The 112861-nt window shown below is 29.2% G+C and carries 125 protein-coding genes and 1 riboswitch (2 of these 126 cut by a window edge); of the genes, 75 read left to right on the top strand and 50 right to left on the bottom strand.

What is annotated here, in order from left to right; all coding sequences use genetic code 11:
- The 3 genes in view from ACTTBK_RS04060 to ACTTBK_RS04050 are tightly spaced (each overlapping or abutting the next) and all read right to left on the bottom strand, a layout consistent with a single transcriptional unit that may run on beyond the window.
- A protein-coding gene (locus ACTTBK_RS04060) for an LPS-assembly protein LptD (RefSeq protein WP_440618667.1) crosses the window boundary here: on the bottom strand, window positions 1–1525 show its 5' portion. 1286 nt of this gene lie to the left of the window's left edge; 1525 of the gene's 2811 nt are visible here — the first part of the coding sequence; the start codon lies at window positions 1523–1525; its stop codon lies beyond the left edge, outside the window.
- Window positions 1515–2588 carry an LptF/LptG family permease gene (locus ACTTBK_RS04055; protein WP_440618666.1) on the bottom strand — a complete coding sequence of 358 codons (1074 nt, stop codon included), beginning with the start codon at window positions 2586–2588 and terminating at the stop codon, window positions 1515–1517. Before ACTTBK_RS04055 ends, ACTTBK_RS04060 begins: the two co-directional genes overlap by 11 nt.
- A complete protein-coding gene (locus ACTTBK_RS04050; protein WP_440618665.1) occupies window positions 2588–3727 on the bottom strand; it encodes an LptF/LptG family permease in 1140 nt (379 codons plus the stop codon). Before ACTTBK_RS04050 ends, ACTTBK_RS04055 begins: the two co-directional genes overlap by 1 nt.
- Window positions 3728–3788: 61 nt before the next feature.
- Between ACTTBK_RS04050 and ACTTBK_RS04045 the strand changes: the two genes are divergently transcribed.
- Together ACTTBK_RS04045 and ndk are read left to right on the top strand one after the other, a co-directional pair.
- Window positions 3789–5243, top strand: a complete 1455-nt coding sequence (locus ACTTBK_RS04045) for a leucyl aminopeptidase (protein ID WP_440618664.1) — start codon at window positions 3789–3791, stop codon at window positions 5241–5243.
- 1 nt (window position 5244) lies between these two features.
- Complete coding sequence (gene ndk / locus ACTTBK_RS04040) at window positions 5245–5646, top strand: nucleoside-diphosphate kinase (RefSeq protein ID WP_440619479.1); 402 nt, start codon at window positions 5245–5247, stop codon at window positions 5644–5646.
- Here ndk and purN read toward each other — a convergent pair.
- Both purN and purM read right to left on the bottom strand, forming a co-directional pair.
- Window positions 5636–6217, bottom strand: coding sequence for a phosphoribosylglycinamide formyltransferase (gene purN, locus ACTTBK_RS04035; protein ID WP_440618663.1), 582 nt, complete (start codon window positions 6215–6217; stop codon window positions 5636–5638). The genes ndk and purN overlap by 11 nt on opposite strands.
- Entirely contained in the window at window positions 6192–7223 is a 1032-nt protein-coding gene (gene purM, locus ACTTBK_RS04030; protein ID WP_440618662.1) for a phosphoribosylformylglycinamidine cyclo-ligase, read from the bottom strand. The genes purN and purM overlap by 26 nt, the downstream gene beginning before the upstream one ends.
- An 11-nt stretch (window positions 7224–7234) precedes the next feature.
- Between purM and ACTTBK_RS04025 the strand changes: the two genes are divergently transcribed.
- Genes ACTTBK_RS04025 through aspS form a run of 3 tightly spaced genes read left to right on the top strand, consistent with a single transcriptional unit; the run spans window position 7235 to window position 10758 of the window.
- Window positions 7235–8314, top strand: a complete 1080-nt coding sequence (locus ACTTBK_RS04025; RefSeq protein WP_440618661.1) for a hypothetical protein — start codon at window positions 7235–7237, stop codon at window positions 8312–8314.
- On the top strand, window positions 8311–8973 hold the full coding sequence (locus tag ACTTBK_RS04020; protein WP_440618660.1) for a DNA replication protein: 663 nt from the start codon (window positions 8311–8313) through the stop codon (window positions 8971–8973). The genes ACTTBK_RS04025 and ACTTBK_RS04020 overlap by 4 nt, the downstream gene beginning before the upstream one ends.
- Entirely contained in the window at window positions 8974–10758 is a 1785-nt protein-coding gene (aspS, locus tag ACTTBK_RS04015; RefSeq protein ID WP_440618659.1) for an aspartate--tRNA ligase, read from the top strand. It begins immediately after the preceding gene.
- A 2-nt stretch (window positions 10759–10760) separates the two neighbouring features.
- Here the strand turns inward: aspS and ACTTBK_RS04010 are convergent, their stop codons facing one another.
- Complete coding sequence (locus tag ACTTBK_RS04010; protein ID WP_440618658.1) at window positions 10761–11576, bottom strand: TSCPD domain-containing protein; 816 nt, start codon at window positions 11574–11576, stop codon at window positions 10761–10763.
- Between the two features lie 114 nt (window positions 11577–11690).
- Between ACTTBK_RS04010 and ACTTBK_RS04005 the strand changes: the two genes are divergently transcribed.
- Together ACTTBK_RS04005 and ACTTBK_RS04000 are read left to right on the top strand one after the other, a co-directional pair.
- Window positions 11691–12050, top strand: a complete 360-nt coding sequence (locus tag ACTTBK_RS04005; RefSeq protein WP_075506547.1) for an NADH-ubiquinone oxidoreductase subunit NDUFA12 family protein — start codon at window positions 11691–11693, stop codon at window positions 12048–12050.
- Window positions 12013–12414 (top strand): DUF2155 domain-containing protein, encoded by a 402-nt coding sequence (locus ACTTBK_RS04000; protein WP_440618657.1) that lies wholly within the window; start codon window positions 12013–12015, stop codon window positions 12412–12414. The genes ACTTBK_RS04005 and ACTTBK_RS04000 overlap by 38 nt, the downstream gene beginning before the upstream one ends.
- On the opposite strand, the gene accC is transcribed toward ACTTBK_RS04000, so the two are convergent.
- Genes accC through aroQ form a run of 3 tightly spaced genes read right to left on the bottom strand, consistent with a single transcriptional unit; the run spans window position 12411 to window position 14623 of the window.
- Entirely contained in the window at window positions 12411–13748 is a 1338-nt protein-coding gene (gene accC / locus ACTTBK_RS03995) for an acetyl-CoA carboxylase biotin carboxylase subunit (protein WP_075506549.1), read from the bottom strand. The two genes, ACTTBK_RS04000 and accC, sit on opposite strands and share 4 nt — an antisense overlap.
- Window positions 13749–13751: 3 nt before the next feature.
- Entirely contained in the window at window positions 13752–14186 is a 435-nt protein-coding gene (locus ACTTBK_RS03990) for an acetyl-CoA carboxylase biotin carboxyl carrier protein (RefSeq protein WP_440618656.1), read from the bottom strand.
- Window positions 14183–14623: a type II 3-dehydroquinate dehydratase gene (gene aroQ, locus ACTTBK_RS03985; protein WP_440614626.1), complete on the bottom strand. Its 441-nt coding sequence runs from the start codon at window positions 14621–14623 to the stop codon at window positions 14183–14185. Before aroQ ends, ACTTBK_RS03990 begins: the two co-directional genes overlap by 4 nt.
- Before the next feature lie 16 nt (window positions 14624–14639).
- Here aroQ and thiS point away from each other — a divergent pair, with 16 nt between their 5' ends.
- Together thiS and ACTTBK_RS03975 are read left to right on the top strand one after the other, a co-directional pair.
- Window positions 14640–14849: a sulfur carrier protein ThiS gene (thiS, locus tag ACTTBK_RS03980; RefSeq protein ID WP_440618655.1), complete on the top strand. Its 210-nt coding sequence runs from the start codon at window positions 14640–14642 to the stop codon at window positions 14847–14849.
- A 1-nt stretch (window position 14850) separates the two neighbouring features.
- Window positions 14851–15624 (top strand): thiazole synthase, encoded by a 774-nt coding sequence (locus tag ACTTBK_RS03975; RefSeq protein WP_440618654.1) that lies wholly within the window; start codon window positions 14851–14853, stop codon window positions 15622–15624.
- Here the strand turns inward: ACTTBK_RS03975 and ACTTBK_RS03970 are convergent.
- A complete protein-coding gene (locus ACTTBK_RS03970; RefSeq protein WP_440618653.1) occupies window positions 15617–17425 on the bottom strand; it encodes an Rne/Rng family ribonuclease in 1809 nt (602 codons plus the stop codon). The genes ACTTBK_RS03975 and ACTTBK_RS03970 overlap by 8 nt on opposite strands.
- 99 nt (window positions 17426–17524) lie before the next feature.
- Between ACTTBK_RS03970 and ACTTBK_RS03965 the strand changes: the two genes are divergently transcribed.
- The 3 genes from ACTTBK_RS03965 (at window position 17525) to ACTTBK_RS03955 (ending at window position 23589) form a co-directional block, all read left to right on the top strand.
- A complete protein-coding gene (locus tag ACTTBK_RS03965) occupies window positions 17525–19861 on the top strand; it encodes a penicillin-binding protein 1A (RefSeq protein WP_440618652.1) in 2337 nt (778 codons plus the stop codon).
- A protein-coding gene (gene prfB / locus ACTTBK_RS03960; RefSeq protein WP_440618651.1) for a peptide chain release factor 2 occupies window positions 19861–20956 on the top strand; the annotation gives its coding sequence in 2 pieces (ribosomal slippage) (window positions 19861–19899 and window positions 19901–20956; 1095 coding nt in all). The genes ACTTBK_RS03965 and prfB overlap by 1 nt, the downstream gene beginning before the upstream one ends.
- A complete protein-coding gene (locus tag ACTTBK_RS03955; RefSeq protein WP_440618650.1) occupies window positions 20953–23589 on the top strand; it encodes a hypothetical protein in 2637 nt (878 codons plus the stop codon). The genes prfB and ACTTBK_RS03955 overlap by 4 nt, the downstream gene beginning before the upstream one ends.
- Here the strand turns inward: ACTTBK_RS03955 and tyrS are convergent.
- Window positions 23586–24815: a tyrosine--tRNA ligase gene (gene tyrS, locus ACTTBK_RS03950; RefSeq protein WP_440618649.1), complete on the bottom strand. Its 1230-nt coding sequence runs from the start codon at window positions 24813–24815 to the stop codon at window positions 23586–23588. The genes ACTTBK_RS03955 and tyrS overlap by 4 nt on opposite strands.
- 45 nt (window positions 24816–24860) lie before the next feature.
- On the opposite strand from tyrS, the gene ACTTBK_RS03945 reads away from it, so the two are divergent.
- Entirely contained in the window at window positions 24861–26006 is a 1146-nt protein-coding gene (locus tag ACTTBK_RS03945; RefSeq protein ID WP_440618648.1) for an anhydro-N-acetylmuramic acid kinase, read from the top strand.
- Here ACTTBK_RS03945 and ACTTBK_RS03940 read toward each other — a convergent pair.
- Window positions 26003–26647 (bottom strand): alpha/beta hydrolase, encoded by a 645-nt coding sequence (locus ACTTBK_RS03940; protein WP_440619478.1) that lies wholly within the window; start codon window positions 26645–26647, stop codon window positions 26003–26005. The two genes, ACTTBK_RS03945 and ACTTBK_RS03940, sit on opposite strands and share 4 nt — an antisense overlap.
- Before the next feature lie 148 nt (window positions 26648–26795).
- Between ACTTBK_RS03940 and ACTTBK_RS03935 the strand changes: the two genes are divergently transcribed.
- The 9 genes from ACTTBK_RS03935 to ACTTBK_RS03895 all read left to right on the top strand — a co-directional run bounded on the left by ACTTBK_RS03935 (window position 26796) and on the right by ACTTBK_RS03895 (window position 33193).
- Window positions 26796–27221: an Rrf2 family transcriptional regulator gene (locus ACTTBK_RS03935; protein ID WP_440614619.1), complete on the top strand. Its 426-nt coding sequence runs from the start codon at window positions 26796–26798 to the stop codon at window positions 27219–27221.
- Window position 27222: 1 nt separating this feature from the next.
- Entirely contained in the window at window positions 27223–28665 is a 1443-nt protein-coding gene (sufB, locus tag ACTTBK_RS03930; RefSeq protein ID WP_440618647.1) for a Fe-S cluster assembly protein SufB, read from the top strand.
- A complete protein-coding gene (gene sufC, locus ACTTBK_RS03925; protein WP_440618646.1) occupies window positions 28666–29400 on the top strand; it encodes a Fe-S cluster assembly ATPase SufC in 735 nt (244 codons plus the stop codon).
- The gene (gene sufD / locus ACTTBK_RS03920; RefSeq protein ID WP_440618645.1) at window positions 29400–30638 is read left to right on the top strand and encodes a Fe-S cluster assembly protein SufD; all 1239 of its coding nucleotides are present in this window, start codon (window positions 29400–29402) and stop codon (window positions 30636–30638) included. The genes sufC and sufD overlap by 1 nt, the downstream gene beginning before the upstream one ends.
- Window positions 30635–31855, top strand: coding sequence for an aminotransferase class V-fold PLP-dependent enzyme (locus tag ACTTBK_RS03915; protein ID WP_440618644.1), 1221 nt, complete (start codon window positions 30635–30637; stop codon window positions 31853–31855). The genes sufD and ACTTBK_RS03915 overlap by 4 nt, the downstream gene beginning before the upstream one ends.
- Window positions 31852–32316 (top strand): Fe-S cluster assembly sulfur transfer protein SufU, encoded by a 465-nt coding sequence (gene sufU, locus ACTTBK_RS03910; protein ID WP_262589517.1) that lies wholly within the window; start codon window positions 31852–31854, stop codon window positions 32314–32316. Before ACTTBK_RS03915 ends, sufU begins: the two co-directional genes overlap by 4 nt.
- 2 nt (window positions 32317–32318) lie before the next feature.
- Complete coding sequence (locus ACTTBK_RS03905; RefSeq protein ID WP_075506523.1) at window positions 32319–32618, top strand: SUF system Fe-S cluster assembly protein; 300 nt, start codon at window positions 32319–32321, stop codon at window positions 32616–32618.
- The gene (locus ACTTBK_RS03900) at window positions 32618–32950 is read left to right on the top strand and encodes a HesB/IscA family protein (RefSeq protein ID WP_440618643.1); all 333 of its coding nucleotides are present in this window, start codon (window positions 32618–32620) and stop codon (window positions 32948–32950) included. Before ACTTBK_RS03905 ends, ACTTBK_RS03900 begins: the two co-directional genes overlap by 1 nt.
- Before the next feature lie 72 nt (window positions 32951–33022).
- The gene (locus tag ACTTBK_RS03895; protein WP_428080472.1) at window positions 33023–33193 is read left to right on the top strand and encodes a hypothetical protein; all 171 of its coding nucleotides are present in this window, start codon (window positions 33023–33025) and stop codon (window positions 33191–33193) included.
- 7 nt (window positions 33194–33200) lie between these two features.
- On the opposite strand, the gene glnA is transcribed toward ACTTBK_RS03895, so the two are convergent.
- Window positions 33201–34607, bottom strand: coding sequence for a type I glutamate--ammonia ligase (glnA, locus tag ACTTBK_RS03890; protein WP_440618642.1), 1407 nt, complete (start codon window positions 34605–34607; stop codon window positions 33201–33203).
- Between the two features lie 140 nt (window positions 34608–34747).
- Between glnA and ACTTBK_RS03885 the strand changes: the two genes are divergently transcribed.
- Both ACTTBK_RS03885 and ACTTBK_RS03880 read left to right on the top strand, forming a co-directional pair.
- Window positions 34748–35230, top strand: a complete 483-nt coding sequence (locus ACTTBK_RS03885; RefSeq protein WP_075506526.1) for a YbaK/EbsC family protein — start codon at window positions 34748–34750, stop codon at window positions 35228–35230.
- A complete protein-coding gene (locus tag ACTTBK_RS03880; protein ID WP_440618641.1) occupies window positions 35227–36108 on the top strand; it encodes a DMT family transporter in 882 nt (293 codons plus the stop codon). Before ACTTBK_RS03885 ends, ACTTBK_RS03880 begins: the two co-directional genes overlap by 4 nt.
- Here the strand turns inward: ACTTBK_RS03880 and ACTTBK_RS03875 are convergent.
- The 3 genes from ACTTBK_RS03875 to ACTTBK_RS03865 all read right to left on the bottom strand — a co-directional run bounded on the left by ACTTBK_RS03875 (window position 36101) and on the right by ACTTBK_RS03865 (window position 38541).
- Entirely contained in the window at window positions 36101–37006 is a 906-nt protein-coding gene (locus ACTTBK_RS03875; RefSeq protein WP_440618640.1) for a homocysteine S-methyltransferase family protein, read from the bottom strand. The genes ACTTBK_RS03880 and ACTTBK_RS03875 overlap by 8 nt on opposite strands.
- Window positions 37007–37013: 7 nt before the next feature.
- Window positions 37014–37076: riboswitch (SAM riboswitch) on the bottom strand.
- Window positions 37077–37167: 91 nt separating this feature from the next.
- Window positions 37168–37575 (bottom strand): putative 2OG-Fe(II) oxygenase, encoded by a 408-nt coding sequence (locus tag ACTTBK_RS03870; RefSeq protein WP_440618639.1) that lies wholly within the window; start codon window positions 37573–37575, stop codon window positions 37168–37170.
- Between the two features lie 219 nt (window positions 37576–37794).
- A complete protein-coding gene (locus ACTTBK_RS03865; protein ID WP_440618638.1) occupies window positions 37795–38541 on the bottom strand; it encodes a sulfite exporter TauE/SafE family protein in 747 nt (248 codons plus the stop codon).
- 15 nt (window positions 38542–38556) lie between these two features.
- Here ACTTBK_RS03865 and ACTTBK_RS03860 point away from each other — a divergent pair, with 15 nt between their 5' ends.
- Window positions 38557–39057 (top strand): molybdenum cofactor synthesis domain-containing protein, encoded by a 501-nt coding sequence (locus ACTTBK_RS03860; protein WP_075506531.1) that lies wholly within the window; start codon window positions 38557–38559, stop codon window positions 39055–39057.
- Here ACTTBK_RS03860 and ACTTBK_RS03855 read toward each other — a convergent pair.
- The 8 genes from ACTTBK_RS03855 to moaA are packed head-to-tail and all read right to left on the bottom strand — an operon-like array spanning window position 39038 to window position 43456.
- On the bottom strand, window positions 39038–39454 hold the full coding sequence (locus ACTTBK_RS03855; RefSeq protein WP_440618637.1) for a YqaA family protein: 417 nt from the start codon (window positions 39452–39454) through the stop codon (window positions 39038–39040). The two genes, ACTTBK_RS03860 and ACTTBK_RS03855, sit on opposite strands and share 20 nt — an antisense overlap.
- 21 nt (window positions 39455–39475) lie before the next feature.
- Complete coding sequence (locus tag ACTTBK_RS03850; RefSeq protein ID WP_440618636.1) at window positions 39476–39721, bottom strand: DUF1244 domain-containing protein; 246 nt, start codon at window positions 39719–39721, stop codon at window positions 39476–39478.
- Entirely contained in the window at window positions 39714–40298 is a 585-nt protein-coding gene (locus ACTTBK_RS03845) for a sulfite oxidase heme-binding subunit YedZ (RefSeq protein WP_440618635.1), read from the bottom strand. Before ACTTBK_RS03845 ends, ACTTBK_RS03850 begins: the two co-directional genes overlap by 8 nt.
- Window positions 40298–41203, bottom strand: coding sequence for a protein-methionine-sulfoxide reductase catalytic subunit MsrP (gene msrP / locus ACTTBK_RS03840; protein ID WP_440618634.1), 906 nt, complete (start codon window positions 41201–41203; stop codon window positions 40298–40300). Before msrP ends, ACTTBK_RS03845 begins: the two co-directional genes overlap by 1 nt.
- Window positions 41190–41642 carry a molybdopterin synthase catalytic subunit gene (locus ACTTBK_RS03835; protein WP_440618633.1) on the bottom strand — a complete coding sequence of 151 codons (453 nt, stop codon included), beginning with the start codon at window positions 41640–41642 and terminating at the stop codon, window positions 41190–41192. The genes msrP and ACTTBK_RS03835 overlap by 14 nt, the downstream gene beginning before the upstream one ends.
- Complete coding sequence (locus ACTTBK_RS03830; RefSeq protein WP_262589501.1) at window positions 41642–41911, bottom strand: molybdopterin biosynthesis protein MoeD; 270 nt, start codon at window positions 41909–41911, stop codon at window positions 41642–41644. Before ACTTBK_RS03830 ends, ACTTBK_RS03835 begins: the two co-directional genes overlap by 1 nt.
- Window positions 41912–41916: 5 nt before the next feature.
- Complete coding sequence (moaC, locus tag ACTTBK_RS03825) at window positions 41917–42462, bottom strand: cyclic pyranopterin monophosphate synthase MoaC (protein WP_440618632.1); 546 nt, start codon at window positions 42460–42462, stop codon at window positions 41917–41919.
- 1 nt (window position 42463) lies between these two features.
- A complete protein-coding gene (gene moaA, locus ACTTBK_RS03820) occupies window positions 42464–43456 on the bottom strand; it encodes a GTP 3',8-cyclase MoaA (protein ID WP_440618631.1) in 993 nt (330 codons plus the stop codon).
- A 33-nt stretch (window positions 43457–43489) separates the two neighbouring features.
- Between moaA and ACTTBK_RS03815 the strand changes: the two genes are divergently transcribed.
- A complete protein-coding gene (locus ACTTBK_RS03815; RefSeq protein ID WP_440618630.1) occupies window positions 43490–44329 on the top strand; it encodes a phytanoyl-CoA dioxygenase family protein in 840 nt (279 codons plus the stop codon).
- 35 nt (window positions 44330–44364) lie between these two features.
- Here the strand turns inward: ACTTBK_RS03815 and ACTTBK_RS03810 are convergent, their stop codons facing one another.
- The 3 genes from ACTTBK_RS03810 to iolG are packed head-to-tail and all read right to left on the bottom strand — an operon-like array spanning window position 44365 to window position 47203.
- Entirely contained in the window at window positions 44365–45327 is a 963-nt protein-coding gene (locus ACTTBK_RS03810; RefSeq protein ID WP_440618629.1) for an aldo/keto reductase, read from the bottom strand.
- 17 nt (window positions 45328–45344) lie between these two features.
- Window positions 45345–46199: an SDR family oxidoreductase gene (locus ACTTBK_RS03805; protein WP_440618628.1), complete on the bottom strand. Its 855-nt coding sequence runs from the start codon at window positions 46197–46199 to the stop codon at window positions 45345–45347.
- Window positions 46199–47203: an inositol 2-dehydrogenase gene (gene iolG / locus ACTTBK_RS03800; RefSeq protein ID WP_440618627.1), complete on the bottom strand. Its 1005-nt coding sequence runs from the start codon at window positions 47201–47203 to the stop codon at window positions 46199–46201. Before iolG ends, ACTTBK_RS03805 begins: the two co-directional genes overlap by 1 nt.
- Window positions 47204–47332: 129 nt before the next feature.
- Between iolG and iolE the strand changes: the two genes are divergently transcribed.
- The gene (iolE, locus tag ACTTBK_RS03795; protein WP_440618626.1) at window positions 47333–48235 is read left to right on the top strand and encodes a myo-inosose-2 dehydratase; all 903 of its coding nucleotides are present in this window, start codon (window positions 47333–47335) and stop codon (window positions 48233–48235) included.
- A 42-nt stretch (window positions 48236–48277) separates the two neighbouring features.
- Here the strand turns inward: iolE and ACTTBK_RS03790 are convergent, their stop codons facing one another.
- Window positions 48278–49243, bottom strand: coding sequence for a hydroxyacid dehydrogenase (locus tag ACTTBK_RS03790; protein ID WP_440618625.1), 966 nt, complete (start codon window positions 49241–49243; stop codon window positions 48278–48280).
- Window positions 49244–49355: 112 nt separating this feature from the next.
- Here ACTTBK_RS03790 and ACTTBK_RS03785 point away from each other — a divergent pair, with 112 nt between their 5' ends.
- From ACTTBK_RS03785 to ACTTBK_RS03775, 3 genes are all read left to right on the top strand, one after another.
- The gene (locus tag ACTTBK_RS03785) at window positions 49356–49952 is read left to right on the top strand and encodes a TRAP transporter small permease (RefSeq protein ID WP_440618624.1); all 597 of its coding nucleotides are present in this window, start codon (window positions 49356–49358) and stop codon (window positions 49950–49952) included.
- Complete coding sequence (locus ACTTBK_RS03780) at window positions 49952–51241, top strand: TRAP transporter large permease (protein WP_440618623.1); 1290 nt, start codon at window positions 49952–49954, stop codon at window positions 51239–51241. The genes ACTTBK_RS03785 and ACTTBK_RS03780 overlap by 1 nt, the downstream gene beginning before the upstream one ends.
- 83 nt (window positions 51242–51324) lie before the next feature.
- Entirely contained in the window at window positions 51325–52380 is a 1056-nt protein-coding gene (locus tag ACTTBK_RS03775) for a TRAP transporter substrate-binding protein (RefSeq protein WP_440619477.1), read from the top strand.
- Between the two features lie 40 nt (window positions 52381–52420).
- On the opposite strand, the gene ACTTBK_RS03770 is transcribed toward ACTTBK_RS03775, so the two are convergent.
- Window positions 52421–52891, bottom strand: a complete 471-nt coding sequence (locus ACTTBK_RS03770; protein ID WP_440618622.1) for a tetratricopeptide repeat protein — start codon at window positions 52889–52891, stop codon at window positions 52421–52423.
- 105 nt (window positions 52892–52996) lie between these two features.
- Here ACTTBK_RS03770 and ACTTBK_RS03765 point away from each other — a divergent pair, with 105 nt between their 5' ends.
- The gene (locus ACTTBK_RS03765) at window positions 52997–54229 is read left to right on the top strand and encodes a cytochrome-c peroxidase (RefSeq protein WP_440618621.1); all 1233 of its coding nucleotides are present in this window, start codon (window positions 52997–52999) and stop codon (window positions 54227–54229) included.
- A 31-nt stretch (window positions 54230–54260) separates the two neighbouring features.
- Window positions 54261–55343 carry a Gfo/Idh/MocA family protein gene (locus ACTTBK_RS03760; RefSeq protein ID WP_440618620.1) on the top strand — a complete coding sequence of 361 codons (1083 nt, stop codon included), beginning with the start codon at window positions 54261–54263 and terminating at the stop codon, window positions 55341–55343.
- Here ACTTBK_RS03760 and ACTTBK_RS03755 read toward each other — a convergent pair.
- From ACTTBK_RS03755 to ACTTBK_RS03735, 5 genes are read right to left on the bottom strand one after another with little or no spacing between them, the layout of a single operon-like run.
- A complete protein-coding gene (locus ACTTBK_RS03755; protein ID WP_440618619.1) occupies window positions 55336–56259 on the bottom strand; it encodes an NAD(P)-dependent oxidoreductase in 924 nt (307 codons plus the stop codon). The two genes, ACTTBK_RS03760 and ACTTBK_RS03755, sit on opposite strands and share 8 nt — an antisense overlap.
- A 37-nt stretch (window positions 56260–56296) precedes the next feature.
- Entirely contained in the window at window positions 56297–57217 is a 921-nt protein-coding gene (locus ACTTBK_RS03750) for a DMT family transporter (RefSeq protein ID WP_440618618.1), read from the bottom strand.
- Between the two features lie 10 nt (window positions 57218–57227).
- Window positions 57228–58211: a phytanoyl-CoA dioxygenase family protein gene (locus tag ACTTBK_RS03745; RefSeq protein WP_440618617.1), complete on the bottom strand. Its 984-nt coding sequence runs from the start codon at window positions 58209–58211 to the stop codon at window positions 57228–57230.
- Window positions 58212–58242: 31 nt separating this feature from the next.
- Entirely contained in the window at window positions 58243–59112 is an 870-nt protein-coding gene (locus tag ACTTBK_RS03740) for a 2OG-Fe(II) oxygenase (protein WP_440618616.1), read from the bottom strand.
- Window positions 59112–60056, bottom strand: a complete 945-nt coding sequence (locus tag ACTTBK_RS03735; RefSeq protein WP_262589476.1) for a ketopantoate reductase family protein — start codon at window positions 60054–60056, stop codon at window positions 59112–59114. Before ACTTBK_RS03735 ends, ACTTBK_RS03740 begins: the two co-directional genes overlap by 1 nt.
- 87 nt (window positions 60057–60143) lie before the next feature.
- Between ACTTBK_RS03735 and ACTTBK_RS03730 the strand changes: the two genes are divergently transcribed.
- Genes ACTTBK_RS03730 through ACTTBK_RS03720 form a run of 3 tightly spaced genes read left to right on the top strand, consistent with a single transcriptional unit; the run spans window position 60144 to window position 62378 of the window.
- The gene (locus ACTTBK_RS03730) at window positions 60144–61121 is read left to right on the top strand and encodes a DUF1907 domain-containing protein (RefSeq protein WP_440618615.1); all 978 of its coding nucleotides are present in this window, start codon (window positions 60144–60146) and stop codon (window positions 61119–61121) included.
- 28 nt (window positions 61122–61149) lie between these two features.
- Window positions 61150–61563 carry a MarR family transcriptional regulator gene (locus tag ACTTBK_RS03725; protein ID WP_262589473.1) on the top strand — a complete coding sequence of 138 codons (414 nt, stop codon included), beginning with the start codon at window positions 61150–61152 and terminating at the stop codon, window positions 61561–61563.
- Window positions 61563–62378: a 3-methyl-2-oxobutanoate hydroxymethyltransferase gene (locus ACTTBK_RS03720; protein WP_440618614.1), complete on the top strand. Its 816-nt coding sequence runs from the start codon at window positions 61563–61565 to the stop codon at window positions 62376–62378. Before ACTTBK_RS03725 ends, ACTTBK_RS03720 begins: the two co-directional genes overlap by 1 nt.
- Here the strand turns inward: ACTTBK_RS03720 and ACTTBK_RS03715 are convergent.
- Entirely contained in the window at window positions 62375–63169 is a 795-nt protein-coding gene (locus ACTTBK_RS03715; protein WP_262589470.1) for an HpcH/HpaI aldolase family protein, read from the bottom strand. The two genes, ACTTBK_RS03720 and ACTTBK_RS03715, sit on opposite strands and share 4 nt — an antisense overlap.
- Before the next feature lie 2 nt (window positions 63170–63171).
- On the bottom strand, window positions 63172–64614 hold the full coding sequence (locus ACTTBK_RS03710; protein ID WP_440618613.1) for an NAD-dependent succinate-semialdehyde dehydrogenase: 1443 nt from the start codon (window positions 64612–64614) through the stop codon (window positions 63172–63174).
- 95 nt (window positions 64615–64709) lie between these two features.
- Here ACTTBK_RS03710 and iolD point away from each other — a divergent pair, with 95 nt between their 5' ends.
- The 6 genes from iolD to ACTTBK_RS03680 all read left to right on the top strand — a co-directional run bounded on the left by iolD (window position 64710) and on the right by ACTTBK_RS03680 (window position 71842).
- Window positions 64710–66554, top strand: coding sequence for a 3D-(3,5/4)-trihydroxycyclohexane-1,2-dione acylhydrolase (decyclizing) (iolD, locus tag ACTTBK_RS03705; RefSeq protein WP_440618612.1), 1845 nt, complete (start codon window positions 64710–64712; stop codon window positions 66552–66554).
- A 6-nt stretch (window positions 66555–66560) separates the two neighbouring features.
- Window positions 66561–67718 carry a Gfo/Idh/MocA family protein gene (locus ACTTBK_RS03700; protein WP_440618611.1) on the top strand — a complete coding sequence of 386 codons (1158 nt, stop codon included), beginning with the start codon at window positions 66561–66563 and terminating at the stop codon, window positions 67716–67718.
- 11 nt (window positions 67719–67729) lie between these two features.
- On the top strand, window positions 67730–68752 hold the full coding sequence (locus tag ACTTBK_RS03695) for an NAD(P)-dependent oxidoreductase (RefSeq protein ID WP_440618610.1): 1023 nt from the start codon (window positions 67730–67732) through the stop codon (window positions 68750–68752).
- Window positions 68753–68866: 114 nt separating this feature from the next.
- Window positions 68867–69892 (top strand): sugar ABC transporter substrate-binding protein, encoded by a 1026-nt coding sequence (locus tag ACTTBK_RS03690; RefSeq protein ID WP_440614572.1) that lies wholly within the window; start codon window positions 68867–68869, stop codon window positions 69890–69892.
- A 91-nt stretch (window positions 69893–69983) separates the two neighbouring features.
- Entirely contained in the window at window positions 69984–71078 is a 1095-nt protein-coding gene (locus ACTTBK_RS03685; RefSeq protein WP_440618609.1) for an ABC transporter permease, read from the top strand.
- Window positions 71078–71842 (top strand): ATP-binding cassette domain-containing protein, encoded by a 765-nt coding sequence (locus ACTTBK_RS03680; protein WP_440614570.1) that lies wholly within the window; start codon window positions 71078–71080, stop codon window positions 71840–71842. Before ACTTBK_RS03685 ends, ACTTBK_RS03680 begins: the two co-directional genes overlap by 1 nt.
- On the opposite strand, the gene ACTTBK_RS03675 is transcribed toward ACTTBK_RS03680, so the two are convergent.
- Window positions 71839–72465 carry an AAA family ATPase gene (locus ACTTBK_RS03675; protein ID WP_440618608.1) on the bottom strand — a complete coding sequence of 209 codons (627 nt, stop codon included), beginning with the start codon at window positions 72463–72465 and terminating at the stop codon, window positions 71839–71841. The genes ACTTBK_RS03680 and ACTTBK_RS03675 overlap by 4 nt on opposite strands.
- A 10-nt stretch (window positions 72466–72475) precedes the next feature.
- Window positions 72476–73924 (bottom strand): xylulokinase, encoded by a 1449-nt coding sequence (gene xylB, locus ACTTBK_RS03670; protein ID WP_440618607.1) that lies wholly within the window; start codon window positions 73922–73924, stop codon window positions 72476–72478.
- Window positions 73925–74001: 77 nt separating this feature from the next.
- On the opposite strand from xylB, the gene ACTTBK_RS03665 reads away from it, so the two are divergent.
- Genes ACTTBK_RS03665 through ACTTBK_RS03655 form a run of 3 tightly spaced genes read left to right on the top strand, consistent with a single transcriptional unit; the run spans window position 74002 to window position 76142 of the window.
- On the top strand, window positions 74002–74460 hold the full coding sequence (locus ACTTBK_RS03665; RefSeq protein ID WP_440618606.1) for an RbsD/FucU family protein: 459 nt from the start codon (window positions 74002–74004) through the stop codon (window positions 74458–74460).
- Entirely contained in the window at window positions 74460–75371 is a 912-nt protein-coding gene (rbsK, locus tag ACTTBK_RS03660; protein ID WP_440618605.1) for a ribokinase, read from the top strand. Before ACTTBK_RS03665 ends, rbsK begins: the two co-directional genes overlap by 1 nt.
- 9 nt (window positions 75372–75380) lie before the next feature.
- Complete coding sequence (locus tag ACTTBK_RS03655) at window positions 75381–76142, top strand: SDR family NAD(P)-dependent oxidoreductase (RefSeq protein WP_440618604.1); 762 nt, start codon at window positions 75381–75383, stop codon at window positions 76140–76142.
- A gap of 3 nt (window positions 76143–76145) precedes the next feature.
- Here ACTTBK_RS03655 and ACTTBK_RS03650 read toward each other — a convergent pair whose 3' ends face one another.
- Window positions 76146–77147, bottom strand: coding sequence for a 4-hydroxythreonine-4-phosphate dehydrogenase PdxA (locus ACTTBK_RS03650; protein ID WP_440618603.1), 1002 nt, complete (start codon window positions 77145–77147; stop codon window positions 76146–76148).
- Between the two features lie 160 nt (window positions 77148–77307).
- Between ACTTBK_RS03650 and ACTTBK_RS03645 the strand changes: the two genes are divergently transcribed.
- From ACTTBK_RS03645 to ACTTBK_RS03595, 11 genes are all read left to right on the top strand, one after another.
- Window positions 77308–78282, top strand: coding sequence for a Bug family tripartite tricarboxylate transporter substrate binding protein (locus tag ACTTBK_RS03645; RefSeq protein ID WP_440614563.1), 975 nt, complete (start codon window positions 77308–77310; stop codon window positions 78280–78282).
- Between the two features lie 23 nt (window positions 78283–78305).
- Window positions 78306–78812: a tripartite tricarboxylate transporter TctB family protein gene (locus ACTTBK_RS03640; RefSeq protein ID WP_440618602.1), complete on the top strand. Its 507-nt coding sequence runs from the start codon at window positions 78306–78308 to the stop codon at window positions 78810–78812.
- Window positions 78813–80285 carry a tripartite tricarboxylate transporter permease gene (locus ACTTBK_RS03635; RefSeq protein ID WP_440618601.1) on the top strand — a complete coding sequence of 491 codons (1473 nt, stop codon included), beginning with the start codon at window positions 78813–78815 and terminating at the stop codon, window positions 80283–80285. It begins immediately after the preceding gene.
- A 2-nt stretch (window positions 80286–80287) separates the two neighbouring features.
- Window positions 80288–81037, top strand: a complete 750-nt coding sequence (locus tag ACTTBK_RS03630) for an SDR family NAD(P)-dependent oxidoreductase (protein WP_440618600.1) — start codon at window positions 80288–80290, stop codon at window positions 81035–81037.
- Between the two features lie 5 nt (window positions 81038–81042).
- Window positions 81043–81945 (top strand): ROK family protein, encoded by a 903-nt coding sequence (locus ACTTBK_RS03625; protein WP_440618599.1) that lies wholly within the window; start codon window positions 81043–81045, stop codon window positions 81943–81945.
- A gap of 177 nt (window positions 81946–82122) precedes the next feature.
- Window positions 82123–83028, top strand: a complete 906-nt coding sequence (locus tag ACTTBK_RS03620) for a sugar ABC transporter substrate-binding protein (protein ID WP_262589451.1) — start codon at window positions 82123–82125, stop codon at window positions 83026–83028.
- A gap of 71 nt (window positions 83029–83099) precedes the next feature.
- Entirely contained in the window at window positions 83100–84695 is a 1596-nt protein-coding gene (locus tag ACTTBK_RS03615) for an ABC transporter permease (protein ID WP_440618598.1), read from the top strand.
- Window positions 84695–85474 (top strand): ATP-binding cassette domain-containing protein, encoded by a 780-nt coding sequence (locus ACTTBK_RS03610; RefSeq protein WP_440618597.1) that lies wholly within the window; start codon window positions 84695–84697, stop codon window positions 85472–85474. Before ACTTBK_RS03615 ends, ACTTBK_RS03610 begins: the two co-directional genes overlap by 1 nt.
- On the top strand, window positions 85474–86235 hold the full coding sequence (locus ACTTBK_RS03605) for an SDR family NAD(P)-dependent oxidoreductase (protein WP_440618596.1): 762 nt from the start codon (window positions 85474–85476) through the stop codon (window positions 86233–86235). The genes ACTTBK_RS03610 and ACTTBK_RS03605 overlap by 1 nt, the downstream gene beginning before the upstream one ends.
- Before the next feature lie 8 nt (window positions 86236–86243).
- Window positions 86244–87227, top strand: a complete 984-nt coding sequence (locus ACTTBK_RS03600) for an aldose epimerase family protein (RefSeq protein ID WP_440618595.1) — start codon at window positions 86244–86246, stop codon at window positions 87225–87227.
- 1 nt (window position 87228) lies between these two features.
- Entirely contained in the window at window positions 87229–88266 is a 1038-nt protein-coding gene (locus ACTTBK_RS03595; RefSeq protein WP_440618594.1) for a Gfo/Idh/MocA family protein, read from the top strand.
- On the opposite strand, the gene ACTTBK_RS03590 is transcribed toward ACTTBK_RS03595, so the two are convergent.
- A complete protein-coding gene (locus ACTTBK_RS03590) occupies window positions 88263–89327 on the bottom strand; it encodes a tartrate dehydrogenase (protein ID WP_440618593.1) in 1065 nt (354 codons plus the stop codon). The genes ACTTBK_RS03595 and ACTTBK_RS03590 overlap by 4 nt on opposite strands.
- 105 nt (window positions 89328–89432) lie before the next feature.
- Here ACTTBK_RS03590 and ACTTBK_RS03585 point away from each other — a divergent pair, with 105 nt between their 5' ends.
- The gene (locus ACTTBK_RS03585; RefSeq protein WP_440614551.1) at window positions 89433–89945 is read left to right on the top strand and encodes a pentapeptide repeat-containing protein; all 513 of its coding nucleotides are present in this window, start codon (window positions 89433–89435) and stop codon (window positions 89943–89945) included.
- Window positions 89946–89948: 3 nt separating this feature from the next.
- Window positions 89949–90242, top strand: coding sequence for a hypothetical protein (locus tag ACTTBK_RS03580; RefSeq protein WP_262589440.1), 294 nt, complete (start codon window positions 89949–89951; stop codon window positions 90240–90242).
- Window positions 90243–90327: 85 nt separating this feature from the next.
- Here ACTTBK_RS03580 and mgrA read toward each other — a convergent pair whose 3' ends face one another.
- Window positions 90328–91356, bottom strand: a complete 1029-nt coding sequence (gene mgrA / locus ACTTBK_RS03575; protein ID WP_440618592.1) for an L-glyceraldehyde 3-phosphate reductase — start codon at window positions 91354–91356, stop codon at window positions 90328–90330.
- A gap of 128 nt (window positions 91357–91484) precedes the next feature.
- Between mgrA and ACTTBK_RS03570 the strand changes: the two genes are divergently transcribed.
- On the top strand, window positions 91485–92924 hold the full coding sequence (locus ACTTBK_RS03570) for a sodium:solute symporter family transporter (protein ID WP_440618591.1): 1440 nt from the start codon (window positions 91485–91487) through the stop codon (window positions 92922–92924).
- A 1-nt stretch (window position 92925) separates the two neighbouring features.
- Here ACTTBK_RS03570 and ACTTBK_RS03565 read toward each other — a convergent pair whose 3' ends face one another.
- Window positions 92926–93294, bottom strand: a complete 369-nt coding sequence (locus ACTTBK_RS03565; protein WP_440618590.1) for a thioredoxin family protein — start codon at window positions 93292–93294, stop codon at window positions 92926–92928.
- A 69-nt stretch (window positions 93295–93363) separates the two neighbouring features.
- Between ACTTBK_RS03565 and ACTTBK_RS03560 the strand changes: the two genes are divergently transcribed.
- Window positions 93364–94296 carry an ABC transporter ATP-binding protein gene (locus tag ACTTBK_RS03560; protein WP_440618589.1) on the top strand — a complete coding sequence of 311 codons (933 nt, stop codon included), beginning with the start codon at window positions 93364–93366 and terminating at the stop codon, window positions 94294–94296.
- Complete coding sequence (locus tag ACTTBK_RS03555) at window positions 94286–95053, top strand: ABC transporter permease (protein ID WP_262589435.1); 768 nt, start codon at window positions 94286–94288, stop codon at window positions 95051–95053. Before ACTTBK_RS03560 ends, ACTTBK_RS03555 begins: the two co-directional genes overlap by 11 nt.
- Here ACTTBK_RS03555 and ACTTBK_RS03550 read toward each other — a convergent pair.
- The 3 genes from ACTTBK_RS03550 to ACTTBK_RS03540 form a co-directional block, all read right to left on the bottom strand.
- A complete protein-coding gene (locus ACTTBK_RS03550) occupies window positions 95050–96189 on the bottom strand; it encodes a glycine cleavage T C-terminal barrel domain-containing protein (RefSeq protein WP_440618588.1) in 1140 nt (379 codons plus the stop codon). The two genes, ACTTBK_RS03555 and ACTTBK_RS03550, sit on opposite strands and share 4 nt — an antisense overlap.
- 101 nt (window positions 96190–96290) lie before the next feature.
- Complete coding sequence (gene aceA, locus ACTTBK_RS03545) at window positions 96291–97565, bottom strand: isocitrate lyase (RefSeq protein ID WP_440618587.1); 1275 nt, start codon at window positions 97563–97565, stop codon at window positions 96291–96293.
- Between the two features lie 40 nt (window positions 97566–97605).
- Window positions 97606–97767, bottom strand: coding sequence for a hypothetical protein (locus ACTTBK_RS03540; protein ID WP_440614544.1), 162 nt, complete (start codon window positions 97765–97767; stop codon window positions 97606–97608).
- 111 nt (window positions 97768–97878) lie between these two features.
- Between ACTTBK_RS03540 and ACTTBK_RS03535 the strand changes: the two genes are divergently transcribed.
- The 6 genes from ACTTBK_RS03535 (at window position 97879) to ACTTBK_RS03510 (ending at window position 102025) form a co-directional block, all read left to right on the top strand.
- Complete coding sequence (locus tag ACTTBK_RS03535; RefSeq protein ID WP_440618586.1) at window positions 97879–99312, top strand: helix-turn-helix domain-containing protein; 1434 nt, start codon at window positions 97879–97881, stop codon at window positions 99310–99312.
- Between the two features lie 173 nt (window positions 99313–99485).
- Window positions 99486–99755, top strand: coding sequence for a GNAT family N-acetyltransferase (locus ACTTBK_RS03530; RefSeq protein WP_440618585.1), 270 nt, complete (start codon window positions 99486–99488; stop codon window positions 99753–99755).
- A complete protein-coding gene (locus ACTTBK_RS03525) occupies window positions 99746–100492 on the top strand; it encodes a sulfite exporter TauE/SafE family protein (RefSeq protein ID WP_440618584.1) in 747 nt (248 codons plus the stop codon). Before ACTTBK_RS03530 ends, ACTTBK_RS03525 begins: the two co-directional genes overlap by 10 nt.
- Window positions 100489–101043: a hypothetical protein gene (locus ACTTBK_RS03520; protein WP_440618583.1), complete on the top strand. Its 555-nt coding sequence runs from the start codon at window positions 100489–100491 to the stop codon at window positions 101041–101043. The genes ACTTBK_RS03525 and ACTTBK_RS03520 overlap by 4 nt, the downstream gene beginning before the upstream one ends.
- Before the next feature lie 2 nt (window positions 101044–101045).
- Complete coding sequence (locus ACTTBK_RS03515) at window positions 101046–101615, top strand: SOUL family heme-binding protein (RefSeq protein ID WP_440618582.1); 570 nt, start codon at window positions 101046–101048, stop codon at window positions 101613–101615.
- Window positions 101612–102025, top strand: coding sequence for a carbonic anhydrase (locus tag ACTTBK_RS03510; protein ID WP_440614538.1), 414 nt, complete (start codon window positions 101612–101614; stop codon window positions 102023–102025). Before ACTTBK_RS03515 ends, ACTTBK_RS03510 begins: the two co-directional genes overlap by 4 nt.
- Here ACTTBK_RS03510 and ACTTBK_RS03505 read toward each other — a convergent pair whose 3' ends face one another.
- Together ACTTBK_RS03505 and ACTTBK_RS03500 are read right to left on the bottom strand one after the other, a co-directional pair.
- Window positions 102026–104560: an ABC transporter permease gene (locus ACTTBK_RS03505; protein WP_440618581.1), complete on the bottom strand. Its 2535-nt coding sequence runs from the start codon at window positions 104558–104560 to the stop codon at window positions 102026–102028.
- Complete coding sequence (locus ACTTBK_RS03500; protein ID WP_440618580.1) at window positions 104544–105209, bottom strand: ABC transporter ATP-binding protein; 666 nt, start codon at window positions 105207–105209, stop codon at window positions 104544–104546. Before ACTTBK_RS03500 ends, ACTTBK_RS03505 begins: the two co-directional genes overlap by 17 nt.
- Between ACTTBK_RS03500 and ACTTBK_RS03495 the strand changes: the two genes are divergently transcribed.
- Genes ACTTBK_RS03495 through ACTTBK_RS03485 form a run of 3 tightly spaced genes read left to right on the top strand, consistent with a single transcriptional unit; the run spans window position 105208 to window position 106977 of the window.
- The gene (locus tag ACTTBK_RS03495; protein WP_440614535.1) at window positions 105208–105819 is read left to right on the top strand and encodes an arylesterase; all 612 of its coding nucleotides are present in this window, start codon (window positions 105208–105210) and stop codon (window positions 105817–105819) included. The two genes, ACTTBK_RS03500 and ACTTBK_RS03495, sit on opposite strands and share 2 nt — an antisense overlap.
- Window positions 105820–106509, top strand: coding sequence for an ion transporter (locus tag ACTTBK_RS03490; protein WP_440614534.1), 690 nt, complete (start codon window positions 105820–105822; stop codon window positions 106507–106509). It begins immediately after the preceding gene.
- Between the two features lie 9 nt (window positions 106510–106518).
- Entirely contained in the window at window positions 106519–106977 is a 459-nt protein-coding gene (locus ACTTBK_RS03485; protein WP_440618579.1) for a hypothetical protein, read from the top strand.
- 5 nt (window positions 106978–106982) lie between these two features.
- Here the strand turns inward: ACTTBK_RS03485 and ACTTBK_RS03480 are convergent, their stop codons facing one another.
- Window positions 106983–107378, bottom strand: coding sequence for a hypothetical protein (locus ACTTBK_RS03480; protein WP_440618578.1), 396 nt, complete (start codon window positions 107376–107378; stop codon window positions 106983–106985).
- Window positions 107379–107508: 130 nt separating this feature from the next.
- Between ACTTBK_RS03480 and ACTTBK_RS03475 the strand changes: the two genes are divergently transcribed.
- The 3 genes from ACTTBK_RS03475 (at window position 107509) to ACTTBK_RS03465 (ending at window position 109044) form a co-directional block, all read left to right on the top strand.
- Window positions 107509–107766 carry a hypothetical protein gene (locus ACTTBK_RS03475; RefSeq protein ID WP_440618577.1) on the top strand — a complete coding sequence of 86 codons (258 nt, stop codon included), beginning with the start codon at window positions 107509–107511 and terminating at the stop codon, window positions 107764–107766.
- A 107-nt stretch (window positions 107767–107873) separates the two neighbouring features.
- Window positions 107874–108422 (top strand): tetratricopeptide repeat protein, encoded by a 549-nt coding sequence (locus tag ACTTBK_RS03470; protein WP_440618576.1) that lies wholly within the window; start codon window positions 107874–107876, stop codon window positions 108420–108422.
- A 1-nt stretch (window position 108423) separates the two neighbouring features.
- On the top strand, window positions 108424–109044 hold the full coding sequence (locus ACTTBK_RS03465) for an SOS response-associated peptidase (protein ID WP_440618575.1): 621 nt from the start codon (window positions 108424–108426) through the stop codon (window positions 109042–109044).
- A gap of 2 nt (window positions 109045–109046) precedes the next feature.
- On the opposite strand, the gene ACTTBK_RS03460 is transcribed toward ACTTBK_RS03465, so the two are convergent.
- Together ACTTBK_RS03460 and ACTTBK_RS03455 are read right to left on the bottom strand one after the other, a co-directional pair.
- Entirely contained in the window at window positions 109047–110342 is a 1296-nt protein-coding gene (locus ACTTBK_RS03460; protein WP_440618574.1) for a DEAD/DEAH box helicase, read from the bottom strand.
- A gap of 84 nt (window positions 110343–110426) precedes the next feature.
- Window positions 110427–110912 carry a YajQ family cyclic di-GMP-binding protein gene (locus ACTTBK_RS03455; protein WP_440618573.1) on the bottom strand — a complete coding sequence of 162 codons (486 nt, stop codon included), beginning with the start codon at window positions 110910–110912 and terminating at the stop codon, window positions 110427–110429.
- 63 nt (window positions 110913–110975) lie between these two features.
- On the opposite strand from ACTTBK_RS03455, the gene ACTTBK_RS03450 reads away from it, so the two are divergent.
- The 3 genes in view from ACTTBK_RS03450 to ACTTBK_RS03440 are tightly spaced (at most 20 nt apart) and all read left to right on the top strand, a layout consistent with a single transcriptional unit that may run on beyond the window.
- A complete protein-coding gene (locus ACTTBK_RS03450) occupies window positions 110976–111995 on the top strand; it encodes a D-2-hydroxyacid dehydrogenase (RefSeq protein WP_440618572.1) in 1020 nt (339 codons plus the stop codon).
- A 20-nt stretch (window positions 111996–112015) separates the two neighbouring features.
- Window positions 112016–112465: a YtoQ family protein gene (locus ACTTBK_RS03445; protein WP_440618571.1), complete on the top strand. Its 450-nt coding sequence runs from the start codon at window positions 112016–112018 to the stop codon at window positions 112463–112465.
- Between the two features lie 4 nt (window positions 112466–112469).
- On the top strand, window positions 112470–112861 hold the 5' portion of the coding sequence (locus ACTTBK_RS03440; protein ID WP_440618570.1) for a hypothetical protein. 220 nt of this gene lie beyond the right edge of the window; only the first 392 of its 612 coding nucleotides appear in the window; the start codon lies at window positions 112470–112472; its stop codon lies off the right edge, out of view.

The following is a 112861-nucleotide window of genomic DNA, read 5'->3' as shown; positions in this document are numbered from 1 at the left end:
AGTAAAATTTAGCGAACAAATGTGACAAGCTTTTTTCTTTTTTATCTAATTTTGATTTGTATCCAGTAGCAAAACTGAAGTCAGCAATTAGAGAAGAGCTTTCATTTTTTTGTCGATATTCATTTTGAAACATTTTTATATCATTATTAAAAATAGTAGGCTTAAGTGTGATATCTTTATTTTTAGATATTACATGAAAATATGGTATGTGAATTGAATCACCCAAGTCGTTTGAACTGTTTATTTGGGGTTTTAAAAAGCCACTCTGTCTTTTAACTGACGGATCTGGATGAAAAAATTTAGGAAAATACATAACAGGAACATCATAAACTTTTAAGACTGCATCATTATAGATTAATTGTTTTTTATTTTTATCATGTTTAATTTCACTTGCTTGAATCGCCCATGGTGGACAGTCGTCAGTTTTTTTGCAGTTAGTAAATATTCCTTTATTAACTTTAATTATTTTATCTTTTTTAACTGCAGATATTCCAAGTAATCTTGGGTCATTATTTTCATTTCCAAATATATTTTTATGAATTTCAATTCTAGTATCATTTGCTATGAAATTTTGTGTATTTAAATTTATAATTCCATTTTCAAAATAAAATTTGTCACTTTCAGGTAAATTAAAATTCGTAGTAATAATTATTTTTTTTGCTTTAAGCTCTTTTTTATTAAGATTGTATTTAAATTTTCCCAAATTATATAAATTTAATTTATCAAAAATGATTGATTTTTTATTAGAACTAATCTCCATAGAATTTTTTGCAAAAGATAAATCCTCAGACTCTAGGTTATATTTAGAGTTTATCAGTGCTGTTGTTTTACCTTTTGTATAAATTTTCTCATTCTTAATTTCATATGTAACAAAATTTGAATTAATGATATAATTATTAAGTTTATTTTGAATTTTCACATTATTCTCAGCTTGAATAATATCGTTTTTAATATCGTAATTAAAAATTTCAGAGATAATTTGAGAATTATCTTTTAAATTTATTGCCTTGGAATTACCTTTGGTTTTTATTTGCTGATTTGTTTTTAAAAATTCTGCAAAATCAGTATAAATCTCTATTTCTTTTCCTTTATCTTTAACTAACACATTTTGATTTGCTGCAATTATATTTAATTTTTTATTATATTTAAAATTTTTTGAGGTAATAACAACATCATCATCAATACTAATAGCTTTAGAACTTTCTATTGTAAAAATTATTTCAGAATTTTTATCATAAAGTATTTCCTCTGAAAAAATTAAATATTTATTTATAGTGTCATTAACCTTAACATTTCCAGATGCTTTGAGTTTATTTAAATTTTTATTATATTCGAATCTATCTGCATCAATAATTACACCGCTATCAGATATTACCCTACCTTTATTTAACCCTAAAAATTTATTTCCATTTTCGAGGATTTGTATTTCTTTGACATCAAATGTAAAATTATCTTTTGCAAAGGATTTGTTAGCAAAAAAAAATATTAAAAAAATAAATAAAATTATAAAATTTTTACTTTTCATTTATTTTATTTATCATCAAAAAATTTATAATTGTTAATATTAATATTGGAGAAAAAACTGCTAAAATAAGGTGTATTTTTTCGGTTTTTCCTAATACAAATGAAAAATTATTAAAATAATAAATTATTACTGAGCAAAATAACCCTAGTGATATTTTAAATGTTGTGCTCTTAAATTCTTTAATTCTGAACATAATCAAAGAAGCAAACATAGAAATTAACAATAAGAAGATTGGCATACTACAAAGTTTCAATATATGTAAATCTATATCAATTAATGAATAATTTAGGGTTTCATAGTTTTTTCTTAATTTATAAAGTTCATAAAGGTTCAATGCTGATAAATTTGAATAAAGAGTTTTAATTCTTTCTAAATTAAAGTTTGTATTTATTATTAGACTGTCTTCTTCTTTATAGTTATTTTGAAAATAAATTCGTGGGGAAATAATGTTCCATTTATTATAGGTAATATCAATTTTTTCACTTTTAATATTTCTCAAAACTTTAAAATTTTCATCGAATTCAGTAATAAAATTATTTAGCAAAAAATTTTTATCTATTGATGATGAGTTGGTAATAATTATCTTGCCATCAATTTTATCTTTTATCCACAATCCATTATTTGTCACAACTGCAAGATACTTACCATCATCCGCATAATCAGATTTTAATTCTAAATATAAATTTTTTAAATTAGATGACAAATTGTAATAAATTGAAATTATAATTATTCCAGTTATCAATGAAATTGTACTAATTACTAGCAATATTTTCGAGTTTGTAAGACCGGTATACTTAAATATATCCAATTCTTTATTTTCATATAATTTAACAAACAGCATTTGCACTGATACTAAAAGTATAAATGGAAACATTTCAAAAATTAAAGCTGGAGAATTTAAAAATGATAAAAATAAAGTAAAGCTAATACTGACTTGCTCATTTTTAAAAAATTCTATTTCAGTCAGTAAATTTAATATTGTCACTAAACTTAGAGATACAAAAAATACAAAAATAAATGATTTACAAAATATTGAACTAATAAATTTTATATAAACTTTCATTATATAACTCTAATTTTTTTTTTAAATTTAGATGACAAAAATAAATAGAATATCAAAAGAATTAAAACAGGTAATGATATTATAATTAGATTTAAAATAATTTTATCTGATATTAATCTAATTGTAGTTTCTGATGATATTAATAATAAAAGTCCAACTAAAAAAGTTCCAATTTTATAATTTTGATAGTTAGGGTTCTCTTTTGAAGTTAGTATTAATAAAAAAGGGACTAAACTTAGTAAAGGAATGTAAAAAGGAACAATAAATCGCTTGTATAATTCTTTTAAAATATTGTTCATATTACCCAATCTGCAATTTTCAATTGATTTACTTTTTATTAAAAAATTTTTAACATCGAGTTTATAATAATACAAAAGGCATTTAATAATTTTTAACGATGATAGCTCCTGGGTTTTTATATAAGTTGTAGTATTAGTTTCAAAGTTTTGAAGCGAAAAGTTTGATTTAGAAAAAGAAAAATTGGTGAGCTCTTTATCCTTTAAAGTAATTGTTGCACCATCAAATAAAATTAATTCCGGCTTGTTGTTTATATATTCAAATTTTCCCCTTTTGGCATAAGTTATTTGATAATTATTTCCTATTCCTCTTTTTAAATATATATTTTTGAAATCACCATTCTTATATTTTTTTTCTGTATAAATAGTTACTCCTTTAATCGTATCGATAAATTTTTGGGGTTTAATAAAATTATCTAAAAAATTTACTTGAGATGTTCTCAAAAATGATCTTGCTAAATCTTGACCCTTAGGAACAATCAGCGTTGTAAAAATAATTTGGACAATCATTAATATAATTGAAACTGCGAAAAAATAATTAATTATCTGTATCTTATGCACTCCAAAATTCCACATAATCAACAATTCATTGTTGATTTCATATCTGAGAGTAATGTAATAGACGCTAAAAAATAGCATAAATGGTAATATTTTGCTGAAAATTTTTGGAAGGCTTAAGAGTGAAAATTTTATATACACCAAGTAACTCCTCCCATCTTCAATCATTATATCCAAATAATTAACAGCCTGAAAAACCCATATTATTATTGAGGTGCTTAGTATTGAAATTAAAAAAAAAATTAAATAATCAGATAATATTTTTTTATAAAGAATTTTTTTCATTGAAATGTTGTATTTTTATCCATATATAGCATTCATCTCTAGCAGAGTGTATTAGAAATTTATGTCAGTTGTTATTAGTTATAAAAAAAATATATCGAAATTTAAGGCTACTAACTTAGTATTTTTTGTAGATGAAAAGTACAACATATCTACATTAAGCAAATTTTTCACAAGTAAAGATATTATTTTTATTGGAGATATTTTGAGCTCTCATGATTTATCAAAAGATATACTTAGTTTCGACATTTCATCTAATAAAAAAATTTTTTTAATTTCATTAAAAAAAAATATTAATATTTCTCAGATAGAAAATTTAGGAGCTAAGTTTTTTACTTATAGCAAGGAACTTAAACGTAAAGAATTTTATATTTGCTCTGATATAGCATCAATAAAAATTAAAAATGTTGTAGGTCATTTTTTACATGGTTTAAAACTAAAATCTTATGTATTTGATAAATACAAAACAAAAAAAAATAAAAACAACATTACTATTAATGTTTTTGGAAAAAATATACCTTCCAATAAAGATCAAAATATATTTCAAGCTATAGAAGAAGGAACTTTCTATGCAAGAGATTTAGTTTCTGAACCTGGTAATGTTTTGCATCCTGATGAATATGCAAAACGGTTAAAATCTTTATCTAAGTTTGGTTTGAAAATTACTGTTTATGATGAAAAAAAATTAAAAAAATTAGGCATGAATACTTTATTGGGTGTTGGTCAAGGGAGTATAAGAGGTTCCTATTTGGTTACTATAGAATGGAAAGGCTTGAAAGATAAATCAAAACCTTTAGCATTTGTTGGAAAAGGAGTATGTTTTGATACTGGAGGAATTTCTTTAAAACCAGCAAAGTTTATGGAAGATATGACCTATGATATGGCTGGTTCAGCAGTTGTGGTAGGTTTAATGAAAAGTTTAGCACTTAGAAAAGCAAAAATTAATGCTGTAGGTGTAGTTGGTTTAGTTGAAAATATGCCTGGTGGAAATGCTCAACGTCCAGGGGATATTGTGAAATCTTACAGTGGAAAAACTGTTGAAATCCTGAACACCGATGCTGAAGGAAGATTAGTGCTTGCAGATGCACTTACTTACACAGAAGAAAAATTCAAACCTAAATTTATTGTTGATCTAGCAACTCTTACTGGTGCGATTATTGTTTCGCTGGGATCTGAGTACGCAGGTTTATTTTCAAATGACGATAAATTATCAAAACAATTAATTGATGCTGGAGAAAATGTTGAGGAAAAAGTTTGGAGGATGCCCTTAAATAAAAATTTTGATAAATTAATTGACTCAAAAAATGCTGATATGCAAAATATTAATTATGTTGGTGGGGCAGGTTCAACAACCGCAGCTCAGTTTTTGCAAAGATTTATATTAAATAAAACACCTTGGGCCCACTTAGATATTGCTGGTATGGCTTTTTCTAAATATGGTGGCGCATTAAATTCAGGTGGAGCAACTGGTTATGGTGTAAGATTATTAAACAAACTAATAGAGGATAATTATGAGTAACATTGAACAAACTTTATCGATAATAAAACCTGATGCTGTTGAGAGAAATCTTGAAAACGAGATTAAAGAAATGTTTAAAAATAATGGTTTTTCAATTTTAAAAGAAAAAAAAATTCAAATTGAAAAATCTGAAGCTGAAAATTTTTATAAAGTTCATGAAACAAAACCATTTTACAATGATTTGTGTGAATACCTCTCTTCAGGCCCTATAGTAGTGATGGTACTTGAAAAAGAAAACGCAGTGTTAGGAAATAGAGAATTAATGGGTGCAACAAATCCCAAAGATGCTGAAGAAGGCACAATTAGAAAGAAATACGGAATTTCAATTGATAAAAACTCTGTGCATGGATCTGACAGTGTGGAAAATGCTAAAATTGAAGTTGATTTCTTTTTTAAAGACTAAAGATTTTCAAAATAGCTTTGGGATATAATTTATGCTCTTGAGCTAAAATTTTTTTTTCAAGACTATCTGGAGTGTCTTTTTTATATATATTAACTCTTTTTTGAAGAATTATTTTTCCAGAATCTAATTTTGCATCAACAAAATGTACAGTGCATCCTGAGTATTTATCTTTGTTTTCTATAGCTCTTTGGTGGGTATTTAATCCTTTGTATTTTGGTAATAATGAAGGGTGAATATTTAAAATTTTACCTTTAAAATTTTTAATAAAATTTTTAGAAAGTATTTTCATAAATCCTGCTAAGCAAATTAATTCAATTTTATTTTTTTTTAGTTCTTTAAGTATTTTTTTTTCAGCAATATCTTTATTTTTGAAATTAATTATTTTTTTTTGAATTTTAAAAATAATTCCATATTTTAAACCTTTGGCTAACTTATTGTTAGTAATTATTAGGTTTATAGAAATAGGTGATTTCTTTAATTTAGAAAACTTAATTAGTGATTTTAAATTACTACCTGTTCCAGAGATAAATATTGCAGTTTTTATTTTATTTGTTCCAATTGATAGAACCATTTAATTTCACTTTATTTTTTCCATTAATAATTTTTCCAATTACATATGGTTTGTAATCTTTAGGAAAATAACTTTGAACTTTTTTTAAGTTTTTTTTGTTGATAATTAAACAAAAACCAACACCACAGTTAAATGTTTTCAACATTTCATTTTCTGATATTCCATTTTTTTTAAGCCAATTAAATATTTTTAAAGTTTTAATTTTGTTTAAATCAATATCTGCTACCATGTTATCAGGAATAATTCTTTTGATATTATCCGCAAGTCCTCCTCCTGTAATATTTGCACAACCATTAATAAGATTTTTTGAAATTATGTTGATTATTTCTTTCACATATATTTTTGTTGGTTTCAAAAGTTCTGATTTTAAAAATTTGTTTTTATTTATATTAATTTTTTTTTTATTTATTAAATACCTTACAAGTGAGAAACCATTTGAATGTAATCCGCTAGAAGGAATTGCTAATATTAAATTATTTTTTTTGATTTTATTTTTATTTAAGATTTTATTCTTACCAACAATACCAACAGCAAAACCTGCTATGTCAAATTTACCTTTTGAATAAGTGCCAGGCATCTCTGCTGTTTCTCCACCTACAAGTTCACAATCTGATAGTTTACAGCCCTTAACTATTCCTTTAATGATTGATTTAAGTTTAATTAAATTAATCTTGTTTATTGAAATGTAATCTAAAAAAAGCAACGGTTTTGCACCTTGAACAATTAAATCGTTCACACTCATTGCTACAAGGTCAATACCAATTGTATCAAATTTATTTAAAGAATTAGCTATTTCAATTTTAGTCCCAACACCATCTGTACAAGCAACTATTTGAGGTTGCTTTATGTTGTTTGGAATATTTGAAATAGAACCAAAGCCCCCGATATTAGAAAACTTTTTTTTGCCCCTTTTTTTTGATGATACTGATGAAATGAAATTTACAAACTTATCAGCGGCTTTAATGTTAACACCACTTTTTTTATAGGTAAAATTTTTATTATTCATTACAATATTATATGAGGTGTTTTTCAAAATTAATTAAACAGAAGAGTTTATATAATCTTTTTCTATTTCTTGCTTTAATAAATATTTTTTTTTCCACAGAAAATAGTGTTGCAAAAACATTTTCTATAAAAGAAATCAAGATTTCATCTCCATTTAATTCTTCATTTGATAAAAATAAGATAATAAATCAAGGCTTTGTTGAAGCATATGAAGAACTTATTTTTACTATTACTCAAAGCAAAGATCAAAAAAAACTTCAAAATTCTTCAACCAAAGAAGTTAAAAGTTTAGTTGAAACATTTTCGATTGTTCAAGAAAGTTTTATTGATGAAATATATAATATTACCTTAAATGTAGAATTTAATAAAAAAAGTTTTTTTAAATTATTAGAAAAAAAAAATATACTTCCTTCATCTATTATTCAAAAAGATTTAATTTTTTTTCCAATAGAAGTAGATGAAATAAAAAATGATATATTTCTTTTTTCAGAAAGTCAATTATTTAAAAATTGGAATTTTAAAAAAGAAAAATATCATCAACTAAATTACATTTTACCAAACGACGATATCGATGATTATAATTTAATTAAAAAAAATATTAACAATTTAGAAGATTTTGATTTTAGAGAAATTTCAAAAAAATATAATTTTGAAGATTTTATTATAATGATTGTTTTTAAAAATAATCAAGAAATACGAGTACTTAATAAAATAGTATTTAACAAGAACCAAGATTTAAAAAATTTTAAATTCAAAAATATAAATTTAGAAAATTTAGAAGATTTAAAAAAATTTATAGATAAACAAAAAACAGTTTTTGAAGATTATTGGAAATTAAAAAACATAATAAATACATCAATTAAATTGGATCTGACTATATTAGTCGATAATAGCAATATAATTAAAATTGATCAGTTTGAAGAAACACTTTCAAACATAGATCTGGTAAATAATTATAATATATTTAAATTTGATAATAAAAAAAACATTTATAAAATAATCTTTAATGGAACCCGAGATCAGTTCTTAAATGTGATGAAGGATTATGATTATTTTTTTGAAATTAAAAATAAAATTTGGGTATTAGAATGAAATCTTTAAATCAAGAAATTTTAAAATTTGAACATGATCAAAATTTCAAAGATCAAGACTTTTATGTTTCAAAATCTAATGAATTTTCATTTTTATTATTGAATAGTTGGCCTAAATGGGAAAAAAATTTTATAAATTTAATTGGCGAAAAATTTTCTGGAAAATCTCATTTAATTAATATTTTTTTGCATAAATTTAAGGGTATTAAAATAAACGCAGCTGATATTAGTAATGAATATTTAAAAAAAATTAAAATCTATGAAAACATAATTATTGAAGATTTAAATAAAAATATTGATGAAAAGTTATTATTTACTTTTTTGAACAATATTGAGCAAGACAACAAATACTTAATTGTTACTTCAACCAAACCCATAGTTGATTACTCCTTTGAATTAAGTGATTTAAATTCTAGAGCTAAAAATTTTATTTTATCAAAGATTGATAAACCAGAGGATGATTTATTATATGCGCTAATATTAAAAAATCTTTCTGATCGTCAGATATCAATTGATAAGAAATTAATAGATTTCATTATAAAAAGAATAGATAGATCCTATGGCAAAATATCTGAATTCATATATAAGATCGACGAAATTAGTTTAAAAAAGAAAAAACCAATCGATTTTAAAATTATTAAAGAAGCTTTAGGAGATTAATTGAGTAAATATAGAACACATACTTGTAACGAATTAAGAAAAGAAGACGTTGATAAAAAAGTATTTCTTTCAGGCTGGATTAATAAAAAACGAGATCATGGCAACTTATTATTCATAGATTTAAGAGATAATTATGGTGTCATACAATGTATTATAGATAAGGATAATAAAAATTTCACAAATTTAGAAAAAACACAATTAGAAACTGTAATTAAAATCGAAGGTAAGGTTGTAGCTCGATCTGAAGATACAATTAACAAAGAAATAGGCACTGGAGAAATTGAGGTAAAAATTGATACTTACGAAGAACTAGGTTCTTGCAAAGAATTACCGATGCCAGTTTTTAGTGATCAAGAATATGCTGAGGAAATAAGGTTAAAATATAGATTTTTGGATTTAAGAAGAAAAAAAATACATGAAAATATAATCTTAAGATCAAAAGTTATTTCATACATTAGAAATGAAATGACTAAATTAGGTTTTTTGGAATTCCAAACACCAATACTAACATCCTCTAGTCCTGAAGGTGCTAGAGATTTTTTAGTTCCAAGTAGATTGAATCCAGGGAAGTTTTATGCGTTACCTCAAGCTCCACAACAATTTAAACAACTAATTATGGTATCTGGTTTTGACAAGTATTTTCAAATAGCCCCTTGCTTTAGGGATGAGGATGCAAGAGCAGACAGAAGTCCAGGTGAATTTTATCAACTAGATTTAGAAATGTCTTTTGTAGAACAAGAAGATGTTTTTAATGTTGTTGAAAAATTAATGGTTAATACTTTTAAAACATTTTCGAATAAAAAATTATTAAACGATAAGTTTCCAAGAATTTCTTACAAAGAAGCAATGTTAAAATATGGAAGTGATAAACCTGATTTAAGAAATCCACTTATAATAAACGATATTACTGAAATATTTAAAAGAGAAGATGTATCTTTTGAAATATTTAAAAAGTTAGTGAAATCTGGTTCAAGAGTAAGATGTATAATAACCAAAAATACTAAGGATAAACCAAGAAGCTTTTTTGATAACATTGATAAATGGGCCAAAGAACAAGGAGCATCAGGTTTAGCTTATTTTACATTTGAAAAAGATACTGAGTTATCTGGTAAAGGACCTATAGGAAAATTTTTCACCAAAGAAGCATTGCAAGAAATAATGAATTTAACTAACGCGGAAGTAGGGGACAGTATTTTTCTAGCTTGTGGAAAACAAAATGAATTAGAAAAAATAACTTCTCAGGCAAGAAACAAAATTGCGGAAGATTTAGATTTAATAGATGATGATGTTTTTGCGTTTTGTTGGATAGTTGATTATCCAATGTTTGAAAGAGATGAGGTTACTAACAAAATTGAATTTAGTCATAATCCATTTTCTATGCCACAAGGTGATTTAACAGAAAAAGAACTTGAAAATCCTTTAGAACTTTTAGCTTATCAATACGATATTGTTTGTAATGGCATTGAATTATCTTCTGGTGCTATAAGAAATCATAAACCCGAACTTATGTATAAGTTATTCTCAATTGCTGGTTATGATAAGCAGCAAGTAGATGAAAAATTTAGTGGTATGATAAATGCATTAAGTTACGGTGCTCCACCTCACGGGGGTATTGCCCCTGGAATCGATAGAATTGTTATGCTGTTAGCTAATGAAAAGAATATAAGAGAAGTAACAATGTTTCCAATGAACCAAAATGCACAAGATTTGATGATGAACGCTCCATCTGAAGTTAATCCTGAACAGCTAAAAGAGTTAAACTTGTCTTTGAAAAATAAAAAATAAAATTATTTCTTACCTTTAAGACTTATTTTAACATCAGACAAATCGACTAGATTTTTTTTATAGTTATTTCTTACAAACCCTTTGCTGGTAATATCTTTTACAATTTTTAATAATTGATTTTGATCTTCATTTTCTTGATCATTCGTATCGTTTCCACCAATTGCAGGAGTATGTGCAAGATCTTCTCTATTTTGGTAAGATATAGCTAACTCTCTAAAAATATAATCTAAAATAGAGGTAGCGCTCAATATTCTATCATTTCCATGTACTTTACCTGATGGTTCAAATTTTGTTCCCACGAATGCACTTATAAATTCATCTAATGGTACTCCGTATTGAAGGCCTAAAGATACTGCTATCGCAAAGTTATTCATCAATGCCTTAACTAGTTCTCCTTCTTTACTTGTGTCGATAAATATTTCTCCAATTTTTCCATCTTCATATTCACCTGTATGAAGATAAACTTTATGATCTCCAATTGTAGCTTTTTGAATATAGCCTTTTCGTCTGTCAGGCATACTAAATCTTTTTCCACCTTTTTCTGAGGACTTGTTTAAGTTTTGAACGACGGTTTCTTTACTTATAGAATTTTCACTTGCACTTTTTGAAACTATTTCAATTTTTTTATTTTCAACTACTTTTTTGTTATTTGGATCTAAACTTTTAGTTTTTCTATTGTCTAATTTGACATCTAAAACTTCGAATTTACCATCGTCTCTTTTTTCTAGATTTTTAAGCTCTGTTTCATTTATGTCGTCTAAGTAATGATTTACCTTAAAGGTACAAGTGTAATAAGTTTCTACAAGATATTTTGCCATTTCACCTCAGTTTAAAATTAGTTTGAAAATAGATTCTATTAATTTATATACTTATTCAAATTTTAGTCTAATTTAATTTTTACAATTTTTAATTGAAATAAAAAATAAAATAACATGTTGACACTTTTTAAAAAAATTTTCACTTGGTGGAATCAAGATACTTTTGGAACAAGATTAAAAACAATTTTTTTTGGAAAACTTGCTGGTACAGATCAGTTTGGAAACAAATATTATGAAGATAAAAAAGGAAAAAGATGGGTAATATATTCTGATGTTATTGATGCATCAAAAATTCCAGTTGAGTGGTACTCATGGATGCATTTTACACCAAACAAAATAGAAAAAAAACACGAGCTAGAAAAATATGAATGGCAAAAACCTCATCAATCCAATTTAACTGGTACCGAAGAAGCATATTATCCAAACAAAAATAAAGATGGTGTTAAAAAAAAATATACTAGTTGGAAAGAATAGTTTTTTTCTTTACTTACTAATCTTCTTTTTTCTATTTACATCTATTTCATATCCCAATATTCAACTTGAAGGGTCTTTTACTGAAATTAAAATTTTAGATAAAATTAGTTCTAAAAATACTTCATTAAAACTTAAAAATGGTCAATTACTAAAATTTAAAGACTTATCAATTCAGAGTTTAAAATGTAAAAATTCTGAATTTGATGATAGTCCAGAAATTACTGCTTACATTCAAGTCAGAGATTTATCAAATCAAAACAATGATGAAGTTTTTGTTTTTAATGGATGGATGTTTTCTTCAAGCCCTTCAATAACTCCGTTTGATCATCCTATTTATGATGTGTGGCTAATAAAATGTTATTAAACTATAGTATCTTTATCTAGCCAGCTCACATTAAAATCTGAATTGATAAATTTTTTGTGATTTAACAATTTTTTGTGAAGTGGAATAGTAGTTGTAATACCTTCAATTACAAATTCATCCAAAGATCTATTCATTCTTTGAATAGCTTCTGTTCTATTTCGTCCATGACAAATTAACTTACAAACCATACTGTCATAATATGGAGTAACTTTGTAACCTTGAAATATAGCACCGTCTACTCTTGTTCTAAATCCTGATGGTTGGTGACACATACTTATAACTCCTGGAGAAGGTTGAAAATTTTTACTGGCATCTTCAGCATTTATTCTGCATTCAATAGCGTGACCTCTTGGGTTAATATCGCTTTGTTTTAATGCAGTTTCTTCAGAAAATGCTATCCAAATTTGTTCTTTAATAATATCTACTCCTGTTACCATTTCTGTAACAGGGTGTTCTACTTGAACTCTTGTATTCATTTCTAGAAAATAAAACTTTCCATCTTCATAGATAAACTCAACTGTGCCCGCGCCCATGTACCCAATTTTAGAGACCATTTTTACAGTTTTTTCAAAAAGATCTTTTCTAATTTCATCATTCAAAACAGGACTAGGGGTTTCTTCAATAAGTTTTTGATGTCTTCTTTGAACAGAACAATCCCTTTCATGCAAATGCACAACTCTATTTTTTCCTGCGAGTATTTGAACTTCTATATGTCTTGGATTTTGAAAGAATTTCTCTATATATACCTCGTCGTTTCCAAAGTATTTTTGTGCCTCTGATTTAGCAGTAGAAAACAATGTTTCAAATTCTTCCTCTTTATGTACTATTTTCATACCTTTTCCACCACCTCCACCTGAGGCTTTAATTAGAACAGGAAAACCAATTTTTTTACAAAGATCTTTTGCTTCATTAATATCCCTAACACCACCTTCAGATCCTTCGATAACTGGTAAACCATTTTCTTTAGCTATTCTTTTAGCTTGAATTTTATCTCCCATCATTTCGATGTGTTTTGAAGATGCACCAATAAATTTGATTTTATTTTCTTCTAAAATTTTAGCAAAGTTAGCATTTTCTGATAAGAAGCCATATCCTGGATGAACAGCATCTGCATTAGTAAGTTCGATTGCAGACATTAACGCAGGAATATTTAAATAACTATTAGCCGGTTGATGAGAACCAATGCAGACACTTTCATCTGCCATTCTTACATGCATACTTTCTCTATCAACATCTGAGTGGACTGCTACAGTTGCAATACCCCATTCTTTGCATGCTCTTATAATTCTAACTGCAATTTCTCCACGGTTTGCAATTAAAATTTTTTTGAACATTAATTATTCTAAAATAAGAATTGTTTGACCAAACTCAACCGGCTGACCATCATCAACACAAATCTCTTTTACAACACCATCATGGGTAGAAGGTACATGGTTCATTGTTTTCATTGCTTCAACAATCATAATTGTGTCACCTTTTTTAATTTTTTTACCAACTTCAACAAATTTTTTTGCCCCAGGTTCTGGCGCATGATAAGCGGTTCCAATTATTGGAGAAGTAATTTCTGTACCAGATTTAACGCTCTCAGCAGATTGAGATGCAGAAGTTAAATTTACATTGCTTGCAGACGCAGGGATTGTTTGATTGTTAATTGATACATTATTTTTTGAAACTTTAACTTTAGTATCTTTTTCAGTAATCTCTATTTCAGTTAAATTAAACTCATCTAAATAATTACTAAGTTCTTTGATTATGTTTTTATCTATTTTCATTTTTGTAAAAGCTTTTGTAATGAAATTATGGCCAAAATATATCCCTCAGTGCCTAATCCAAAAATCCCACCTGTTGCAACTCCACTAATAAGTGATTTATGTCTAAATTCTTCTCTTTTATATATATTCGATATATGCATTTCAATTATTGGTTTCTTGAACAATTCAAGTGCATCTCTTATTGCAACTGAAGTATGTGTAAATGCAGCGGCATTTATAATCATTCCATCATAAGTTTTACGTGCATCTTGAATTGTATTTACTAAATCTCCCTCCAAATTTGATTGGATAAATTCACAGTCTAACCCAACTTCTTTTGATTTTTTTAAACAATTTTCTTTAAGTTGTTCATAGTTACCTGATCCATATTGTGATTGTTCTCTTTCACCTAATAGATTAAGATTTGGACCATTAATAATAATTATTTTATTATTCATTCAGCTTTTATATACGATGAAAAAAATAAAAATCAAAGTAAATGGTAAAAACAGATCAATTTCTGAAACATATAAACTTTCAGATTTAATAAAACACCTTAAAATTCCTATGAAAAAAGTAGCAATTGAACTTAATGAAGAAATAATAGATAAAAAAAATGTTTACAAAATTAAATTAAAACAAAACGACAAAATTGAGATTGTTCATTTTATAGGAGGAGGGTAGTATGAAAAAAGATAATCTCATCATTGCTAAAAAAAAATTTAAATCTAGGTTAATTGTTGGTACTGGAAAGTATAAAACTATGTCTGAATGTGCCAAAGCTATCAAATTGTCAGGAGCAGAGATAGTAACTGTTGCAGTTAGAAGAGTAAATATTTCTGATAAGAACAAACCTTTGTTAATGGATTATATAGATCCAAAAAAGATTACCTATTTACCTAACACAGCGGGTTGTTTTAATTCTAAAGAAGCTCTTAGAACTTTGAGATTGGCAAGAGAAATAGGTGGGTGGAAATTAGTTAAATTAGAAGTTTTAGGAGATAAGCAAAATTTATTTCCAGATATGATTGAAACTTTAGAGTCCACTGAAGTTCTTACCAAAGAGGGATTTAAAGTTATGGTTTATTGTAACGATGATCCATTAATGGCAAAAAGATTAGAAAATGTTGGAGCTGCTGCGATAATGCCACTAGCAGCACCAATTGGATCAGGTTTAGGAATACAAAATAAAATTAATATTCAAATAATCAGGAAACAAACAAAACTTCCATTAATTATTGATGCGGGTCTTGGACAAGCTTCAGATGCTACAATTGCAATGGAACTGGGTTGTGATGGAGTATTGGTAAACACTGCAATCGCGAAAGCAAAAAAACCATTTGATATGGCTCTAGCATTTAAAAATGCTGTTATAGCTGGAAGACAATCATACAACTCAGGAAGAATAGATAAAACCTTGATGGGAAATCCTTCCTCTCCTCTAAAGGGTATTATTTAACCTTTTTAAAAAAATTTTTTTTTTTATAATTTTTTTTAATTTTCTTAACTTCTTTTTTTTGAGAAATCTTATCTTCTTTATTTTGGGTTTCTAAGTTTTTTAATTTTTCATAATGCTCAACAAGTTCAATAGTTTTTTTGGATTTGTTCTGAATGTTTATAATATATTCTGGAATTATCAGACTATTGTCACTGATGATATCAATTGTCATTTTATTCTTTTTTTCAAAGTAAGTTAAATCATTAACAAAATTTTCTTTTAGAAAATCTGAAATTTTTTCGCAGACTTTTACTTCAACAAATTTTGCTTTATTAGTTACAGCCTTTAATTCAACAATTTTTAATAATTTTTGAGCAAAAGACTCGTCTGTTAAAGTTACCTTCCATTTAACAGCACTTTCCCTCAATCTTTGTCTAGACATTTCTAAAAGGCCAAAATTACTTATTCTTCCAATTTGAATTCTTGCTCTATCAGATCTACATTTTTCCTTAAGCTTTCTTTCTACTAAACGTCGGTTGCCAAAACTAAGCATGTCAATGAAGTCTATAATTATTAATCCTGATAAATCTCTAATTTTTATCTGTCTTGAAATTTCCTCTGCTGCTTCAATATTTGTATCTAAGGCTGTGCTTTCAACATTTTTACCTTTGATTGAGCTACCAGAGTTAATATCTATTGATACAAGTGCCTCTGTAGGATTAATAACTAAATACCCTCCCGATTTAAGTTTAATTTCTGAGTCAAAAATTTGATTTAATTTTTGTTCAATATTTTCCTCGATAAATAGTGGTGTTCTTCCTCTATATTTTTTAACTTTTTTTACACTTGATGGCATCATTGTTTTCATAAAAGATTGGGCTTTTTTGTAACCTTCATTTCCTTCAACAATAATTTGGTTAGTACTATCATCGTACATATCTCTTAATGTTCTTTTAATTATCTCGCTTTCTTGATGAATTAAAGAGGGAGCTATAGAATTAATTGCATTATCTTTTATCTGTCCCCAAGTATTAATAAGAGTTGTTAAATCACTATTGATTTCATTTTTTGTTTTGTTGCTTCCTGCTGTTCTTACAATTAAACCCATCTCTTTAGGAATTTCAATTTCATTTAAAATAGTTCTAATTTTTTTTCTATCTGCAGGATTAAATATTTTTCTAGAAATTCCACCACCTTTAGGTGTGTTTGGCATTAACACTATATATTTTCCTGCAATTGAAATAAAAGTGCTTAGTGCAGCACCTTTTTGACCTCTCTCGTCTTTGATGACTTGGACAAGAATTACTTGATTAGGTTTGATTACTTCTTGAATTTTGTATCTTTTAAATTTGAATCTTTTTTCAGGTTTTTTTTCAGTTTTTTCCTCTGTATCTGAATTTTCTTTTGTATCTACTTCTTCTTTATCAGATTCTACATCTTCAACTTTTTCTTCTATTTGATCATCTATTTCAAGTTTGCCCTCAGCAATATTTTCTTCTTCTTTTGCTTCAACTTGTTTTGAAAGTTCTTCTCTTGCTTTTTCTTCCTCTTCTTTTATTTTTTCTAGGTCCGCTTTTGGTATTTGATAGTAATCTGACTGAATATCGTTAAATGATAAAAATCCATGTCTTTCTCTTCCAAAGTCAATAAAGGCTGCCTGGAGCGAAGGTTCAATCCTGCTTACCTTACCTAAATATATATTATTTTTTATTAAATTGTTTTTTAAACCTTCGTACTCGTAGTCTTCAATATTTTCACCTGATTTAAGAACAACTCTAGTTTCATTTGGATGCGATGCATCGATATATAAATTTTTTTCCATAATATGTTGATTTTTAAGTTCATTAATATTTTTTGTAATAAATTTTGTTTATCTCTGATGCCTTATCTTTAACAAATTCCAAGATATAATGGAAATAAAATGAGTAAATTATTCAAAAATATTCTGTTATTTTCCTCCACTATTTTAATATTATTAGGTATTTTGATATTTAGTATTTTATTGAAATACTCCAACGATATTCCAGATTATAAATTTCTTAAGAGTTATAAGCCACCAGTTTCAAGTAAAGTTTATTCAAGAAATGGAGAATTGGTTGCAGATTTTTCAAAAGAAAAAAGGGTTTTTGTTCCTTACAATGCTATACCAAAAAATGTAATTAACTCATTTTTATCCGCAGAAGATAAAAATTTTTTCTCTCATCCTGGTGTAGATGCGAAAGGTGTTCTAAGAGCAGTTATAAACAATATTTCAAATATAATGGCCTCTAAAAGACTAGAAGGTGCCTCTACTATTACTCAACAAGTAGCAAAGAATTTTTTACTCACAAATGAAGTAAGTCTAAATAGAAAGATAAAAGAGGCAATATTAGCATTTAGGATTGAAAGAGCATTATCTAAAGAAAGGATATTAGAACTTTATTTAAATCAAATCTATCTAGGTAGTGGAGCCTATGGTGTGGCCGCTGCAAGTATGGAATATTTTGATAAATCTATAAGAGAAATTAATTATTCAGAAGCTGCATTGTTAGCTGCTTTGCCTAAAGCGCCTAGTAAATACAATCCTTATAAAGATAAAGATTTAGCAAAATTTAGAAGAAATTTAGTTTTAAAAAATTTATATGAAAATAATTATATTACATCTGAGTGGTTAGAAAAATTAAGTAATCAAGAAATTAAATTAAAGAAAAAACAAAAAATATACTTAGAAGACGCGCAATACTATATCGAAGATGTTAGAAAAAATGTCATAGAAAGTTTGACTTATGATAAAGTTTATAAACAAGGTCTAAATATCAATACTCCAATAGATTTAGTTTTACAAAAAATTGCAACTAATTCTCTAAGATCTGGATTAATTTCCTATGATCAGAGAAAAGGTTGGAGGGGTGCACTAATTAACAAACCTTACAATTTGAACTGGCACAAAGATTTAGATAAATACAAACTTGAAAAATCAATTAATTGGAAATTAGCAATTGTAAAAAAATTAAATAAATTTTCAGCAATTGTAGAAACGATTGATAAAGATGATGGTGTTATAGAATATAAAGATATTTCTTGGACGAAAAAAGAGTTTAACCAATTATTAAAAATTGGCGATATAATTTATGTGAAACAAATAAAAGATAAAAAATACAGTTTACAACAACTGCCAAAAATAAATGGAGGAATTGTTGTAATGGATCCTTATACAGGAAGAGTTTTGGCTCTTAATGGTGGTTTCAGTTTTAAAAAAAGTGAGTTTAATAGAACCACGCAAGCGAAAAGACAACCAGGGTCTGCATTTAAACCATTCGTTTATGCTCTTGCTTTAGAAAATAATTATACACCTACATCATTAGTTTTAGATGCACCTTTAGTTTTAGATCAAGGGGATGATTTAAAGTTATGGAAACCGGAAAATTATGGAAAAAAATTTTACGGTCCATCTACAATCAGAACTGGATTGGAGAAATCAAGAAATCTAATGACAGTTAGAATAGCTCAAGATTTAGGGTTAGATAAAATTATCGACTATTCTAAAAAACTTTCAATTTATGAAAATCCTGAGAAACTATTGTCAATTTCTTTAGGTTCTGCTGAAACCACTTTGTTGCAGCTTACATCTGCTTATTCTGTTTTTGTTAATGGAGGAAAACTTGTTGAACCTGTTTTGATTGACAGGATTCAAGATAGTGAAGGAAATACTATTTATAATAATGATAAGAGATCTTGTGTAAATTGTGATTCAATATCCTATCTTAGTGATGATTATCCTGAGTTAAAAAATAAATATATACAAATTTTTTCTGAAGAAACTGCGTATCAAATGACATCAATTCTTGAAGGGGTAATTCAAAGAGGAACTGCAAAAAAATTAAGAGATTTAAAATTAAATATTGCAGGAAAAACTGGAACAACGAATAATAATACTGATACCTGGTTCATTGGTTTTACATCAAACTTATTAGTAGGTGTTTATGTAGGAATGGATAGCCCAACACCACTTGGTAAATTTGAAACAGGATCAAAAACTGCCCTACCTATATTTAAAAATTTTATAAAAAATTCTGTTAAAAAGTCTGAGGCTAGACCATTTAAAGCTGCAAAAGATACAATAATGATGGTTGTGGATCCCTCAACAGGCCAAAAAGCTAAATTTACATCCAAAAATACAATAATTGAGGTTTTTAAAAAAAAAAATGTTAAAGATGGCAAGGTTCTTTATTCAAATTCTGATAGAATGGATATAAACAACATACTAAAGTTTTACTAATGGATAACAATTACCAAAATTACAAAGAAGAGATAAATAAGATTAATCAAAGAATTAAGGAGTATCTTTGAAAACAATAAAATTTACTCAAAACTTGAAAAATTAAATTCTCAAATGTTCGATGCCAATTTTTGGCAAGATAAAGATAATTCAAAAAAAGTTATAAAAGAGAAAAAACTCTACGAAGAGTTAGTAAATTCTTTAAATCAGTCTATCCAAAAATTAAATGATTTCGATGATTTGAATGAGCTTGCTTTAGGGGAAAATAATTTAGCGGTTCAGGAAGAAACTTTACAAAATATAAAGGATTTAAAAAAAGAGGTAAAAAAAAATGAAATCAAATGTTTTTTATCAGACGAAGCAGATTCATTAGATTGCTATATAGAAATACATGCAGGCGCTGGAGGGACTGAAAGTCAAGATTGGGCAGATATGTTGAGAAGGATGTATTTGAAGTGGTCTGATAAAAAAAGTTTTACATCAAATTTAATTAGTGAGCATAAGGGAGATGAAGCTGGAATTAAATCAGCAACAATAAAAATTGAAGGTGATTATGTATTTGGTTGGTTGAAGAAAGAATCAGGCATTCATCGTTTGGTTAGAATTTCTCCATTTGACTCAGGAGCAAGAAGGCACACAAGTTTTGCAAGTGTCTGGATTTACCCAGTAGTGGATGAAAATATAAATGTTGAGATTTTAGAGAAAGATTTGAGAATAGATACTTATAGATCAAGTGGTGCTGGTGGACAGCATGTAAATACAACTGATAGCGCTGTAAGAATTACACATATTCCATCGAAAATAGTAGTCCAATGTCAAAATGAAAGATCGCAACATAAAAATAAAGAAACTTGTATGAATATGTTAAAAGCAAGACTGTACGATTTTGAAATTAAAAAAAGAGAAGAGGAGAACCAAAGTACAGAAAACAGTAAGTCAGAAATTGGTTGGGGGCATCAAATAAGATCATATGTTTTGCAACCTTATAGATTGGTAAAAGACAACAGAACAAATTTTGAAAGCACAAGTCCAGATAAAATTCTTGATGGAGAATTAGATGATTTTTTAGAACAATCTCTTTACAAAATTAAATGAAAATAAATATTTTTAAATACTTTTTAATATTTCTAGGATTTTTAATATCACTGATATTTTATTTAAGCATTGTTGGAATAGAGACCAACAAATTTAATCAGCAGATAAAAGACACAGTTGTTCAAAGTAATAATAATTTGGATGTATCTTTAAAAAAAGTAAAATTAATTCTTGATCCACTTAAACTTAAAATAAATGCAAAAACTATTGGCGCAAATATCTATTATGCAAATAGACCACTTGAGCTAGAATATATAAAAACTCAAGTATCACTTGATTCTATTCTTAAAAATAAATTAGTTTCCTCTAATTTTGAAGTGGCAACAAAGTCAATATTATTAAAAGATTTTGTAAAATTTATAAGAGCCACAAGTAACAAACCAGAATTATTAATTTTAGAAACTTTCATAAAAAAAGGACATGTAATTTTAGATCTAAATCTTAACTTAGATCAAAATGGAAAAATTAAAAATGATTACAAAATTAAAGGATTATTGAAAGATGGAAAATTTAAATTTTTTAATGGAATAGATTTTAATAATATTAATTTTTTATTTTATATAGAAAAAGACAAATATTTATTTGAAGATATTAAATTTACATCAGATCAAATTGATTTTTCATCTAAATTATTAAAAGTTAACAAAAAGAATAATAATCATTACGTAGAAGGTAAAATTCAAAATTCTGAGGCAGTTTTATCAGATAATTTAATTAATATATTAAATTTAAATTTAAATAACTTTAATTTAAAAAATACCAAGTTTAGTTCTGAGAATATTTTTAATTTTGAAATAACTAATAAATTTAAATTAACTAATTTAAAAATAGACTCTGACATAAATTTTAAAAAAGTTATTTATGACAATAATTTAATTCCAAATTATTTTTCAAATCAAAATAGTGAAATCTTATTAGATAATCATAAATTAAAATTAATTTATGAAAACAAAGCTCTTATAGCTAATGGTGCAGGTGAATTTAAGTTAGATAATAAAACAAATAAAATTGAATATACTTTTAAAAGAGATCGAAATGATATTGAATTTGAAACTAATTTAAATATTAAAAAAGGAACATTGAAAAATCAAAAAATTATCCAAGAATATTTTCCACTTATTAAGAATCAAATAAATATTGAAAATCATAAAATAAATTTAAAGTACAAAAACAAAGATTTTACCCTCAAAGGTGAAGGTAAAGTAAAACTTAATAAAGATTTTGATTATATTCAGTATTTTTACAAAAAAAATGATAAGGATTTTGAATTCATATCTGACATTAATCTAAAAAGTGTTGATTTAAAAAATCAAGAATTCTTAAAACAATTTTTTCCATCTACTAAAAAATTTCTTAACCTTCAAAATCATAAACTCAATATTAAATATAAAAATGGTTCATTAACTCTTTCAGGTAACGGAAATATAAAAATTGATAAAAACTATGATGAAATAAATTACTTTGTTCTCAATGATAAAGAAAAAACCAATTTTGATTTAAAATTAATTTTAAATCAAACAGATTTTGAAATTAAAAATTTAAATTATAAGAAAAATATAAATGAAAAAACAAATTTATCAGTTGCTGGAATGTTAAAAAGTTCAAAAAATTTAAATTTAGAAAGTATAAGTATTTTAGATAAGAGAAATAAAATTAAGATTAATAATTTGATATTAGATAAAGATTATTTAATAGATAGATTTGATAAAATTGATTTTGATTATATTGATACTGAGAATAAAGATAATCAATTTATTATTCAAAGACAAAAACAAAACGATTATAAATTAAATGGATTGTTCTTGAATGCTAATTCTATAGTAACAAATTTACTAGAAAGTAAAAAGGAAAAAGAAAATAAAATTTTTAAGAACAATTTTAATTTGAAAATAAATCTGAATGAAGTTTATATAGATGAAATTTATTTTGTTAAAAATTTACAAGGGTTAATTTTTATCAAAGATAATAAAGTTGTAGATGCAAATTTATCTGCAAATTTTGAAAATAATAAAAACATAGTTTTTTCTATTGAAACAAAGAATAACGGTGAAAAAATAACTAAACTTTATTCATCTAAAGCAAAGCCATTGGTGAAAAGATATAAATTTATAAAAGGATTTGATGAAGGCAACTTGGATTTCATATCAACAAAAAAAAATGAAAAATCAGTATCAAATCTTAAAATTTATGACTTTAAGTTAAAAGAGGTCCCAGCATTAACAAAACTTCTAACACTAGCTTCCCTACAAGGAATTGCCGATATTTTAACTGGAGAAGGAATAAGATTTGATGAGTTTGAAATGAATTTCAATAACCAAAAAAATCTTATGACAATAGATGAACTATATGCAATTGGTCCAGCTATTTCGATATTAATGAGTGGTTATGTGGAAGAAGAAAAATTGGTAAGTTTAAGGGGGACTTTGGTACCAGCAACAACTATAAATAAAACAATAAGTAAAATTCCATTATTAGGTAAAATTTTAGTTGGTGATAAAACAGGAGAGGGTGTTTTCGGGGTAAGTTTTAAAATAAAAGGACCTCCAAAAGATCTTGAAACTTCAGTAAACCCAATAAAAACATTAACTCCAAGATTTATAACTAGAACTCTTGAAAAAATTAAAAGAAACTAGCTTAATTCAATTTTAATGTGCCTTTTTTTACCTATAGAAAGCTTTAAATAATTCTCTGTGAATAGTTCCTGATTAATAATAAATTTTTCATCTGGAACTACAGCATCATTAATCTTAATAGCTTTACCCTTAATTAATCTTCTTATCTCACTTTTTGAATTTTCTGCTTTAGATAAAATTATTAAATCAATTATATTGACATTATTTTCTAATTGTTTTGTTTCAATTTTAACACTTGGTAAGTTAGAGCCTAAAGAATTTCCAGAAAATGCTTCTTTTGCAGCTTGTTCAGAATTTTGAGCAGCATCTTCTCCATGTAACATAGCTGTGGCTTTGTTTGCTAACAATATTTTTAATTCATTAATATTTTTTTCCTCTAAAGCATTGATTTCGCTTATATCAATATCAGTAAACATTTTTAAAAATTTAATTACATCCCGATCATCAACATTTCTCCAAAATTGCCAGTAGTCATAAGCTGATAAATATTTTTCGTCTAACCAAATAGCGCCATTTTCAGTTTTTCCCATTTTTGCACCTGTGGCTAAAGTAATTAATGGTGTTGTTAATCCATATGTTTGGTTATTAGAATATCTCTTAATAAGTTCAACACCATTTACAATGTTTCCCCATTGATCAGAACCACCTATTTGTAGAACACAATTTTCTTTTTTATTTAATTCTAAAAAATCATAGGCTTGGAGTATCATGTAATTAAATTCCATATAACTAAGCGACTGTTCTCTTTCTAATCTTAGTTTTACACTATCAAATGTAAGCATTCTATTGATCGTAAAATGCTTTCCTATATCTCTTAGAAAAGAAATATAATTTAAATCTTTAAGCCAGGTATAATTGTTGACATAAATAGGTGAAGTATTTGGATCGTCACTATCTAGAAATTTTTTTAAGATATTTTGAATATTTTTAATATTTTTTTCAATTTCATTTTCATCTAAAATTTTTCTTGTTTTATCTTTTCCTGAGGGATCACCTATTCTTGTTGTTCCACCTCCTAACAATACTATTGGTCGGTGACCATTTTTTTGTAACAATCTCAAACACATGATTTGCAACAAACTACCAACATGCAAACTTTCAGCAGTACAATCAAATCCTATATAAGCTTTAATTTTTTCTTTATCTAATAAATTAGATAAGTCAGCTTCACTAGTACATTGATAGAAATATCCTCTATCTTTAAATTCTTTTAAAAATTTATTCATAAGACTATAGTTATTATATACAAATTTTTTTTAAAAATAATATCAATGAAAAAAAAATTATTTTCAGCTATGGGCTTAATGAGCGGTACATCTATGGATGGAGTCGATGTTTCAATAATTAAATCTGACGGATATGATGAGGTAGAACTAATTTTTGATCAATACTTTGAGTACGATATTGATCTCTATAGGCAATTATCAACTTTAAGAGACAAAATTAAAAGTAGTGAAGATTTGACAAAATATTCTAAGGAATTGAGTGATTTGGAGAGAGCTTTAACTATTTTTCATGCTGAAAAGATCAGCAAAATAGCATTAAAAAATGGAATAGAAATTGATTTTATAGGTTTTCATGGTCAAACGATTTTCCATAACCCTCAAATTAAAATTACTAAACAACTAGGTGATGGCAATTTGTTATCTCAATTATTAAAAAAACCAGTAATTTATGATTTTAGACAAGCAGATATTGATAACAATGGTCAAGGAGCACCTCTAACACCAATTTACCACAGATTAGTAGTTAATAATTTTTTAAATAAAGAAAAAAATAATTCAGCTCAACCTATTTGCATTGTTAACATTGGAGGAATATCTAATGCTACAATAGTAAATGATATATCCAATAATATAGAAAATGATTTGATTGCTTATGATATTGGTCCAGGCAATTGTTTGATAGATGAATGGATCAGGAATAATTCAAATTTTACCTTTGATAAAGATGGTAAGATTGCAAAATCTGGAAAAATTGATCAATTAATTCTAAATCAAGCAATAGATAATTTTAAAATTGAAACTTATTCAAAATCACTTGATGTAAAAGAATTTGATATATCTTTTGCAAGAGGTTTATCTTTAGAAGATGGGTGTTCAACAATTACAGAATTCACAGCATACTTGATTGCAGAAGGAATAAAATTTTTAAATAAAAATAATTCTAAAAAATATTTATTTTGTGGGGGAGGTCGAAAGAACAAATTTTTGATTGAATCAATTATTAGAAATTCAAATTTAAATAAGAATAATTTTGATATGATAGATAATTTTCAGCTGAATGGAGATTATATTGAGTCTCAAGCGTTTGCTTATTTAGCTATAAGATCTAAATTAAATTTACCAATTTCTTTCCCAAATACGACAAGATGTAATGCCCCGGTCATTGGAGGCAAGTTAGCAAATAATTATTAATATAAAGCTGTTTCTTTTTTTATATATTTATCCAAAGTTTTTGTTAAAGCATCATCAGTTTTAGAAAAGAAATGATTTGCTTCAGTTATTGTTTGGAATTCAACTTTAATACCTTTTTGAGCGCTTAATCTTTTATCTAATTCAGTAATATATTCTACTGGCACTAATTCATCTTTTTTTCCATAAACAACCATCCCAGATGTTGGACATGGAGACAAAAAAGAAAAATCATAGACATTAGGTTGTGGAGATATGGCTATAAATCTATTTATTTCCGGTCTTCTCATAAGCAGCTGCATTGCAATCAAAGAACCAAAAGAAAATCCTGATACCCAACATTGCGAATTATCAAAATTTTCTCTTTCCAACCAATCTAGTGCTGCTGCAGCATCTGCCAGTTCACCTTGACCATTATCAAATTCTCCATCACTTTTCCCAACTCCTCTAAAGTTTACTCTACAAACTGAAAAATCATTTTCCATGAATGTATGAAATGTATCTACAACTACTTTATTATTCATAGTTCCCCCATACTGCGGATGAGGCTGTAGAACTAATGCAATAGGAGAAGTATTTTTTTTACTTTTATAATATTTAGCTTCTAATCTACCAGCAGGTCCAGGTATAAAAATTTCTAAAATTTTATTATCCATATATGCAATTGATTATTGTTCTCAAAAAAAAGGTACGTTTATCACAACTGAGCGACAAAATGGTAGTCTTTTTTTACTTTATAAACTTGACCATTTTAGTCGGGTATGTATAAAAACCCACATTTTAAGGGTAAAAATGAAACTAACATCAAAAGGAAGATATGCCGTAATGGCATTAGTAGATCTAGCAAGGTTTGATAATATCAATCCTGTATCATTAAGAGATATTTCTTTAAGACAAGGAATTTCATTAGATTTTTTAGAGCAAATATTTTCAAAACTTAAAAAAAATCAAATTGTGAAAAGTATTAGAGGTAATCAAGGAGGTTACATTTTATCAAAAGATCCAAGTGAAATAAAACTTACAAATATTTTCAATGCAGTAGATGAAAAAGTTAAAACTGTTCAGTGTAAAAAAGAATCTAAAAAAGGTTGTAATGGTAAAGCTACAAAATGTATTACACACAATCTATGGGATGAACTTGAGGTTCATATTAATACTTTCTTTGAAAATAAAAGCTTAAACGACTTATTAAAAAATAATAAAGAGAACAGAGTATAGTATGGATAGTAGACAGAAAGAAATAGATAGTTTGAAAGATTACAAATATGGTTTTTCAACAGATATAGAAAATACAAAAGCCCCTAAGGGTTTAAATGAGAATGTAATAAAATTTATCTCTAATATTAAAAAAGAGCCTCAATGGATGTTAGATTTTAGATTAAAAGCTTTTGAAAGATTTAAACAATTAAAAGAGCCTGATTGGCAGAAACCAAAATATCCTAAAATAGATTATCAGAATCTTTACTACTACTCAGCTCCCAAAAGCATGAAAGATAAACCAAAAAGTTTAGATGATCTTGATCCTAAATTATTAGAGACATATAAAAAATTAGGAATTCCTCTTCAAGAGCAAGCAAGATTAAATGGTATTGCTGTTGATGCAGTTTTCGATTCTGTTTCTGTTGCAACTACTTTTAAAGAAGAACTTACTAAGCAAGGAATTATATTTTGCTCGATGTCTGAAGCTATTCAAAAACATCCTGAATTAGTTAAAAAATATCTTGGATCAGTTATTCCTACAACTGATCATTTTTTCGCAACTCTTAATTCTGCAGTTTTTACTGATGGCTCATTTGTATACATTCCAGAAAATGTTAAATGTCCTATGGAACTGTCTACTTACTTTAGAATCAATGCATCAGAAACAGGACAATTTGAAAGAACATTAATCATAGCTGATAAAGGAAGTTATGTAAGCTACCTAGAAGGATGTACAGCTCCAATGAGAGATGAAAATCAATTACATGCAGCTAATGTTGAATTAATTGCTCTTGATGATGCAGAAATAAAATATTCAACAGTTCAAAATTGGTATCCAGGGGATAAGGATGGAAAGGGCGGTATTTATAATTTTGTTACTAAAAGAGGATTATGCAAAGGTAAAAATTCTAAAATTTCTTGGACCCAAGTAGAAACTGGTTCAGCAATTACTTGGAAATATCCAAGTTGTATTTTGAAAGGTGATAATTCAGTAGGTGAGTTTTATTCTATAGCAATTACAAACAATCATCAAAAAGCTGACACTGGAACTAAAATGATACACTTAGGAAAAAACACAAAAAGTAAAATAATTTCAAAAGGAATTTCAGCGGGTAAATCAGATATGATGTACAGAGGATTAGTAGATATATCTTCAAAAGCTGATAATTCTAGAAACTTTACCCAATGTGACTCTTTATTGATGGGTAATAAATGTGGAGCTCATACAATTCCTTATATCAAGAACAAAAATCTTAAATCAAATATAGAACATGAAGCAACAACATCAAAAATAAGTGATGAACAGCTATATTACTGCAATCAAAGAGGATTAAACCAAGAAGAGGCAGTTAGTTTAATTGTCAACGGTTTTTGTAAAGAAGTTCTACAGCAGCTACCAATGGAATTTGCAGTAGAAGCACAAAAACTTGTAGGTATTAGTTTAGAGGGGAGTGTTGGGTAGATGTTATCAATAGAAAATCTTAAAGCAAAGATTGATGAAAAAGAAATATTAAAAGGTTTAAATTTAGATATTAAACCAGGAGAAGTTCATGCAATTATGGGTCCAAATGGATCTGGAAAAAGCACATTATCAAATATTTTGTCAGGCAAAAAAGGTTACGAAATAAATGGTAAAGTTACATTTGATGGAGAAAACTTATTAGAATTAGAAACAGAAGAAAGAGCTCATAAAGGAATTTTTTTAGCGTTTCAATATCCAATGGAAATACCAGGTGTTAATACAAATACTTTTTTAAAAACTTCAATAAATGCAATTAAAAAAGCTAGAGGCGAAAAAGAACTAGATGCAATTGAGTTTTTAAAATTAATAAAAGAAAAATCTGCAGAGCTTAAATTTGATGAAAAAATTTTAAACCGACAACTTAATGTTGGATTTTCAGGTGGAGAAAAGAAAAAAAATGAAATTTTACAAATGTCTATCTTAAATCCAAAATTATCAATTCTAGATGAAACAGATTCAGGATTAGATATAGATGCTTTAAGGATAGTTTCAGAAGGGGTTAATTCACTAAGAAATAAAAACAATTCTTTTCTAATTATAACTCACTATCAAAGATTATTAGATTATATTAAACCTGATTTTGTTCATGTTCTTAAAAATGGACAAATTATAAAATCAGGTGATTTTGAATTAGCAAAAGAATTAGAAAAAGTAGGTTATGAGGATTTTAATTAATGCAAAATGAACTTAAATTAAATTTTGATAAAATTATTAGTCTAAATAATTTTTCTGATAGTCAGAAAAAAATTAAACAAGAAAATTTTAATAATTATTTTGAAAAAGGTTTACCAAATAAAAGAAATGAGGATTGGAAATTTTCAGATATAAATCAAATTATTTCAAAAAATTTTGACAATTTAAACTTTATTGTTGATCACAAAAAAGTTTTTGAAGAAAAAGATTTTCCACTAGATTTTGAACATAATAAAATAAGTTTTGTTGATGGAAAATTATATGATTTTGATTTTAAACATGAAGACAAAGATAAAATCTTAGTTGATCAAAATTTAGACTTAGATGATACTATTTATCAAAATACTCTTTTAAATTTGAATTCAGCATTTCTTACTAGTGTTTCGAATATTACTATTAAAAAAGGTTACAATGTTAAAAAACCATTGATTTTATTTAATTATTTGAGTGATGGTTTAAAATCTTCTGCAATTAATTCTAGAGTAGATATTAATTTAGAAGATGACAGTTCATTATGTGTAGTTAATTTTTTAAATGAAAATTCTGAAAAAAATTTCATTAATTTTAGACAAAAAATTAATATTGGAGTGAATTCAATTTTAAAAAATTATAGTCTAGATTCAAATACTTCGGAAAATATAAAGTATTTCAACAAAGATATTAATTTATCTAAAAATAGTCATTTAGAATATTTTATCTTGTCAGAAGGTTCTAAATTTATAAAACAAGACATAAATTGCAGTTTAGATGATGAATATGGTTCTATTGCATTAAATGGAATTATCAATTTAGAAAATGAAAAACATCATGAAATAAAAACTGTAATTAATCATAAAAAAGAAAATTGTAAAAGTTATCAATTAATTAAAAGTGTATTGAATGATAAATCAAAAGGTATTTATCAAGGTAAAATTTTTGTAAGTCCTGAAGCACAAAAAACAGATGGATACCAATTAAGTAGAGCTTTATTGTTAAATGAAAGTGTTGAATTTAATGCGAAACCAGAATTAGAAATATATGCAGACGATGTTAAATGTTCACATGGATCTACATCAGGAAATATTGATGAAAATTCAATTTTTTATTTAATGTCTAGAGGTCTCAGCTATTCAGAATCAAAAAAATTATTAACAAATGGTTTTCTTAACGAGGTAATTGAAAAAATTTCTAATGAAGATGTTAAAAAATTAGTTAAAAAATTATCAGGTATAAATGTATGAACATAGATCAAGTTAAAAAAGAATTTCCAATATTTGATGAGAAAATCCAAAATAATGATTTGGTTTATTTAGATAGTGCAAATTCATCACAAAAACCAAAAGTAGTGGTAGATAGAATTAATGAATTTTATACCAAACAATTTTCTAATGTTGGTAGAAGTGTTCACTATCTTGCGGTTGCTGCAACAAATTTATATGAAAATACTAGAACATCAGTTCAAAAATATATTAATGCTAAAGATAAAAATGAAATAGTATTTACTAAAGGTGCTACCGAAGCATTAAACCTTGTTGCTAATACATTGGGTCAAAATCATTTAAACGAAGGTGATGAAATATTAATTACCGAATTAGAACATCATTCAAATTATGTACCTTGGCATTTTTTAAGAAAATCTAAAAATATAAAAATTAATTTTGCAGAAATAAATGAAGAAGGAGAAATTACACTAGAAGAAGTTGAAAAGAAAATTACTCCTAATACAAAAGTTATTTCAATTACTCATTTATCAAATGTGACTGGAGCAATATTACCAGTAAAAGAAATTACTGATTTAGCACATTCAAAAGGAATAATAGTTGTTGTAGATGGTTGCCAAGGAGCTCCTCATTTAAAGCTAGATATGCAAGACTTAGATTGCGATTTTTACGCAATTTCTTGTCATAAAATGTATGGCCCTACAGGATTGGGGGTTCTTTATGGTAAGAAAAAGTGGTTGGATGAACTTCCTCCTTACCAAGGCGGTGGCGGAATGATTAGAGAGGTTAAAAAAGATAGAATTACCTATGGTGATTTACCTAACAAATATGAAGCTGGAACTATGGCTACAGCGCAAGTTATTGCTTTTGATCAATCAATTAAATTTCTGGAGAGCGTAGGTATTGAAAATGTTATGAAACATGAAGCAGAATTAGTTGAGTATGGCCAAGAATTATTAAAAAAAAATAATTCAGTAAAATTAATTGGAAATCCAAAAAATAAAGGTGGAGTTTTGTCTTTCACTTTAGAAGGTGTGCATCCTCATGACATCGCAACAATTTTAGATGAAGACGGAGTTGCAATAAGAGCTGGTCATCATTGCTGTCAAATTTTACATGACAAACTTAATATACCAGCGAGCGCACGAGCTTCCGTTGGAATATATAATACTAAAGAAGATTTAGATAAACTTAATGATGCAATAAATAATTGTAAGAAAATATTTAATTTAAAATGAATTTAAAAGAATTATATCAAGAAATAATTTTAGAGCATGGAAAAAATCCAAGAAACCTTCGTAAGACAGAAGATTTTAATAAAGATGCCAAAGGTAACAATCCACTGTGTGGTGATAACGTTCATGTCTATTTAAAATTAAATGGTCAAAGAATTGTGGAAGATATTTCATTTGAAGGTAGTGGTTGTGCAATTTCCATGGCTTCTGCATCAATAATGACTGATTTAATTAAAGGCAAAAATGAAAATGAAGCAAAAGAAATTGTTGAAGATTTTTTGGGGATGATTAAAGAAAATCCTGAGCTTAAATCAGAAAATCTTAAAGAAGATGAAAAAACAAAACTAATGTGTTTATCTGGAGTAAAACAATATCCAATGAGAGTAAAGTGTGCCACACTATCTTGGCATACACTAGTCTCAGCTTTTGATAATAAAACTGATGAGGTTAAAACAGAAAATTAATTATGTCTAAAAAAGATCAAATTATTGAAGAAATTAGAAAAATTTATGATCCTGAATTACCAGTGAATATTTATGAACTAGGTTTGATTTATGATATTAAAGTTGAGGATGATAAATTTGCAAAAATTAAAATGACTTTGACTACTCCTAATTGTCCAGTTGCTGAAAGTTTACCTAAAGAAGTTAAAGATGGCGCAATGCAAGTTGAGGGTATTGAGGACGTTGATCTTGAATTAGTTTGGGACCCACCTTGGAATAAGGACATGATGTCAGAAGCTGCAAAACTGGAGTTAAATTTATAATGAATCCAATTATTAAATTAAGTGATAATGCTGTGGAAAGAATTAAAGAAATTATGTCTAATGCAGAAAAAGACTCTTTAGGTGTAAGAGTTTCAGTTAAATCAGGGGGTTGTGCTGGCATGTCTTACGTCATGGAGTATACCAAAGAAGTAAATCCAAATGATGAAGTCATTGAGGAAAAAGGTGTGAAAGTATTTGTCGATTCTGCAGCTATTATGTATTTGCTTGGAACAGAAATGGATTACAAAAAAGAAGAGCTATCTTCTTCGTTTGTATTTAATAATCCCAACGAAACAGAAAGATGTGGATGCGGGGAATCCTTTAAAATCTAGCAAAAGTTGAATATTCCCATTTAACGCATATCAGTATTGCATCATACGCATACCTAGTATATATATTTAGGTATGAACAAATTTGAATTTAAAAATCTTGTTAAAAACCTAAAAGATACAATTAAAGAAAGAACATTCTTTAAAGATTTACGTAAAGAAGTTGAGACCGGTGCAAACGGTACTCAAGATTACGTTGTTAAAAAAGGTATTAACAAAGATACAATTGCAACAACCAGACAGTAATTAAAAATTAACTACTGTAATACATCTCAAACTCTACAGGATGAGGTGCGTGTTCAAATTTATGAATTTCCTCAAACTTAAGAGCTATATAAGCATCGATTTGGTCGTCAGTAAATACACCACCTTGAGTTAAAAACTCTCTATCCTTATCTAAACTTTCCATTGCTTCTCTTAAAGATCCACAAACGGTTGGTATAGCTTTTACTTCTTCTGGTGGCAATTCATATAAATCTTTATCAAAAGACTCACCTGGATGTATTTTATTTTTAATTCCATCAATACCTGCCATTAACATTGCTGCAAACGTTAGGTAAGGATTACCTGCTGCATCTGGAAATCTAATTTCACATCTTGCACCTTTTTTACTTAAAGTAATTGGAATTCTACATGATGCCGATCTGTTTCTTGCAGAGTAAGCTAATAATACTGGAGCTTCAAAACCAGGGATTAATCTTTTGTAACTATTTGTTGTAGAGTTAGCAAAAGCATTAATCGCTTTAGCATGTTTTAAAATTCCACCAATATAGTGTAATGCAGTTTCTGAAAGTCCTGCATATGCTTCACCTGAAAATACAGGAGTATCACCTTTCCAAATAGATTGGTGAATATGCATACCTGAACCATTATCACCTGCAACTGGTTTTGGCATGAAGGTTGCAGTTTTCCCAAATGAATGTGTTACCATTTGAACTACATACTTATAAAGTTGAACGTTATCTGCTTGGTCAACCAAAGTTCCAAAATACATACCAAGTTCATGTTGACTTGGAGCAACTTCATGGTGGTGTTTTTCAACTTTGATACCAACTTCTTTTAAGTTTTTTAAATATTCACCACGCATATCTTGCTCACTATCAACAGGTGGCACAGGGAAATAACCCCCTTTAATTTGAGGTCTATGACCCATATTTCCATTTTCATATTCTTTACCTGAATTATATGGACCTTCTTTACTATCTATTTTAAATCCACTTTCATTCATATCATTTTTAATTCTTACATCATCAAAAACAAAAAATTCTGGCTCAGGTCCAAAAAACGCTTTATCACCAATACCTGATGATTTTAAATATTCCTCTGCTTTTTTTGCAACTCCTCTTGGATCTCTTTCGTAAGGATCTTTTTTGATTGCATCTAAAATATCACAGAACAAAACTACAGTATTATGAGACGTGAAAGGATCCATGAACATTCTTGCAGTATCAGGTTTTAAAATCATGTCAGATTCGTTAATTGCTTTCCATCCAGCAATAGATGAACCATCAAAAAACACTCCTTCATTAAGCATGTCAGCATCTACTATTGATGCATCCATAGTTAAATGTTGAAGTTTTCCTCTTGGATCAGTAAATCTTAGATCTACAAATTCTGCTTCTTTCTCTTTAATAAATTTTAAAACGTTTTCTGCACTCATTTTGTCTCCTATGTAATTTTGATGGAGCCTAATTAGCAAAAAAAAGTTAAAAAATAATGCTTATTTAATAAATAACACCTATGCATTTTTTACATAAGTAGTGTATCTACTCAATCAAATTAGGGAATTTTATAAATTCAATGGAATCAATACTAAATAAAGAACCGGTAAAAAGGGCAGAAAAAGCTCTTAAAACATTCGATCAAAATTTAAATGTTATCGTCTTAGAAAAAACAGCAAGAACAGCCAATGATGCTGCTACAGCTTTGGGTTGCAATGTTGGTGCTATTGTTAAAAGTTTACTTTTTAGGGCAGGTGACAACTATATATTAAGCTTGGTATCCGGAGACAAGCGTTGCTCATTAAATAAGTTAAAAAAAATTCTTAATGAAAAAGACGTGTCCATGGCATCCCCAGAAGCTGTTAAAGAAAATACTGGATATACAATTGGAGGAGTGTCACCAGTAGGTCACTTAAAGCAATGTAAAATCTTTATTGATAAAAGTCTAGAGAGATTCCCAGATATATTTGGAGCAGCTGGACATCCAAATGCTGTTTTCAAAATAAATTATAATAAGTTAATTGAAATAACAAACGGATCACCAGAAGATATTATTGAATGAGAGAACCAAAACTAATTGATTATAGTTTATTAACGTTGTTAGCGTTGATTTGGGCATCTGCTTTTTTTAATATTAAAATTGCAACCTATTCATTTGGTCCTGTTACAATTGCATTTCTAAGAGTTTTTTTTGGTTCAATTCCAGTTTTACTACTTTGCTTTTACAAAGAAATTAAAATCGAGGCATTTTCAAAAGATTGGTATTGGTTTGCAATGATTGGATTTATAAATTTAGTAGCTCCATTTTTTTTAATAGCATATGGAGTTAAATCTGTTCAAAGTAACTTAGCAGCAATTTTAATGTCATCAACTTCACTTAGCTCAGTAGTGCTAGGACATTTTTACACCAAAAATGAAAAATTTAATTTAATTAGAACAACAGGAGTTCTAATTGGATTTTCAGGAATAGTTTATTTATTTTCAGATAATTTATTAATTAATGAAAATAACTTTACTTCAGCATTATTAATTTTGTTAGGTGCTACTTGTTATGTAATTGGAGGTCTTTTAACATTAAAAATAAGTAAGAAAAAAAATGAAAATGTAACCAGTTCAATTTTGATTTGGGCTACTATTATATTATTACCTTTAGTATGTTTGATTGAACAACCTTGGAAAACTGTTCCAAGATTAGATTCTACTATTTCAGTTATTTATCTTGGGTTGGTATCTACTGGAATTGCTTGGTTATTGAGATTTAGAATTTTAGTTAACAATGGTTTAATTTTTCAATCTCAAGTATCTTATTTAATTCCAATATTTGGTACCATTTTAAGTTATATCTTTTTAAAAGAATTAATAACAACGAAAGTTATAATTTCATTGATAGCAGTTATTATAGGTATCTATTTTGTAAGAAAAGGTACAAAATTTAAATAATATTTTTTATTGCCTCTATATGTGAAGGCCGAGTTTCACAACATCCTCCAAGAATAGTGGCTCCATTTTCTTTAAATTTTTTTGCAAAAATTGATATTTTTTCAGGATCTAAATCTTTTTTTTGACCTAAAAAACTATTGGGGTTCGATCCATCATTTTCTTTATACTGAGAAGTATAACCACCTGTTGGTTTAGTTGTGATAAATCCATTTAATTTGAAACCAAATGGAACATTAAGTTTTTGAATTTCATCTAAATTATTCTCATAATTTTCAGGCGAAACACATGCTAGAATTACTCCTAGGCAATTTTCAGTAATTATTGAATTAATTTCAGAAATTTTTTCTCCACTTGGTAAAGAGTTTCCTTCAGAAATATGAACCCCAGCTAAGTACGGTTTATTAAATTTCTTAATAGCTTCTATTCCACATCTAATTTCTTTGATACTGCTCCAGACATCAAAATAGAAAAAATCTACTGAGGGGTTTAGTAATTCTGCTAATTCTGAATGATCCTTTGTGATTTCTTTTTCACTTCTCTTGTCTTCTTCATATGTCAAATCTTGAGGCGGGAGTCCTCCTGCAATCTTAATGCGTGGATTATTTAATTTAGCTTTTTGTGCAATTTCACAGGCTTTCTGATTTAAGAATTTAAATTGATCTTCTATTCCATTTTCTCTCAATCTTTTTCTTCTCGTTGTAAAAGTTGTAGTTACAATTACATCAGCTCCAGATTTAATAAAATCATTATGAATATTAAGTATTAAGTCGTGGTATTTTTCCTCAATTAAAGCATTTGCACTCCACAAAGTTCCCTTGGGCTCCATACCTCTGGCCAATAATTCTTGACCCATTCCACCATCTAAAATTTTTGTTGTTTTAAAAAAATTTTTATCCATCTTATCCTCACTTTTTTAGTGCTTAAGCTACATGCAGGTGCACAATATAGTTCAACTACCTTGCTAATTAGATCTATTGGGAATTTCCATTTTAGCAGTTTATGCCCGCAATAGGATCAAATCGGCAATTAGATTTATATAATATTATTAAAATTTGTAAATTATTTATTAAAAATTATTTTAGCATTGAAAGAAAATGATCTTCTTTCTTCCTCAATATTAAATGGGTAGGCTGTATGCATTAAGTAATTGGGAAATATTAAAAGATCACCTGTTTTTGGTATCAAATTAAAAATACTTTTTGAAAGAAAAGCTTTTTGCCCATTAATAAAGTCAATCGTACCATTGGTTTTTATTGTTTTATTTTTAACATTTTTATTTTCTGTCATATGTTTTGGAATTTTTAAATAACCAACACCTGATAAATCTCCTTCATGATAATGCATAGGATTGTACTCATTTTTGTATTGGCTAACGACCCATAGGTTTAAAATTTTAATTTCTTTAATTTTTTTAATATTTTCTTTGTTTAGAAAAATTTTAATATTTTTTATTAATTCTTTTTCCAAATTTTTTTTTATAAAACTTTTAGAAATTTGAACTTCTTTTCTAATTTGACTTGCTAGTTTTGGACTATAATCATTTGATTTTGAGAAGATTTTTGTAACAACTTCCTTGTTAATTTTTTCTAAAAATTTTTTAGAAATTTAAGATTTTCCTATTGAAGGCCCAAATGGTTTAAAATTTTTCATGAGAGATTAAATATATCAAAAAATAATTAATTCAACTTATGCTATAAGTGTTATGCCCATCCTTATAGCAACAAAAATTACTAAGAATGCAGTCATCAGGGCTAATATTTTGTTAGATAGGAATTTTATATTTAAAAAACTTCCAATTTGACCACCAATTAAGACAGCAATAAATAGTGGCCAGTAATTTAAAAATTCATTAAAAACTATTTCCTTTGTTAATTGTCCACCTATACCAAAAATTGAATTCACTAAAATAAACAAGGATGCAGTACTTGTTATATGTTTTGGAAGCCCTGCTTTCATCAAAAATAGTATAGGACTTAAAAATATCCCACCACCAATTCCAACTAAACCAGATATAAAACCAATTATTGATCCTATTAATATTGATAAAACTAGGGGTATTTTTTTAATAACAATTTCTTGTTTGTTAAAAGATTTGCTTTCAATAAGTAAAAAAATTCCAGCTAATATTAAAATGAAGAAAAGTAAAATCTCAAATAAATTTTTTTCAATTGAGATAGATGCTCCGATAAAAGCAAAAGGTATAGAACCAATTAAATAAGGACAAAGTAAATTAAAATTAATATTCTTAGATTTTAAAAAATTTATAGAATTTCCAGAAACTACAATAATATTACAAATCAAAGCTAAAATTGGAAAAATATAGTAAGGGACATCCCAAATTAAAAGTAATGCAAGGTAAGTAGAGCCACCACCAAATCCTATACTTGAATATAATACTGCAGTTATAAAAAAAAATATTGTAAGTATAATCATTAAAAAAATTTATTTATGATTGTAAATATAGCTTTACTAACTGTAACAGATACAAGAACAATTGATAACGATAAATCTGGTGCGATCTTGGTTGAAAAAATTAAAGAGGCCAATCATCAATTAATTGACAGAAAAATTTGTAAAGACAATAAAGGAGATATAGTTAAAATTCTAAAAGACTGGACTAATCATAAAGATATTGATGTTATCATTACAACTGGTGGCACAGGTTTAACTGGAAGAGATATTACACCCGAAGCTGTTGATGAAATAGCAGATAAACATATTCCAGGATTTGGCGAAGTTTTTAGGACTATTAGTTTAAAAACAGTTGGTACGTCTTCAATTCAATCTAGAGCTTGTGCAGTTCTATCAAATGGTAAATATATATTTGCCTTACCAGGATCCTCAGGAGGAGTAACAGATGCTTGGGACGGTATCCTTAAACATCAATTAGATATTAATCATAAACCTTGTAATTTTGTCGAATTGTTTCCTAGACTAAAAGAGAAATAAAAAAATATCTCATTATTTTTCCAAAACTCACAAGCAATAAAAAAATTAAAAATTTAATTCTCATCGTTCCAGCAATAAAAGTAATTGGATCACCAATAATTGGAACCCACGCAAATAACAAAGACCATTTACCATACTTTTTAAACCACCTGGATGATCTATCAATTTGTGTGTTAGTAAAAGGAAACCATTTTTTATCTTGAAATTTCAAGAAATAAATTCCTAGAAACCAATTGAAGATAGATCCTAAAATATTTCCAAAACTTGCAAAAAATATTAACAAAAATTTGTTGTAAGTTTCTGATAACAGATAAGTTGCTAATATAGCCTCAGATGAAAAAGGAAGTATTGTTGCAGCTAAAAATGAAACAATAAATAGACTTAAATAAGCAAACATTAACTTGAATTGAATAGAAAGTTATTTTTGGTATTTTTCTTTCCATTCAGAGTAGGGCATTCCATAAATATATTGCCTTGCATCAAGATCTGATATTTCTACTCCTTTTTTTTCAGCTTCTTCTCTGTACCATCTAGACAAACAGTTTCTGCAAAATCCAGCTAAATTCATTAAATCAATGTTTTGAACGTCTTTTCTTTCATCTAAATGTTTCATTAATCTTTCAAGTGTAGCTGATTGAATTTCTTTTTTTAAATTATCATCCATAATTTACGTTCCTATTTTTAATTCTAATTCTTACAGCAAGTAAAACAAGTATTATTACCAAATATATTAGTGGTCTAAAAAAAATTGTTTTAGATAACCATATATAATGAAGAGCTCCAAATATCGCTATTACGTAAATTAATCTGTGTAATTTTTTCCAATTATTTTTAAGCAACTTCATCATCATTTGAGAAGATGTAATTGCCAATGGAAGTAGTAATACCCATGCTGCAAATCCTATAAAAATGTATTTTTTTTTCAGAACATCATCAATTATCGGCTGTAAATTAAATCTATAATCTAAACCTACGTAAGTAAGGAGATGAAGAGATGCATAAAAAAAAACAAACAATCCCAACATTCTTCTAAAACTTATCCAAATATTTAAATTAGTTAGCCTTTTAAGTGGCGTCATGCTTAATGTGAGACAGATAAATATTAAAGTCCACTCTCCAGTAAAATGAGTAATTTCTTTTACAGGTTCTGGCCCAAGTTTATTGAAGTATATTTTATAAAAAATTAATAAAAAAGGAATTGTACTTAAAATAAATACACCTGGTTTAAAATATTTTCTCATTAAAAATATTTTTTTAGATCCATCCCTGTATATAAATTTGCAACTTCATCTCCATAACCATTAAACATGAGCGTTTTTACTCTTGGCACCCAAATATCTTTACCAATTATTCTTTCTGTTGCTTGAGACCATCTAGGATGATCTACATTAGGATTAACATTAGAGTAAAATCCATATTCTCGTGGAGATGCCCACATCCATGATGAAGTCGGCATTTTTTCTACAAATTTTATCTTAACAATTGCTTTTGCACTTTTGAAACCATACTTCCAAGGGATAAATATTCTCAGAGGCGCTCCATTTTGATTTGGAAGCTTTTTACCGTACAAACCTGTTACAACTGTAGTTAAAGGGTGCATTGCTTCATCAATTCTTAATCCTTCTTTATAAGGCCAATTCAAAACCGGATATCTTTGACCTTTCATTTGTTCAGGATCATAAACACTTTCAAATTCAACATACTTTGCTTTGCTAGTTGGGTTTACTTTTGACAATAATTTACTTAACGAAAAACCCATCCATGGAATTACCATTGACCATCCTTCTACACATCTTAATCTGTATATTCTTTCTTCAGAGACAAATGTTTCGGTTATTTCTTCCATAGAAATTTTGATAGGTTTTTCAACTTCTCCTTCAATACTTAGTGTCCATGGTGATGTTTTAAAATTTTGTGAATTAACATAGGGATCACTCTTTGAAGTACCGAACTCATAATAATTATTATAAGTTGTTATGTCTTTGAAACTTGTAAGTTCATTCCTATCATCAGCTTGAGATTGACTTGCAAAAGGAATTGTGGCTAATGCTAAAGAACTTGCACCATACCCAAGAGATTTAACAAAAGATCTTCTATTTTTATAAATTTTCTCTGGTGTTATTTCTGAGTATTTAATTTTTTTCATGAATAATAGGATTTCCTTTTAACCAATCACTTTGATTATTTGTGTAATGTTCTTTTTTCCATATAGGAGACCTTTTTTTAATTTCTTCAATTATATATCTTGATAGTACATAAGCCTCATCTCTATGCTTGCACGCAACTGCTATAATAATACTAATTTCGCCTAAGTTTAAGTAACCTTTGGCATGTTCAATAAAAACACTCTTATTCTTTATGTTTAGTTTTTCTTCTGCCTCACTATAAATTTCTTCAAAACTTTTTATTACCAAAGCATCATGGCTATCATATGTAATACCTAAAACACTTTTATTATTATTTTGATTACGAACTGTGCCACTAAAAATTAATGAAGCTCCAAAATCATTAGATGCTATAAATTTTTCAGCATCAATTAATGATAATTTTTTAACTTTACTATCTACAATGTCAGTATGAAGCATTAACCTCCTCCAATTGGAGGTATGATACCAATTTTTTCATTATTTGTGATTTTATAATTGTCGCTAACAATATTATTTTTTTCCGAACAAAAAGCTGAAGAGTTAATGATTTTTATATAATTTTCATTTCCATTAAATTTCTGATCTACATATTGAATTATTTTATTCCTTATATCCTTGATTGTTGTTTTTTGACCTAGATCTAGTTCTAATAAATTTTGGTCATTAAAATCTCTTGCGGCTCCAAACAACTCAATTTTAACTTTCATAAATTTTAGAAAAAATCTTTTAAAAAATTCGGAAGTCCATCTGGATTTTTCCATAATCCAGTTTTTCCGCCTTCTTTAATTAATAATTTTACATTATCTATTTTTAGATGAGGATTTACAATTTTGCTTAAATCGTAAATTGTAATCAGAGCTGCATTTACACCCATTATTGCTTCCATCTCCACACCTGTTTTGGCATAAGCGCAAACCGCACAGTATACTTCTAGTGAACTATCTTCTTCATTCATTATGATTTTAGTAGCCGTATGATCTATTGGAAGAGGATGACACAAAGGTATTAATTCACTTGTTTTTTTAACACCTAATACTGCAGAAACTTCTGCTAAAGTAATTGGATCACCCTTAGGCATCTTTTTATTTTTAATAAGTTCAAATACCTCTTTGCCAACATAAATTTTTCCTGATGCCAAAGCTCTACGGAATGTTTCTTTTTTTTCAGAAACATCAATCATTTTAAATGAATTTTTTTCAAAAATTTCCTTTGCCCAGTTTTTTAAATCGTTATTAGTTACAATCTTTAAATTTTTCATTTTATCCACCTGTTGTTGATAGATTTTTTGTTAATCCTGTTTCTCCTATTTCAAGATAGTGAGATTCTTTTTTATAATTTAATTGTTTCAAAATTAAATCTTTCAGTTCTTCAGTTTGGTCATCTCTTTGCATCAAGTGTCTAATATTTATTCCAGTATTTCCAAATAAACACAATCTTAAATCACCTTTGGCAGTTATTCTTAGTCTGTTACAACTCTTGCAAAAATCTTTTGAGTAGGGTGCAATAACACCAAATTTTCCTTTGTATTCAGGATTTATATAATTCTTGGAAGGACCAGCATCTTTACCAAATGTTTGAATTACCCAATTATTATTATTTAAATAATTTGTAAATTTATTTGCAGACACATGATACTGATTAAAATAATCTAAATTATCTCCAGTTTGCATTAATTCTATATATCTAAAATCAATTTGATTATTTTTTATAAAATTAGCCCAACTTTTAAAATCTTCTTCTTTATCATTAACGCCTCTAAGAAGGACTGCATTAACTTTAATATTTTTAAAATTTAGTTTTTGTAATTTTTTAATTCCTTCTAAAATTTCATTTAATCTATCATGTCCAGTAATTTTTCTAAAAGTCTTTGGATCAAGACTATCAATACTTATATTTATACCATCAAGACCACTCTTATTTAAATCATCTGCAATTCTATCTAAGTGATATCCATTAGTAGTAATTACAGTTTTTTTAATACCTGAATTTTTTTTAATTATTTTAATTATATCCAAAAAATCTTTTCTAACTGTAGGCTCTCCTCCAGTTAATCTTATTTTAGATACACCTAATTCTGATAAAGCTTTTGCAAGTCTTCCAATTTCTTCTTTAGTGATAAAAGTTCTGTTATCACTTTTATCTATCTTATAACCATCAGGTAAACAGTAGCCACATTTAAAATTACACACATCAGATATTGACAATCTTATGTATGAAAACCTCCGCCCAAAACTATCTTTGAGAATATTCATATGATATATTGAGTATTATTTCTTAAATAATCTATGAGTCAAATTTTAAATGATAATGAGATCAAACTATTTAAAAGAGATGGAGCGGTATTTTTAAGAAATAAATTTGATATCAAATGGATTGAGCTTTTAAGATCTGGAATAAATAAAGCAAAAAATAATCCAAGCCCCAGGTTTACTAATCATACCACAGATCCAAATTTACCTTGTTATTTAGAGGATTTTTGGACATGGAACTTACATAAAGAATTTGAGAATTTTGTTTTTAATTCACCTACAGCTAAAATTGCCTCTGAATTACTAGATGCTAAGCAGATTAATTTAGTAATGGATAATTGGTTTTTTAGAGAAGCTGGCTCTACATCTAAACCACCATTTCATCATGATATTTCTTATTTTGATTTTGAAGGTTCAATGTGTGTTTTGTGGATACCTCTTGAACCAGTAAGAAAAGAAGATTCTATAGCTTGGATAAAAGGCTCTCATTTGTGGGATAAATTATTCCTAAGAACTCGTTTTAAAGACGGTCATAAAGTTGATGGAGCAGAAGGAGTTGTTAATGGTGTTAAGTATGAATTAACCCCAGATATAATTTCTAATAAAGAAAATTATGAATTTTTAGAATGGGATTTAGAAGTAGGAGATTGTGTATATTTTGATATTAGGACTTTGCATGGAGCTTTACACGAAACTACTCCAAAATCAGATGTAAATAGATTTACACTTAGAATGGCGAAAGAAAATTCAAAAATAATTTATAGAGGTGATTGGGCTAGAGAAGAAAGATCAATTATGGAAGCTAATGGATATAAAAATGGTGATGATTTAAGTGGTAAAATGTTTCCTACTCTTTATGAACTTACTTCTAATTAAGTATAAAGTTTACTGATATTTTAACTTTTTAAAATTTAACCTGGTGTGAATATTCTCTCAGACTCTGGATCTTTTGTTGAGTAAGGCAATTTCAAAACTTCATTCCAAAATTCTTCTGGTATTTCTGTTTCAGCCCAAGCTAGAGTTTTTTCAATACTGTTAACACTAGTAACTCCACAAATAGTAGATGTAATTCTTTTATCTTTCATAGAAAACTGTAAAGCTGCTGCACCCATTTCAACATTATATTTTTTACAAACTTTTTCTATTTCTCTTGCTGGTGCAAGTTTTTCTTCAGTAGCGTCTTGATAAGTTATTTTTTTAAAATTACTTGGACCTTTTGCCAAAACACCACCTGCGTAAGGGGCAGCGTTGAAAATAGATATATTTTTGCTATGAGCATAACTGTACATCTCGTCTGCTTCCCTGTTTAACAAAGTGTATCTGTTATGATTTATCATAACATCAAAGTCCCATTTTTTTAACATAGGAAACATTATATCTATTTTTCCCATAGCTAGACCCACTGCTTTCGCTAAACCTTCTTCTTTAATTTTAAACAACTCATCCATTGCTCCATCTTTTTTAGTGATGTCATTTATATTTTTTACGTACTCTGGATCATGAAGAAATAAAATATCAACAGAGTCTACATTTAAAGTTTTTAAACTTTCTTCAATAGATTCTCTTGTTCTTTTTTTATCAAGAATTAGAGTATCCATATTTCTATCTATCTTTGTTGATAGGACAAAATTATCTGGCCAACCACCATTTTCTTTTATTGCTGTACCAATTCTTTTTTCACTTTCTCCCATTGCATAGTTTCTTGAGGTATCAAGTACATTTACTGGACCTTGAAAAAATCTTTTTAACATTTCTTGAGCCCTTTGTTCTGGTACTTCATAGCCATAAGTATCAGGCATGCTTCCTAAAGAAGATGTTCCAAAACTTAACTCTGTTACTTCTACACCTGTATCTTTGATTTTATTTTTTTTCATAAATTAATTTATTAATCTTATTCTCCTAAAATGCTATCATCTAAAATCTTTGTATCATATGCTGAATAGGAGTGCCATCCCGCAACCGTTTGATCAAAATCAACAATGCTTCCAGTCATAATCCCCGATTCATCTGAGCACAAGAAAGCTAAGATCTTAGCAACATCCAAAGGTTTGTTTAATCTTTTGAAAGGAACTTTTGCCTCAGCTTTTTTAAGCCAATCATCATCTGCGTTATGAAATTTTTTCTGAATTACTGTTTCTGCGGGTGTATCTGTCCATCCTAAATTTACACCATTTACTCTTATTTGATGACCAGAAACTGAATTTGCAACATTTTTAATCATTACTGCTAGTGCCGCTTTAGAAGAACTGTAAGCAGTTAAGAAAGGCATGCCACTATACCCAGCCATTGATAAAATATGAGCAATAGTTCCTTTTTTTTTATCCCTAATCATTATTTTTATAACGTCTTGCATCATAAAAAGTGGAGCTTTCACATTTACATTAAAATTTTTGTCATAATTTTCTTCTGTTGTGCTTAAGATCGTTCCTCTTTCTGTAAAAGCAGCAACATTGATAAAACTATCTACAGTATTAAATTTTTTATCAGTCTCAGAAACTATTTTTTTACAATCTTCAAGTTTTTCTAAATCTGCTTGAACGTATAAGCATTCCGCGCCTATACTTTCTATTTCAGATTTTACTTTATTTCCTTTCTCATTATTTCTTCCACAGATAGTTATTCCTTTAGCGCCTCTGCTTGCTAGCAATTTTGCAGTCTCAGCTCCACTTCCCTGGGTGCTTCCTGTTACAATTATTATTTTATTTTTAAATTGGTTAGATTGTTCGGATATATATTTATTAGACATTAGAATTTTATATCTATTACCTTACCACTTTCAAACGATTCATATGCTGCATTAGCTATTATCAATGCATTTCTACCGTCTTCAAAACCTACCAAAGGTTTAGTTTTATTTTCGACACATTTAACAAACTCATTAAACTGATCTCTGTAAGCTTGCTCATATCTTTCAATAAAAAAGAAATGTATTGGTTCTTTTTCATTTGTAGATGTACTTGTGTACCTTTCTAAAGAAGATGGAGTTTGATTATTTGAAATAACCATTCCTTTGCTTCCAAAAACTTCAACTCTTTGGTCATATCCATAAACTGCTCTTCGGGAGTTATTAATATGAATCAAAACTCCTTTTTTTGATTTTAAAATAAACATTGCAGTATCTTGATCTTTTACTTGTTGTGAATTTTTATCGAACAGAGCGCCTCCAAATGCAGATATTTGAACTACAGGATCATCATCTCCCAAAATGAATCTGGATAAATCAAAATCATGGATAGTACAATCTCTAAAAAATCCTCCTGCAGCTTTTAAATAGTCAATACCTGGAGGCTCAGGGTCTCTACTTGTAATAATAACCATTTCTAATTCGCCAATTTCTTTTTTTACTCTTGCTTGCTGTGCTTTTGCATGACTAGCATCAAATCTTCTATTAAAGCCTATTTGAATAGGAACATTTGTTCCTTTAATATTTTCGATACATTCATTTACTTTATTTATATCTAAATCAATTGGCTTTTCACAAAAAATCGCCTTTCCTGCTTTTGCTGCCATTGTAATAAATAGAGTATGGGTTGGAGTAGCAGATGCTATAAGAACTGCATCTATATCATCTGAATTAATTGCTTCTTCTGGAGAGGATGCAACTGAACAACCTGTTGATTTAGCTACTTCTTCAGCAAATTGAGAGTTAACGTCATATATGTATTTTAATTTTGCATTTGGATGTGCAGCTATAAATTTAGCATGCATTTTTCCAATCCGTCCTGCACCCATTAAAGAAAAGTTAATCATAAGGATATAGAACAGAATTAAAAAACAAAATCAAGAAACTATTTTTTAATGATGAATTAAAAATATAATTTTCTTGATGCACATAAAATCATCATTTAAAAAACCATCTAACTTTTAAATAAATTTTGTATGTCAGTAAAATTAGGAATAGCACCAATTGCATGGAGTAATGATGATATGCCAGAATTGGGTGGTGATACTTCTTTAGAACAATGTTTGTCTGAAGCTAGTCAGGCAGGATTTATTGGAATTGAGTCTGGTGGTAAATTTCCAAAAAAATCAGAAGAATTAATTCCAAAACTTACTGAATTTAAATTAAATCTTTGCTCAGGTTGGTATGGAGCTAATTTAAGAACAAATAGTGTCGATGAAGAAAAAAATCTAATTCAAGATCAGTTAAAGCTTTTTAAAGATTGTAATTCACCATGTATGGTTTTTGCTGAAGTTTCTGGCTCAATTCAAGGAGATCCAAATCGAAAATTATCTACAAGACCCCAAATGGATCTGGAAGAGTCTAAAAAATATTATGAAAAAATTTCAGAAATGGGAAAATATCTTCAAGATGAAGGTATGCCACTTGCTTATCATCATCATATGGGAACCGTAATAGAGACAGAAGAAGATACAGTAAGATTACTTGAAAACACTCATGATAGTGTAAAACTTACATTAGATACTGGCCATATGTTGTTTGCTCAGGGTGACTCGTTAAAAATATTAAACGACTTTAGCGAAAGATTAATTCATATGCATTGTAAGGACATTAGAAAAAATGTTTTAGAAAAATCCTTAAAAGAAGACTTAAGTTTTAGAGGAGCATTTTTAGAAGGTGCATTTACAGTTCCAGGTGATGGATGTATTGATTACAAGCCTTTATTTGATGTTTTGAAAGAAAAAAATTATTCTGGATGGTTAGTAGTAGAGGCAGAACAAGATCCTGCAAAAGCAAATCCATTTGAATATGCAAAAATAGGTTACAAGTATTTAACTGAAACTTTAAATCTTAGTGGTATTGAGATTTATAAAAGTTAACTTTCAATAAAAATAAAATTAAACTTTAAGATTAATTTCTTACTACAGTCTTACAATTTTTGATTTTTCCAATGTTTCATCGAAATAATCAATTATATTTTGAATTGTTTCTACACCCATTCTTGTCATACATTCATCAGTAAATGCTGCTGTATGTGGACTTAAATAAACTTTTTCATTCTTTAAAAGAGGATTATCATTTTCTGGTGGCTCTTGTTTAAATACATCAATTCCTGCTCCAAATATTAAATCTTCATTTAAAGCCTTATCAAGATCTTCCTCATGAATAATTCCACCTCTAGCGGCATTAATGATGATGCAGTTTTTCTTCATCGTTTTAAGTAAATCATAATTAATAAGATTTTCTGTTTTTTCTGTTAAAGGCATATGTAAAGATATTACATCCATTGTTTTTACTGCCTCTTCAAGATTATCAACTTTTTTTCCACCAAGCTTCTCTATTGTGTCTTTATCTACAAATGGATCGTAGACAAAAACATTCATTTCAAATCCCAAACATCTTTTAATAAGTGCTTTACCTATTCTACCAAATCCCATTATTAGGAAATTTTTTTTCCATACTTCAATAGTTTTAGGTAATTTATTTCTATCTTTAAAATTACCTTCTTTAACCGTTGTATGATAAAGCTCTCTTCTTTTTGCAATATTTAGCAAGACAAACATAACATGCTCTGCAACTGTAACTGCATTTGCATTGGCCGTAATAGCAATTTTGATATCTCTTTCTTTAGCTGTTTTTAAATCAATATTATCGTAGCCAACTCCATGTCTAGATATTACTTTAAGATTTTTGGCTTCGTTAATTACCTCACCTGGTAGTTTTGCTATTCTAATTGAAGCACCATCACAATCTTTTATTTTAGCCTTTAAGTTTTCTACTGAAACATCGTCAGTTACCTCTACATCAAAATTAGGATGGTTATTGATTAATTCCATGCCTTTATCATGAACTTTTTGGATAACTAGAATCTTTTTTTTATTACTCATAATTTTATTTAAGCTTTTTTGTTGAAGGCTTTTCTAATACGAAAAATATCTAACAATGTAAAATAGTTTTTTAAAAAGTTGTAATTATTTTCTTATTAAAATAAATTTAGTTGTGAATTTAACTATAAAAACTCTACTATGTATTTTTAACTTTCTTGAAAAGGTAAATACTTTTTTTCTAAGAATTGGACGACAATTTGCATGGATCGCAATTTTTTTAATGGTTGTCGTAATTATGATCCAGGTTTTCTTTAGATATGTTCTCAACAACGCATTACCTTGGCCAGATGAAGTAGCGAGATTTTTAATGCTATGGATGACAGGGTTAATTGCTCCTTCAGCTTATAGATGGGGTGGTTTTGTCTCAATTGATATGCTGGAAAGATTTTTACCTAAAATTATATCAACTTTTTTAACCTTATTTTTATTGATCATATCTTTATTTGTTTTGATCATTGGACTTGAATTAGGTTTAAAACACATTAATGCTGGATGGATATTTAATTCAGCTTCAATCAAAATTCCATTTAATCTAATTGGTGGTAAAGCAGAGCCAATAAAATTAGCCTGGATGTATATGTCATTACCTGTTGGAATTGTTTTTTTGATTTCAGTTAACATAGAGTTAATTTTAAGAAATTTTTTAAGTAATTTTACAAAATTAGAATTACCTGAAGATTTAGATAAACAAAAATTGGAGACTCAATAATGTTAATTTGGTTTCTCCCTTTATTTTTATTATTTTTGTTAATTGGATTACCAGTATTTTTTGGATTGTTGGCTGCTCCTGGAATTTTACTTTGGCTGAATGATCAATCTAGAGATGGAGCAATGCTTTATAGAAATATTTACAATGGTATTGATAGCTTTCCTTTAATGGCAATTCCTTTTTTTATGTTAGCTGGCGAGCTAATGAATAGGGGAGGAATTACTCAAAGATTAGTAGAATTTAGCCAGGCGATGATGGGGCATTTAAAAGGTGGTTTGGCACATGTTAACGTCTTAACTTCAATGCTTTTTGCTGGCCTATCTGGATCTGCAGTTGCAGATACTTCTGCAATTGGTTCAATGTTAATTCCTGCAATGGAGAAGCAAGGGTATACTAAAAAATTTTCAGCAGCAATTACCGCAGCGAGTTCAGTAATTGGTCCAATCATTCCACCTTCAGGAATAATGATTATTTATGCATACGTTATGGGAGAGAGCGTAGCTGCCTTATTCTTAGCAGGTATTATTCCTGGAATTTTAGTTGGTGTTAGTTTGATGGTTACAATCAAGTTTATGGCTAAAAGATATAATTTTCCTGCTGTAACAAAAAAAACTACATGGAGACAAAGAGGAAAAGCTTCTTTGAAAGCTTTTTTCCCATTAATGACTCCTGTTATAATTCTAGGAGGTATACTTGGAGGAATTTTTACTCCAACTGAAGCATCTGCAGTTGCTGCTGCTTATGCAATGTTTATTGGTTTGTTTGTTTTAAAATCTTTAGAGTGGAAAGACGTACCAAAGGTTATGACAAAAGCTGCAATGGTTTCATCTGTAGTATTACTTTTGGTTGGTGCTGCAATGGCTTTTAAAACAGTTGTTAGCTTATCTCATGCACCAGAATATCTTGCTGAATTTGTTTTAGGATTAACTGACAATCCTTATATTTTATTATTTCTGATTAATATTTTACTATTTATTGTTGGAATGTTTTTAGATGCTGGTCCTGCAATAATTATTTTAGGACCAATACTTGGACCAGTGTTTGTAGAATTGGGTGTACATCCAGTTCATTTTGCAATTATTATGTCTGTTAATTTAACTGTTGGTTTAGCAACACCACCAATGGGTTTAGTTTTATTTGTTGCATCCTCAGTTTCTGGTGAAAGAGTTGAAACTATATCAAAAGCAATATTGCCATTTTTAGCAGTAGAAGCAATTGTAATATTTTTAATTACGTACTTCCCATCAATCTCAATGACTATTCCTTTACTTACAGGTTTTGCAAAATAATTTTAATTTTTAGATAATAGACACAGAGGTTCAATTTAGGTATAGTTTCTATACTTAAATATATATTTAAAGAGAGGGAAAAAATAATGAGTAAATTAATTAAATCATTTTTTTCATTACTATTCTTAATTAGTTTTACAGCTTCTGTTTCAGCTACTGATTACAATTTAAGGATGACAATGAACTCCAATGATCAAGATGAAGACTATGATGGCGCAGTAGTATTTAAAAACTATGTAGAAGCAGCATCAAATGGAAAAATATCTGTAGAACTTTTTGTAGGTACTCAGTTATGTTCTAAAGGAGCAGAATGTTTACAAGGTGTTTCTGATGGAAGCATCGACGTTTACATTTCTACTTCTGGAGGAGCAGCTGGTGTATTCCCATATGTTCAAGTTTTAGATTTACCATATCTAATGGCAGACGACAGAATTGCTGAAGATGTTATGCAAGGTGATTTTGTAAGAACTATGAGACAAATGGCTCTTAAAGATTCAGGCGATACAATAAGATTAATGACTATCGGAAACACTGGTGGTTGGAGAAATTTTGCTAACACTAAAAGAAGAGTTGCAGAACCATCAGACATGAAAGGTCTAAAAATCAGAACTGTTGTAGCTGACTTACCTCAAGAGCTTGTAAGAGCTTTAGGTGCATCACCAACTCCTATTCCATGGCCAGAATTATTTACATCTTTTCAAACAGGTGTAGTTGAAGGTTCTAAAAATGGAATAACTGACATTATGAACATGAAGTTTCCAGATGCAGGTCTAAAATATGTTACCTTAGACGGTCATGCATACATGGGAGCACTTTGGTGGATGAACAATGCAAAATATCAATCTATGCCAAAAGAACTTAAGAAAGTTATTACGGATGGATTTTATGCATTGCAACAAGCAACATTTGCATCTCCAAAAAGAAAATCAATCAAAGCATATGAAGACTTTGTAGCAGGCGGTGGAGATTTATACGTTCCAACTCCAGCACAAAAAGCTAGCTTCAAAAAAGCTGCTAGTCCAGTTTATGATTGGTTTAAGTCAAATGTTAAAGGTGGAGGACAAATCTTTGACGCTTTAACAAGTGCAGTTGCAGATGCTGAGAAAAAAGCATCAAGTGCATACGACAAAGACTTATAATCTTAATTTAATGATGGGGCGGATTTAATTATTCGCCTCATTACCTAAACGGATAAATCCAAGCTTTGTAATCTTTAATAAGTATATGCGCTTTTTCAATTTGCTCAGGAGTCATTTTTTTAATAACTTCTTCTTGAGAAATAGCAGCATCAGGATCACCTCCAATAGCAGACAGGCCATACCACATGTAAGCTCGAACAAGATCGGGAGCAGGAAGTCCTCTACCGATTTCATAATACCACCCAACACCCGATTGAGCACCGGGATGACCTTTCATCGAAGATCTAAGATACCATTCAAAAGCTCTAACATCGTCTTGCTCAACTCCAAGACCCATTGCATACATTATTCCAATAAGCTCTTCAGCATCAGCATTTCCAGATCGAGCTGCTGGCATCAGTTCTTCCATAGCTTCTTGAAATTTTCCAGCTTCCATCAAGTCTCTAGCATTTTCAATTTCTGCAAAAACTATAGATGGAATAAAAAAAATTATAAAAAAGTATCTCAACATTTAAAAATATTAATATTTATAATTCCATTTTTAATTTCAGCAAACAAAACATATTCAATTGAATTACCAAAACCTTTAACAAGTAATGATTTTCATAAAGTTGATATGGAAAAGGTTAAAATAGGAAGACTTTTATTTCATGATAAAATTTTATCTGCCAATCGTAATATTGCTTGTGCAACTTGTCATAGCCATGATCTAGGAGGGTCTGATGGACTTTCATTAGGTATTGGTGAAGGAGGACATGGTATTGGATTAGAAAGAACAGCTGGATCAGGGGATGATAAAATTAAAAAACGTATTCCAAGAAACGCTTTAGCATTATGGAATTTAGGATTTAAAGATATTACCACATTACTTCATGATGGAAGAGTGACTAAATCTGATATATTTGGAAATGGTTTTAATACCCCAGCACAAGAACTGCTTCCAAAAGGTCTTGATAATATAGTAGCGGTACAAGCTTTATTTCCAATGACAAGACAATTCGAAATGGCTGGCAATCCAGGTGAAAATGAAATTATAGGACTGGTTTCAAAAGTTGGTAAAGACAGCATGAGAATTGATAGAGTTTGGCCTGTGATTACTCATAGAATAAGAGGAGTTCCTGAATATGTTGAGATGTTTAAACATGCTTTTGATGATGTGGATAATGCTTTAGACATAAATATTACACATATAGTAAACTCAATTTCAGCTTTTGAAATTCATGAATGGACATCTTTTGACTCTCCATTTGATGAATATTTAAACGGAAATAAATTAGCTTTAAATCAAAATCAGATTGCAGGTATGAATTTATTTTATGGCAAAGCTAATTGTAGCTCATGTCATTCAGGGTCTTTATTGTCTGATCAAAAATTTCACTCAATAGGTATTCCACAATTTGGACCAGGCAGAACCAGACCATTTGATCCTTATGCACGTGATGTTGGAAGAATGGTTGAAACAGATGATGTGGATGACATGTATAAATTTAAAACACCCGCTCTAAGAAATGTTTCTTTAACGGCACCTTATGGTCATAATGGTGCTTATCCAACACTTAAGGGTATAATTAAACATCATTTAAATCCAGTAACTATGAATAAAAATTGGAAACCTCAATATGCAAATTTACCAAAGGCTCCATGGTTAGAACAAATAGATTTTGTGACTTTTTCTGACAAAAGAGAACAGGATAGAATTATTTCAAGTATAGATATCAAGCCAATAGATTTAAGTGAAAAAGAGATTGATCAATTAGTCTCTTTTTTACAATCTCTAACTGGAAAAAGTGGAAATCAAAGACCGCTCGGTAAACCAGAAAAAGTACCAAGTGGATTAACAATTGATTAAATTTATTTAATTAAACTGATAGATAATAAATATGAAAAAAATTAAATATGGAATAATTGGAGCTGGCACAATGGCTCGAGAACATATTCTAAATTTATCTCTAATAGATGAAGCCGAGGTAGTTGCTCTTTCAGATCCTCACGAAGAGTCTTTGAAACAGTGTCAAGAATTACTTAAATCAGAAGTTGTTTGCTTTAAAAATCATCAAGATTTGATTAAAGAAAATTTAGTCGATGTATATATAATCTCATCTCCTAATTTTACTCATATTCAAATTTTAAAAGATGTAATTCAAACTAAGAAACACATATTGGTTGAAAAACCTTTGTGTACTAAGACAAAAGATTGTTTAGAAATAGAAAAACTTACTAAAGATTACCCATCAGTACTTTGGACTGCTATGGAATATAGGTACATGCCTCCTGTTTCAAAATTTATTAAAGAAATTCACAACAAAACAATTGGTGATCTAAAAACATTAACAATAAGAGAGCACAGATTTCCTTTCCTAAAAAAAGTAAATGACTGGAACAGATTTGAAAAAAATACTGGAGGAACTTTAGTTGAAAAGTGTTGTCATTTTTTTGATCTGATGCGTTTTATTGTTAAGAGTGAGCCCGTAAGTGTTTATGCGAGTGGGGGACAAGATGTAAATCATTTAGATGAGGAATATGATGGGAAAAAACCAGATATTATTGATAATGCTTACGTAATTGTTAATTTTGAGAACGGCTCAAGAAGTATGCTTGAGCTTTGTATGTTTGCTGAAAATTCTGAAATGCAAGAAGAGTTAACCGCAACAGGAAATATTGGTAAAATTGAAACTTCAGTTCCTTCAAACGAGTCTGGGAAAACTACTTCTGATGTAAGAATTGGTACGAGAGATGGAAAAACTAAACAAGAAAGTATTAGTGTGGATCCTAAAATACTTGAAGCAGGACATCATCATGGTTCAACTTATTATGAACATTTAGCATTTATAAATGCAGTAAAAAATAAATTAAAGCCAGAGGTATCTTTGAATGATGGATTAATCGCAGTTGCTGTTGGAGAAGCTGCCGAGACATCAATTAAACTTGGAAGAGTAGTTAAGTTAAACGAGATAATTACTTAAAAAAATCAATCGCCTTTTTAACTATAAAATTACCAACTCTAATATTTGACTCTGTAGTGACACCTGAAATATGAGGAGTTAAAATACAATTAATTTCAGATGTTATCCTTTCGTATAAATCTTTTTTAATAGGTTCATTTTCAAATACATCTAATGCAAATCCTGAAATTAGATTTTGATCATAAGCATTTATAAGATCATTCTCATTTACAACACTACCTCTAGAAGTATTGATTATAATTGGCTGTTTTTGCATTTTAGAAAATGAAGTCTTGTTGATTAAATTTTTAGTCTCTTCTGTTAACGGTAAATGTAAAGAAATAATATCTGCATTTTTAAATACATCTTCTAATGTAGATAATTTATAATTTTTTTCATTATCTTCTAATTTTTTAATATAAGGATCATAAGCCAAAACATTTAGTCCATTTTTCAAACTATAGTCAGCAACTTTTCTGCCGATAGTACCAAAACCTACTATTCCAATACACTTTCCATTTATTTCAGCAGATTTAATAGTTGTTCTAGGCCAATCACCTTTGGTCGTTCCATGATGAAACATAGGAATTTTTTTTATTAAAGACATAGAAGATGAAATAACATACTCAGCTACAGAGTCTGCATTCATGCCGGTTGCAGGTTGTACATGAATATTTTTGGTTTTACAAAATTCAGTATCAATGTTGTCTAAACCAACACCCAATCTTCCTATAAATTTTAAATTATTAGCGTTAGATAAAATATCTTTATTTACTTGAGTTTTATTTCTGACAATTAAACCATCATAATCTTTAATAATTTCTTTAAGCTCATCTTTTTTTTCCCAAAGCTTTTCATCAAATTTGATTTCAAAACTCCTGTTTAGATCGTTCAAACTGTCTTGATTAATAAACTCTGTTATTAATATTTTAGCCATACTTACTTATATATATTTTTAACTTAAATTGAATAACTTACTTTTTAATTGAAATAGTTGTTGGCCTTATTGAATTTGAAACAATATTTCTAGAAAGTTTTATCTCTCTTAAAACGATATAAATTCCAGCACCAATTATAAAAACATTTCCTAAATAAATATTCCAAGTAGGGATTTCATTAAAAATATAAAAACCGATCAATGCACCAATTAATAATTGAACATATTGTGTGTTCGCAAATATTGAAGCAGGAAGATGTCGAGCAGAATTTATAATAAAAATCATTCCCATTCCTCTTAATAAACCTGCGTTAAAATTTAAGAAAAAATCTGTTTTAGTCATTGGTATATAAAGCTCAAATGTAATCACACCTGAAATAACAATTAAGATTAACTTTCCAATTATTAAAAATGAATACACACTCTCTGATTGACCATATTTTTTAACCAACAAATGACCCACAGACCCAAAAATTGGTATTAATAATGCCAATAATACATAGTTATTAATTTCTTTTCCAAAAGGATCGATTGCAATTATTGTTCCAATAAAACCTACTAATATTGCCGTATATCTTCTCCAACTTACTTTTTCTTTTAGAAAAATTACAGAACCAATTGTTAATACAAAGGGTGTAAAGAAGATTATGCTATACATGGTTGTCAGTGGAAGTTTATTTATACAAAGAAAAAATAATCCCATTGAAATTATTAAAGTTATTGCTCTAACCAAATGTACAAAAAAGTTTTTAGTCTTAATTTTTTTCCAAGAATTTCTAACTTGCGTGTAAAGTAAAATTGGCAGTAATGCCGATAAAGAATTAATAAATATTATTTGTGTTACATGATAATAATTTGTCAATTCTTTTGCTATAGAGTCCATGATAACAAATAAGGAATAACCAAGAATTGCTAAAAAAAAGTCTACCGAGTAGACACGGGTAGTTACTGAATTCATTTGTTAATTTTTATAATAATTTTGAAAGATCTTTTTTACTATTCTTAAACGTTGGCAAAGGATATTTAAAGGCATATTTGCGTGGAATACATTTTTCTTTTGCTTTTTCCCAAAGAGCTAACCATTGTTTAAAATTCTGAATTTTAAGATTTTTTTTATTTTTGCTTCTTACATAGAAATTTGGAAGTGGATCTCTCCCAGAAGGTTGACCAGCTACATTGTATCTAAGGTCTGCACTTATTCTAAAATCATTTGATCTATTAGGTAAGGAGCAGTGAATTGAATGTTTATGCAAAAGAATTACATCTCCAACGTCTGCCTCTAAGTGAATATGCTGCATTTTATCCAGTAATTTACTGTCTTTAATTTCTACTTGGCCTCTATAACCAGCAATATGATTTAATAATCCCATTTTATTAATTTTCTTAACAGTAATCATGCACCCATTTTTTTTTGTAGTTTTTGTAAAAGGTATCCATACAGTAACCATGTCAGTCAATTTTTGCCCTTTAGGACTGAGAACTGCAGCATCCTGATGCCAAGGTGTTCTTCCACTTAAACCATCTAAAATTGAACCTTTTGGTAATTTTTTTTCAGGTTGTTTAATTCTAGTATTTTGTACTGGATTAGACATGATTTCTTTTCCCAAAATTTTTTCAACAACATCTAAAATATTTTTATTAGTAATTAAATTCCATAAAGATTGAGTAGCAAAGTAATCACTATCTTTCTTAACGTGATCTCTTGGCAATCTAGTATTAAAATATTGATCTAAATCATCAATTTTTAATTTCGATATATAAGAATATTTTTTTTTAAAATCTAAATTAAGAACTTTTTTTACATCCTTTTTTTTTGCAAATTTTTGGATCAAACAATCCATTACAAATTCCATGTCATTAAGGATTGGCTTTAAATCTCTTTGATAGTTAAGAACATTTTTTACTTTTAAATATCCTTGTTCAAATAATTTCTTTTGTAGATTATTTGGCATTAATAGAACCTAGTAGAAATTTTTAACAATATCAATTCTTAGGAGCAGTTGTTAAATAATTTGCATCATGAAAAGAAGTTAACATTTTTTTCTTCGTACTGATGACGTGTGGATAGTAAGCTGTTCCTTTATAATTCCAAATAACTGGCTTATTGAGTGCGTAACTTCCATAAATAAAAAATCTTTTTGGACAGTTTTTTTCTAAAAAACGTTTAACTCCATGATAAGAATTTGGTGTAGATTGAAAAAATACCACAGTTCCTTTCTTTGGAGTAAATGCTTTTACTATTTCTAATTCACTCATTTTTGGAAATCGCCTGAAACTTTTTCTTAAATTTTTCTTTGATTTTTTTCTATAAATTGTAAGTGATCCTCCATTTTTCTTTGGAATATCTGTTAGATAAATTAAGAAATTATACAATCTCGTAATATCATCTCTATGAGGACGCAGTCTGTATCCTCCTTTAGAAACCGAAAAATCAATATCTAAATTAACTTTTGGGTTAGTGTAATTGTTTCCTAATAATTTTTTTAATTCACTTGAATTTAATTTCTTTTTAATAGTAAATTTTTTTTGATTAAATATTTTTGGTTTGTGAGTGTTTGTCCAAGATCCATCTTTAAAATTTTTAGAAAAAAGAGTTTCAATTTTTTTATAAAATGCCTTGCTATTAAAAAGTTTGAAGAGTTTTGCAGAATTATTTGAAGATTTAATATAGTTATTAAAATTTTTTGAGCCTTTATTAATTCTGCTTCGACCACCCATTATCATGTCATCAAAAGCTTTAGATTTACTAATTTCATCAATTAATAAATTGCAAGTATTTTTCTCAACGACTTTATCTCCAACTAGTACAGGAAAATTACTTTTAATTTTTTTTAATCGATTAATTTTAAGCATTAACTATACATACCTTCTTTAACCTTGATCATTTTATACATCAGGTCATTTAAAGGTGTTTTTACTCCATGTTTTTTTCCAATTTTAGAAACAGCACCACTTATAAAATCAATTTCTGTTTTTCTTTTGTATTGAACATCAAAAGCCATTGAAGATTTGTTAGTTTGCATAGAATCTACAATTTTATTGAACATAAATAGACACTCATCTTCAGAAACATTAACTCCATCAGCAAGTGCTACTTCTCTTGTCTCTAAAATGATTTCTTTACCAAGCCCTCTTGAAACATCATTAGCCTTATTATTTACGTAAAGATCGGTGTGATGTAGGTCAAATATAGCTGAAAGAGGACCAATCGCTGTTAGAGCAAAAAGCTTCATCCATTTTCTTTTTTTAACATCTTCAGCTGCAATCATTTCTAAATTATGTGCAGTAAAAGTATCAGCTATTTCTGTAATTCTTTCCGTTATTCCTCCTTCATATTCACCAATCCATGAAGGCAATGCGCCATGGTTCATTATATGACCTGGTCCTAAAATATTAGAAGCTTGTGTTGTTGTTCCACCGATTACTTTTTCATTTCCAACAATACTTTGAATTATTGCTTCATGACCAATTCCATTTTGAAAAGACATGAAAACTGTTTTTTCACCAATAATATTTTTAATGCTATTTAACGCTGGTTCTAATGCAGTTGCTTTACACATAACAATCACTGCGTCCATCTTATCTAACGATGATGGATCTGAAGTAGCATTAACTTTAATTATACGATCACCACCGTGACCATCCATTTTCAAACCATCTTTATTAATTGCATCAACATGCTCTTTCCAAACGTCAATTAAAGTTACATTTAAACCTTTTTCAGCTAGCAATCCTCCAAACAGACATCCCATTGCACCTGCGCCTAGTACGGCTACTTTTAAATCTTTATTTATCATCGTTACCTTTTTAAAATTATTTATGTATAGAAATTATATATATTATCTATAGACAATATGCAAAATAAATTATAGCTTATTAACATCATGCAATTAAAAATAGAAAAAGGAACTTTCACAAATCATTCACTTGAAGATATAGCGAATGCATTAAAAAAAGGACTTTCAGAAAATTATAAAAATGTTGAAGTAGAAGTTGTAGATTGTCCCAATCTTCGTGAATGGGATTGTCCATCTGAAGGAATAAGCGGTAACCAAAAAATCATTGATGTTGGTGGTGAACCATACATGCATGATCCTAATTTTATCGGTGCTGAATTTGATTACCAAGAAATTTCTAAAATGATTGGATCAGAAAAATCTTATGCATTAGGTGCTGGATCTGGTGCAATGTCGTGTTTAGATGGTCACTGCGGAGAATTAGTAATTAATGAAAATTTAATTACTGACGAATCTAGATCTATAATTGCAAGAGTAAGTCCTGATAAAAAATGTATTGTTGAAAAATATAGCGCACGAAAACACGGTGGACTTGGAAATATTTATTATACAGATGGTAAACAAGGAAAAGTAATTAAAATAAAAATCAAAGGAAGATCAGGTAATCAAGGTTCACTTCCGCAAGCAATGAGGTCTTCTTTATCTAATAATTTAAACTTCAATGAAAATGAACACATTGCTATCGCGGGTGTGTTTAGAATTTTAGAAGGAAAAGTAAGATCGCATGTTCAACCAGATTATAAAGATATCAAACATGAATACTATGATCCAAAACAAATGAAGTGTGTAAAAGATTTTCTTCAATTTTATGAACCTGTTGGTCCAAAATTACAGTGTTATACAGTTCTTTGGACTGGAGATCCTACTGGAGGAGAATTGAATTTAAGGGAGTCTGGTGAACATACTCATTTTCATTCTTATGAAGACGATAAAGATGCTGGTCATTACCATTTTGATGTAACACCAGATGAAATAGAATATGAAGGATATTTTAATACAGCCTCAGAAGTGCATAGAGTGAATAATATTTATAAAGAACTACTAAGCAAAAATAGTATTGAATAGAAAACTTAATAAGTTTAAGTTTATTTAAATGAAAAGACAGTTTAAGTATCCAAAAAATTTTGAAGAACAGAAAAAAATTTCAAAATCAACTCAAAAAAGAATTACATTAGCTGAAATTTCACTTGGAGATTTTGAGGGGAGGTTAGCAAATGATTTATTAAATTGGTTTTCTCTGACACCTCAACATTGGATTATGCTGCACATGGTAATGCTTGCTTATTATAAAAATAAATCTATTACAAAAAATGAATTATTGAGAGTTATAGAGAAATCTTATCTAACTTCTAACGTTTATATCGATACAGCAATCAAAAAAGGTTATTTTAGAATTATTAGAAACGAAAAGGACAAAAGATCAATTTTTATTTTACCATCAGTTGTTACCATTAAGACTTTTGAGGAATTTATTGATCGAAGAGACGTTCTTTATAAAGGTATTTAATGAAGAATGTATATACATGGGCTGCAAAACCAGCCATAAGATCAATTACAGTAGGTGATTTAAAAGCGGCAAAAGGAAAAAGAAAATTTACTCAAGTTACCGCGAATACTGTTGATGAGGCTGCTGCTGCAGAAAAAGCTGGCTTTGACATGATTATTGCTAACGCTAAAAATGTTATTCCAGTTAGGGAAGGGTCTAAAAATCTTTTTTTAACTGCAGCTTTAGTTCTGAACGAATTTGTTACAGCAGATGACATTATGCGTGGAGCTTTTAAAGCTTTAGAAAATGGTGCAGATGCCGTGATGACACCACGAAGTATGGACATAGTAGAAATGTTAGCAAAGGAAGATGTGCCTGTTATGGGTCACTTAGGATTAGTTCCAAGAAAATCAACTTGGATAGGTGGACTTCGAGCAGTTGGTAAAACAGCAAACGAAGCTTATGAATTATTTCAAAAATTTAAAAGATTAGAAGATGCAGGAGCTTTTTCTGCTGAGTGTGAAGTAATACCTGAAAATGTGATGGGAGAAATTTCTAAACGAACAGACATTGTTACTGTCTCTTTGGGATCAGGAAGAAATGCAGATGTGATGTATTTATTTATGGAAGATATTTGTGGTGATACCGAAAATCCTCCAAGACATTCTAAAGCTTATGGAAACTTATTAAAACTTAGAAATGAAATTAAAATTGAAAGAGTTAAAGCACTTAAAGCATTTAAAAAAGATTCTATGGCTGGAAAGTTTCCAGGTAAAAAACAATCTTCTAATTTAGATAAAAATCAGTTTGAAGAATTTTTAAATCAACTTGATTAATAAGTAGCGTCGTCGTCTTTTTTAGATAAAGAACCTTTCATCTTGTCAACAGTTGCTTTAGCACCAGCACTTAAAGCTCTTAAATCAGATGCTATTGTTACAAAATCGAAACCTTTTTCAATCATCTTCGTTGCGTATTCTGTTGTGCCATTATGAATTCCTGCAAAAATATTATTTTTCTTTGCATGTTCTAGAATTCTCAAAATTTCAGAATAAGCTTTTGTAGTTTCAGCTCGATCAAACCCAGGTTTTTCACCAATTGCTAAACTTAAGTCTGCTGGTCCAATATAAATACCATCAACACCTGGTGTAGACATTATCTCATCTAAATTTTCTAATGATTCTTTTGTTTCTATCATTGCTAATTTAAGAATTTCTTCATTAGCGTGATCTGCATAATCTGCACCACCATAAATTAATCCTCTAACAGGACCAAAACTTCTATAACCATCAGGTGGGTACATACATGCTTGAACAAAATTTTCAGCTTCTTTTCTATTGCTTACCATTGGACAAACAATTCCATAACAACCAGCATCTAAAATTTTCATTATTTGACCTGGTTCATTCCAATTAACTCTAGCAAGTGGAGTGACATCCGTTGTCGAAATTGTTTGAAGCATTGGAAGTGCATTACTGTAATCAACTAAACCATGCTGCATATCTATAGTTAATGAATCCCAACCTTGATGTGCCATTGCTTCTGCAGATGCAGTACTTGGAATTGCGCACCAACCATTAATGACGGGTTTACCGTCTTTCATCATTTGTTTAATTTTATTTTTTCTCATTATTATACCTTTAATGCCATGTGAGTGTATTTAACGTTTAGATAATCTTTGATAGCCATTGATCCTCCTTCACGTCCATAACCAGTTTGTTTAATACCACCAAAAGGAGCTTCTGCTACAGCAACTGCACCAGTATTAACAGCAACGCAACCAGTCTCTAACATTTCAGAACCTCTGTTCGCTTGATCCATAGAATTTGTGTATAAATAACTACATAAACCAAGGTCATTATTGTTTGCTCTTTCGATCACTTCATCAAACGTTTTAAACGTAAGAACGGGTACAAGAGGACCAAATGGTTCTTCCCTCATAATCGTAAAATCGTCTTTTACATTATCAAAAACAGTTGGCTCATAAAAATAACCTTTGTTAAAATCAGAAGGTCTTTTTCCTCCCATTAAAACATCGGCTCCCTCATTTTTTGTTGTCTCAACTAGTTTTTCAATTTCCTCTAATCTTTTTGCAGTTGTTAAAGGACCTAAGATAGTTCCTTCATCCATACCATTTCCAATTTTTAATTTCTTAGCTCTATCCATAAAAGCTCCAAGAAATTCATCTTTTTTATTTTCTTGGATATAAAATCTGTTTGGAGAGATACAAACTTGTCCATTGTTTCTGAATTTTGCAGTTATAGCAATGTCTGCAACTTTATTCATATCAACATCATCACAAACTATGAACGGTGAATGACCACTAAGTTCCATTGTTACTCTTTGAACTTTATCTGCAGCTTTCTTTAATATTAATTTACCAACTCTTGTTGAGCCTGTGATTGATACTTTTTTAACAATATCAGACTCTAATAGTTCATTTGAAATTTCTGCAGGATCGCCAGATAATAAATTAACCACTCCATCAGGAACTCCCGCTTCTTTACAAATATTAACTAATTCCATAACTGCACCTGGTGTAATTACATCTGGTTTACAAATTACAGAGCAACCTGCAGCTAGTGCTGTTGAAATCTTTCTAGCAGCTAAAATGATTGGAAAGTTCCACGGTATTAAAGCAGCCACAACTCCTACTGGCTGATAATAAACATGAACTCTTGTATCAGGAAATCTACTTTGAACTGTTTGACCGTAAATTCTTTTTGTTTCTTCTGCATTCCACTCAAATATATCCGCTCCTCCACCAACTTCTCCAACTCCTTCAGCAAGAGGTTTACCAACTTCAAGTGTTAACCATTTAGCAAGAACATCTTTTTTTTCTCTCATTAGATCTGCAATTTTTCTAATTACATATGATCTTTGCCATGGAGTAGTGTTACTCCAAACTTTAAGACCTTTCTCAGCTGACTTTAAAGCTTTTTGTACATCTGCTGAAGATGCTTTTGATGCTTTTCCAATCACTTCCTCAGTTGCAGGGTTGATTACATCATATGTCTCTTTTTTTTCTGCTTCTTGCCATTTTCCATCAATGAATTGTCCAAATTTGCTATACATAATTTTTATTTTTTTTAAGGTTTACTAAGTTGGGTTTTTTAATTTATAAATATAAATATATATAAACATTATACATAAAAAAAATAAACCCAATTATGAAAAAAATCACTCTTACTTGTGCACATGCAATCGTAAAATATTTAATAGCTCAAAAAATATTAATTAACGGCAAAAAAGAACCACTCTTTCCTGGTGTCTTTGGAATTTTTGGGCACGGAAATGTAGCGTGTTTGGGTCAAGCACTTGAAGAAAATCAAAAAGAATTACCAACTTATAGAGGCCATCATGAACAAAATATGGCTTTAACAGGAATTGGTTACGCTAGAGCTAAAAGAAGACAACAAATTTTTGTTGCTACATCATCTGTTGGTCCAGGAGCAACAAACATGGTTACTGCAGCAGCAGTAGCGATGAGTAACAGATTGCCAATTTTATTTTTACCAGGTGATACTTATGCAAATAGAATGCCAGATCCAGTATTGCAACAAGTTGAACATTTTAACAATCCAAGCGTAACTGCAAACGATGCTTTCAAACCAGTTACAAGATATTTTGATCGTATAACTAGACCTGAACAAATAATTCAATCATTTCCTATAGCAGTTCAAACAATGTTAGATCCTGCTGATTGTGGCCCTGCTTGTATTGCTTTAAGCCAAGATATCCAAGGCCAAACTTTTGATTATCCAGAAGAATTTTTTCAAGAGAAAGTTCATACAATTAGAAGACCAAGACCAGATGAATTTCAAATTAAAGAGGCAGCTGAAAAAATTAAATCTTCAAAAAATCCAATCATAATATCTGGAGGTGGAGTTTTTTACTCCGATGCAATGGAAGAGTTAAGTCAGTTTGCAATTAAACACAATATTCCAGTTACACAAACTGTAATGGGTTATTCAACAATGAAGAGAGATCATTCTCATTTTGCAGGTCAAATTGGAGGACTTGGAGGGAAAAATACAAACACATTAGCAAAACAAACCGATCTTGCTATTGCAATAGGTACAAAGCTTGCTGATTTTACAACAGGATCATGGGCAAACTTTGAAAACGAAAATTTCAAATTAGTTTCAATCAATGTATCAAGATATGATGCTAACAAACATTTAGCTCAAGCTGTTGTTGGAGATGCAAAAGTTTCATTAACTGAACTTTCTCAAGCCTTAGGTGATTGGAAAGCAGGAGAAGATTGGAATAAGAAATCTCAAACAGAACTTAAGTCATGGAATGAACATATAGATAAAGAGAGCGCTCCAACTAATCAGGAAGTTCCAAGTTATGTTCAGGTAATTGGTGCTATTTACAGAAATTCTGATCCAACAGATATTGCAGTCACAGCCGCAGGAGGTTTGGTAGGTGAAGTAATTCAAGTATGGAGACCAAGAGAACTTAATACTCATGAAACAGAGTGGGGCTTTAGTTGTATGAGTTATGAAATATCTGGAGCATTAGGAATTAAGATGGCTAATCCAGATAAAGAAGTGATCTCATTTGTTGGTGATGGTTCTTATCTATTAAATAACACTGATATTTATTCGTCAGTAATTACAAAAAATAAATTGATCATAGTTGTTTGTGATAATGGAGGCTTTGCAGTTATAAACCGACTTCAATTATTCAAAGGTGGAAAAGAGTATAATAACTTATTAAAGAGTTCTAATACTCCTGGTTTAGTAGATGTAGATTTTGCAAAACATGCAGAGAGTATGGGTGCGAAATCTGAACACGTTACTTCAATTTCAGATCTTGAAGCTGCATTTAAAAGAGCCAAAGCATCTGATGTAACTTATGTTATTTCAATTAAAACTCATGCTTATAAATGGGTAGAAGGATCATCTTTTTGGGATAGTCCAACTTTAGAAATTCCTACAACTAAAGAAAATGAAGAAGCTTTAAAACTTTATAAAGAAGGAAGAAGCAAGCAAAGACAAGGTATTTAATCCTTTATGAACAAAGTATTTAAAGTCGGCCTTATAGGATGTGGTCATATTTCAGAGACTTATTTTAGAGCTCAAGAGTATTTTAACAATATTAGGATTGTTAAATGTGCTGATATTAATATGGAAACAGCGAAGAAGTGTGCAATCCATTACAATATCGAAGCTGTAACTGTTGAAGAACTTTTTAAAGATAAAGAGATTGAAATAATATTAAACCTTACAATTCCTGGCGCACATTTTGAAGTTTCAAAAATGGCTTTAGAAAATGGTAAGCATTCTTATGCTGAAAAACCTATGGCTGTTAACTTTGAAGATGGAAAAAAATTAGTTGAACTTGCTAAAGAGAAAAATCTTTATATTGGAAATGCACCAGATACTTTTTTGGGTGGGGGCATTCAGAAAACTCGTGAACTCATTGATAACGGTGTAATTGGTGACATTAAATTAGGTAATGCTATTTTTGCTTTCCCTGGAGTGCAATCTTATCATCCAAACCCAGAACCTTGGTTTGCTGAAAATGAAGGGGGTCCCGTAATAGATATGGGTCCATATTATCTTACGGCATTAGTAAATTTAATTGGTCCAGCAAAACAAGTACAAGGAAGATGCACAAAAGTCTTTGAAGAAAGAGAAATTGGGATAGGCCCAAAAAAAGGTCAAAGATTTAAAGTGGAAACTCCAACAACTTATCTTGCAACTATACAATTTGAAAATGATTGTATCATACAGATTACTTTATCTTTTGATGTGGTTGCTCATCAAAGAAACCACATAGAGCTATATGGTAACAAAGGATCAATTATTGTTCCTGATCCAAATATGTTTGGTGGATCAGCTTTTGTTTCAGTGACTGCTGGCGGTAATTGGGGTGAGCACAAAACAGATATGATGCCTTTAGGAAAAATTAACATTAAAAGTCAAAGCTCAAGAGCAAATGAATCTCCAACAAATGCAAATTATAGAGGAGCTGGTCTATCGGAGATGGCTCATGCAATTGAGCACAATTTAGAACATAGATGTAATGGTGAGCTTTCTTTGCATGTTTTAGATATCATAGACTCAACTATGAGAGCATCTCAAACAGGTATCCCGCAAGAAATAAAGACTACTTGCAAAAAACCTAAACCATTTACGTTAGAGGAAATAAAAAAAATTATGAATTAATTTTTTAATTTATGAAAAAATTAATTGTAATTTCAGATCCTTTCCCAAGAACTTTAGATCTAATTTTCACAAAAAAAAAACTAAAAGAACTTAAAACTAAATACACACTTATTGTAGCCCCAAGCAAAAACAAAAAAAAATTTTATGAAAGCAATATTCACAAAGCTTCATTTATAATGGGTCAACCCGATCTGGATAAAAAGCTTTTGTCAAAAGCAGTTAAATTAAAAGCAATTATAAATGTTGAAAGTAATTTTATGAACAATGTTGATTACAAATATTGTCATAAAAGAGGTATTCATGTGATAGCTACTTCTCCTGTTTTTTCTAAACCTGTAGCTGAGATAGCATTAGGAATGACATTATCCCTATTAAGAAATATTCATGAAGCGCATTTCGATTTTCTAAAAGGTAAAGAGAAATATGGCCTAGAAAGTAATCTTAAAGCATCAATGTTGTCAGGTAAAAAAATTGGTTTATTAGGGTTTGGTGATTTAGCAAAATCTCTTTATCCACTACTTTTACCATTTACAAAAGATATCTCTGTTTATGATCCATGGCTTCCAAAAAATGTGATCAAAAGATATGGATTTCAGCCGATTAATTTAAAAGATATGTTTTCAAAATGTGAAGTAATTTATGTTTTGGCAGCTGTGACAACTGAAAATAAAAATTTAATTGATAAAAAATTGTTAAACAGAATGAAGCCAAATACTCTATTTATCTTAATGAGTAGAGCAGCAGTTGTTAATTTTAAAGATTTAGTTACTAGATTAAAAAAAGGAGATATTTATGTGGCCACTGATGTATTTCCAAAAGAGCCTGTAAGAAAAAATGATCCTATAAGAAAAGTAAAAAATATTTTATTTTCAGCTCATAGAGCCGGTGCATTAAAGGAGGCTTTTTTTGATATGGGAAATATAGTTCTTAAAGATATGGATTTAATTTTAAAAAATCAAAAACCAAAATATTGTAAAAAAGCACAATTAAAAACAGTTGAATTGTTAAGCTCCAAACCTGTCAGTGTTAACTAAATTTAAAAAATTATTTGTTTGACAATTTATTCAACTTTTAGTTGTGAGCGTTTTTTTTTGTTGCTAATCATTTCCAATTACATTTAACTCTTAATAAATAAAAGGGAGATATATATGAAAAAACTAACGTTAACTCTCGCTTCAATGATTTTAAGTGGTCTATTTTTTGTGACTACTTCAGCGAATGCTGCAATTGAAGCTTGTTTGATTACTAAGACGGATATCAATCCATTTTTCGTAAAAATGAAAGAAGGCGCTGAAGCTCGTGCTAACGAGTTGGGTGTAAAATTATCATTTTTTGCTGGAAAAATTGATGGTGACCATGAAACTCAAGTAAGAGCTGTTGAGACTTGTATAGCATCTGGTGCAAAAGGAATTTTAATTGCTGCATCTGATACTAAAGCAATAGTTCCAGTTTTAAAAAACGCACAAGATAACGGTCTATTAGTTATTGCGCTTGATACACCTTTAGAACCAATCACTGCTGCAGACTCTACTTTTGCTACTGATAACTTTGAAGCTGGTAGACTAGGTGGTGCTTGGGTTGCTGCAAAATTAGGAGCAAATGCTGCTAATGCAAAAATTGCAATGTTAGATCTTAATGAAAGTCAACCATCTGTTGGTGTTTTAAGAGACCAAGGTTTCCTAAACGGATTTGGTATTGATACCAAAGACGTTTCAAGATGGGGAGACGAAGATGATCCAAGAATCATTTGTAATGAAGTTACAAATGGTAACGAAGAAGGTGGAAGAACAGCAATGGAAAAATGTCTTCAGAAAGATAGAGACATTAATGTAGTTTATACAATTAACGAACCAGCAGCTGTTGGTGCTTATGAAGCTTTAAAAGCAGCGGGCAAAGCAGATGGAAGTGTATTAATTGCTTCTGTTGATGGTGGATGTCCGGGTGTAGCTGATGTTAAAAAAGGTATAATTGGTGCTACATCACAACAATATCCTCTTTTAATGGCTTCTCTAGGTGTTGAGGCTATTAAAGCTTGGGCAGAAAATGGAACTAAACCTGAGAACTCTCCAGGATTAAAGTTTTTTAATACTGGTGTAAATTTAGTAACAGATGATGCTGCAAGTGGTGTTCCTTCAATAAGTGTTAAAGAAGGAATGGACAGATGTTGGGGATAATCCAATAACTTTTCATTTTATCAGGGCAGAATATTTCTGCCCTGATAAACTTGACTTTAAATTCTGTAATTATTAATTTTATTTTTTATTCATGAGCAAAATATCTGATGACATATCAAAAGATTTAAAAGATCAGCCAAAGTTTACATCAGATATCGGTGACAAGGCTCAAGACCACCATACATTTGATATTGGTGAGCAAACGTTTTTAAAAAAACTTCAACATTTTCTACATGGTAATCCAACTATTGTTCCAGTAATTATTTTAATTTTAAGCGTAATTGCGTTTGGATTTATAGCTGGAGGAAAATTCTTTTCTGCATTCAATTTATCTTTGATTGTTCAACAGGTAACAATTGTTGGAATTTTAGCTGCCGCACAAACACTGATCATATTAACTGCTGGAATTGATTTAAGTGTTGCTGCAATGATGGTTCTCGCATCAGTAGTTATGGGAAAACTTTCAATTGATTTTGGGATGCCTACTTTACCTGCAATTGCAATAGGTATGATTTCAGGAGTTATAACGGGTGCTATAAATGGTTTATTAGTAACAAGATTAAAATTACCTCCATTTATTGTTACTCTTGGAACTTGGAATATATTTTTTGCATTAGTTATTTTTTTTACTGGTTCTCAATCTATAAGAAGTTCAGTAATTGAAGAGAATGCACCTTTATTACATTTTTGGGGTGAAAGAATAAATCTTGGAGGTTTCGTATTTACTTACGGTGCTTTCTTGATGATCGCTATATTTGTTTTCTTATGGTTTATGCTCAATAAAACTGCATGGGGAAGACATGTCTATGCAATTGGAGATGATAAAGATGCTGCAGAGCTGTCCGGTATTAGAACAGATAGAATGCTTGTATCAATTTATGCTGTTGCAGGATTGGTTATTGCTATAGGAGCATGGGTTTCAATAGGAAGAGTCGGATCAGTTTCACCAACAAGTTTTTATGAAGGAAATCTAGACTCTATTACAGCAGTTGTAATAGGTGGAACTTCACTTTTTGGTGGAAGAGGAACTATTATTGGATCTTTATTTGGAGCATTAATTGTAGGTGTATTTAGTTCTGGTTTATCAATTGCTGGATTAGATGTTTTATGGCAAAGGTTCGCGCTTGGTTGCTTGATCATTATTGCTGTTGGTATAGATCAATGGATTAGGAAGGTATCAAATTAATGAAACCTGTTCTTGTTGCAAAAAATTTATCAAAAAAATATGGAAGAGTTGTTGCTTTGGATAGTGCTGATCTGGAGCTTTATCCTGGAGAGGTGTTAGGAGTTATTGGAGACAATGGTGCTGGTAAATCAACTTTAATTAAAGTTTTATGTGGAGCAGTAATACCTGATAGTGGCGAAATACTTTTAGATGGAGAGAATGTAACTTTTACTTCTCCTATTGAGGCAAGAAAACTAGGTATAGAAACCGTTTATCAAAACTTAGCTCTATCTCCAGCTTTATCAATTACTGATAATATGTTTCTGGGGAGAGAAATTAGAAAAAAAGGTTTTCTAGGAAAATTTTTAAGATTTTTGGATAAAAAAGCTATGGCTGATGAAGCTAGAAAACGTCTTTCTGATCTAGGATTGTTAACAATTCAGAATATTGATCAATTAGTAGAAACTTTATCAGGAGGTCAAAGACAAGGTGTAGCTGTAGCTAGAGCAACATCATTTGGAACTAAAGTGGTAATTATGGACGAGCCAACAGCTGCCTTAGGTGTTAAAGAAAGCAGAAGGGTTCTTGAGTTAATAGGTGAGGTAAGAGCACGTAAAATTCCTATTATATTAATTTCTCACAATATGCCTCATGTCTTTGAGGTAGCTGACAGAATTCATATTCATCGACTAGGAACTAGATTATGTGTTATTGATCCAAAAAAATATGAAATGTCAGATGCTGTTGCATTCATGACTGGAGCCAAAGAACCGCCGAAAGCTTAATTAATTAAAGTGTAGTCTGCTTCAATACTATTTTGCAAAACATTTAATCCATTCGGGAGATCGTTTTCATATACTTTTTTATGAACTTCTTCTTTAGGTAAATTAAAATTTTCCCAACGCTTTACAAGCCTTTCTTCTCTAATTTTTTCTTCACAATCAATTATGATTTTAGATTGAAAATAATTATGTAATTTTTTCCAAGGTTCAGAATTTAGAAGGAGATAATTTCCTTCAACTATTATAACTCTTGTTTTTTTTGAAATTATAACCGCTGATGATTTAGATAATTCTAAAGAACGATCGAAAATTGGGACAATAACTTCATCTTCATCATTTAATCTATTTAAAAAATTTTTTAAACCCATAACATCAAAGGTTTCAGAGGATCCTTTTTTGGATAGTAAACCTTTATTTTCTAAAATACTATTATCATAATGAAACGCATCCATCTGAAGAATATTTGATGGATATCCTTTTAGATTTAAATCTTTCGTTATCTTTTCAGAAACAGTAGTTTTCCCCGAAGCAGGGGGTCCTGCTAAAGCTATCAAATATCTATTTTTTATATTATCTAATTTTTTTATTAAATCGCTGATAAGTTCTTCATAGCTTAATCTTTTCATAATTATAATTTTAAGTTTTAGTATAAAATTTTTTCCATTTATCAAACCTATCTGAAAGTATAGACGCAAGATCAGAATCTTTTTTTATAATTTTTTTCACTTTAGGAGATTTTAGTTCTTTTTGGTGATCAAGATTATTGTAACCTAAAAAGGCTATTTTTGCTGCTCCATAAGCAGCCATTGAATCTGAAGTTTCTGTAATTGCAAGATTTTTATTTAAAATAGATGCTAAAATTTTAATCCAAGTTTCGTTATTTGAACCTCCTCCAATTACATAAAGATTTTCTAATTTAATTTTTGTTTTTGAAAGGGCTTGATAGTTGTCATTTAATGCAAATGAAATTCCTTCTATTAAACTGTAAATCATTGAAGATCTCGTTGTACTTATATCAACGTTGTTAAAACTTGCACGAACATGAGGGTTGTTTATAGGCGTCCTTTCACCAGTTAAATAAGGTAAATAGTACGGAGCATTTTTGATTAAATTTTTGGATTTAATTGCTTTTTTTAGATTTAGTGAAATTTCTTCTAGAGATGAATTAAAATTTTCAATAAACCAATTAATATTAGATGTGCAAGACAACATAACAGACATTAAATGCCATGTGTTAGGTAAACAATGGCAAAATGAATGAATCGCATCATTATAGTTTTTTAAAAATTTCTTTGTTGAAGCAAAGATTACGCCTGATGTACCTAAAGATATTGATGCATCGCCTTCTTCATAGAGACCTAAACCAACAGCTGCTGCCGCATTATCTCCTCCACCTCCGTAGACTTTACATTTTAAATCAAAACCATATTTTTCCGAGATTTCTTTTTTAACAATTCCAGTTTGATCTGTCCCTTCACAAGTTTTAGGCATTTGAGAAAGGTTCATAAAAGTAGTTTGTAATAATTTCTTTGACCAAGATCTACTTTTTACATCAAGCCAATATGTTCCAGATGCATCAGATAAGTCACTATAAAATTCTCCAGTAATGTAAAATCTCAAATAATCTTTAGGTAGCAAACATTTGTGAATTGATTTAAAATTTTTTAATTCATTATTTTTAAGCCATAAAATTTTGGGTGATGTAAATCCAGGCATTGCAATATTTCCTGAAATATTTAAAACATTTTTGTCATTCATTATATCATTACACTCATTGTGACTTCGAGTATCATTCCATAAGATACATTTTCTGATCACATCGTAATTTTTATCAAGACATGTAGCACCATGCATATGTCCAGAAAATGAGATTGACTTGATATTTTTTAAATTAATTTCTTTTTTTAATTTTTTGATACAGTAATTCAGGGCAATGATCCATGATTTAGGATCTTGTTCTGACCACCCACTTTTTAGATTAGATAATGGAATATTTTTGCTAGAGGTTTTGCAAATTATTTCTTGATTGTCTCCAATAACAACACATTTCATTAATGTTGTTCCAAGATCGATACCTAAATACATTCTATGATTATATATTTTAATTATTGTAATTGAATTAATTTATTGAATTATTGAAATTAATTTAGTTGTATAAGGATATGTTAATTAAAATTGATCCAATACTAAGCCCTGATGTTTTACACTGCTTACGCAGTATGGGACATGGTGATAAGCTAATACTTTGTGACTCAAATTTTCCAGCATATTCTTTGAATAAAAGAGTTTATCGAATTGATGGTGTAAACGCTTCAAGAGCGGCAGAAGCTATTCTTTCAGTTTTTCCCTTAGATAGTTTTATAGAATATCCAATTTTGAGAATGGAAATTGATGGAAAACCAAATGAATTAAATGATGTCCACAAAGAACTTATAGTTACAACAAAAAAAATATCTGGAGATCATTGGAAAATAGGATCTATAGAAAGAAATAATTTTTATAAAGAAACAAAAAATGCTTACGCAATTATAACTACTAATGAAACAAGACCATTTGGCTGTTTTATTTTTACAAAAGGTGTAGTTAAACCCAATGGCGATGTGTGGGTTCTTGAAAAATAATGAATTCAATTTGTGTATTTGGAGTTTTTGTTGCTGATCTTTGCTTCTTTGGTGAGACAATTCCAGTTAAGGGTCAAACTGTTTTAGGAAAAAATCATATTGTTGGACCTGGAGGTAAAGGCTCTAATCAAGCAATTGCAGCTGCAAGATTAAAAGGTGATGTACATTTTATAACAAAAATTGGCCAGGATAGTCATGCCGATATGGCATTAACATTATATAAAAAGGCGAAAATAAATATAAATTCAATCATCCAGGATAAAAATCTTTCCACGGGAGTTGCGGGTATCATGGTTGATGAAAAAGGACATAACGCAATTAATGTTGTTGCTGGGGCAGCTGCCCACTTAAATAATGAAGATATAGATCAAAATCTAAACACTATAAAAAATTCAAAAATTTTTCTTACTCAATTAGAAACTCCAGAGCAAGTGACACTTTATGCTTTAAGTAAAGCTAAAGAAAATAATTGTGTTACAATTTTAAATCCAGCGCCTGCAAGAAAAATAGAAGAGGAGTACTTTAAATTAATTGATTATTTTACTCCAAATGAAACAGAAGCAGAATTTTATTTAAATAAAAAAATAAAATCAGAAAATGATATTAAAGAAGCTGCTAAAGAGTTTTTAAAAAAAGGAGTTAAGAATATTATAATTACATTAGGAGAGAAGGGTGTTTATTATTCTAACGGAAAAGAAGATTATTTTGTTGAGGCATGTAAATTAAAAAATAATGTTGTAGATACTACTGGTGCGGGTGATGCTTTTAATGGTGCATTTGCTGTAGCATTAGCTAACAGTTTGGAAAATAAAGATGCATTAGTATTTGCAAATAAAGTAGCAGGAATATCAACAACAAAATTAGGTGCAGCAGCATCAATGCCATTACTTCAAGAAGTAGAAAATTATTAAAAAATAAAAATGAAAGTTCAATATTTTGATTTAAAGGATAAACGTGCTTTAGTTTCAGGTGGAGCAACTGGTATTGGTGCATCAATTGTTGAACATCTTTGTGAACAAGGTGTTGAGGTTTATTTTTTTGATATAGATAAAAAAGAAGCTCAAAAATTAATTTCGAAAATTAAAAAGAAAAAACAAAAAATCCCTACTTTTCAATTTTGTAATATTAAAAATATAAAAAAATACAAAATTTTAATTCAGAGCATTATTAAAAAAAAAGGTCCAATTAATATTTTGGTAAACAATGCATCTAATGATCAAAGACATACTCTTGAAGAAGTTACTGAAAAATACTGGGACGACAGAATGGCAATAAATTTGAGGCATTACTTTTTTGCTACTCAAGCGGTAAAAAAAAGTATGATTAAAAATAAAGGTGGATCAATAATAAATTTAGGTTCTGTTAGTTGGATTAGAGGAGCCGTTATGTTTCCAGCATACAGTACTGCAAAAGCTGCAATTTATGGTTTAACTAAATCTTTAGCTAGAGATTTAGGACAACACAATATTAGAATAAACTCTATTGCACCTGGGTCCGTTGCAACTAAAAGACAGTCAAAATTATGGTTAAATCCAAAATTTAAAAAAGAAATTTTAGATAAACAGTGTCTTAAAAAACAAATATTACCTGAGGATGTTTCAAGGATGGTTTTATACTTGGCATCAGATGTTTCGTCTGGATGTACTAAGCAAAATTTTACGGTAGATGCTGGTTTAATTTAAAGCTTAGCTTAACTTTTTTTTATTTTCAGCCATTGATAAAGCAATTTTAAATGAGTTTAAAATTGGAGCTAAGTTAGCTTCATTTTTACCAGCAATTGCAAACGCAGATCCATGTGCAGTTGTTGTTACAGGAACTGTTAATCCGCCTTGAACTGTAACTCCTCTATCAAAACCAAATGCTTTAAGTCCAGACTGAAGTGCATCATGATACATTCCAACCATACAATCATGATTTTTATTTTTATATGCAACTACAAAAGATGTATCACATGGTAACGGACCATCTGTATTAAATCCAAGTTTTTTTGCTTCTTCTATTGCTGGTATAATTTCATCTTTTTCTTCAGTGCCGAATTCTGCATGTGGGTTAAGTGCTTGAACTGCTATTCTAGGATTTTTTACGCCATTTAATTCCATAACTTCATTAATTAATTTAATAGGCTTTAAGATATTTTCTTTTGTTATGTGTTGAGCCACTTCTTTGATTGGAATGTGAGAGGTTACTCTTGCAGTCCAAAAATTATCTATAACATTAAACTCACAACAAAAACTTTTTACATCTAATTTTTCAGCCATTAATTGTAATTCATCTGAATGAGTGTTTCCTCCAAGTTTTAAACTTGTTTTATTCATTGGAGCAAAATTAATTGCATCAATTTTTTTTTCTTTAGCAAGATTTAGCGCTAAATCTAAAGCTTCCAAAACACTCTCACCTGACTCTTTTGAAGGTTCAGCTATTTTATATTTATGGTTTTTTCCTTTTGAAATATCTAATAAAAATCTGTTTGATTTATTAAAATCAATTTGATCAAAATCCTCTACGATTTCGAGTTGGTGAGAGTTTCCAGTTACATTATTTCCACTCTCAAGAATTTGTTTTTCACCAATAACAACAATATTTGCTTTATTAGTTATCTCTTCATTTAATAATTTTGAAATAAGTTCAGGTCCTATTCCTGCTGGATCACCAAGTAAAACTGCAATATTAGCTTTTGTTTGTGTCATTAATTTTTTTAAATACTACTAAATGTAACTACATATAGATATTATATATATAATCTAAACAAATATTTTTCACTTTTTACTTTACGTTTTATATCTGAATGTGATTATATATTTAAATATAACTTATATATACAAATTAAATAAACTAAAGAGGGAAATAATGAAAAAAAGCTTTAAACTATTTTTAGCAGCTGCTTTTTTAGTAACTGAATTTTTTGTTGTAGCTCTTCCATTAATGATCACTTCAGCAAAAGCTGATGGACATCCAATACAAGCAATTACTCACGCTGGTTTTGGTGGTGGAACTGACGTTACTACTAGAATGATGTTATTAAGAGCAAGAAGAGTTCTTAAACAAGATATGCAGTTAGTTAACAAAAAAGGTGGTGGTGGAGCAGCATCTATGGATTACATGATGTCTTTACCTGCAGATGGTAACCACACTCTAACTTGGACTACTGGTCACGCAGTATCAATGGCTTTAGGAAAAACTAAAGTAAAATTAAGCGATATGCAGCCTTTAGCAAGAGGTACAGATGATCCTCAATTATTTGTTGTTAACTGTAACAATGAAATTAAAGATGCTAAGAAATTCATTAGCGCGCAAAAATCAAAATCACTAAAATATGGAACAACACACACTGGTGGTATTGATGACGTTAGTGCAATTGCATTTACTAAAAAAGGTGGATTAACAGATCCAACTATTGTTGCTTACAAAGGTGTAGCACCAATTAAAACTAACCTTATCAAAGGTGATATCGATGTAGGTGTTTTAAACTTAGGTGAAGCATTAACTGAAATCAACGAAGGTAAACTTTGTGTATCAGTTGTTTTAGCAAATAATAGAATGGCTAAAATTGGTGACTCTCCAACAGCTAAAGAATTAGGAATTCCTGTTTCTTTATCTACTGTTAGAGGTTTCGTAACTAAAAAAGGTGCTCCAGCAGAAAGAGTTAAACAATTAGAAGCTGGAATGATGAAAGCTATGAGCCACAACTATTACAAAAATTTCTTAACTGAAATTGGTCTTGATGACACTAGTGTAGTTGGTGCTGACGAGTGGGGTAAGCAAATGGAAGAAATGCTTGCTGAAATGACTGCTCAGCTAAAAGCTTTAGGTTACATTAACTAATCTAATTAAAAGTACATTTGCATATGAAAAATGTACAAAAACAAAAAAGGGCAAACAAAAGTTTGCCCTTTTTTTTTAGAGACGAATTTAAAGTCTCTTTTGTTATTATTTTTATTTCTGTAGCATTATTAATCACTACTTTTACTTTTGATATTGTTCCTCCTATTTTGAATAGAGGAATACAGCCTGCAACATTTCCAAAAGCACTTTTGGTTTTAATAATAGTAATGACTTTATTAATCTATTATTTAGCAACCAAAAATCCTTGGAAGGTTCAAAAAAAATTACCAAAATCATTCTATTTCACACTTTCAAGTTTTTTGATTTTTTTAATTATTTCAAAGACTTTAGATTTCTTTTTAGCAATTTCAGTTTTATCTATTTTTGTTTCTTATTACTGGGGTGAGAAAAGAATATTCTATTTATTACTTGTTGGAATTATATTTCCTGTGATTGTCTTTATTTTTTTTGAAACAATTTTAGGTCTAAGATTTCCTCCTGGAATTATAACTAACATTTATTATAGCTAGATGGATAATTTATTATTAATGTTGGCTCCATTATTTAGCTCAAAGCTATTATTGGTTTTATTTTTTGGAACTTTGTTTGGATTAATTTTAGGAGTGTTACCTGGTTTAGGTCCTACAACTGGTGGTGCATTAATTTTACCTTTTACAATGACACTTGATCCATTGTCAGCAATTGTATTGTTAACTTCTATTTATTGTGCAGGTACTTATGGTGGTGCGATAACTGCAGTTCTAATTAATACACCAGGAACACCAGCTGCTGCAGCAACTTGTTTAGATGGTTATCCTTTGGCACAAAAAGGAGAAGCTGGAAGAGCGTTAGGAATGGCTACTGTTTCAAGTACAGTTGGAGGTATTTTTAGTGTTGTAATACTTGTCTTTTTTGCACCTATACTGGCTCAGCTTGCATATGAATTTGGTCAGCCAGAATATTTTGCATTAGCGATCTTTGGTTTAACGATGCTTGCATCAATTGGAGAAGGAAGCCCTATTAAGAATTTGATTGCAGGTGCATTTGGAATTTTAATTTCAACGGTTGGTAAAGATTTTATGACATCAATTGATCGTTTTACTTTTGGAATTAACGAGTTAACTGAAGGGATTGGTTTTATACCAGTAGTGGTTGGTTTATTTGCAATGAGTGAGATGTTAACACAATCAACTTTAATTAATCAGGTATTCAACAGAATAGCTTTAAAAGCAATTAAACTTCCAAGTAAAGATGATTATAAAAAAACTTGGAAAACAATTTTAAGATCTAGTGGTATTGGTTCTTTTATTGGAGTGTTGCCTGCTGAAGGTGGAACAGTTGCCTCTTTGATTGGATATTCAGAAGCAAAAAGATTTTCAAAAAAACCAGAAGAATTTGGAAAAGGATCTATTGAAGGTATAGCTGGAGCTGAAGCTGCAAACAATGCAGCAACTGGTGGGGCGATGGTTCCAACTCTTGCACTTGGAATTCCAGGTAGTGCAACAACAGCTGTTATTTTAACTGGATTAATTATACATGGGGTTAGACCTGGACCTGATTTATTTAGAGAACAACCTGATTTTTTATATGGAATATTTGGAGCAATGTTAATTGCCAATGTTTTGTTCTTTATATTTGGTTTTTTTGGAGCAAAAATTTTTGCAAGAATAACGTTGGTGCCAAATAAAATTTTATGGCCGATGATTTTTGCAGTTTCAGTTTGTGGAACCTATTCATTAAATCAATCTATAATTGACGTTTGGATAATGTTATTTTTTGGTGTGCTTGGTTTTTTTATGAGAAGATATGGTTTCTCAGTTGTCCCTGTTATCATTGGTTTAATTTTAGGTGAGTTAGTTGAAGGTACCTTAAGACAATCTCTGGTTATATTTGATGGAAATTGGTTAATGTTTTTCACAAGACCAATAGCTTTAACATTCTTTATTTTATCTTTAATTGCTTTAGCTTTTCCTTTAATAAGAGCAAAAAAAATTAAAAAATAAACATGATTAAATTTGATTTAAACAACAGAGTAGCAATTGTAACAGGTGGAGCCCAAGGTTTTGGTTTAGCTATCACTGAAAGATTTATCGAGTCTGGTGCCAAAGTAGTAATTTGGGATATAGATGAAGGTGAAGCTAAAAAAGCTTTAGAAAAAGTAAATTCTGAAAATTTAACTTATCAAATAGTTGATGTAAGCAGCTTTGAAACAATTAATGAAAAATTATCTGAGGTTGAAAAATCTCATGGCAAGATTGATATCTTTATTAATAATGCAGGTGTTGCAGGCATGAACACTACTGTTGCAGAATATCCAATAGAAGAGTGGAATAAGGTAATTAATCTTAACTTAAATGCAGTATTTTATTGTTGCAAAGCAGTTGTTCCATTTATGGCAAAGAATGATTATGGAAGAATTGTAAATATTGCATCTATTGCAGGTAAAGAAGGAAACCCAAATGCAAGTGCTTACAGTACTTCAAAAGCAGGAGTTATAGGATTAACTAAATCTTTAGGTAAAGAACTTGCACAAAAAAATATTGCAGTAAACTGCGTTACTCCAGCTGCAGCAAAAACTAGAATTTTTGATCAAATGACCGAGGAGCATATAAATTATATGCTTTCAAAAATACCAAGAAATAAATTTGCTAAAGTAGAGGAATTGGCATCTTTGGTTGCTTGGTTATCAAGCGAAGAAAACTCTTTCTCAACAGCTGCAGTTTTCGATTTAAGCGGTGGTAGAGCAACTTACTAATAATTATGCAAGTAGGTATAGACGTTGGTGCAACAAAGATAGAGAGTGTTGTACTTGAAAAAGATGGACAAGAAAAGCACAGATCAAGAATAGCATGTCCAAAAAACTATACTCAAATTATTACTGCTTTAAGAGATATTCATAAAAAATTAGAGGAAGAGTTTAAACAAGAGCTTCCAATTGGAGTTTGTCATCCAGGAGTTCACTCTCCTCAAACTGGATTAGTTAAAAACGTTCCTAACATCAGCTGGTTAGAAAAAAAACCTTTTCAAAGTGATTTACGTAAAGCACTAGGTAAAGAAGTGTTTTGTGAAAATGATGCAAATTGTTTTGCTTTATCAGAAGCCATAGATGGAGCAGGGACACATTATAAAATTGTTTATGGAATTATTTTAGGATCTGGAGTTGGGGGAGGTTTAGTAATTGATAAAAAAATAGTAAGTGGTCCAAATGGTGTTGCAGGAGAATGGGGTCATAATCAAATTCCTTATTTTGCTGCAAAAAAGGAAAATTTCGACTCGAGCAACCCAAGAGAAGCAGAGATTGAGAGTTTTTTATCTGGGTTAGGTTTGGCAAAAAGATTTAAAAAACTTTATGGAAAAAATTTAAAAACAAATGAAATTTTTGAATTAAATAGACAACATGATTTAGATGCTGAAAAATTTATAGACGATTTTAAAGTTAATTTAGCAATGTCACTTTCAAGCATAATAAATATTTTAGATCCTGATGCTTTTATATTTGGGGGAGGAGTTTCAAATGAAATTGATTTCTTACATGAAATAGATTCATTAGTCAGAAAATTTGTAATTGGCAGAGAATACGAAGGTGTTTTTTTAAAACCAAGATACGGTGATGCGAGTGGCGTTAGAGGTGCTGCAAGATTAGGAAGAAGCGCGACATATTAGTTATAAATTTAAATTTAGAAAAATTCTAAATTTTAAAGACAAGCAAAGAAGCGAAAAAAATTTAAAAAAAAATTTCAATTAAAGGTTGTAAACATATTTTTTGTTATGAACTTAGCTCAAACTAGGTATATTTCCTCTTTTAAATTAATTTAAAAACATAAAAAAAAGGGAGAAATAATGAAAAAACTTATACTTTCGATTGCAGCTCTTGCATTATTTGCAACTTCTGCGTTCGCTGAAAGATATGTCATGATTACTCATGGTGAAGGAAAAGATCCTTTTTGGCCTGTAGTTCAAAAAGGTGGTGAAGATGCAGCTAGAGCAATCGGTGCTGACTTCGAATATATCTACAACCCTTCTGCTGATATGGCTGATATGGCAAGCTCAATTCAAGCTGCTGCAGCTACTCAACCAGATGGTATGGTAATTTCTTTACCAGATCCAGATGCATTAGGCCCAGCTATTAAAGCTGCTGTTGCTGCTGGTGTTCCAGTAATTACAATGAACTCTGGTTTAGAGTCTTCTGCTAGCCTAGGTGCATTAATGCACGTTGGTCAGCCAGAATTACTTGCTGGACAAAAAGCTGGTGAAAGAGCAAAAGCTGAAGGTGCTTCTAAAGCACTTTGTATGATTCAAGAAGCATACAACACAGCTCTTGTAGACAGATGTGAAGGTTACGGTTCAGCTGTTCCTATGCAAATGACTGATACTACATCTGACCCTGCAACTATTCAAACTAGAGCAACTGCTGCTTTACAAGCTAACAGTGATATCGATGCGATCCTTTCAGTAGGACCACACGTGTGTGAAGCTGTTGATAAAGCTTTAGCTGATCTAGGTATGACAGTACACCACTCTTGCTTCGACTTAAGTCCTGCAGTTATGGATTTAATCGGATCTGGAAGAGTTGCTTTCACTATCGATCAACAACAAAGATTACAAGGTTATATGCCGATCATCGTATTACACTTGTACAACAACAGTGCTGGACTTTTACCAGGAGCTAACATCCCATCAGGACCTGGCTTCGTTGACAAGTCTAACGCTTCTTCAGTTGCTGCTTTAGCAGGTATTGATAGATAGTCTGTAATAATTTAAAGGGTCGATTATTCAATCGGCCCTTTTTTTTTAACAAAATTAATAAGTCTTTTTAAATGAATACATCAACAACAAAAAAGCCAAGACAAGAGTCAGACCGACAAGGTGAAAAAAAATGGTACTCTGCATTTATGTCTCGACCAGAAGTTGGACCTTTTGGAGTTATGGTTTTACTTTTTTGTATGTTGGGATACTTTTCTATTCCAGAAGGACAATTTTCTCTTAACCCTTTCTCTGGTGAAGGATTTAACGCTTTAGGAATTAGAAATAATTTTAGGGTAATTGCTCAATTAGGGATCGTTGCACTTGCTGCTGGAATGTTAATCATTGCAGGTGAATTTGATCTTTCCGTTGGATCAATGATTGGATTTGCTGGTGGTTGTATGGCAATGATACTAAAATGGGGTTTTGCTGTTGTTATTCCTTATATATCTTTTGAAGGTGGTTTTCATTTTGAAGGATTTACATTATTTAAAATTCAAGATGTATCTCCATTATTAGCAATATTAATTACATTATGTATGACATTATCTTTTGGTTGGATACAAGGATGGATAATTGTTAAGAGTGGAATATCTTCTTTCATCGTTACATTAGGTGGACTTTTCTTCTTAAGAGGTTTAACTGAGGTATCATACAGAGCATTTAACAAAGCTCCTGATCAAACTGCTGGATCAACAACTGTTACAGATTTACCAGATATCAAAAACATTATAAATGTACCAGGTCATGGAGAAATGGAAAGAGACGCGGCTAAATCTTTGCCAAATGACCAATTATTAGAAATTCTAAGTACTGTGCCAGCTAGCACGGTTGCAAAATTAACTGAACGATTAACTTATATTAATGAAAAAGTTGCAGCTTACAAAACTGCTATGAATGCTGAAAAGATGATTGCAACTTTAGAAAAATCATTAGCTGGGGCAAAAAAATCTGGTAATGACTCAATGGTTGAAATTTTGACAAAGAAAATTGAAGCTGGTGTTAATGTTCCTGAAGTTGCAGCAAAAGCGGTAACTGATATCGATATAGCAAAAGCTTACATCGACACCATAGTTACTGCAAGACCTGTAGCTAATTTCTTTGGTGGCGATATTATGGAACCAGTATTTAACTGGTTATATTATACTGTAGATTGGAACGTAAATAACTTCGGAAACATTTTTGCTAAAGGAATGTATTCTTGTTTGATGATTTGGGGACTGATTGCATTTATTTGTTATTTAATTTTAAGTAAAACTCAAGCAGGTAACTGGATTTATTCAACTGGTGGAAATCTTAATGCTGCAAAAGCTAATGGTGTTCCAACGAATAAAGTTAAGATTTCATTATTTATGTTCACAGCATTCTGCGCAACTATGTTTGCAGCTTGTCAGGTATTTGAAGTTAACACAGCAGATACAGCAAAAGGTAATTTAAAAGAGTTAGAAGCAATTGCTGCAGCTGTTATTGGTGGTGTTGTATTAACTGGAGGTTTTGGAACAATAGGTGGAATAATTCTAGGAACAATTATTTTTGGAATTGCAAAAGAAGCTTTCTTTTATATTCCTGGAATTGATGGATCATTCTATAGAGTGTTCCTTGGAGCAGTGCTTGTTACTGCTGCCTTTACTAACGAAAATATAAGAAAACGAATTATGGGAAATATCTAATGGATAAAAAACCATTAATTGAAATTAAAAATTTAGTAAAAAAATTTGGAGCATTTACTGCTTTAAATGGCGTTTCATTAGATGTTTATCCAGGAGAAGTTCATGCATTGTTAGGTGATAATGGTGCTGGAAAATCAACTTTGATTAAAGTTTTATCTGGTGTTCATCCTATGACAAGTGGAGAAATAAAAGTAGATGGAGAAAATGTTAACTTTACTTCACCACGTCAAGCATCTGATGCAGGAATTGGAACAGTTTATCAAGATTTAGCACTAAACGCGCTAACATCAGTAACAAGAAATTTTTTTCTTGGACGTGAATTAATAAAAGGTCCTGCGGGATTTGGTTTAATGCAAATGGATGAGATGGATAGAATTACAATAGAGGAGATGTCTAAAATTGGAATTAACATTGCAAACCCTAATCAACCAGTTGGAACAATGTCAGGTGGACAAAGACAAACATTGGCGATTGCAAGAGCAATTTATTTTGGTGCAAAGATATTAATATTGGATGAACCTACATCAGCGTTAGGTCAAAAGCAGCAAATGGAAGTTTTAAAGACAATTAAAAAAGTTCAAAATTTAGGAAACATTGCAATTATACTTATTACACACAATGAAATACATGCGCGTCTTATAGCTGATCGATTTACTTTTTTAAGTTTAGGAGAAGTAATTGGTTCAGGATTGTCTTCAGAACTAGGTAATGAAGATGTGAAAAGATTGATGGCAGGTGGAGCTAAAATTGGCGATCTAGCTAAAGAATTAGAATTATAATGAAAGTAAAATATTACGATTTAGAAAATAAAAGAGTCTTTGTTACGGGCGGAGGTTCTGGAATTGGGGCTTCAATTGTTGAACACTTTTGTGAACAAGGTTCAGAAGTTTACTTTATAGATATTAATGTATCAGAGTCTGAAAAGTTAATTGAAGATATAAAAAGCAAAAAATATTCAATACCAACTTTTATTGAATGTGATTTATTAAACATAAAACAACTTCAAAAGACAATCGCAGACATCATAGATAAAAAAGGACCAATTGATATTTTAATCAATAATGCTGCTAATGATACAAGACATAAAATTGATGATGTGACAGAAGAATATTGGAACGAAAGAATGAATGTGAACTTAAGACATTATTTTTTCACAGTACAATCAGTTAAAAAATCGATGATTGAAAATAAGGGCGGTGTGATTGTTAATATGGGATCTTCTTCATGGATGGTTGGACAAGGTGGAATGGCTGCTTATACAGCGGCTAAATCTGGGGTAGTTGGTTTAACTAGATCATTTGCAAGAGATTTAGGTGAATTTAACATTAGGGTTAATTCTGTAGTACCAGGATGGGTATTAACACAAAGACAAATCGATCTTTGGTTAAATGAGGAATCTGAAAAAGATTTGATGAAAAATCAATGTTTAAAAGCGAGATTATTACCGCATGAACTTGCTCAAGCAGTATTGTTTTTTTCATCAGAGCAATCAGGTGGATGTACAAATCAATCTTACATTGTTGATAAGGGCTGGTTGTAAAAAGCTTTGTGAAAGTACAAAGTTCGACGATAGAAAATAAATATTTAAGAATTAAATCAATTAACATTGGTGCTTGCTTGTATGAGGTTTATGACAAGCAAAAAAAAATTAATTTAATCTTAAATTTAGGTTCTATAAAAAATTACAGCAGTAAAAATTTTTATGTAGGTGCTACTTGCGGGAGATACGCAGGAAGAATATCAAATTCAAAATTTAAGATTAAAAATAAAACTTTCAAACTTGATGGTAATGAAGGAAGAAATACTCTACACGGAGGAAAAATAGGATTTGATAGATTGGAATGGAAAATTAAACATCATTCAAAAACTAAAATTATTTATCAATTGTTATCTAAAAATTTAGACCAAGGTTTTCCAGGGGACTTAAATTCAGAGTGTGTTTTTGAAATTAAAAATAAAAGTTTAATTATCAAATACCAATATAAATCAAATCAATTTACTCACGTCAGTTTAACCAATCATAGTTATTGGAATTTAAATAAAAATAAAAAAGAGACAATTTTTAATCATGATTTAAAAATAAATTCAGAAAAATATCTTGAAGTAAACAATAAACTAATTCCAACCGGTAAATTTAAAAAAGTTAATAATACTATTAATGATTTCAATAAATTTAAAAATATTGGAGAAAAAATAGATATTATAAAAAACAAAAACACAAAAAAAACATCTAACAAAATAAATGCGTTAGGATTTGATTTAACATTTTGTGTTAAAAAAAATTCTAAAAATTATTTAGCCTCTTTAAAAAATAAAAAAACTAATATCCAATTAAACTTTTATTCAAATCTTCCTGGAGTACAACTCTATACTAGTCAAGGTTTGAAATATAAAAATAAACTTGCTCCTTACCAGGGTGTTTGTTTAGAAACCCAACACTATCCAGATGCACCTAATAATAAAAATTTTCCAAGCACTTTAATTAAACCTAAAAAACTTTATAAGTACTTTACAAAAATAAATATTTCATAAAATGAATAGAAAAATAAACATATCAATTGTTGGGACTGGTTTAATGGGATTGCAACACATAAAAGCAATTTCAAAATCAAAAAAAGCTAATCTTCATTCAATAGTAGATATTAGTAATAATGCTAAAAATTTATCAAAAAAATATAAAATCCCATTGTATTCAAATGTAGACGAACTTTTAAACTCACAGAATTTAGATGCCGTAATTGTTGCCACTCCAAATCAACTTCATGAAAAACATACAGTCAGTTTCTTAAAGAATAAAATTCCAGTATTATTAGAAAAACCTATTTCAGATAATATTAATTCAGCTAAAAAAATTATTAGTAGTGCTAATAAAAATAAAACACCGTTATTAATTGGGTATCACAGAAGACACAACTCAATTGTATCAAAGGTAAAAGAATTAATCGATAAAGGTAAATTAGGAAACATCGTTTCAGCAAATGTCTTGTGTTGGCTTTATAAACACAAAGCTTATTATAAAGAAAAATGGAGAATTAGTAAAGGAGGAGGGCCTTTAGGAATTAATTTAGTCCATGATATTGATATGATTTGTTATTTGCTTGGATCTATTAAATACGTTCAAGCATTTACAACCAATAAAACTAGAAAATTTGCAGTCGAAGATACAGCAACTATTAGCTTAATTTTTAATTCAGGTGCGCTATGTACATTAAATTTGTCAGATACAATTGTTGCTCCATGGAGTTATGAGTTAACTGCAGGAGAAAATCCAGCTTATCCTATAACTAATCAATCTGCATATATGATCGGTGGAACTAAGGGTTCATTGCAATTTCCTAATTTAAAATATTGGTTCTATAAAAATGAACGTAGTTGGTGGAATAAGATTTTTGTTAATGAAGATAAAAACAAAAAAGACGACAGTACTTTAGTAAACCAAATTGATCATTTTGCAGATGTAGTATCAAAAAAAGTTAAGCCAAAAGTTAATGGTAATGATGGTTTGATCTCTCTTAAGATTTTTGCAGCAATAACAAAAAGTGCAAAAACTGGTAAGAAGGTTAAGATTTAAAGATTAGCCAATATTGAATTAGAACATTTTAAGGTATCAGCTTCTCCACCTAAGTCTTTAGTTCTATTTTCTTTTTGACTTAAAGATTTTTCAATAGCTTCAACAATTGAATTAGAGGCTTCTTTTTCTCCTAAATAATCTAACATCATTGCTCCTGACCAAATTTGTCCTACAGGATTAGCAATACCTTTTCCTGCAATATCAGGCGCTGAACCATGAACTGGTTCAAATAAAGATGGAAATTTATTTTCAGGATTAATATTTCCAGATGGAGCAATTCCAATAGTTCCAGTGCAAGCTGGTCCTAAATCTGAAAGGATGTCTCCAAATAAATTAGATGCAACAACAACATCAAACCATTCAGGATTAAGTACAAATCTAGCAACCAAAATATCTATATGATATTGATCGGTTTCAATATCTGGATAATTTTTTTTCATTTCATTAAAACGCTCATCCCAAAACGGCATTGTAATTGAAATACCATTTGATTTTGTTGCATTGGTTAATTTTTTTCTTTTTCTTTGTTTTGCTAATTCAAAAGCAAATTTTTGAACTCTATCTACTCCATGCGCAGACATGATAGTTTCCTGAATAGCTATTTCTCTATCAGTATTTTTAAACATCCTTCCACCAACAGAAGAGTATTCACCTTCAGTATTTTCTCTAACAATCAGCATATCAATGTCACCTGGTTTTTTATTTGCTAAAGGAGGATTTATTCCAGGAAATAATTTTACTGGTCTAAGATTGATATATTGATCAAATTCTCTTCTAAACTGAAGTAAGGATCCCCATAAAGATATATGATCTGGAACTTGATCTGGCATTCCAACTGCACCAAAGAATATCGCATCATGTTTTCCTAATTTTTCTTTCCAATCATCTGGAAGCATTTTTCCATGTTTTTCATAATAATCACATGAAGCAAAATCATATTCTGTAAAATTTATTTTGAATTGATGTTTTTCAGCAGCGTCTTTTAATACTTTTAAGCCTTCAGGAACTACTTCTTTTCCTATTCCATCTCCAGCTATTGAAGCAATGTTATATTCTTTCATAGGTTGATTTTTATACTTCAAAAACACTTTAATTTATAATGTTAAATTATTTTTAAAGGCACAAACCTTCATTGTTTTGACATATTTTATTTGTTAGTTTTGATTATGAAAAAAATACTTCTTTTAATATTCTTTAGCTTCTTTTTTGTTTCAAATTCAAATGCTGCATGTGATGATCCATTAACAGATGGTGTAGATTATTCTAAATGCAGATTTTCAGATGCACAGGATCTACAAGGTAGTTATCTACCAAACTCGAATTTATCTTTTGCAAGTTTTGTTCAAGTAAACTTAGACAAAAGTATTATGATGAATTCAAATTTATCCTTTGGAACTTTTCCAGAATCTACATTTGTTAGAGCCAATCTTTACGAGACAGTCAGTATTGGTGCAAATTTTGAAAAAACAAATTTCACAAATTCAAACTTAACAAGAGTTGATTTCATGGGGGCAACTTTAATAGAAGCTAATTTTCAAAATGCTAATTTAATGGAAGCAAATTTTACATCTGCAAACATTACTAATGCAAATTTTGAAAATGCAAATCTGATTGGTGCTACTTGGACTAATGGTAAGACATGTGGTCCAGACTCAATTGGAACCTGTATTGAGCAATAAGATATGAACACTTCAGTTAATACTGATGATGTTATTTTTAATTTTTTCAAACAAATCTGTGATGAAAAAGATGATCAAAAATGTGTTGAGCTTGGAAAAGAGTGGATAAAAGCAATGGAAACCAACCTTTCTTCTATGGAAGCAAACCTAAATGGGGCTGATTATCTCAAACATAAAGATGATATTCAAAGTAACCGAGATCATTTAAATAGCCTAAAAAATAAAAATTCTACAGAGTGGAGAGAGTATGCTACTCAGTGTATGATTGAAATAATGAATCACAAAGGTCAACAATAATGAGTAATCAAGAAAGAGTGTTTCTAATTATTTGTGCTTCTTTAATTATTTTTACTCTTCATTATTTAATTGAAAAACACTTCTTTTAATAAGAACTAGATCTTGCCCACTTATTAATATTTCCGTCTTTAGCTTTTTTATTTATTTCTTTAAGCTCAGATTTAGAAAAATTTAAATTGTTTAAACTTTCAATATTTTCTTTAATTTGTTTTACACTACTTGCACCAATTAAAGCTGTAGTAACTGCTTTATTATTTAATACCCAAGCTAAAGCCATTTGAGATAATGTTTGTCCTCTTTTTTTAGCAATTTGATTTAAATCTGAAATTATCTTTATATTTCTTTTAGTTATAAAACTTTTATCTAATGCAGATTTTGGATCACTTGCTCTTGATGCTTTTGGAATTCCTTTTAAATATTTATCCGACAACATTCCTTGTGCCAATGGTGAAAAAGCAATAGTTCCAATTCCTAATTTAATTAAATTTTTATCTAAATCTTTTTCAAACCATCTATTTATTAAAGAGTAAGAAGGTTGATGGATAAATATTTTAATGTTTCTTTTTTTTAAAATATTAAACATCTCAATTGTTTTCTTTGAGGAGTAAGAAGAAATACCAATATAAAGAGCTTTACCAGATCTATAAATAAGCTCTAAGGCATCTGCTGTTTCATCTAATGGTGTATTTGGATCAAATCTATGCGAGTAAAAAATATCTACATAATCCAATCCCATTCTCTTTAAACTTTGATCACAGCTTGCAATGATATATTTTTTTGAACCCCATTCACCGTAAGGTCCTTCCCACATATCATAACCTGCTTTAGATGAGATAATTAATTCATCTCTATATCTTTTAAATTCTTTACTTAAAATTTTTCCAAAATTAGCCTCAGCACTTCCTGCTGGTGGACCATAATTATTTGCTAGATCAAAATGAGTAATCCCTGAATCAAAAGAATAAAACAACATTTTCTTTGCTTCAGATGTAAGTTGTTTACCACCAAAATTATGCCAAAGACCAAGGCTTATTAAAGGTAGATCAACACCACTCTTTCCACATCTTCTATATTTCATGTTGGAATATCTTTTTGGTGATGCTTTGTAGTTCATAACTCTTAATATAACTTAATATTTTAGTTTAAAAACATAAAATTAAAGATATATTTAAAACAAAGGGGTGTCTTAACAGACTGAGATTAAACCCTACGAACCTGTCCGGTAATTCAGAAAGGGATAAAATGGATAACACATACTTTTTAAGTCAATCATCATCATTAATTTTAGTAATTATTATTAGTTTGGTATTTGCTGCATTAGGAATTTATCATTCTAAAAAATTCCAAGGAATAAGTAATTATTTAACAGCCAATAGAAATATAGAATTATTTTCATTAACGACCAGTCTTGTTGCGTCTGCTTTAGGAGCATGGATTTTATTTGGCCCTGTTGCTGCTGCCACATGGGGAGGAATAGGGGCCGTTATTGGTTATGCACTTGGTACAGCTTTTCCTATGATTTTCTTAATCTATTTTGGAAGAAAAATTAGATCAGAATTTCCAAAAGGCTCATCTTTAATTGAGTTTATGAGAAAAAAATTTGGAAAAAGTTTGTTTAAACTGATTTTGTTAATGACAATCTTTTACATGTTTATTTTTCTTTGCGCAGAGGTGACAGCTGTTGCAGTTTTGATAAATTATTTATCGGGTACAGATCTTTGGATCACTGCATTAATAGTCCTTTTAGCGACTTTAACGTACACTCTTTATGGCGGATTAAGAGCTTCTATATTTACTGATAATATTCAAATGATTGTTATTGGCTTTCTTTTATTAATTCTAATTTTAATTATCAGTTCATCAACAGGAGATAATTTTTCTTTTGCATTAATTAAAGAAAAAAATCCGCAATTATTAAGTTCATCTTATATTCCAAGTTATACTGCTGGATTAACTTTTTTTATAGCTGTTGCAGCTACCAATTTATTTCACCAAGGAAATTGGCAACGAGTTTATGCTGCTAAAGATTATAATACTTTAAAATCAGCATTGATAATTTCTTTTTTTGTAATTGTACCGATAGTTTTTTTAATGGGCTTTATTGGAATGGTGTCATTTTCTATTGATCCATCAGCTAGAGCTGATTTGGGATTTTTTACTTTATTGTTAAAAGAACAAACTGAAACACTATCTTTAATTATTATTGTTCTTGGTTTAGCTTTAACAATTTCAACAGTTGATACATTGGTTAATGCAATATCAAGTTTGTTTGTTGTTGATGGTAAAGCAACTTTTAATTTAGATAAAAAAACAGATTATTTAAAAATTTCTAAATACTTTATCGTATTTTTATCATTGATAGCATTTGGTGTTGCATCAAAAGGATTTGATATTTTGTATTTATTTTTACTTGCAGATTTATTTTGTTGTGCGTTTGTGTTCACCGTCTTTTACAGTTTTTATAACAAGGTAAATGAAAAAACTGCATATGTTTCAATTATAATCGGTTTAATTGGTGGGTTTTTAATGTTTCCTTATCCAGATTTTTCTAAGAGTTTATTGGTTGGGGGATTGATGTCTAAAGATTTATTTTCACCTTTTGTTGCACAATCTTTATTATTTTTATCATTTGTTGTTGCAACTTTTTTACCAGCAGTAATTTTGAAATTGAAAAGTAATTAATTTAGATCACTGATTTTAAAGCATCATAAATAAGTTCTTTGGTAGTCTCACCAATACTTCTGTAAACTTCTTTATTATCTTTAAAAATTAAAAGTGTCGTTTGATATTGAACATTAAAAAATTTAGCAATTTCCTTATTGGTTATATCAAATTTAAAGTATTCAATATTATCAAAATCATTTTTTGCTTTATCAAGAACTTTCATTTGGCTGGCACAAGATGTGCAATATTTAACCCAAGAACTAACCACCACAACTTTTCCATCCGCTAAAGCCTTATCAAACAGCTCTTTAGTATAAGTTGTTTCTTTAGCCATCACATTAGTAGTGAATGCAAAGATAAAACAAATAAATACAAAAATTTTTCTCATTAATCGTGGGTTGTAAACAAATTTTAAAATATTGTAATACAATAAATTGTCTCTATATATGCCTAGTTCATGTCTGATCAAATAAGCATAAATAATCTATCAAAAGTCTACGATAATGGCTTTGAAGCACTAAAGAAAATAAACCTAAACATTAAAAAAGGTGAAATTTTTGCAATGCTTGGACCAAATGGTGCGGGTAAAACTACTCTTATAAGTATTATTTGTGGAATCGTTCGACCATCTTCAGGAAAAGTTACTGTAGATGATTTTGATATCATTGATGATTACAGAGAAACAAGATCCAGAATTGGATTAGTTCCACAAGAATTAACTTTAGAACAATTTGAAACAGTTTTTAACAATGTCTCTTATTCAAGAGGTTTGTATGGAAAAAAACCAGATCCAAAACATATTGAAAAAATTTTAAAAGATCTAAGTTTATGGGATAAAAAAGATTTAAGATTAAGACAGTTGTCTGGAGGAATGAAGAGGCGGGTATTAATTGCAAAAGCATTGTCTCACGAGCCAACTATATTATTTTTAGATGAGCCAACAGCTGGTGTTGATGTTGAATTACGTCAAGACATGTGGAAGGTAGTTGAAACACTAAGAAAAACTGGTGTAACAATTATTCTTACCACTCATTATATTGAAGAAGCAGAAGCAATCGCTGATAGAGTAGGAGTAATCAATCAAGGAGAAATTATCGTTGTTGATGAAACAAAAGAATTATTAAAAAAAATGGGACATAAAAAGCTTACAGTAGATCTTCAAGAAGAAATCACTGAAATCCCAAGCAGTTTAGATAAGTATAATTTAGAAATTGGAGAAGAAAAAAAATCAATCAATTACACATATAATGTTAGAGCTAAAAGCACTGGAATAACTAACTTGTTACAAGATTTAAAAGATGCAAATTTAAAATTACAAGATTTAAAAACTGAACAAACTACTTTAGAGAAAATATTTGTGACATTAGTAAAGGAGAACAATGAAGTTTAATTATTACGCATTTAGAGCAATGTACTTACATGAAATGGATCGATTTAAGAGAACATTGATGCAATCATTATTTTCACCAGTTCTATCAACCTCTCTTTATTTTATTGTTTTTGGATCTGTAATTGGTGGATATGTAGAAAAGATTGATGGAATTAGTTATGGATCTTTTATTGTTCCTGGTCTTTTAATGTTAACGTTGTTAACTCAGTCAATCAGTAACACTTCATTTGGGATATTTTTTCCAAAATTTAATGGAACTATTTATGAAATTTTAGCTGCACCAATTTCAACTTTTGAAATTGTTTTAGCTTTTGTGGGTGCTGGTGCTACTAAAACTCTTATAGTCGGATTAGTTATATTTTTAACATCAACGTTTTTTGTTGAGGTTCAAGTAATGTATCCATTGTTAATGATATTTTTGTTAGTATTAGTAGCATTTACATTTGCTTTATTTGGTTTTTTAATTGGTTTAATGAGCTCTAATTTTGAGCAAATGTCTATCATCCCAACTTTAGTTATTACGCCAATGGTATTTTTAGGTGGTAGTTTATATTCTTTAGATATGTTGCCTGAGTTTTGGCAAACAGTTACTTATTTTAACCCAGTTGTTTATTTAATTAATGGTTTAAGATTTGCCTTTTATGGTGTTTCAGATTTCAATATTTGGGTGAGTGTTATTTCAATGGTAGTATTTTTGATGTCATGTGTAACTGTTGTTACAGTTCTATTGAAAAAAGGATACAATATTAAATCTTAGCTACTAGCTATTTTCTTTTTTGGGTCGTAAAAAGGTTTTTCTACTATTGTAGCAGAACATTTTCTTTCGTGAGTTTCTATGTCTAATTTATTGCCTAACTCTGAATGATTAACTTCAATCATTGCAAGTGCAATATTCTTTTTCAATCTAGGTGAATATACAGCTGAAGTTACCTTACCAATTGTCTTGCCATCTTTTTCAATCTGCCAAAAAGTTGTGTTTGGTCCTGATAATGGATCACAATCAATGATAAGACCAACTTGTTTTCTTTTAATTCCTTCTTGCTTGATTTTTTTAAGTGCTTCTTTACCTATAAAATTTATATCAGCATCTAAATTAACTAATCGATCAAATCCTAATTCGAATGGATTTGTATGAATATCTGCATCTGCGTGATAAGAAAGCATACCACCTTCTATTCTTCTAATAGAGGATGTATGACCAGGTTGAATACCATGTTCTTTACCAGCTTCCATTATTTTTTCATAAAGTTCATTACCTCTTGAGCCATCTCTTAAATATATTTCGTAACCAAGTTCACTTGACCAACCAGTTCTTGATACAATTAATGGAATTCCATCAAGTTCATATTCTCTTAACCAATAATATTTAAGATCTCTGATATCTTTACCAAATAGTTTGACCATTATTTCTTGTGAGGTAGGGCCTTGTAACTGTAGAGGGGATACATCTGGTTCAGATATTTTAACATCTAAACCTGAGTTAACTGCAACACCTTGTGCCCATAACAAAACATCACTATCTGCTAAAGATAACCAAAAATGATTTTCAGCCAGTCTTAATAAAACTGGATCATTTAAGATACCGCCATCATTGTTTACGATTAAAACATATTTACATTGTCCAACTGATAACTTTGAAAGATCTCTAGGAGTTAAAAGCTGAGTAAATTTATATGCATCAGGACCAGTGATCTCGACCTGTCTTTCGACTGCAACATCACATAAAATTGATTTTTCAATAAGGTTCCAAAAGTTTTGCTCAGGACTTCCAAAATCCCTTGGAATATACATGTGATTATATACAGAAAAACCTGTTGCTCCCCATTTTACAGTAGCATCGAAATAAGGAGATTTTCTTATTTGTGTTCCAAAACCAAAATTTTTATTAGACATTTGAGAGGCTTAACAGTCTGAGTATTAATTACAAATAAAAAAAATAGCCCTAGTTATATTAAGGGCTATCAAAAAAAAATGGAGAGGGAAGTTATTTTTTTTTAAAACTGTTCAGATTCAGTAGAACCAGCCATTGCTGTTGTCGAGCTTTGGCCGCTACTAATAGTATTTGAGACTGCATCAAAATAAGACGTACCAACTTCTCTTTGGTGTTTAACGCTAGTATAGCCATCTTTCTCTCTAGCAAATTCTTGTTGTTGAATTCTAGAATATGCAGCCATACCTTCTTTTCTATATTTCTCAGCAAGTTCAAAAATTGCAATGTTTTGAGTATGAAACCCAGCAAGAGTAATGAACTGGAATTTGTAACCCATTTTAGCAATTTCTTGTTGGAATGAAGCAATCTCGTCATCACTTAAATGTTTTTTCCAATTGAATGATGGAGAACAATTGTAAGCTAACAGTTTTCCAGGAAACTTTTCATGAATTGCATCTGCAAATTTTTTAGCCTCAGCTAAATTAGGAGTAGCTGTTTCACACCAAATTAAATCAGCATACGGTGCATAAGCCGAACCTCTAGAGATAGCTTGTTCAATTCCATCTTTAACATAATGAAATCCTTCTGGAGATCTATCACCAGTTAAAAATGGTTTATCATTTTCATCAAAATCATTTGTAATAAGTTTTGCTGCATTAGCATCAGTTCTTGCTAATATAATTAAAGGGACTTCTGCAATATCAGCAGCTAATCTTGCGGCTTTTAAGTTTTTGACCATTGTACCAGTTGGAACAAGAACTTTTCCACCCATATGACCACATTTTTTTTCACTAGCTAATTGGTCTTCAAAGTGAACACCTGCAGCACCAGCTCTTATAAATTTTTTAGTTAATTCAAATACATTTAATGGTCCACCAAAACCTGCTTCACCATCAGCTATAATTGGAAGCATATAATCTACTTTTTCCTCTCTTTTCATGTCACCATCTTGCATTTCCATATGCTGAATTTGATCTGCTCTAATTAAAGAGTTGTTCATAGATTCAACTAACTTAGGAGCACTATCATAAGGATATAAAGATTGATCTGGATACATCTCTCCAGCAGTATTTGCATCTGCTGCAACTTGCCAACCACTTAGATATATTGCTTTTAATCCAGCTTTTGCATGTTGAACAGCTTGGTTACCTGACAAAGAACCAAGAGTATTAACATAAGCTTCTGTATTTAATAAATGCCAGAGTTTTTCAGATTGATTTTTGCAAAGTGAGTACTCAATTTTAATTGAACCTCTTAATCTCTCCACTTCTTCATCAGTGTAGTCTCGTTTGATACCTGCGAACCTTTTTAACTCGTAAGAGATTTTCTCAGCACTCATTGTTTTTAATCCTTTGTTGAAGAAAATTGAAAAAGTTGAATTAGTTACTATCGTTTAAAGCTTCGATTAGTTCACTCATTCCACTTGAACCCCAATCACAATGATCGTCCCTCATGTAAATTCCTTTACTATGATGGTGATCTAAATCCTCTTTTTTAATGATTTGGGCCTCATTTTCTGTGTTTTTTAAGTTTTTATCCATACGAGTCATATATTTTACAAAATTTACAAAATCTATAAAAAACGTTAAAAAGCTTTGTAAATAGGGAAAAAATATTGTAAAAATAAATTTACAAAATTTACAAATAGTAAAATGAGTCAAATAGATCTTAAAATAGGGCCAAAAATAAGAGCTTTTAGAAGACAACTTGGGCTACAAGCCAATAAATTAGCTGAAGATTTAAGTATTTCTCCTAGTTATTTAAACTTAATTGAAAGCGGTAAAAGAAAAATAGATGGTGATTTACTTTTAAATGTTTGTGAAAAACTAAATATCCAATTGTCGGATCTTACATCTAAAACAGATATTAATCTTCAAAACACAATTTCAGAAATTTTAGATGATAGTTTGTTTGAAGACTTAGATATTTTAGGTCCAGAAGTAAAAGATTTAGTAAGTACCAATCCAAAGATTGGAAAAGCAATTGTAAGATTAGGAGATATTCTTAAAAAAAAAGATCATGAATTGATAAGTAAGATTGAAAAAATTTCAGGAAAAATTGTAGATAATAGAAAAAATTCTTTTCCTGGAGAAGTGGTAGTTGATTTTTTTCAAGAGAATAAAAATTATTTTCCAAAGTTAGAAGAGTTTGCAAATAAAGTTTTTAATAAAATTCAAAAAAATAATCGAACAAGATATTTATCTCTGTGTGATTATTTACTGTCAGAATATTCAATAACTGTAAAAGATGTTATTCCGGATGAGAGTAAACCATTTTCAAAAATCTATAACAAAAGTAAAAAAGAGTTATTACTAAGTGATTATAGTTCTTTAGAAACAAAAAAATTACATGCTGCCTCTCAAATTGCACAACTGGGTGCAATTAAAGATGTTGAATATTATTTAACTAAGTTTAGTTTTCCATCAGAAGAATCGAAAAAACTTACTAAAGTTGCTTTGTTAAATTATTGTGGTGCTGCAATTTTGATGCCATACAAACTATTTCATTCTGAATGTAAAAAATTAAAATATGATTTAGAATTATTGCAAAATACATTTGCAACTTCATTTGAACAAGTAGCTCACAGAGTTACATGTTTGCAAGATCCAAAACTACCAGGTATCCCATTTCATTTTTTAAGAGTTGATATGGCTGGAAATATCTCAAAAAGATTTTCATTATCTGGAATTGATATTCCAAGATATGGTGGAGCTTGTCCTAGATGGAATGTTTATACTGCATTCACTACTCCAGGAGTTTTACATACAGCAGTTAGTAAAATGAATAATGGTGAAAAATATGTTTGTATTGCAAAAACTGTAGAAAAAGGAATTGGAAGATTTGGTCAATCTAAAAATGTATTATCTATAGGTTTAGGTTGTGAAGCAAAATATGCAAAAGATTTCATTTATACTGAAAATATGAACATTAATGATAAATCAACAGAAATTCCTATTGGTGTTTCTTGTAGAACCTGTGACAGATTAGATTGTTCACAAAGAGCATTTCCACCACTACATAAAAAATTCGACGTTGACTTAAATAGTCGTGGGGTTTCTGTTTATGTTAGTGACGATAAATCTTAAACTATGATTAAATATATTTTACCTGCCATAATAATTTTTCTGATCGTATTATTTTGGGAAAAAATAACTGATTTTGTTGAGAAAAAATTCAACATAAAACTTAATTATATCGTTGTTAGTTCTATAGTTGCTGCAATAGCAATTATCCTTTTACTCCTTAATTACTAGGATTTATGAACAGCATTGACTTATCAACTTATAAATTAGATGAAGCTGACGGTGTTTTTACTTATAAAAATGAAAATACAACATTAGGGTTTGTTAGATTTAACGAAAAGGGAGAAGTGGAGTACATTTTTGTTAATCCAATTTTTAGAAAAAAAGGAATAGCAACAAAATTATTACAGTTGGTTAAACAAAAAACAGGAAAAGAAATAATCCTTCAAGAACCGATTAGTCCTTTAGGCTCAAAACTGTTAGATTCATTGAATAAATGGAAATAAACTTATTATTTTTCTTCACAGTTGTACCAGCAATAATTTTGTACGGTATTGCAAAATCAGGGTTGGGTGGATCGATGACTTTAATATCTATTCCATTAATGACCATTGTAATGCCTTTGAACCAAGCATTAGGAATAATTTTGCCAATTTTAATATTTTCAGATTTTATTGCAGTTTATAAATATAGAAAAGAATATGACTTAGGTACTTTAAAGTTAATGGTTCCATTTGCTGCTGTTGGAATAATAATTGCTTCTTTCACGTTCACATATTTTTCTGAAGAATTATTAAAATTTATGATTGGTTTAATGGGATTTATTTTTGCAGGTCATTATTTCTTTTTTAAAAAAGATAAAGAAGCCAAATCTCAAAAAAATTCTATCAAAGGGAGTATTTGTTCTGTCATAGCTGGCTTTACAAGTTTTTGTGTCCATGCAGGAGGAACACCGGTGAGTGTTTATATGCTTCCTTTAAGGATGCAGAAAGAAATTTATGTAGGAACAAGAATTATATTTTTTACTTTTGTAAATCTAATAAAGCTTCCTTTATATATTAATCTTTCAATGACCAATTTAGTGACATTTAAACAATCTGTATATTTATTTCCTCTTGCTTTTATAGGAATACTAATTGGATATAAATTAATTAAAATTATAAATGAAAAATTATTTTATAATATTTTATATATTTTAATTTTTATAAGTAGTTCAAAACTTTTATATGATTATTTAATATGAAAAAAAAATTTAATCCTAGAATAAAAGCAAGAATAAGAAAAAATAAACAAGTTCTTAATAAAAAGATTGATAATTTTTTTGGTTGGGTAAAAGGTGCTAAACTTGTTGAACTTAAAGAATGCAATGTAGAGGAAGATCCAGTTCGACCAGAATTAGATAATGAATTTAGAACAGGATTTGGAAGAAAAATTTATGGTGTTGAGTATCAAGGAGAAATTCACGCAGTAATGTGTTTTGCTTATACAAATGAAATTCCCAAAAGTGTCGAAGAACTTGAAAAATTAAGTACTGATGCTTTTCTACAAAGTGCAATGAGAGATCAAAAAGGTGGACAAATCGCTATTGCTTATACTGTATGGTCAAAGAAAAAGGGTGGAGGAAAGTTAATTGTAAAAGAAGTGTTTAAAAAGATAAAAAAATCAAATCATTTAAATAGATTAGTCACTCTTTCACCTTTAACAGAGATGGCAACGAATTTTCATGAAAGAAATGGAGCAAAATTAGTTCAAATTAATGAAACAACACAAAATTTTGAATATAAAATCATTTAACCATGAGGATAAAAAAACAATTAATTCTTCTATTTTGTACTTTCTTTCTTTTACCGTATTCTATTGTCATGGCTAATGAAGAAGCAAAGTATGAAGTAGTTGATAAAAATGATATTTATGAGATCAGAAAATATTCTGATCGTTTAGCAGTTGAAACCTCTAGAGCTGGAATAGATAGTAATTTTAGAAAATTATTTAATTACATTTCCGGAAGAAATGACACACAGGAAAAAATAGCAATGACTACTCCTGTCACTCAAGTAGAAAAAAATGGAAATATGACTATGCAGTTTTATTTACCTTCAAAGTTTAATTCAGATAACGTACCCAACCCAAGTAGAGATGATGTAAGGATAGTAAATATTGAAGGAGGATATTATGCTGTACTTAGATATTCTGGCAGAGCTTCTGATGGAAATTTCATAAAACATAAAGAAATCCTAGAAAAAGAGTTAAATAAAAATAATATTTCAATTATAAGTCCACCTATTAGAGCTACATATGATAGTCCTTTTACCCTTCCAATGAATAGAAGGAATGAGGCAATGTATAAAGTGGAGTTTAATTCATGAAGTCAAAATTTAAAGCAATGGTGTTATCTTGTATGGACCCAAGATTTCAACATTTAGTTCACAATCATTTAAAGAAAAAAAAATTAACTGGTAAGTACAGTGCTTTTACAATTGCTGGTGCTGCAGTAGGGGTCACACACAATAAATTTAAAAAATGGCATAATACTTTTTATGATAATCTTGGAACTTCAATACAGCTTCATAAAATAGAAAAGCTTATTGTTATAAATCACAAAGATTGTGGTGCTGCAAAAATTGCTAATGGAAAAAAAGAATTTACACCAGCAAATGAAAAAAAAATACACCAAGACTCATTTAATAAACTTAAAAAAGAAATTAAAAAAAGATTTCCAAAACTTAAAGTAGAATTAAATGTAATTGCTTTAGATAGTAAAATTACAAAATTTTAATTATTGATTTCTAATCAAAGGGTAAACTTTTGGATTTAGATATTTTAAGTTTGTTAACATAATCAATATCAATGTTACAAAACCAATTGAAAAACCTAAATAGATTAAAACTTTAAAATCAAACATCCACACAAGTTCAAAGATATTTTCCATAATAAATTTTGAACCAATTACAGCAAAGAATATTGCAATCAGTATGACTGATTTAAAGATAATAATGAATTCTATTAATGATGAGAGGATTATTTCTTTTTTTGAAAAGCCTAGAATTTTAAACACTAAGTTTTGATATTCTTTAACTTTACCTTGAACCATAATTGCACTCGAAATAACAATTAAACCAATCACAATAGTAACAGCTGATATTAAAGTAACTGCAATGAATACTTTATTTAGTACAGCCGTTACTTTTGTCAGATAATCTGCAATTTTAATCATGGATAAGCTAGGCATAACTTCTAGCATTTCAGTTTCATCAAATTTATCAGAATTAAATTTTGCTGTTGCCAAATATTCATGAGGGATGTTTTGAGCAAATTGAGGATTAAATAGCATTGCAAAGTTTATACTTAAATCTCGATAATCAACTTCTCTAAAATTAATCACTTCACCATCTATTTCTCTTCCATATATATTTAGAGTAAAAATATCTCCTAATTGAATATTAAAATCTCTTGCAACTTTAGCATCTAAAGATATCTGAAGTTGATTAGGTTTATTTAAATCCCACCATTCTCCAGCAACTAATGGATTATCTTCAGGAACATCTTCAACCCATGAGGATCTTCTCTCACTTCCTATTACCCAATAACTATCATTATCAGGTTTAATATAAGTATTTGGATTAATGCCATTAATTTTTGTAATGCCAGATGAGACCATAGGAACCACTTCAATATCCGCATCCGGATCCATCTTTAATATCCCTTGTTCAAATTTTTCACGCTCTCCTTTTTGAATTCCTACAAAGAAATAATCAGGTGCAATATCAGGAATTGATTTAGCAATTTCTCTTTGAAAATTTGTTCCAACCAACGCCAATGTTAAAAGTAAAGTAACTCCTAAACCTAAAGACATTATAGTAATTGGAGTGATACTTTTAGTTTGAGTGATATTCTTAATTGATACCTTTAATGAGATATTGGAGCTTGATTTAAATTTTTTAAGAAAAAATATAATTATTCTTGAAAGAAAGAAAAACACAATTAAACACACAAAAAATGCAGCAAAGTATCCTAGACTGTAAGTCGGTTGCTCTGAACCAACTGTAAATAATAAAACTAAAATAGAGAGCAAAATAAAACTTAAAACAACAGACTTTTTTGAATAATAAAATTGTAGGTTTTGAAAAACATTTCTAAATAAATTAGATGCTTTTACTTGGTCAATTGAACTTATTGTTGGGATAGAAAATATTACAAGTACCAACAAACCTACTAAAAATATTTTAATAAAATTAACTATAGAAAATACTGGATAAACATTTAATCCAAGTCCATCTGATAAGTATTTATCAGCTATAGGGACTATTAAAAAACTAGATCCATAGGAAACAACTGTGATTACAAACAACAAAATTAATAATTGAAGATAATAAAGTGTCTTTATATTTCCTGAGTAAAATCCAACTGCTTTTCTAACAGCAATTGACATATTGTTTTGGTTAATAAAAGAGAGAAGGGTGTTTGCAATACCAATTCCAGCAATCAACATCGCACTGATTGAAACAAGTGATAAAAATTGTGAAAAATTGTTGATTATTCTCTTTATTCCACTTGCTGAATTTTCGGGATAACGAAGCTTTACTTTTTGATCATCTTTAAAGATATCTTCAATTCGTTTTTCTAACTCTTCAGGGTTATCTCCTTCATTAAATTTTACTTTATATTCGTAGTTTAAAAAGCTTCCAATCCCGTTTAGTTTTAATATCTCTAATGTTTGCTTTCCTGCGAGTGCCCAATCACCAAAAGCAACAAATCCACTTACATCTGGTACTGATTTTATAATTCCAATAACTGTAAAGTTTTGGTCTTGAACTTTAACTTGTTCATTAAGTTTTATATTTAGTGTTTTTGACAAACTTTCATTAATTAAAATAGTGTTTGGTTCCTTTTGCATTCGCTCATATGCACCTTCAGGCTCAAATACTACTTCGCCGTATAACGGGTATTTTTCATCAACTGTTTTAATTCTAGTAAATAAAGATTTATTTTTTTCTCTTCCAGTTGTTGAAAGCATAGTGCTGAACTCAATCATTTGAGATACAGTTGCAAATTCTTTTACCTGATTAACTAGTTCTAGATTTCCTTGGTTACGATTGTAATCAATTTCTAAATCACCACCTAATAAGGCTTTTGCATTATCGTTCAGTTCTTTTTTAAGACTATCTTCAATAGTAAAAATAGCACTTAATATAAAGAGACTGATAAATAGAGTAACAATAATACTTGAGATTTTGTGATAGTTTCTGCTTAAATCCTTTAAAGCATATTTAAAAATCAAACTAAATTCAGATCGATTATTTAATTTTTCCATCTTTTATTTTGATTTTTCTTTTTGCTTTGTTTGCAAGTTTTGGATCGTGCGTTACCATGATTAAGGAAGACCCTTCCTCTTTTACATATTTAAATAGAATATCTGAAATCATTAATGAGTTTTCAGTATCCAAGTTTCCAGTAGGTTCATCAGCTAGGATTAATTCAGGCTTCATTGCTATAGCTCTTGCAATTGCAACTCTTTGCTGTTCACCACCAGATAACTGACTAGGTAAATTATTAAATCGGTGCTTTAAACCAAATCTATCTAACAAATTTTTTGCCTCACTCTCAGGATTTTTAAAATTATTTAATTCTAATGTTAAAGCAACGTTTTCAACTGCTGTGTAGTTTGGAATTAAATAGAAAGATTGAAATATAATTCCAATATTCTTCTTTCTAATCTCTGAAACTTCATCTTCATTTAAACCTGTTATTTCTTGATCTTGAAAAACAATTTTACCTGAAGTTGGTTTTTCTAGTCCTCCAACCAACATTATTAAACTAGTTTTACCAGATCCACTTTCACCTACGACAGAAACTGTCTCTTTTTTCTTAATGGTTAGATCAATATTCTTTAAAACACTGATACTTTCTTTACCAGTTTGGTATTTGAGATTTATTTTTTTTAATTTAAGAAGATCATTCATGAATAAAAGTTTATTTATAAAAATTTTGATGATCTTTCTAGTGCACATAAACGCTTTCGCAATAGAAAAGGTTGTCTTATTTGGCGATAGTTTGATGGCTGGATATGGTTTACCTAAAGAACATCATTTATCTGTAGTATTAGAAGATAATTTTAAAAAAGATGGTTTAAATATAAAGATAATTAATGGCAGTGTTTCTGGAAGCACATCTTCAGGAGGATTAAATATTGCTGAATGGAGTTTATCAGAACCTGGTATTGACTTAATCATTTTAGGTTTAGGCGCCAATGATATGTTGAGAGGAATAAAACCAGAAGAAACTGAGAAAAATTTAGAAGAAATCATAAAGATAGCAAATAATAAAAAAATCAAAATTATTATTGCAGGTATGGTTGCTCCAACAACACATGGTGCTGAATACAAAAAAAGGTTTGATGCAATCTATCCAAAATTATCGAAAAAATATAACTTACCCTTGATCCCATTTTTACTTGAAGGAGTGGCACTCGATCCAAGTTTAAATCAACAAGATGGAATTCACCCAAACAAAGAAGGAACAATTAAAGTAAGTGAAACTATTAAAAAAAGTATTATTAATATTTTAAATTAAATGAATAAATTTTTATATAATCTTAAAGAAAGCAGAATTTTTCAATTTGTTGTTATTTCAATTATCATATTAAATGCAATTACAATTGGGGTTAACACTTATGAATTAAGCGATCTCACCAGACAAGCAATTAATTATTTAGATTATTCAATTACTATATTTTTTGTTATCGAAATTATAATTAGGTTTATAGGGGAACCTAAAAAACTACAGTTTTTTAAAAGCGGATGGAATGTATTTGATACTTTAATTGTTTTAATTTCATTAATTCCTATACCTAATAATTCTAGCTTCTTACTTTTAAGATTATTAAGAGTATTTAGAGTATTAAGAATTATTTCAGTTGTTCCAGAATTAAAAAAAATCATTGAAGCTCTACTAACTTCAGTCAAAAGAGTATTTTATGTGGGATTATTATTGTTCATAATTCTTTATATATACGCAACTATTGGTTCAATTTTATTTAGCACAGATATTCCTGAAAGATGGAGCGATGTTGGTGTTGCTATGATTACGTTGTTTCAGGTTTTAACTCTATCTAGTTGGGAACAAGTAATGCTGCCATTACAAGATGTTTACTGGTGGGCTTGGATTTATTTTTTCAGCTTTATAATTATATGCGGAATTACAATGCTTAATTTGTTGATTGCGATATTAGTGGACGTAGTAATCAATCAGAAAAAGTTATAAGACTTTTTAATGAAAAGATTTGTTGTAGTTTTAAGTTTCATTTGTTTTGGTTATGCCAATGCACAGAATACAAATATTGCCATAGATAGAAATTTAAATCTTACATGTGCATTTGAAAAAGTAATTTTAAAAAATCCAGATCATAACTTTGAAACGTTCACAAAAGATCAAATTAAGAGAGATGATATTAATAAATTAGTAATAGAGTCTAAATCACCAAATGTACTAAACATTAAAAATTTATCTAATTTTATTGATAAAATTGAACTAGACGTAAAAATTTCCAATAAAGATGTCGTTTTAATTCAAGCTCTTGATGATAATAACAATTACTCAGAATCGGCTGTTTTGACTTTTAAAACAGGAGAACTTATTCACGAAATAACAAAAAATATTAATCAAAAAGAAAAAGAAAAGGAAAAAGAAATTTTATTTTACAACTGCAAGAATAAAAATCAAAATACTTGATGATTTTAACCAAATAATTCTAGGAATATTATCAATTTATATAAATAATAAACTACAGAAAGTGCTATAGAAACTTTCACAACTCTTGGCCAAAACCAATTTTTATTATTACTTGCACTTCTCCACATCGCAACAGTAATTATTAATGTATAAATCAACAGTATTGCTAACTCTATTACGAGTATTGTTGCGTAAAAATTATTAATATTAGAAAAAATTTGTTTAATAATTAACTCAGGATTTTGATTATAATTTATAAGAGATTTATCAATTGAATCTAAAGCAAAAAAAAATGTTATAAAAATTATTAAGCTAAATATTAACTGGTATAGGGTTCCATAAACCCAGAATGTTTTACCAAGTCCGTAGTCACCTTTAATCAAATTTTTTAAAAAATTCATTGATCTTCTATAGTCCTAAAAATCACTAAAAAATAAACAAAATATTTAAATCTATTAAGCAATAAACAGATTTTTTGATAAATAAATATTTTTTTTTCCATATAATAATTTAAAGTGAAATAATCATTTCATGAAAAAAGTACTAATTACATTATTTTGTTTAAATTTTGTTTTTTCTTCAGCTATTGCTGACTCTCTTGGAAATCTTAGAACAGTAAATCATTATCTATCAAATGGATATAATTTAGAGAGTACAATCTTAATAAATGATCAAAAAATATTGTATAATCTTAAAAATAATGGTTCGTCAAAAATGCAATTTGAACCTAAGTTAATTACTTGTATTTATAATATAAAAAAAGAAACAACAAATTGTTACAAACCTTGAGAATTTTCATCTTAATAAATTTATAAATTCATTTTGAAGTTGTAAAAATATGATCAAATTGTTTTAAGAATAAAGACTCTATTATTCATATTTGTTAATATTTAATTATGAAAAAGTCATTTATAGTAATTTTAATTTTATTACTTTCACAATTGCAATCTTTTGCAAATGATCGAGACATAAGGCTAAATCAATTATTTAATGAGCTCAAAGTTAATAAAGCAAAAGTAGCATCTATTGTTGAACAGGAAATTTGGTCTTTATGGAGTACTCATCCAACTGATGAAAAGCTGACTGCTCGTTTAGAAGAAGGTTCAATGTTTGTTAGAAACCAACAACCAATAAGAGCAAGAGAAATATTTACTGAAGTAATAAATCTTGATGAAAATTGGGCTGAAGCTTGGAATAAGAGAGCAACTGTACTTTATATGTTAGGAGAATATCAAAAATCACAAGATGATATTGATAAAGTCTTAGAATTAGAGCCAAGACATTTTGGTGCTTTAGCAGGACAAGGTTTAGTGAACATTCAATTAAAAAATTTTGAAAAAGCAATTAGAAGTTACAAACAAGCACAAGAGATTTATCCGTCCATGCGATCTCCAGAAATCATGATAAAACAAATCGAAGATTTGATGAAAGAACAAACAATTTAAAATGTGTGGAAGATACGTTGTTAAAAATCCAGTTACTAAAACTAGTTCTCTAGTTAAATCTGCAATTCAGGTTGAAGATAGTGAAAACTATAATGCTCATCCTTATCAAAAACTTCCAGTTATAAAAAAATATAAAAATGGAAATACCTTAGAATCTTTGAAATGGGGTTTGGTTCCAAGCTGGGCTAAAGATAAAGATTTTAAAGCTCTGATTAATGCACGACTTGAGACCATAGATGAAAAGGTTTCATTTAAAAAATTGATAAAAAATAATCGATGTGTTGCAGTTGCGGATGGATTTTATGAATGGAAGAGGGAAGAGAAAGAAAAAACTCCTCATTATTTTACCCGTAAAGACACCAATACCATCTATTTTGCTGGAATATTTGAAGATGATCAGTTTTGTTTAATTACAGAAGAAGCAAAAGAAAATATTAAGGAAATTCATCACCGACAACCAGTTATTCTTAATCAAGCGGATGTTAATAGATATCTTAATTTAGAATTACAAGGATCAGCGTTTCTAAATGAACGTAAATCACCAGATCTTATATTTCATGAAGTTTCAAAAGATGTAAATAAGCCTACTAATAACAGCGCTTCTTTAATACAAAAATTATAAATCTATTTTCTTTTATTTTTTTTAAACTTAAAGTTTTTAGGTCTTTTTCTATTTTTAAATTTTCTTTTATTATCTTTGTTTTCAAATTTTTTGAATTTCTTCTTTTTACTTAATTTATTGTTAGAAAATTTATTCTTAAATTTCTTTTTAAATTTATTTTTTTTATTAAATTTCTTATTCTTTTGATTGTTTGGTCTTGCTTCTTCTTTAACTTTAAAATCAGGATCTATTAATTTTTGTATAGATCTCCACATACTTCTGTCGTTGTTTGTTAAAAAAGTTAAAGCAGAACCATCTTTTCCAGCACGACCAGTTCTACCTATTCTGTGAATATAATCTTCTGGAACTTGTGGAAGATCGTAATTGATTACGTGTTTTATAACTGGAATATCTAATCCTCTTGCTGCAACATCTGTTGCAATTAAAATCCTACTATTACCATTTCTAAATCCTCTAATAACTCTATCTCTTTTACTTTGTCTAAGATTTCCATGAATGGCATCAGCTTTATGGCCATCATACTTTAATCTTTTTACAATTTTATCAGCACCATGTTTAGTTTTAACAAAAACTAAAATAGATCCACTTCTTTCAACTAATTGATTAATCAACTCATGATATTTCTTGTCTGCTGTGATTTGAAAAGTTTCTTGTTTAATTTTTTCAATTGGAGTTGATAAAGATCCAACAGACACTCTTTCAGGATTGTTAAGATACTTTTGAGAAATTTTTAAAATGTTTTCAGGTAAAGTTGCAGAAAACAATAATGTTTGATGATTTTTTGGAATAAATTTTAAAATTACTTCTATTTGAGGAGTAAATCCCATATCTAACATTCGATCTGTCTCATCTAGAACTAAGTAATTTACTCTAGATAAGTTCAAACTTTTTCGTTCTATGTGATCGTTAATTCTTCCAGGGGTTCCAACTATAATTCTTGCTCCTTTTTTTAATTGTCTTAGTTGTTTTTGCATACTCTCACCACCAATTAAAAGAGCATTACCAATTCCTATTTCTCTAATATTAAGTTTTAAAACAGTTTCCATTACCTGTGTTGCAAGTTCTCTTGTTGGACAAATTATTAATGCCATTGCTTGCTTATCTTTTAAAAGCTTATTTAGCATTGGAATTGTAAATGCTAGTGTTTTACCGGTACCTGTTTGAGCAGTTCCTAAAACATCTTTTCCTTCTAAGCTAATTGGTATTGATTGACTTTGAATAGGGGTTGGAGTTTTAAATTCAGCTAATTCAATTGATCTTTTTAATTTATTTTCAATATTTAGATCAGAGAAGTTCATTATGCTGGGATTGATATAAATTTTAAGTAATTGAGTGTCTGCTTATATCTTTTTGTACCAAATACAATAAATAGTTTGGGAGGATTAATCTCTGAAGTTTACAAAATCTATTGGAAGTCCAATATCAATAGCTTTAATTGCTGCTATAGCTTCTTGAAGATCATCTCTTTTTTTACCATCTACTCTTAATTCATCACCTTGAATTTTTACCTGAATTTTTAGCTTAAGTTTTTTAATGTCAGCAATTACTTTTTTTGCATTTTCCTGGCTAATACCTTCTTTAAGTTCACTTACTTGTCTAATTGCTCCACCTGAAGCACCTTCGGAACTTTTAACCTCTAAAACTCTTGGATCTACTTTTCTTCTTACTAAATGAGTTTGTAATAATTCATTAACTTGCTTTAATTTTAATTCATCAGGAGCATTAGTGGTAACTGATTTATCTTTTCGCTCTATAGCAATGTGAAGTCCTTTAAAGTCATATCGATTGCTAATTTCTCTTAAGCAATTTGCTAAAGCATTATCAAATTCTTGATAATTAATTTTACTGATTACATCAAAAGAAGGCATAATTTATTTATACAATAATCTATTTTTTATTAAACGAAATTAAAGATAATATTAATTTAAAATATGAAAAAAATTAAAATTCATATCAGAAATAATCATTGGAAAGAGGGATTTTTGCCTTGTGATGCTGAAGGTGAGAAAAATAATACAATCACTAAGGAAGAAATTGAAAAGGGTTTTGATCAATATCCTGAGTTAAGGGACAAAGTTGAATATGTAATTGATTGGGATGACGATAATTTTATCTCATCAATGCAATCAGCTAACATTTTACTCGGCTGGCAGTTTCCAACAAAAGATTTAAAACAAATTGCACCTAACCTTAAATGGATCCATGTGATTTCAGCTGGTGTTAATCATTTATCTCCTTTTGATTGGATGAACGAGGATTTAGTTTTAACTAATAGTAGTGGTGTTCATGCTAAAAAAGCAGGTGAATTTGGTTTGATGAGTATTTTAATGCTCCAAAATCACATGACTAGAATTGTAACCAACCAAAAAAATAAAGAGTTCGTATCTTTACTTGGAAAACCAATAGAGGGTAGGAAAGTAGTTGTTGTTGGAACTGGTTCTTTAGGTGGTTCAATGATTAAACATATCAGTAAGCTTGGAGCTGAAGTTATTGGTGTAAATAGAAAAGGAAAAAATGTTGAGGGGTGCTCTAAAGTTATTACATTTGATAAAATTGATGAAGTGTTACCTGATGCTGATTTTTTATATTTAGCAGTTCCAGAAACGGATGAGACCAAAGGATTAATTAATAAATCAAGATTAGACAAATTAAAATCTACGTGTGGGATTGTTAATATTGGAAGGCAATCTGTTTTAGATTACGAAGCTTTAAGAATTAAACTTCAAAATAATGAAATTGCTGGAGCAATTTTAGATGTATTTTCACAAGAACCTATTCCAAAAACATCAAACCTTTGGGATACCCCAAATTTAATTATCACTCCTCATATTTCATCTGATAGTGAGGGTAATTATATTGAGATGGTTCTTAAAATTTTCTTTAAAAATTTAAAATTATTCATAGAAAATAAAGAATTGATTAATCAAATAGATAGAAATTTAGGATACTAGTTACTATATATAAAGAACATATGTTGAAAGTATATTTAGCAGGAGAAATTCACACAAATTGGCGAGATGAAATTATTGATGAATGTAAAAAACAAAATTTAGAAATTCAATTTTCATCTCCTGTAACAGATCATGCGTCTTCAGATGATTGTGGAGTTGAAATTTTAGGACCTGAAGAGAAAAATTTTTGGAAAGATCGAAAAGGAGCCAATATCAATTCAATTAGAACTAAAAAATCAATCAAAGAAAGCGATGTGGTCGTTGTTAAATTTGGTGAAAAATACAAACAATGGAATGCAGCTTTTGATGCTGGATATGCATCTGCATTAAATAAATCTATTATAGTTATTCATAGTGACGACCATCAACATGCCCTTAAAGAAGTAGATGCTGCAGCTTCAGCTGTTGCTTCAGATCAAAAACAAGTAGTTAGAATTTTAAAATACGTTTTAGAAGGTTCATTAAAATAAAGTAATGAAATTATTAAAAATACTCTTTGTATTCGTCTTTTTAAACTCATCAAATTTATATGCAGAAATTTATAAATTAAATTGTAAGTACACAGATGTAATTAGAGGAGGCAACAAAAGTGTTAAGACTTCTGTTTGGTACATAAATAATGAAAAAAAGATGATTGCTCTAGCAAAAATAAATAATACCAATGTAAAATACACTTCAAATAAATGGGATGATAAAAGTTTTGGAGTCAAAAATGATGAGGTATTTATCAATAAATCCCAAATGAAAATTAAAAATAATATTTATGGAGTAGGAGCGGGTACTGATAAAAATAGTAAAGAAGTTCTTTTAATCGCTCTAAGCGAAGAAGGTTTAGATAAAGATCCAACTTGGATTAAAGTCCAAAA

Origin of the sequence: Candidatus Pelagibacter sp. HIMB1493, assembly GCF_052047995.1 — a bacterium.
In the GTDB taxonomy this organism is placed as follows: domain Bacteria; phylum Pseudomonadota; class Alphaproteobacteria; order Pelagibacterales; family Pelagibacteraceae; genus Pelagibacter.
Note: the sequence above shows the minus strand (reverse complement) of the source record. Positions and strands in the feature narration are given on the sequence as shown.

What these genes read in the sequence shown, in the direction of transcription:
- ACTTBK_RS04055 (WP_440618666.1), bottom strand. Translation starts at nt 2,588, where the DNA reads ATGAAAGTTTATATAAAATTTATTAGTTCAATATTTTGTAAATCATTT.
- ACTTBK_RS04050 (WP_440618665.1), bottom strand. Translation starts at nt 3,727, where the DNA reads ATGAAAAAAATTCTTTATAAAAAAATATTATCTGATTATTTAATTTTT.
- ACTTBK_RS04045 (WP_440618664.1), top strand. Translation starts at nt 3,789, where the DNA reads ATGTCAGTTGTTATTAGTTATAAAAAAAATATATCGAAATTTAAGGCT.
- purN (WP_440618663.1), bottom strand. Translation starts at nt 6,217, where the DNA reads ATGGTTCTATCAATTGGAACAAATAAAATAAAAACTGCAATATTTATC.
- purM (WP_440618662.1), bottom strand. Translation starts at nt 7,223, where the DNA reads ATGAATAATAAAAATTTTACCTATAAAAAAAGTGGTGTTAACATTAAA.
- ACTTBK_RS04025 (WP_440618661.1), top strand. Translation starts at nt 7,235, where the DNA reads ATGAGGTGTTTTTCAAAATTAATTAAACAGAAGAGTTTATATAATCTT.
- ACTTBK_RS04020 (WP_440618660.1), top strand. Translation starts at nt 8,311, where the DNA reads ATGAAATCTTTAAATCAAGAAATTTTAAAATTTGAACATGATCAAAAT.
- ACTTBK_RS04010 (WP_440618658.1), bottom strand. Translation starts at nt 11,576, where the DNA reads ATGGCAAAATATCTTGTAGAAACTTATTACACTTGTACCTTTAAGGTA.
- ACTTBK_RS04005 (WP_075506547.1), top strand. Translation starts at nt 11,691, where the DNA reads ATGTTGACACTTTTTAAAAAAATTTTCACTTGGTGGAATCAAGATACT.
- ACTTBK_RS04000 (WP_440618657.1), top strand. Translation starts at nt 12,013, where the DNA reads ATGGTGTTAAAAAAAAATATACTAGTTGGAAAGAATAGTTTTTTTCTT.
- accC (WP_075506549.1), bottom strand. Translation starts at nt 13,748, where the DNA reads ATGTTCAAAAAAATTTTAATTGCAAACCGTGGAGAAATTGCAGTTAGA.
- ACTTBK_RS03990 (WP_440618656.1), bottom strand. Translation starts at nt 14,186, where the DNA reads ATGAAAATAGATAAAAACATAATCAAAGAACTTAGTAATTATTTAGAT.
- aroQ (WP_440614626.1), bottom strand. Translation starts at nt 14,623, where the DNA reads ATGAATAATAAAATAATTATTATTAATGGTCCAAATCTTAATCTATTA.
- thiS (WP_440618655.1), top strand. Translation starts at nt 14,640, where the DNA reads ATGAAAAAAATAAAAATCAAAGTAAATGGTAAAAACAGATCAATTTCT.
- ACTTBK_RS03975 (WP_440618654.1), top strand. Translation starts at nt 14,851, where the DNA reads ATGAAAAAAGATAATCTCATCATTGCTAAAAAAAAATTTAAATCTAGG.
- ACTTBK_RS03970 (WP_440618653.1), bottom strand. Translation starts at nt 17,425, where the DNA reads ATGGAAAAAAATTTATATATCGATGCATCGCATCCAAATGAAACTAGA.
- ACTTBK_RS03965 (WP_440618652.1), top strand. Translation starts at nt 17,525, where the DNA reads ATGAGTAAATTATTCAAAAATATTCTGTTATTTTCCTCCACTATTTTA.
- ACTTBK_RS03955 (WP_440618650.1), top strand. Translation starts at nt 20,953, where the DNA reads ATGAAAATAAATATTTTTAAATACTTTTTAATATTTCTAGGATTTTTA.
- tyrS (WP_440618649.1), bottom strand. Translation starts at nt 24,815, where the DNA reads ATGAATAAATTTTTAAAAGAATTTAAAGATAGAGGATATTTCTATCAA.
- ACTTBK_RS03945 (WP_440618648.1), top strand. Translation starts at nt 24,861, where the DNA reads ATGAAAAAAAAATTATTTTCAGCTATGGGCTTAATGAGCGGTACATCT.
- ACTTBK_RS03935 (WP_440614619.1), top strand. Translation starts at nt 26,796, where the DNA reads ATGAAACTAACATCAAAAGGAAGATATGCCGTAATGGCATTAGTAGAT.
- sufB (WP_440618647.1), top strand. Translation starts at nt 27,223, where the DNA reads ATGGATAGTAGACAGAAAGAAATAGATAGTTTGAAAGATTACAAATAT.
- sufC (WP_440618646.1), top strand. Translation starts at nt 28,666, where the DNA reads ATGTTATCAATAGAAAATCTTAAAGCAAAGATTGATGAAAAAGAAATA.
- sufD (WP_440618645.1), top strand. Translation starts at nt 29,400, where the DNA reads ATGCAAAATGAACTTAAATTAAATTTTGATAAAATTATTAGTCTAAAT.
- ACTTBK_RS03915 (WP_440618644.1), top strand. Translation starts at nt 30,635, where the DNA reads ATGAACATAGATCAAGTTAAAAAAGAATTTCCAATATTTGATGAGAAA.
- sufU (WP_262589517.1), top strand. Translation starts at nt 31,852, where the DNA reads ATGAATTTAAAAGAATTATATCAAGAAATAATTTTAGAGCATGGAAAA.
- ACTTBK_RS03905 (WP_075506523.1), top strand. Translation starts at nt 32,319, where the DNA reads ATGTCTAAAAAAGATCAAATTATTGAAGAAATTAGAAAAATTTATGAT.
- ACTTBK_RS03900 (WP_440618643.1), top strand. Translation starts at nt 32,618, where the DNA reads ATGAATCCAATTATTAAATTAAGTGATAATGCTGTGGAAAGAATTAAA.
- ACTTBK_RS03895 (WP_428080472.1), top strand. Translation starts at nt 33,023, where the DNA reads ATGAACAAATTTGAATTTAAAAATCTTGTTAAAAACCTAAAAGATACA.
- glnA (WP_440618642.1), bottom strand. Translation starts at nt 34,607, where the DNA reads ATGAGTGCAGAAAACGTTTTAAAATTTATTAAAGAGAAAGAAGCAGAA.
- ACTTBK_RS03885 (WP_075506526.1), top strand. Translation starts at nt 34,748, where the DNA reads ATGGAATCAATACTAAATAAAGAACCGGTAAAAAGGGCAGAAAAAGCT.
- ACTTBK_RS03880 (WP_440618641.1), top strand. Translation starts at nt 35,227, where the DNA reads ATGAGAGAACCAAAACTAATTGATTATAGTTTATTAACGTTGTTAGCG.
- ACTTBK_RS03875 (WP_440618640.1), bottom strand. Translation starts at nt 37,006, where the DNA reads ATGGATAAAAATTTTTTTAAAACAACAAAAATTTTAGATGGTGGAATG.
- ACTTBK_RS03865 (WP_440618638.1), bottom strand. Translation starts at nt 38,541, where the DNA reads ATGATTATACTTACAATATTTTTTTTTATAACTGCAGTATTATATTCA.
- ACTTBK_RS03860 (WP_075506531.1), top strand. Translation starts at nt 38,557, where the DNA reads ATGATTGTAAATATAGCTTTACTAACTGTAACAGATACAAGAACAATT.
- ACTTBK_RS03855 (WP_440618637.1), bottom strand. Translation starts at nt 39,454, where the DNA reads ATGTTTGCTTATTTAAGTCTATTTATTGTTTCATTTTTAGCTGCAACA.
- ACTTBK_RS03850 (WP_440618636.1), bottom strand. Translation starts at nt 39,721, where the DNA reads ATGGATGATAATTTAAAAAAAGAAATTCAATCAGCTACACTTGAAAGA.
- ACTTBK_RS03845 (WP_440618635.1), bottom strand. Translation starts at nt 40,298, where the DNA reads ATGAGAAAATATTTTAAACCAGGTGTATTTATTTTAAGTACAATTCCT.
- msrP (WP_440618634.1), bottom strand. Translation starts at nt 41,203, where the DNA reads ATGAAAAAAATTAAATACTCAGAAATAACACCAGAGAAAATTTATAAA.
- ACTTBK_RS03835 (WP_440618633.1), bottom strand. Translation starts at nt 41,642, where the DNA reads ATGCTTCATACTGACATTGTAGATAGTAAAGTTAAAAAATTATCATTA.
- ACTTBK_RS03830 (WP_262589501.1), bottom strand. Translation starts at nt 41,911, where the DNA reads ATGAAAGTTAAAATTGAGTTGTTTGGAGCCGCAAGAGATTTTAATGAC.
- moaC (WP_440618632.1), bottom strand. Translation starts at nt 42,462, where the DNA reads ATGAAAAATTTAAAGATTGTAACTAATAACGATTTAAAAAACTGGGCA.
- moaA (WP_440618631.1), bottom strand. Translation starts at nt 43,456, where the DNA reads ATGAATATTCTCAAAGATAGTTTTGGGCGGAGGTTTTCATACATAAGA.
- ACTTBK_RS03815 (WP_440618630.1), top strand. Translation starts at nt 43,490, where the DNA reads ATGAGTCAAATTTTAAATGATAATGAGATCAAACTATTTAAAAGAGAT.
- ACTTBK_RS03810 (WP_440618629.1), bottom strand. Translation starts at nt 45,327, where the DNA reads ATGAAAAAAAATAAAATCAAAGATACAGGTGTAGAAGTAACAGAGTTA.
- ACTTBK_RS03805 (WP_440618628.1), bottom strand. Translation starts at nt 46,199, where the DNA reads ATGTCTAATAAATATATATCCGAACAATCTAACCAATTTAAAAATAAA.
- iolG (WP_440618627.1), bottom strand. Translation starts at nt 47,203, where the DNA reads ATGATTAACTTTTCTTTAATGGGTGCAGGACGGATTGGAAAAATGCAT.
- iolE (WP_440618626.1), top strand. Translation starts at nt 47,333, where the DNA reads ATGTCAGTAAAATTAGGAATAGCACCAATTGCATGGAGTAATGATGAT.
- ACTTBK_RS03790 (WP_440618625.1), bottom strand. Translation starts at nt 49,243, where the DNA reads ATGAGTAATAAAAAAAAGATTCTAGTTATCCAAAAAGTTCATGATAAA.
- ACTTBK_RS03780 (WP_440618623.1), top strand. Translation starts at nt 49,952, where the DNA reads ATGTTAATTTGGTTTCTCCCTTTATTTTTATTATTTTTGTTAATTGGA.
- ACTTBK_RS03770 (WP_440618622.1), bottom strand. Translation starts at nt 52,891, where the DNA reads ATGTTGAGATACTTTTTTATAATTTTTTTTATTCCATCTATAGTTTTT.
- ACTTBK_RS03765 (WP_440618621.1), top strand. Translation starts at nt 52,997, where the DNA reads ATGGAAAAGGTTAAAATAGGAAGACTTTTATTTCATGATAAAATTTTA.
- ACTTBK_RS03760 (WP_440618620.1), top strand. Translation starts at nt 54,261, where the DNA reads ATGAAAAAAATTAAATATGGAATAATTGGAGCTGGCACAATGGCTCGA.
- ACTTBK_RS03755 (WP_440618619.1), bottom strand. Translation starts at nt 56,259, where the DNA reads ATGGCTAAAATATTAATAACAGAGTTTATTAATCAAGACAGTTTGAAC.
- ACTTBK_RS03750 (WP_440618618.1), bottom strand. Translation starts at nt 57,217, where the DNA reads ATGAATTCAGTAACTACCCGTGTCTACTCGGTAGACTTTTTTTTAGCA.
- ACTTBK_RS03745 (WP_440618617.1), bottom strand. Translation starts at nt 58,211, where the DNA reads ATGCCAAATAATCTACAAAAGAAATTATTTGAACAAGGATATTTAAAA.
- ACTTBK_RS03740 (WP_440618616.1), bottom strand. Translation starts at nt 59,112, where the DNA reads ATGCTTAAAATTAATCGATTAAAAAAAATTAAAAGTAATTTTCCTGTA.
- ACTTBK_RS03735 (WP_262589476.1), bottom strand. Translation starts at nt 60,056, where the DNA reads ATGATAAATAAAGATTTAAAAGTAGCCGTACTAGGCGCAGGTGCAATG.
- ACTTBK_RS03730 (WP_440618615.1), top strand. Translation starts at nt 60,144, where the DNA reads ATGCAATTAAAAATAGAAAAAGGAACTTTCACAAATCATTCACTTGAA.
- ACTTBK_RS03725 (WP_262589473.1), top strand. Translation starts at nt 61,150, where the DNA reads ATGAAAAGACAGTTTAAGTATCCAAAAAATTTTGAAGAACAGAAAAAA.
- ACTTBK_RS03720 (WP_440618614.1), top strand. Translation starts at nt 61,563, where the DNA reads ATGAAGAATGTATATACATGGGCTGCAAAACCAGCCATAAGATCAATT.
- ACTTBK_RS03715 (WP_262589470.1), bottom strand. Translation starts at nt 63,169, where the DNA reads ATGAGAAAAAATAAAATTAAACAAATGATGAAAGACGGTAAACCCGTC.
- ACTTBK_RS03710 (WP_440618613.1), bottom strand. Translation starts at nt 64,614, where the DNA reads ATGTATAGCAAATTTGGACAATTCATTGATGGAAAATGGCAAGAAGCA.
- iolD (WP_440618612.1), top strand. Translation starts at nt 64,710, where the DNA reads ATGAAAAAAATCACTCTTACTTGTGCACATGCAATCGTAAAATATTTA.
- ACTTBK_RS03700 (WP_440618611.1), top strand. Translation starts at nt 66,561, where the DNA reads ATGAACAAAGTATTTAAAGTCGGCCTTATAGGATGTGGTCATATTTCA.
- ACTTBK_RS03695 (WP_440618610.1), top strand. Translation starts at nt 67,730, where the DNA reads ATGAAAAAATTAATTGTAATTTCAGATCCTTTCCCAAGAACTTTAGAT.
- ACTTBK_RS03690 (WP_440614572.1), top strand. Translation starts at nt 68,867, where the DNA reads ATGAAAAAACTAACGTTAACTCTCGCTTCAATGATTTTAAGTGGTCTA.
- ACTTBK_RS03685 (WP_440618609.1), top strand. Translation starts at nt 69,984, where the DNA reads ATGAGCAAAATATCTGATGACATATCAAAAGATTTAAAAGATCAGCCA.
- ACTTBK_RS03680 (WP_440614570.1), top strand. Translation starts at nt 71,078, where the DNA reads ATGAAACCTGTTCTTGTTGCAAAAAATTTATCAAAAAAATATGGAAGA.
- ACTTBK_RS03675 (WP_440618608.1), bottom strand. Translation starts at nt 72,465, where the DNA reads ATGAAAAGATTAAGCTATGAAGAACTTATCAGCGATTTAATAAAAAAA.
- xylB (WP_440618607.1), bottom strand. Translation starts at nt 73,924, where the DNA reads ATGTATTTAGGTATCGATCTTGGAACAACATTAATGAAATGTGTTGTT.
- ACTTBK_RS03665 (WP_440618606.1), top strand. Translation starts at nt 74,002, where the DNA reads ATGTTAATTAAAATTGATCCAATACTAAGCCCTGATGTTTTACACTGC.
- rbsK (WP_440618605.1), top strand. Translation starts at nt 74,460, where the DNA reads ATGAATTCAATTTGTGTATTTGGAGTTTTTGTTGCTGATCTTTGCTTC.
- ACTTBK_RS03655 (WP_440618604.1), top strand. Translation starts at nt 75,381, where the DNA reads ATGAAAGTTCAATATTTTGATTTAAAGGATAAACGTGCTTTAGTTTCA.
- ACTTBK_RS03650 (WP_440618603.1), bottom strand. Translation starts at nt 77,147, where the DNA reads ATGACACAAACAAAAGCTAATATTGCAGTTTTACTTGGTGATCCAGCA.
- ACTTBK_RS03645 (WP_440614563.1), top strand. Translation starts at nt 77,308, where the DNA reads ATGAAAAAAAGCTTTAAACTATTTTTAGCAGCTGCTTTTTTAGTAACT.
- ACTTBK_RS03640 (WP_440618602.1), top strand. Translation starts at nt 78,306, where the DNA reads ATGAAAAATGTACAAAAACAAAAAAGGGCAAACAAAAGTTTGCCCTTT.
- ACTTBK_RS03635 (WP_440618601.1), top strand. Translation starts at nt 78,813, where the DNA reads ATGGATAATTTATTATTAATGTTGGCTCCATTATTTAGCTCAAAGCTA.
- ACTTBK_RS03630 (WP_440618600.1), top strand. Translation starts at nt 80,288, where the DNA reads ATGATTAAATTTGATTTAAACAACAGAGTAGCAATTGTAACAGGTGGA.
- ACTTBK_RS03625 (WP_440618599.1), top strand. Translation starts at nt 81,043, where the DNA reads ATGCAAGTAGGTATAGACGTTGGTGCAACAAAGATAGAGAGTGTTGTA.
- ACTTBK_RS03620 (WP_262589451.1), top strand. Translation starts at nt 82,123, where the DNA reads ATGAAAAAACTTATACTTTCGATTGCAGCTCTTGCATTATTTGCAACT.
- ACTTBK_RS03615 (WP_440618598.1), top strand. Translation starts at nt 83,100, where the DNA reads ATGAATACATCAACAACAAAAAAGCCAAGACAAGAGTCAGACCGACAA.
- ACTTBK_RS03610 (WP_440618597.1), top strand. Translation starts at nt 84,695, where the DNA reads ATGGATAAAAAACCATTAATTGAAATTAAAAATTTAGTAAAAAAATTT.
- ACTTBK_RS03605 (WP_440618596.1), top strand. Translation starts at nt 85,474, where the DNA reads ATGAAAGTAAAATATTACGATTTAGAAAATAAAAGAGTCTTTGTTACG.
- ACTTBK_RS03595 (WP_440618594.1), top strand. Translation starts at nt 87,229, where the DNA reads ATGAATAGAAAAATAAACATATCAATTGTTGGGACTGGTTTAATGGGA.
- ACTTBK_RS03590 (WP_440618593.1), bottom strand. Translation starts at nt 89,327, where the DNA reads ATGAAAGAATATAACATTGCTTCAATAGCTGGAGATGGAATAGGAAAA.
- ACTTBK_RS03585 (WP_440614551.1), top strand. Translation starts at nt 89,433, where the DNA reads ATGAAAAAAATACTTCTTTTAATATTCTTTAGCTTCTTTTTTGTTTCA.
- ACTTBK_RS03580 (WP_262589440.1), top strand. Translation starts at nt 89,949, where the DNA reads ATGAACACTTCAGTTAATACTGATGATGTTATTTTTAATTTTTTCAAA.
- mgrA (WP_440618592.1), bottom strand. Translation starts at nt 91,356, where the DNA reads ATGAACTACAAAGCATCACCAAAAAGATATTCCAACATGAAATATAGA.
- ACTTBK_RS03570 (WP_440618591.1), top strand. Translation starts at nt 91,485, where the DNA reads ATGGATAACACATACTTTTTAAGTCAATCATCATCATTAATTTTAGTA.
- ACTTBK_RS03565 (WP_440618590.1), bottom strand. Translation starts at nt 93,294, where the DNA reads ATGAGAAAAATTTTTGTATTTATTTGTTTTATCTTTGCATTCACTACT.
- ACTTBK_RS03560 (WP_440618589.1), top strand. Translation starts at nt 93,364, where the DNA reads ATGTCTGATCAAATAAGCATAAATAATCTATCAAAAGTCTACGATAAT.
- ACTTBK_RS03555 (WP_262589435.1), top strand. Translation starts at nt 94,286, where the DNA reads ATGAAGTTTAATTATTACGCATTTAGAGCAATGTACTTACATGAAATG.
- ACTTBK_RS03550 (WP_440618588.1), bottom strand. Translation starts at nt 96,189, where the DNA reads ATGTCTAATAAAAATTTTGGTTTTGGAACACAAATAAGAAAATCTCCT.
- aceA (WP_440618587.1), bottom strand. Translation starts at nt 97,565, where the DNA reads ATGAGTGCTGAGAAAATCTCTTACGAGTTAAAAAGGTTCGCAGGTATC.
- ACTTBK_RS03540 (WP_440614544.1), bottom strand. Translation starts at nt 97,767, where the DNA reads ATGGATAAAAACTTAAAAAACACAGAAAATGAGGCCCAAATCATTAAA.
- ACTTBK_RS03535 (WP_440618586.1), top strand. Translation starts at nt 97,879, where the DNA reads ATGAGTCAAATAGATCTTAAAATAGGGCCAAAAATAAGAGCTTTTAGA.
- ACTTBK_RS03530 (WP_440618585.1), top strand. Translation starts at nt 99,486, where the DNA reads ATGAACAGCATTGACTTATCAACTTATAAATTAGATGAAGCTGACGGT.
- ACTTBK_RS03525 (WP_440618584.1), top strand. Translation starts at nt 99,746, where the DNA reads ATGGAAATAAACTTATTATTTTTCTTCACAGTTGTACCAGCAATAATT.
- ACTTBK_RS03520 (WP_440618583.1), top strand. Translation starts at nt 100,489, where the DNA reads ATGAAAAAAAAATTTAATCCTAGAATAAAAGCAAGAATAAGAAAAAAT.
- ACTTBK_RS03515 (WP_440618582.1), top strand. Translation starts at nt 101,046, where the DNA reads ATGAGGATAAAAAAACAATTAATTCTTCTATTTTGTACTTTCTTTCTT.
- ACTTBK_RS03510 (WP_440614538.1), top strand. Translation starts at nt 101,612, where the DNA reads ATGAAGTCAAAATTTAAAGCAATGGTGTTATCTTGTATGGACCCAAGA.
- ACTTBK_RS03505 (WP_440618581.1), bottom strand. Translation starts at nt 104,560, where the DNA reads ATGGAAAAATTAAATAATCGATCTGAATTTAGTTTGATTTTTAAATAT.
- ACTTBK_RS03495 (WP_440614535.1), top strand. Translation starts at nt 105,208, where the DNA reads ATGAATAAAAGTTTATTTATAAAAATTTTGATGATCTTTCTAGTGCAC.
- ACTTBK_RS03500 (WP_440618580.1), bottom strand. Translation starts at nt 105,209, where the DNA reads ATGAATGATCTTCTTAAATTAAAAAAAATAAATCTCAAATACCAAACT.
- ACTTBK_RS03490 (WP_440614534.1), top strand. Translation starts at nt 105,820, where the DNA reads ATGAATAAATTTTTATATAATCTTAAAGAAAGCAGAATTTTTCAATTT.
- ACTTBK_RS03485 (WP_440618579.1), top strand. Translation starts at nt 106,519, where the DNA reads ATGAAAAGATTTGTTGTAGTTTTAAGTTTCATTTGTTTTGGTTATGCC.
- ACTTBK_RS03480 (WP_440618578.1), bottom strand. Translation starts at nt 107,378, where the DNA reads ATGAATTTTTTAAAAAATTTGATTAAAGGTGACTACGGACTTGGTAAA.
- ACTTBK_RS03475 (WP_440618577.1), top strand. Translation starts at nt 107,509, where the DNA reads ATGAAAAAAGTACTAATTACATTATTTTGTTTAAATTTTGTTTTTTCT.
- ACTTBK_RS03470 (WP_440618576.1), top strand. Translation starts at nt 107,874, where the DNA reads ATGAAAAAGTCATTTATAGTAATTTTAATTTTATTACTTTCACAATTG.
- ACTTBK_RS03465 (WP_440618575.1), top strand. Translation starts at nt 108,424, where the DNA reads ATGTGTGGAAGATACGTTGTTAAAAATCCAGTTACTAAAACTAGTTCT.
- ACTTBK_RS03460 (WP_440618574.1), bottom strand. Translation starts at nt 110,342, where the DNA reads ATGAACTTCTCTGATCTAAATATTGAAAATAAATTAAAAAGATCAATT.
- ACTTBK_RS03455 (WP_440618573.1), bottom strand. Translation starts at nt 110,912, where the DNA reads ATGCCTTCTTTTGATGTAATCAGTAAAATTAATTATCAAGAATTTGAT.
- ACTTBK_RS03450 (WP_440618572.1), top strand. Translation starts at nt 110,976, where the DNA reads ATGAAAAAAATTAAAATTCATATCAGAAATAATCATTGGAAAGAGGGA.
- ACTTBK_RS03445 (WP_440618571.1), top strand. Translation starts at nt 112,016, where the DNA reads ATGTTGAAAGTATATTTAGCAGGAGAAATTCACACAAATTGGCGAGAT.